The following is a 113071-nucleotide window of genomic DNA, read 5'->3' on the forward strand; positions in this document are numbered from 1 at the left end:
GTCAACTTTGTCGCTGTCGACACGCGCGGACGCCATGCCGCGCCTGTCTTCGCTCAAGGGGTACTCTACCGGCCTTAAACTCGCTTTCGCAGGTCCAGAATGACCGGCTGCAACGAAACCCCTAAGACGCCAATGCTATGTCATAAACACTCAACACAGCCTTAATAGGTACTAATAGCGCGTTCCGTGCCACTTGAAACCCCCGAAATCACTCAAATCCGGGTGAGCAGCACGGATGCCACTATTGCCTCAAGACGCCGAAACGCCTTCCATTTCCTGACGCGTGGTCAGGATCTTGTCGACGACGCCCCAGTCCTGAGCTTCGTCGGCGGTCATGAAGTGGTCACGATCGAGGGTTTTTTCAACTTCCTCAAGCGTACGGCCGGTGTGCTTCACGTAAACGTCGTTCAAACGGCGCTTCATCTTCAGAATGTCGCGAGCGTGACGTTCGATGTCCGAGGCCTGACCGGTAAAGCCGCCGGAGGGCTGGTGAACCATGATACGCGAGTTCGGCATTGCAAAACGCATGCCCTTCTCGCCGGCGCACAGCAGCAGCGAGCCCATTGACGCGGCCTGACCGATGCAGAGCGTCGATACGGCCGGCTTGATGAACTGCATCGTGTCGTAGATCGACATGCCGGCGGTGACGACACCACCTGGCGAATTGATGTAGAGCGCGATTTCCTTCTTCGGATTTTCAGCCTCGAGGAAAAGCAGCTGGGCGCAAACGAGCGACGCCATGTAATCTTCCACCGGACCGGTGACGAAGATGATGCGCTCCTTCAGGAGGCGCGAGTAGATATCGTAGGAGCGTTCACCGCGATTGGTCTGCTCAACGACCATCGGCACCAAGGCCATTGCGGTATCAACTGGATTTCTCATGTCCGTCCTTTGTCAAATGCATCGCCGAAGGCGGCGATGCGCTCCGGAATCATTGGAATGGGTTATCTCCTACATAGAGTGTCACCGCCGGGTACTTCAAGACGGAGAGCCCGATATCCTTAATCGGCTTGGGATGCGCGAGGCTGACCGATAATGCAACAACTCTCATATACCAGAGGCAAAAGAGAAGTATCGACGGCCATCCAAGCATTTTTGATCGAGCAGGGTAAAGCAGATATGAATAAATGACAGCATTCTAATCAAAATAACCGACGCAAAACAGCAACGCAGCCTTAAAGACTTGGCCGCATACTGAGCCGGCCGGGAATGAATGACGGAGCTGGACGTGGATATCTTGACGGGTCTGTTGATCTGGGCCGCTGAAGCGGTGACGCTCGCCGTCCTGCTCTTTTCACGCTGGTACTATGAGCGCGAACCACTTTATCTCAGCTGGGGCAGCGGCTTCGCTGTGCACGGGATTGGCGCAGCTCTGGTCGCAATGCGCGGCGACATCCCGGACTTCGTTTCGATAGAGATCGCCAATACCATGGTTCTTGCGGGTATCGGCCTGTGGGCTGCGGGCCTGATGCAGCTCGACCGCCGGCCCGTTGAACCCTATGTTGGCATTCCGGCCCTGATCTGGATTGCCGGGATGTTTCTCGACCCCGTCCGCGGCGACTTCGCCAGTCGCGCCATCCTTCACCATGTCGCGGCCATGGTCGGTCACGCCATGATCATCGGCATTCTGCTTTACCATCGCGGTCCGCCCAGTATCACCCGTCGCGTGTTTGCCAGCGTCATCGGGATACAGTTCTTCTCCTGTGCGCTGATTGTCCTGATGGTGTTCATCGGTAGACCGGATGCGCTTGTCGCTGCGTCGCATTCGCCGTGGCTCTATCTCCCGACGGCTTTCGTCTTTGTCGGCAGCATCGTCTGCGGGGCGCGACTCCTGACCGAGCGGTCGGAGCTGACCCTGAAGGAGCTGGCGCGGACCGACCCGCTGACCGGCGTGCTCAACCGCCGCGGTCTGCTGGAAGAGTTTCACCGGTCGAAGGGCGTTGATGCGTTGGATGGCAGCATGATTGCTTTCATCCAGTTCGATCTCGACGGGTTCAAGCAGATCAACGACGTCTACGGTCATCAGGCCGGCGATGACGTGCTCTCCGCCTTTGCACGGATTGGTGCGGCGGCTCAGCGCGGCCGCGGCTCGTTCGGACGCATGGGCGGCGAGGAATTCGCGTCCATCATCCGCGTTTCCGATATGGTCGAAGCAGCCAGTATCGCAGAGGCCATCCGCTCGACGCTCAGACGGCATCCAATCAGTGTCGGCGAACACAGGATAGCCGTGACGGTCAGCGCCGGCATCTCTCTGTGCTCCACGAAGGACGCCGATATTGACGTGTTGCTAACGGCTGCCGACAAGGCTCTTTACGTGTCGAAGACCAGCGGCCGCGACCGCACCGCCGTTCATACGGATCAGGAAATCATGATCGTACCGTCGACGGATTTTGCGTCCCCAACCCCATTTGCCGCAGATCCTTTCGAAGACATCAGCGTGTCCCAACAGGTGGCGTCGCTGAAACGCATCGTCGTCCTCAGCCAATAGTGCCGTTGCCCACGACCGCCTAAAGTCTTGCAATGGCGCGACAATGCTCCACACTCTCTCCGAGCAAATTCAAAAATGCGGAGAGACATGCCATGCTGAAGCAAATTTCCGGAACTGTTCTCGCCGGTTTCCTGACGATCTCGGTTGCCTCGGCGCAGCAGGCATCGGACACGACCGCGCCGGAAAAGGCATCGGCAGTCACGTCGGCCAAGCGGGTGGAGACGAAGCGCTACATGGTCGCCGCCGCCAATCCGCTCGCCGCGGAAGCGGGTCGCGCCGTCATCGAGAAAGGCGGCAGTGCCGCCGATGCACTGGTTGCCGTGCAGACCGTGCTCGGGCTCGTGGAGCCGCAAAGTTCGGGCCTCGGCGGTGGCGCTTTCCTCGTCTATTACGACGCAGCCTCGCAGAAACTGACGACGTTCGACGGCCGCGAGACGGCGCCGATGGAAGCCACGCCGAAGCTCTTTCTCGACGATCAGGGCCAGCCGTTGAAGTTCATGGCAGCCGTGGTCGGCGGCCGGTCGGTCGGCACGCCGGGCACGGTGCGGCTTCTGGAAACCGTCCACCGCAAATACGGTAAGGCGAACTGGGCGGGATTGTTTACTGCCGCCGAGCGCCTCGCCACTGACGGCTTTGAGGTCTCGCCCCGGCTCGGCACGCTGCTTGCGGCCGAAGGTGACAAGCTGAAGACCGATGACGTTACGATCCGCTATTTCTTCGACGATGGCGGCGCACCGCTGAAGACCGGCACTCTCCTCAAGAACCCGGCCTATGCCGAAACGCTGCGGACGATCGCGGCCGGCGGCGCCGATGCCTTCTATTCCGGCCCGATTGCGCAGGCGATCGTCAAGGCCGTGCGCGAGGCAAAGGGCAATCCCGGCGTTCTCTCGCTGTCCGATTTCGCCAATTACAGGATCAAGGAGCGGGAACCGGTCTGCCTTGCCTATCGCGCTCTCGATATATGCGGCATGGGGCCACCCTCCTCCGGTGGCGTTGCAGTCGGCCAGATGCTGGGCATGCTCGAAAACTTCGATCTGAAGGGGCTCGGGCCGGACAATGTCGAAAGCTGGAGGCTGATCGGCGATGCGCAGCGTCTGGCGTTTGCTGACCGCGAAAGATATCTCGCCGATCCCGATTTCGTGCCGGCACCGATCAAGGGTCTCCTCAAAAAAGAGTATCTCGGCGAACGGGCAAGACTGCTCGACACGGACAAGGCCCTTGCCAAGGATGCCGTGAAGTCGGGTGAGCCGACCTGGGATCACGCGCTCCTGTTCGGCCGCGGCGAGGCGATCGAACTGCCCTCGACCAGCCATATCTCCATCGCCGACAAGGATGGCAACGTCGCCAGCATGACGACGACGATCGAGAACGGGTTCGGTTCGCGGCTGATGGTCAACGGCTTTCTGCTGAACAACGAACTGACCGACTTTTCCTTCAAGACGCATGATGGAAGCCTGCCGGTCGCCAACCGCGTCGAGCCGGGCAAACGCCCTCGCTCCTCGATGGCGCCGACGATCGTGATGAAGGACGGCAAGCCGCTGATGGCCATCGGGTCGCCGGGCGGCAGCCAGATCATCGGATACGTGGCGCAGGCGCTGGTCGCCTATATCGACTGGGGCATGCCCGTGGAGCAGATCGTCGCCCAACCGCATCTGATCAACCGGTTCGGGACTTACGATATCGAAGCCGGAACGCGGGCTGAAACGCTGATGGAGCCTCTGAAGTCACTAGGATACGAGGTGAAGGCCGGAGAAATGACGTCTGGCCTGCAGGCGATCGAGATCACCGACCGGGGACTTGCGGGAAGTGCCGACCCGCGGCGCGAGGGGATCGCGACAGGCGAATGACGGGCTTTCGTGGGACCGCGGATTGGGTTACCCATTCCGCATGACCGCGATCCCCGATTTCCTCCGCATCGATCCAGAAACCCGCCGCGTCTCGCTGGATGGCCGCAACCCGGCCTTCTACAGCGATCCGAACCGTGTTTACGGGCTTTTGCATCAGCACTGTCCGACGTTCTTCTGGGAGGAGCAGCGGCAGTGGTTCTTCACCGGCTACGACCATGTGAACCTTCTCCTGCGCGACCGCCGATTCGGCCGGCAGATCCTGCATGTCGCCAGCCGCGAGGAGCTGGGCCTCCCCGAGCCGGAAGCGCATCTTGCGAATTTCGACCTGGCCGAACGATACTCGCTGCTGGAGATCGAACCGCCGGAACATACGCGGCTGCGGACACTGGTAAACCGCGCGTTCGTCTCCCGCCATATCGAGAAGCTGCGGCCGGAGATTACCGAGCTTGCGGAGCGTCTGATCGACGCGTTCGACGGCGAAGGCCGGGTGGAGCTGCTCTCGGCCTTTGCCGACATCATTCCCGTGACGATGATCGCCCGGATGATCGGCATTCCGGACGAGATGGGTCCGCAACTGCTGAAATGGAGCCATGCCTATGTCGGCATGTACATGTTCAAGCGCTCGCGGGAAGACGAACATGCGGCGGACCGCGCCGCCGGGGAATTCGCAGCCTATGTCAAAACGCTGATCTCTGAGCGCCGGCGTGAACCGCGCGAAGACCTGCTCACCCACATGATCCATACGGAGCACAAGGGCCAGTATCTGACCGATGACGAACTCGTCTCGACCACGATCGTTTTGCTCAACGCTGGCCACGAGGCGACCGTGCACCAGATCGGCAATTCGGTTCGCGTGATCCTCGAAAGCGGTCTCTCGCCGGCCGAGCTCTTCCGCGACGAGGCCGCGACGGAGCGGACGGTGGAAGAGACGCTGCGGCTGTGCGCGCCCGTCCATATCTTCCAGCGCTGGGCGCTCGAGGACGCGGAAATCGACGGCGTTTCCCTGAAGCGTGGCGACAAGGTGAGCCTGATCCTCGCCGCCGCCAATCTCGACAGCAAGAAATTTTCAGATCCGCTGACGTTCAAGCCGGATCGTCAGGAAGGCCAGAACCTGTCCTTCGGCGCCGGCATCCACTTCTGCATCGGCGCACCACTGGCGCGGCTGGAACTGAATACCGTTCTGCCCATCCTGTTTCGCCGCCTGCCCGGCCTCAAACTGGCCGGGGTGCCGACGGTGAAGGATGTCTACCATTTCCACGGGCTGGAGCGGCTCGATCTCACCTGGGGGTAGGAGCAGCCGGAGGACCCGCCGTCAGGCTTACAGCCTGATGACGTAATCCTTGCGGGTCGTCTCCACCACTTCCCAGGTGGCAACCAGACCTGGCCGCAGAACCATGCTGTCGCCGGCCTTCAGATGCAGCGGTTCTGCGCCTTCTTCGGTGATGATCGAGTAGCCGAACTGGATGTGGAAATATTCCCACTCGTCATAGACGATCTTCCACTTACCCGGCGTCGCTTCCCAGACGCCTGCATAGATGCCGCCGTCGGCCTCCTCGAAATTCCAGGTGAGGAATTTCGGATCGCCGAAGATGACGCGGTCGGGAGCGGGTGCGCCCTCCTCCGGTTCAATTGCGGTCAGATCGAATGTCAGCCAGTTCTTCATGAGTGTCTCAAGTCCTTGCTAATGCTTGGTCGAGGTCGGAGAGCAGGTCTGCCACATCCTCGATGCCAACAGACAGGCGAACCACGTCAGGTCCGGCACCGGCGGCGATCTGCTGGTCCTCGGTGAGTTGCCTATGGGTGGTCGATGCCGGGTGGATGACCAGCGAGCGGGTGTCGCCGATATTGGCAAGATGGGAGAAGAGCTTGAGGCTCTCCACGAAGATCTTGCCGGCCTCATAGCCGTTCTTCAGGCCAAAGGTGAAGACAGCGCCGGCACCGTTCGGCGAATAGCGCTGCTGCAGAGCATTGTTCGGGTCGTCGGGCAGTCCGGCGTAGTTCACCCATCCAACCTTCGGATGGCGGCTCAGCCACTCGGCAACCGCAAGCGCATTATCGCAATGCCGCTGCATCCGCAGCGAGAGCGTCTCGATCCCCGTCTGGATCTGGAAGGCGTTGAAGGGCGAGATGGCCGGCCCGAGGTCGCGAAGGCCGAGCACGCGCGCAGCGATCGCAAAGGCGATGTTGCCGAAGGTTTCATGCAGAACCATGCCCGAATATTCCGGCCGCGGCTCGGACAGGACCGGGTAGTTGCCGGAGCGCGACCAGTCGAACGTGCCGCCGTCGACGATGATGCCGCCCATGGAATTGCCGTGGCCGCCGAGAAATTTGGTGAGCGAGTGCACGACGATATCGGCGCCGTGTTCGAGAGGCCGGACGAGATAGGGGCTCGCCATCGTGTTGTCGACGATCAGCGGGATTCCGAAACGCTGGGCCACCTCCGAAATCGCCGCGATATCGACGAAGGTGCCGCCGGGGTTTGCCAGGCTTTCGACGAAAATCGCCTTGGTGCGATCGTCGATCTCGTTTTCAAAACTTTCCGGAACGGCGCTATCGGCCCAGCGCACCTGCCAGCCGAAATTCTGAAACGCGTTGCCGAACTGATTGATCGAACCGCCATAAAGTTTGCGCGCCGCGACAAAGTTGTCACCGGGCTGCATGACCGTGTGGAAGACCAACAACTGCGCTGCATGGCCGGACGCGACGGCAAGGGCTGCCGTGCCGCCTTCGAGCGCCGCCACCTTTTCCTCCAGCGCGGCCTGCGTCGGGTTCATGATGCGGGTATAGATGTTTCCGAATTCCTTCAGCCCGAACAATGCGGCTGCATGTTCGGTATCCTTGAAGACGAAGGACGTCGTCTGATAGATCGGCACCGCCCGGGCGCCGGTCGTCGGATCGGGCTCGGCGCCGGCATGAACAGCGAGCGTTGAAAATCCGGGATTGCCGGAACTGCGTGAATTCGGGTTGGCCATGCCGGTCTCCTCTAGGGTCGTTTCATCACAGCAGGGCCTGCGGGCCGACGGCGATCAAGAAATATCGTTGAAGCATTCGCAGCGATTGCGAAAAGAGTCCGCGAATTACCTGCCCCGCTCCCTTACCCTATCCGAGAAGACGGGCAAGCCTTGGGTACTCGATCGCCGGGCAGCGATCCATGATTACCTGGATGCCGGCGGCCTCCGCCTTGACTGCGGCCTGATCGTCGCGCACGCCAAGCTGCGCCCATATGACCTTGGGCAGCTGATCGAGCGCCAGCGCTTCGTCCACCACACTGTCCAGATATTCCGAAGCGCGGAACACATCGACCATATCGACAGGTTCCGGCACATCCGCGAGGCTCGCATAGACCTCCTGGGCAAGGATCTGCTTGCCCGCCTGGCCCGGATTGACCGGAAATACCCGGTAGCCGCGCGCCAGCAGAAATCCCATCACGCGATTGCTGGGCCGGTCGGGATTGGGCGATGCGCCGACCAGTGCAATCGACTTCGTGTTTTTCAGGATGTCAGCGATGACGTCGTCTTCATACCGATCGTGAGCCATCGTTCGATCTCCTGTGCATTGAATTGGACATAGGGAAGCAATGGAAATCTTCCAACTCGGTTCCGGAATTACATTTTCCCACCAACCAAGCGTGCCGCCTGCTGCGGCTCAAACCAAGGTATCCCTTCACAAGAAGTCGTGTAAGAGACGAAAAACCGGTCGATTATTTGTGAGGTATTATTACACCTCACTGCTAAGTAGCTCTAAACGTTAAGCTATTTTTCCATGAACTCCGGGCCGACTGCTTGACGGTTTTTAGGCTCCGTCGTATAAGCCGCCCAGATCGCGGACCTTTCGAAGGCCCGCTTTCTTTTTTGTCGGCAAAGCCAGGCAAATCAAGCAACAAAAAACGCCCTTACGGCCGGTTCTCCGGTGGTCTTGGGTTCAGATGAAAGAGAAAAACAATGTCAACCTTCGTTCAGAAGCCTGCAGAGGTGGAGAAGAAGTGGATCATCATCGATGCCGAAGGCCTCGTTGTCGGTCGCCTCGCCACCCTCGTTGCCAATCGCCTTCGCGGCAAGCACAAGGTCACCTTCACACCTCACGTCGACGACGGTGACAATGTCATCATCATCAACGCGGAAAAGGTTGTCCTGACTGGCAAGAAGTACACGGACAAGAAGTACTACTGGCACACCGGTTACCCGGGTGGCATCAAGGAGCGTACTGCACGCGCCATCATCGAAGGCCGCTTTCCTGAGCGCGTCGTCGAAAAGGCGATCGAGCGTATGATCCCGCGTGGCCCGCTCGGCCGTCGCCAGCTGAAGAACCTGCGTGTATACGCCGGCTCCACCCATCCCCATGAAGCACAGCAGCCGGTCGCTCTCGACGTAGCATCGCTGAACAGCAAGAACGTAAGGAGCGCCTGATCATGGCTGATCTTTCCTCTTTGAAGGACCTCGCTCCGGCTGAAAGCCAGGCACCGGTTCACGTCCGCAAGGTCGATGCACAGGGCCGTTCCTATGCAACCGGCAAGCGCAAGAACGCGATTGCCCGCGTCTGGGTCAAGCCGGGCTCCGGCAAGATCATCATCAACGGTCGCGACTTCTCGGCGTATTTCGCCCGTCCGGTTCTGCAGATGATCCTTCAGCAGCCGCTGGTTGCCGCTGCCCGCACAGGTCAGTTCGACATCATTGCCACCGTCACCGGTGGTGGTCTCTCCGGTCAGGCCGGTGCCGTTCGTCACGGCGTCTCCAAGGCCCTCACCTACTTCGAACCAGGCCTTCGCCCGGTTCTGAAGAAGGGTGGCTTCCTGACCCGCGACAGCCGCGTCGTCGAGCGTAAGAAGTACGGTAAGGCGAAGGCCCGCCGGTCCTTCCAGTTCTCGAAGCGCTAATCGCTTCAAGACTTTGCATTTCGAAAGGCGGGGCTTTGGCTCCGCCTTTTTTCGTTTTAGCCTTTCTTCGGTTCTGGCCTTGTCTTCCAGACACTCCCACTGCACTTTCTCTCCGATCCGGGAGAATGCAATGGCTTCAAAATCCATCGACAATGCCTTTACCGCCAAGTCCCTGCGCGATGCTGCCACCGATCCGACCTATGCGGGCGCGCTGTCCTTCATGCGGCGGCGCTATACCAAAGACCTGATCGGCGCAGATGCGGTCGTCCTCGGCATTCCTTTCGACGCTGCTGTCTCCAACCGGCCGGGCGCGCGGTTCGGACCCCAGGCCATTCGCCGGGCTTCGGCGATCTTCGACAACGACCCGCAATATCCGTTCTCGCGTGATCTCTTCGAAGCCATGTCGGTTATCGACTATGGTGACGTCATGCTCGACTACGGTCATCACTGGAAGACGCCGCGCCTGATCGAGGCGGAGGCGACGAAGATCATCGAGTCGGGCGCGTTTCTGCTATCGTTAGGCGGTGATCACTTCGTCACCTGGCCGCTATTGAAGGCGCATGCGGCCCGCCACGGTCCCCTCGCCCTCGTGCATTTCGATGCACATCAGGACACCTGGAGCGACGATGCGGACGAGGCCGGCGAGATCGAACGGATCGACCACGGCTCGTTCGTGGCGCGCGCCGTGCGACAGGGCGTGATCGAGCCGCAGCATTCAATCCAGATCGGCATCCGCACCCATGCGCCCGAAGATTTCGGCATCAGGATCATGCCGGGCCATGAGGTGGAGGACCTGAGCGCCCAGGCCATCGCCGACGCGATCCTTGCTCATGTCGGCGACCGCCCGTGTTACCTCACCTTCGACATCGACTGCCTCGACCCGGCCTATGCGCCCGGAACCGGCACGCCGGTTGCCGGCGGGCCGTCGAGCGCGAAAATCCTGTCGGTGCTGCGCAAACTCGGAAGCCTCGATATCTGCGGCGCCGACGTGGTGGAGGTGGCACCGGCCTATGACCACGCCGATATCACCGCCATTGCCGGGGCAACGGTTGCGATGTATATGCTTGGCCTGCGCGCGGAGCGACTTTCCGCCCGTTGACACATTGAATCACGCAGCTGGCAAACTGATTCCGGCTCTCACCCCAAGGCACTGACATTTCAGGGATAAAGACCATGACGGCAAAGATCTTCATCGACGGCGAACACGGCACGACAGGGCTGCAGATCCGCACCCGCATGGCCGACCGCCGCGACGTCGAGCTCTTGTCGATCCCGGAAGCCGAGCGGCGCAATGCCGCAATGCGCGAGGACCTGCTCAACAGCGCCGACATCGCGATCCTCTGCCTGCCGGACGAGGCTTCGAAAGAAGCCGTGACGATGCTTGCGGGCAACAACAACGTGCGGGTGATCGACACCTCCACTGCCTACCGCGTCGATCCGAACTGGGCCTATGGTTTCGCCGAGCTGGACAAGGCACAGGCCGACAAAATCAAGGCCGCCCGCAACGTCGCCAATCCGGGCTGCTATCCGACCGGCGCGATCGCGCTGCTGCGTCCGCTGCGCGCTGCCGGTCTCCTGCCCGACGGCTACCCGGTCTCGGTCAATGCGGTGTCCGGCTATACCGGCGGCGGCAAGCAGCTGATCGGCCAGATGGAAGACGCGTCACGCGACGACGCGATCTCCGCCAACAACTTTCTCTACGGCCTGACGCTGAAGCACAAGCACGTGCCCGAGATGAAGGAACATGGCCTGCTCGATCGCGCGCCGCTGTTCTCGCCGTCCGTCGGCCGCTTTGCGCAGGGCATGATCGTGCAGGTGCCGCTGTTCCTCGAAGACCTCAAGGATGGTGCCACGATCGAGAGCATTCATAGCGCTCTCGGCGCCCACTATGCGGGACAGGATATCGTTACCGTCGTGCCGCTCAACGAGAGCGCGACGCTTGCCCGCGTCGATGTCGAGGAACTGGTCAACACCGACAGGATGAAGCTGTTCGTGTTCGGCGCGGCTGGCAGCCCGCATGTCAATCTCGTGGCGCTGCTCGACAATCTCGGCAAGGGTGCCTCCGGTGCCGCCGTCCAGAACATGGACCTGATGCTGTCTGCCTGAATACATCCGGATTTTTAAGACTTGAGGCCGCGGTGAACTCAGTTCGCCGCGGCTTTTCTGTCTTCCAGCGGGTATTCGCCGATATAGCCACGCCAGTGAGTGATGGCATAGCCGAGGACGACCAGGGCGCCGCCCTGATGCGCAAGCGCCAGATCGAGCGGCACCTGATAGACCAGCGTCAGGATGCCGATCACCGCCTGCAGACAGACCAGCAGGAACAGGATGACGGCGCGGCCCGTATGGACCGAACCCGGCGCTTTGGACAGTGACACGATCATGTGGATCAGTGTTGCGGCCAGAAGCACATAGGCGCCGCAGCGGTGAACGAACTGCACGGTCTTCGGGTTCTCGAACAGATTGATCCACCAGGGATCGCGCAAAAAGAGGTCGGCCGGAACGAAGGCGCCATCCATCATCGGCCAGGTGTTGTAGCTGAGGCCGGCATCGAGGCCCGCGACAAGTGCGCCGAGATAGATCTGAAACAGCGCCAGAAACGCGAGGCCTCCAGCCGCGATATAGGAGTGACGCGTCGGGGCCGCCCCCTGCTTCTGGGGCGTGAGGCCGCGCATGATCCAGACGCAGGCGGAAAAGATCAGACAGGCGATGACCAGATGCGTGGCGAGCCGGTATTGCGACACGCTGACGAGCTTGGTGAGGCCCGAAGATACCATCCACCAGCCGACAAAACCCTGAAATCCGCCGAGTGCCAGCGTGCCGACCAGCGGCCAGCGCAGGCGTTTCTCGATGCGACCGGTCACCCAGAAGAAGATCAGCGGTACGGCGAAGACCAAGCCGATCGAGCGCGCCAGGAAACGGTGCGCCCATTCCCACCAGAAGATCGTCTTGAATTCGTCCACCGTCATGCCGGCATTGACCAGCTGGTATTGCGGAATGCGCTGATAGAGCTCGAACTCCTCCTGCCATTCGGCCGCATTGAGAGGCGGAATGACGCCGTGGATCGGTTTCCACTCGGTGATCGAAAGGCCCGAATCGGTCAGCCGGGTCGCGCCGCCCACAAGGACGAGACAGAAGAGCACGAAGACGACGAAGCCGAGCCAGATACGCACCGGCCTGCGGTCGCGCTCGCGGCGTTTTGCTGCCGGATGGATGACATCGATGATGACGCTATCAGTCGCCGACATGCGGAAACTCCTGTCGCTCGAAGAAAGATCAGCCTTGCACGCGCTTGAGAGCACCATGCGGGCGGTAATCTTTCCGCTCCTGGCGTTGATTTGCCCCAAGGACACGTGCAAAACAAGCCCCGATGCTTTGCGGCATCGCGTCGCGGGAGGAGAAACGCGTTGGTCCCACGCCTGAGAAGTTTCATCGGCACGATCATGATCATCGTGCTCGTCATCGTCTACGCGCTGGCTGCAACCACGGTCGCGACGCTGTTGCTCGCGACATCGCCGTGGTGGGTGCATTTCCTCTACTTCCTGCTGTCGGGGCTTTTGTGGATCCTGCCGGCCATGCTGATCATCAAGTGGATGGCGGGCGCACGGCCGAAAGTCTAGGTTATGCCTGGGTTCACCCCGCATTAACCAGCCGTGATAGTATTGGCGGCGGGCGGCACAGCAGTAAACCGATTGTTGGTGCACCCTGCCTATTCTTCCCGCTTGAAAGACAGCGGAGCGCGTCATGCAAACCTCGAGACTGATTGAAGAGCTTGCGCCGGCAGGGACATCGGGATCGCCTTCCCGTGGGACTGTCCCGTTGCGTTTCGCGCAGATCGAAATGGCAGTCGCGACGGACATGGCGGATCTGAAGTCCGACTGGCACCGTCTGCAGGCGATCAAGCTCAATTCGCTGCATCAGGGTTTCGACTGGTGCGAAGCCTGGGCGAAATCCCACGGCCGCACGCTCGCAGTCGTCGTCGGTTGCATCGACGGTCGCGCCGTGTTTATCCTGCCGCTCGATGTCGTGCGTGAAAAAGGCATTCGCGTCGCCCGCCTCCCCGGAAACCATTATAACAATCTCAATACCGGCCTGTTCGACCCGGCACTCGAGGTGGCTTCCGCTGCCGAGCTGAAACCGTTCCTGGGCATGCTGCGAACGGCGCTTTCTCCCTACGCCGATCTTGTGGTGCTCGATTGCGTGCCGCTCTCCTGGCGCGGCAGCCGGCATCCGCTGAGTGCTCTCGCAACGACCGAGAACCAGAACCATTCGTTCCAGCTGCCGCTCTTTCCGAATTTCGAGACGACGCTCGCACAGCTCAATGCCAAGACGCGGCGCAAGAAATTCCGCTCACAGAGCCGCAAGATCGAAGCAGCCGGCGGCTACGATCACTTGATCGCGCTAGACGCGGACGAAAAGCACGCGCTGCTCGATACGTTCTTCCGCCAGAAGGCGGCGCGGCTGAAAATGTTCGGCCTGCCCGATGTCTTCCACGCGTCCGAGATCCGAGAGTTTTTCCATCGCCTGATGGACGCGCCGACTGATGGGACAGACACGTCGCTCACCCTTCACGCGATCCGTATGCGGGGTGAGCACGAGGGCCATGTCGTGGCGATTGCCGGCGTGTCGCGCAAGGGCGACCATGTGATCTGCCAGTTCAGCTCCATCGACGACAGCATCTGCCCGGAGGCAAGCCCCGGCGAGTTGCTGTTCTGGCTGATGATCGAGAAAAGCTGCCGCGAAGGCGCGGCGCTGTTCGATTTCGGCGTGGGCGACCAGCCCTACAAGCGCAGCTGGTGCAGCCAGGAAACCGTGCTGCACGATATTCTCATCGCCATCACACCGAAGGGGTCTGTCCTCAAACCGCTGATGGTTCTGGCAACGAGGGCGAAGGCTGCGGTGAAGCACAACCCGCGCCTTTACACTCTTTTGCAGAAACTGCGGGCCGCCAAAACGAACAAGGCGGCCTGAAAGCCGCCTTGTAGATCGTGGTTCATGCGGTGTGGCTCACGCCACCTGTCGTCCAGCCTTGCGCGGCGAACTGCGGTCATTGGCGTCAGACATTACCAGCAGGTTGCGAATTCCCTCGCCTTGGAAGTCCTGGACGATCTTTGCGACATCCTCTTCCTTGAATTCAGGCACGGAGAGAATGACCTCCGCCTTTTCGTTGCGGGTCAGTCGCGACAGCATCGGCGCTTCCGCCGGGCCGCATTCGATCAGCACTAGATCATAGGCGTCTGCGAGTGCATCGACGACCATCGGCAGCCGGTCTGCGCCCCGCATGGCGCGAACCGGATCGGCAGAACCGAACGGGATGATATGCGCATCCGAGAGACGGTCCGGATGGATGGCTTCCCCGAACGCAACCTCGCCGCACAGCAGATCGGTGATGCCGGCAAGCTTGACGTCCTGCGCCATCAGCCGTGTCGGGCAAGCCGAGCCGGTCATGTCGATCAGGGCAACGGTGCGACCGCGCTCCGAAATTTCACGGGCCAACATCACGGTCGCCGTCGAGCCTGCATCGCCACCGGGCGACACGACCAGGCCGATCGGCACCGCACGGCGCTGGAGGTAGCGGGCAACGGACGCGATCGTGAAGGATTCCTCCTCCCCGTCGTTCGCCGGCGTCGTGACGGCAATTTCTTCGACCGGTGGCTCGGCAGCGACCGCAGCCTCCTGCTTCTGGTCAACTTCCGCGCCCTTCGCGGCAGCGGCATCCTTGCGGGAGGCAGCCAGCATTTCCTTTGCCGCCGCGAACAGCCTGTGTTCGCGCTTTGGCCGATCTGCAACAGTTTCTGCCGCAACCGGAGCTGCGGCGGGTGTTGTTGCAACCAAAGCGCCGGCAGGGGTCGGTTCGGGCTCGGCCGGGGCCGGTTCGACTGCAGGCGTTGCGACCTCGTGTGGTGTCAGCAAGAAATCGTCCTCGCGACGGCGATTGAGAGGGCGGAGCGCCCGGCCGCTGAACAGTTCGGCGATGATGACGACCAGGCAGCTGACGATCAGTGTCGCAAGCGTCGCCACGATGACGATCGGAATGACCTTCGGAAAGAAGGGTTCCGACGGTTCGACCGCGCTCGATACGATGCGGGCATCCGCAGGGCTTGAATTGGCGTCGCGGCGCGACGTCGCCTCGCGGTAGCGCACGAGATAGGTTTCGAGCAGCTGGCGCTGGGCAGACGCTTCGCGTTCCAGGGCCCGCAGCCCGACTTCCTCTTCACCGGCCTTGGCCGAATCAGCCTTCAAGCCGTTCATCTGTTGCGTCAGCTGACGCTCGCGGAGCCGTGCAATCTCTCTCTCGTTGTCGAGGCTTGCCAGGATCTTCTGGGTTTCACGCTCGATCTGCTGATTGATACCGCTGAGCTGCGCGCGAAGTCCCCGAAGACGCGGATGGTTGTCGAGCAGGGATGTCGAGAGATCATTGATCTGCGCCTGCAAATTGGTCTGGGTTTCCTTCAGACGCTGGATGACCGCCGATCCCGCGACGTCCGCCAGCGTGTCCGAAGCGCGGCCGGCTCTCAAACCAGCGCGGACGTTTTCCGAACGGGCCTCGGCATTGGCGAGATCGGCGCGAACGCGGGCAAGTTCGGTCGATATATCGTTCAACTGCTTGCTGGAAAAACTGTTGGCTTCGCTGGTCTGGAAAAGGCCGTTCGAGGAGCGGTAGTCCGCCACCTTCTTTTCGGCATCGTTGACGCGGGTCGTCAGGTTGGCGATTTCCGGCTCCAACCAGCGGGCGGTTTCGGCATGGGTGTCCACCTTCGAGCCACTCTGGATCTGAAGATAGGCTTCGGCCATCCGGTTCGGCACATCAGCCGCGAGCTTCGGATCATGCGATGCAAATTCGACGGCGATGACGCGCGAGCCCTCGACCGGATAGACCGACAACTTTTCCCGGAACTTCTGGATGACCCGGTCTTCCGGATCGATCGCCATCGGATCCTGCTTCAGGCCGACCATCACCAGAAGGTCCGGCAGTGCCGACTGTCCAGCCGGGTCGAATTCCGGGCGATCGGAAAGCTTCAGATCGCGCGCAACCCGCTTGATGAGGTCGGTCGATTGCAGCAGCTGGGCCTGGCTGGTGATGTTAAGCGTGTCCAGAACCGGATCGTTGGAACTGCCTGCCCCTTCCCCGCCGGAGAGGTTCGGCGATCGCGATTCGATCAGCAGCCTGGTTTCGGCCTTGTAGCTGGGTTTGATCAGCGAGGCGCCGACCAACGCCAGCGCGCCCGCCGCGATCGTGACGGCGAGGATCTTCGCCTTGCGTTCCCAGACGGCCGCGATGACCTGCCTGAGGTCGATATCCACATCCTGATGGCCGCCGTTTACGCCAGACATTGCCCGCTCCAAACTGGTCTATTTGGGCGGACAGTAAATTATCATGGTAACGCTACAGTTAATGAGCCGCGGCTTCGAAGAAAAACCGGACTCTGATCTTGAAAGCATTATTTCCGAGGGTCGTCGCGCCTCTCTTTACCGGGCATTAACCCTAATGGATCGATAACAGGCTCGAAATCGTCGAACCACCACCCCGAGCCTGGGACGCGAACATGCTATTCGCCCAAGACAAGAAAAATCCGACGCGCAACCAGCGCGCCAAAACCGTTCTGGCTCTTGCGGCGACAGCCGTTGCGATGACGCTGTCGGGCTGCGCCTCATACAAGCCGGCTCCCAAAAGCTTTCAGGAAGCGACGATCCAGCCTTACCGGCTGGACAGCGGCGATCGGCTACGTGTCAGCGTCTTCGAACAGCCGAGCCTTTCCAACACATATACCGTCGATCAGGCCGGCTATATCGCCTTCCCGCTGATCGGTCAGATCACGGCCCGGGGCCAGACCATGCCGACGCTCGAGGGTGCAATCGCCGCCAAGCTCAAGCAGGGCTATCTGCGCGATCCCGACGTGACGATCGAAATGGATCGTTACCGCCCGGTTTTTGTCATGGGCGAAGTCGGACGACCCGGACAGTATTCCTATGTGCCCGGCATGACGGCACAGAACGCCATCGCAATCGCCGGAGGCTTTACCTCTCGCGGAAACCAGCGCGATGTCGACGTCACACGCAAGATCAACGGCGAGGTCATCACGGGCCGTACGACGATTTCCTCACAGGTCCTCGCTGGCGACACGGTCTACGTCCGCGAGCGGCTGTTCTGACATCATCATGTCGGCTGAGGCCCCTCCCTTGCGCATCCTCCATTGTTTCAGGTCGCCCGTCGGCGGGATCTTCCGCCATGTGCGCGACCTGGTGGAAGAACATCGGGCTGCCGGCCACGAGGTCGGCATCCTCTGCGACAGCTCGACCGGTGGCGAGCACGAGGACAGGTTGTTCGACACGATCCGGCCGCAGCTTTCGCTTGGCCTGACACGAATTCCGATGCGCCGTTCGATCGCTCCTTCCGATCTTGCGGCACTCTACAGAAGCTACAAGCATATCAAGAGCTTGCGGCCGGACATATTGCACGGACACGGCGCCAAGGGCGGCGTTCTGGCGCGATTGATCGGCTCAGCCTTGCGGGTTAACAGGTATTGCGTGGCCCGCCTCTATTCGCCGCACGGCGGCAGTCTGCATTTCGACCGGTCCAGTCTTTCGGGCAAGGTCGTGCTGCAGCTCGAACGGTTCCAGGAACGCTTCGGCGATGCCCTGGTCTTTGTCTGCGATTACGAGCGCCGCGCCTACGAGGAAAAGGTCGGAAAACCGCTCAAGACTGCGCGCGTGATCTATAACGGCATTGGCGAGGCCGAGTTCGAGCCGGTCCCGGCGGTCATTTCCGCGGTCGACTTTCTCTATATCGGCATGCTGCGCGACCTGAAGGGGCCGGATGTCTTCATCGACGCCTTTGCCCGAACGGAACGCGCGGTCGGTCGGCCGCTTTCGGCGCTGATGGTCGGCGACGGACCGGACCGCGAGCGCTACGAAGCCATGATTTCCGAACGTGGCCTTGGCCGCCGGCTGACGATGATGCCGGCCATGCCCGCCCGCAAGGCGTTCGCCCTCACAAATTTCGTCGTCGTTCCGTCGCGGGCGGAAGCGATGCCCTATATCGTGCTGGAAGCGCTCGCCGCCGGGAAGCCTGTCATCGCATCGCGTGTCGGCGGCATTCCCGAAGTGCTGGGTGTGAAAAGTGCGGCCCTTGCCGTCCCCGGCGACGCCACAAGCCTTTCCGACGTGATGACGCAGGCACTGCAGACACCGGAGTGGCATGACCGCGTCATGCCGAAGCCGTCCGATTTCAAGGCAGTGTTTTCCGCCTCCGTTATGGCGGACGACATGCTTCACTTGTACCAAGATCTACTCGGCCAAATCCCGGACCGCAGGTACAGCTAAAGGCTTCTTTAGCTTCTTTTTGCTACTGGACTGAGACTACTTCTGCGCCTTCGCGGCAGCTGAGTCGAGGATCCTGGCATGAGCCCGCTGAACAAGCCCGATGAATTCGACGTCGAAAGCCTTCGCCGCAAGGTCTCCGAGATGCGTGCGAGCGAGGAGAAGGAAGCGGGCGCGGTCCTCAATCCCTTCGCACGCCAGATCGCCCAGCAGTTCCGCGAAACCAGCTATTCGCCATCCCTGCTGGTCGGACTGATCCGGCTTACCGAATTTGCCGCGATCCTGATTGTCGGCCTCATCGTCGACTTGATCTACGGCGCGACCGAGATGTCGCTTTCCCGCCTGGTCATCATCACCTTCGGTTCTGCCATCACGCTTCTGCTTCTGCAGATTGCCGACACCTATCAGATCCCCTCCCTGAGGTCCGCCAACAGGACCTTGAAGCGGGTCCTCATCACATGGGCCTTCAGTTTTGTCCTGACCAATCTCGCGCTCAGCTTTGCCGCGGGCGGTTGGGTGCCCGTGACCGGTCTCATCGTCTGGTTCTCCGTCAGCTGCGTCGTCCTTGCCGCCGAGCGGCAGGCGATCGCGCTTGGCATCCGCCACTGGGCGCGCAACGGCGTGATGGAACGCCGCGCCGTAATTGTCGGCGGCGGCGAACCTGCCAAGCAACTGGTGCGCGCTTTGGAACGCCAGTCGGATAACGACATCCGCATCTGCGGCATCTTCGACGACCGCAACAGCGACCGCTCGCCGACCGTCGTTGCCGGCTACCCGAAGCTCGGTACCTTTGCCGAGCTTGTGGAATTCTCGCGCCTTGCCCGTATCGACATGCTCATCATCGCGCTTCCTGCCAGCGCCGAGCAGCGTATCCTGCAGCTTCTGCGCAAACTCTGGGTTCTGCCGGTCGATATCCGGCTCGCGGCGCATGCGAACCGCCTGCGCTTCCGCCCACGGGCCTATAGTCACGTCGGCACCGTTCCGATGTTCGATATTTTCGACAAGCCGATCCGCGACTGGGATTCGGTCGCAAAGCGCATCTTCGATATCGTCTTTGCCGTGTTCGCGATCGCCTGCCTCTGGCCCGTCATGCTGGCTGCCGGCATTGCCGTGAAGCTCAGCTCGAAAGGGCCGATGCTGTTTCGCCAAAAGCGCCACGGCTTCAACAATGAGATCATCAACGTTCTCAAATTCCGCTCGATGTACACGAGCATGAGCGACCAGACCGCGATCAGGGCCGTGACCAAGGGCGATCCGCGGGTCACGCCCGTCGGCCGGTTTCTGCGCAAGTCCTCGATCGACGAGCTACCGCAGCTGTTCAACGTGCTGAAAGGAGAGCTGTCTCTCGTTGGTCCCCGTCCGCATGCGGTCAGTGCCCAGACTGGCGAACGCAGATATGTGGACGTCGTCGAAGGCTACTTCGCCCGCCACCGCGTGAAACCCGGCGTGACTGGCTGGGCGCAGATCAACGGACTGCGCGGCGAGTTGGACAGCGACGAAAAGATCCGTGCCCGCACCGCCCACGATCTCGACTATATCGAGAACTGGTCGATCCTGTTCGATCTCAAGATCCTGTTCCTGACGCCGATCCGGCTTCTCAACACGGACAATGCATATTGACGACGCTGGCCGCACATGAGATCCGGCCGTTCAACGTCCAGCTGGCCGTGTTCGCTCTCGTGGCAAACGGCATGCTGGCCTTTGGCGTCTTTCTGTCCGGCTTCGTTATGTCGGAGCCTGCCCCTTACGAACTGATGATGGTGGCCCAGATCGGCCTCTGGTTCCTGTTTGGGCTCAGGATCTCCCGGACGGTCGCGATGCTCATGGCGATGCTGCTGATCTTCAACATTAGCGGCCTGTTTTCCATCTTCGTGATGAAGGATTCGTCCGGCGCCGGTATGTATTATGCGGTCTCGATCTTTCTCGCGCTCACCGCCGTGTTCTTTGCAGCGGTCATAGAGAACGACCATCGGCGGCTGAAGATCATCTTTCATGCCTGGGTGGCGGCCGCCATCATCACGGCCACTCTCGGCATCCTCGGCTATTTCGACGCGTTTCCCGGGGCCCATGTCTTTACCCGCTATAACCGCGCCATGGGCGCCTTTCAGGACCCCAACGTGTTCGGCCCCTATCTGGTCGGCCCGCTCCTCTATCTCCTTTACCGCATGCTGACCGGCCCGGTCATCCGTACCCCCCTTCTCATCCTCGGCATGCTGGTGCTGGCGATCGGTATCTTCCTGTCGTTTTCACGCGCGGCCTGGGGCCTCCTGCTGTTCGGTGCCATCGCACTGATCGTCCTCATGCTCCTCAAGGAGCGCACGACGGCATTCCGCCTGAAGATCCTGGTCATCTCGATTTGTGCCGGCGTGGCTCTCGTGCTCGTCCTTGCGATCGCTTTGCAGATCCCGCAGATCGCCGACCTGTTTTCCAACCGTGCGAAACTGGTGCAGGATTACGACGGCGCGCGGCTTGGTCGCTTCGAGCGGCATAAGATCGGCTTCCTGATGGCGATGGAGCGACCGCTCGGCATGGGACCGATGGCGCTTGGAAAAATCTTCGGCGAAGACGAGCACAATATCTGGCTGAAGACACTCACGACCTATGGCTGGGTGGGTGCGGTGACGTATCAGATCATGATCTGGTCCAGCCTGTGGATGGGTTTCCGCTATATGCTGCGCGAGAGGCCGTGGCAGCCTTTTCTGATGATTGCATGGGTCCTGATCCTGGGACATGCGATGATCGGAAACGTCATCGACACGGACCACTGGCGGCACTTCTATCTCTCGCTCGGCATTCTCTGGGCCTGCGTCGCTCTGGAAAACCGCTATCAGCGAAACACCACTGCCGCGATGCCGCCGTTACAGGCCTGAGTTGTTGCCTCAAGCGCAAGTCCTTGACATTGGGTCGCCTTGCGCCAGATTTCTCGTATGTTGACCGCATCACAAATTCGCGCAGCGCGCGCACTCACCGGCATCTCGAAAGACGCGCTTTGCGCCGCTTCGGGCCTATCCGCCGTCGAATTCGACAACGCGGAGGCCCATGACGCCCTGCCCGACCCAACCATCAGTGAGAGACTGAGGGCATTCTTCGAGACAAGGAGCGTTATATTCCTGGCAGCCGGCGATGGCGGATTTGGAATGGGACCGGGTGTGAGACTGAGGCAAGACGGTCAGGAAGAGGGCATGCGTCCTGAAGACCTCAACGCCGCAAACGACGATTGAAAAAAACCTGAAACTCGCTGGAACATATTTAGCTCATAGGCGTTTCCCGGCCAGAATTGCATAGTCGGGGAAATTCATGACGCGTTCCAATAATCTGTACTTCATCATCGGCGCTCTCGTTGTTCTGGTCGTCGGTCTGGGGTTCTATGTCTACCGCGAAGAAACCAAGCCAAAGGGCGTAGAATTCAGCATCGGCCAGGATGGCGTCAAGGTCGAGGGAAAGTAGTTTCTCCGGGAAAACTGAGCTTAAGAAGTTTCCCTATTCAACGTCGTTTTTATATGCACTGGATATTGGAGGATACCATCCTCCAATATCTGTGAGGGGGCACAATGTCGCATATTACACCCGTCGATCTTCAGCAGTCCGGAATGAAGAAGGTGTGGAGCGTAACTGACTTCGCCCGCCGTTACCGTCTCGACAAGGACGAAGAAAACCGTCTTCTGCAGCTCCTGGGGTCGTTTGCTTCCGAGCAGGAGCTCCTGATGAATGCGAGCCGGACAGCGCGTTTTCGCTAACGCGAACTACTATCACGTCTGCTACGCCTATACTTGCTGATTGATCTTAGGCGGAACTTTACCACTCACAAATCAGTTACATCTCCGTGAATATCTTGCGCCGCAGGCCCTGCCCCGGCTCCATACACGGAGGATACAATGATCAATGTTTTCGCAAAGGCAGGCCTCGCCTTGGCCTTGTCCGTCTGCACCCTTGGTGCGGCCACTGCCCCGGCATCGGCCCAGGACGTACAGCTGCGCATCGGACCTGACGGCGTGCGCCCGGTGATCCGCGACAGGGATCGCGATTACGACAGACGCGATCGCCGCATGGGCTGCAGCCCTGGCGAAGCACGCGCCGCCGCTCGCGACGAAGGCTTCCGTCAGACGGAGATCGTCCGCGCCACTCGCCGCAGCATCACCGTCCAGGGCATGACCCGTCGGGGCCCCGACCGGATCACCTTCGCCAATCGCCCTGGTTGCCCGGAAATCTGAGACTGGCTGAAAAGGCCCCGCAAGTTCGGGGCCTTTTTTTGCTCGAGCTATATCTCGTCAACAGCGGCAAAAATGAAAAAGGGTCAGCTCGTGTCTCAGAGCTGACCCTTTTAGATCGAAATGCGCTGGCCGTTACCGCCAGAGATCCAGAACTTTAGAATACGAATGCGTAGAGCAGCACGATTACAAGGATCGGAACGCCCATCGCCCAAAGTACAACACCCTTCAACATCACATTCTCCTTTGTTTTCCTATCTGACAACGCGTCGGGAACACTGACGTTCCAGCCAAATGCAAATTGTAGTCAGATAAGTCGAACGCGGTTCGGGATGATCCATCATTCGTTCACAGGTTCTGGTGAGTGACGTCGCAACAGGTTGGTGTGACGAGAGACGAGTTCACCCATGGCGAGCTCATGTCAAAGCGGCTCTGGGGGAGCCTGTCGCCGAAGGAAGAATGGTCGGAATGGCCGGATTCGAACCGACGACCCCTTGACCCCCAGTCAAGTGCGCTACCGGGCTGCGCTACATTCCGCCACATCGCTTCGAGCCGGCGGACCGGCGTCGCGTGAAGCATGCATTCCATACTGACATGATCTTCACCACGCAAGGAAAAAATCGGCTTTCAATGGATCTCGGATCGACGGTCTTGCTTCAACGAGAAAGCCGGCCCCATTGTCTGGAGCCGGCCTATCAGGACGCCTTGGCGACTGCCCTATCAGTAGGGCGAGTAGCACAACTGGCGCGGGCCGTTATAGGGCTGGAACGTATTGTCGTAAGCTCTGTACGACCGGTAGCGGTTGGCGCACCAGTTGACGTGCGCGCTATTGGCGTTCACGTAACGACGTGGCTGCACGTAACGCGGTTCGGCGTAGCGCGGCTGGGATGCAATGGCACCGCCAATCAGAGCGCCGGCAGCAAGACCGCCGATGATCGCACCCGAATTGTGGCCACGGTAGTGGCGACCGCGATAATAGTCGCCGCGGCGGTAGTCGCGATGGTGACGATAGTAGCGACGACCTTCCCAACGATCACGATGCCGCCACTGAACCTGCTGGACCTGATCAACGCTCTGCGGCGCTTCGATGGTCTTCGGTGCGTTGACGACAGGGAAGGCGTGTGCCGGTACCATGCTCGTCAGTGCCGTCATGGCCGAGACGACAATGATTGCGAGTTTTTTCACGTTTGCATCTCCTCTTGTGTTTCCTCGTAGGTAAATGTTGTACCTTCGCGTTTGAACCAGAGGTGAACGGTAAATTTACAGTGAGTTCATGTAAGCAGGTATCGGATCAACGAACCTGGTCCAGCAGGCGCTTGCATTCCAGAAGGTCAAACAGTGCCTCCTGTAGCAGGGCACGGTCTTCCTTCCCGACACTCGATTTTCCAACCGAGACTTCCAACTGGTCCTCCCCGGCCCCGCCGAAACCGAAGAACCGGCCGCTCGGCTTTACCTTCGGGCGCCCGACGACCTGATCTTCTTCCTGGGTGGAAATCTTCGGCTCGGCATTCTTCTCGCTGTTGGCCGCCATGATGGCTTCCATTGTGGCGATATCACCCGATGCGATTGCTGAGACGAACTTGTTGCCATTCGTCTTCAGGAGCTTCTGAACGCCCTTGATCGTGTATCCGTGGTCGTAGAGAAGGTGACGTATCCCCTTCAACAGATCCACGTCCTCCGGGCGGTAGTAGCGACGGCCGCCTCCCCGCTTCATCGGCTTGATTTGCGGAAACCGCGTTTCCCAGAAGCGCAGCACGTGTTGCGGCAGGTCGAGATCGTCAGCGACTTCGCTGATGGTGCGGAATGCGTCCGGGCTCTTGTCCAAGTGTCAATCTCCAGGGATCGAACGGCCGTGCGGCGCGAAAGGGGTCAGCACGAAAGGCTGGACGAGGATTATGCGTCGAATCGCACATTTCTCAACGGCTTGCACCGAAAGATTCAAGTGTGTTCACAAGATTGGTGTTTTGGCAGGGGTGCCAGCGTGCAAAACGGGCGTGTCAGCTCGCAGGACTTGCCGGCTTCTGCTTGACCTTGCGCAATGTGTGCGCCTTGAGGATGCGTTGCTTCAAAACATTGGATGCCTTGAAGGTCATCACCCGGCGGGGTGAGATCGGTACTTCCTCGCCTGTCTTCGGATTGCGACCGATGCGCTCGTTCTTGGCGCGCACCTGAAACGTCGCAAACGACGAAAGCTTGACCATTTCGCCGCGAACGATGGCGTTGCAGATTTCGTCGATTACCGTTTCGACGAGTTCCGCCGATTCCGTGCGAGAGAGGCCAACCTTGCGAAAAACCGATTCCGCCAGATCCGCGCGTGTGACTGTCTTGCCGGCCATGGTCCCCCGCCTGATTTAATGTGATATTATCAAAGCCCGCAAACAGTATTTTGGTTGTGCCCCACGGTCAAGCGCCCCCGGGCCAAGCATCTGTTCGGCATTGATTATTTCATAATATGGCTCAGGTTTTCAGCCGGCATCACCAGCGGATCAGGACGGCCCCCCAGGTGAAGCCGCCACCCATGGCTTCCAGCATCACAAGATCGCCCTTTTTGATGCGACCGTCGGCACAGGCGACTGAAAGCGCAAGCGGGATCGATGCCGCCGACGTGTTGCCGTGAATGTCGACGGTGACGACGACTTTCTCGGTGGGAATGTTGAGCTTCTTGGCAGATCCATCAATGATACGACGGTTGGCCTGGTGCGGTACCAGCCAGTCGATATCCTCGGCAGTCGTGCCGGTCGCCTCGAATGCGTCCTCGATCACGTCGGTGATCATAGCCACCGCATGCTTGAAGACCTCACGGCCTTCCATCTTCAGGTGCCCGACCGTGCCGGTCGTCGATGGGCCGCCATCGACGTAGAGCTTGTCCTTGTGGGATCCGTCCGAGCGCAGATGCGCCGTCAGGATACCGCGGTCGGCAATCGTGCCCTCGCCTTCCTGAGCCTCCAGCACAACGGCGCCGGCGCCATCGCCGAACAGCACGCAGGTGGTGCGGTCGTTCCAGTCCAGAATGCGGGAAAAGGTTTCGGCGCCGATCACCAGCGCGCGCTTGGCAAGCCCGCCACGCAGGTGGAGGTCTGCCGTCGTCATCGCGTAAACGAAGCCGCTGCAGACCGCCTGCATGTCGAAAGCGTAGCCATGCTTCATGCCGAGCCGGTTCTGGATCTCGACGGCGGTCGCGGGAAAGGTGTTGTTCGGCGTCGAAGTCGCCAGAAGGACCAGATCGATGTCGTCAGGTGTCAGGCCAGCATTATCGAGCGCTGCCCGCGCCGCCTTCTCACCGAGCGATGCCGTCGTTTCGTCGTCGCCGGCGATGTACCGCTGGGTGATGCCGGTGCGCTGGACGATCCACTCGTCCGACGTGTCGACCATCGTCTCCAGCTCGCGATTGGTGACGACCCGTTTCGGGAGCGCTGCCCCGTAACCGCGAACAACTGATCGAATCATAGTCAAATCACATCCTAACGTCATGCGGCTTCAGGGCCGGCCGGCGGCAGGCGTCTGGCATGATAAATCTTCAAATCCTGCGAAATTTTGGCGTTGAGGTCATTTCGCGCCATGTCGTAGCCGACTGCGATGGCGGCTGCGATGCCTTCGGCGTTGGCGCTACCGTGACTCTTGATCACAATACCGTTGAGGCCGAGAAAGACGCCGCCATTGACCTTGTTCGGGTCCATCTTCTCGCGCAGTCGATCGAATGCAGGCTTGGCCAGCAGATAGCCGATCCGGGCAAGAAGCGTGCGCGACATGGATTCGCGCAGAAGCGTGGCGATCTGGCGCGCAGTTCCCTCGGCGGTCTTCAGAGCGATATTGCCGGTAAAGCCTTCGGTCACCACAACGTCGACAGTGCCCCTGCCGATGTCGTCGCCCTCGACGAAGCCGTGATAGGAGAGGTGCGGAAGGTTGGCTTCGCGGATCAGGCGACCGGCTTCCTTCACCTCTTCCTGACCCTTGACCTCTTCGACACCGACATTGAGAAGGCCGACGGTCGGGCAATCGACTTCAAACAGGGCCCGCGCCATGGCGCCGCCCATCAGCGCGAAATCGAGCAGCTGCTGGCTGTCAGCGCCGATCGTCGCGCCGATGTCGAGGACGATGCTTTCGCCCTTCAAGGTTGGCCAGATGCCTGCAATCGCAGGGCGTTCGATACTCGCCAATGTGCGAAGACAGAATTTCGACATCGCCATCAGCGCACCGGTATTGCCGGCGGACACAACGACATCGGCTTCGCCAAGCTTCACGGCTTCGATGGAACGCCACATGGTCGAGACATAGCGACCACGGCGTAGCGCCGCACTCGGCTTCTCGTCCATGGCAACGGCCAGTTCGCACGCGTGGAACACGGACCGCTCGCGCAGTTTCGGATAGCGTGCAAGCCACGGCTCGCATTCGGCTTTCAGTCCGTAGAGGAGAAAACTGACGTCGGGATGGCGTTCGAGCGCCTTCGCGGCGCCCGCCATGACAACCTCGGGGCCAAAGTCGCCACCCATGGCGTCAATCGAAATTCTGATCACGCGTCCCTGATCCTTGTTTTAACCGGCCGCACGCGCCTGCAACGAATGCCTGCGCCGACTTTTGCTTCTTCAGTGGGCACGCTCATGCGCCGCCCTGCCGGCGAAATCGTGGCCAAAATATAGGTTTTGTTTCTGCTTACAACCGGTCTCAGTCTTTTTTCCAATCCTTGAGCGCGGCAAACGGATTGGGTTTGGTCGCCGGATCGTTCGGGTCGCTCTCGATATGGTCCTTGAAATCGATGCCCGGCCTGCGCGGATAAGGGTCTATCGCCAGTGCCACGAACTCGGCAACGACCTCGCCCGCATCGATCGTATCGCCGACAAACATTTCCGGCAGGTCCGGACCATCAGGATCGACCACCATCTCGGCGCTTTCGGCAGTGACGACGCGCGCAAGCTTGGATCCCTCAGGCACGAAGACCTGATCGAAATCTTCTGAAATGGTCGACGACACCGGATCGAGCGTCACCACGCAGGCCTGGGTGACGGCGGCCTTGACGTGGCCCTTGAGGCGCACGCCGTCCTTCTTCCAGCGGGCAATGTAGATTTCCGCCTTCAACGAATTGACCGATACGACGTCCCAGAGAACGGCCAAGCCCTTCAGCTCGTTTTCATCGGCTTCAACAGTGACAGTGACGGGATTGGCCGAAATGTTTCCGACCTTCACAGGATAGGAGAACGAAGGCTTGCCGCCTTTGGCCTTGCTGGGTTCTTGATCGCGTTTCATTGTTCCTCGCCTTCCCGAACCGGCTGCGGCACGACCAGCAGCCCACGGGAAATCGTATCTTCTGAGACCGCTGACATAGCGGTTTCGGTGGTTGTCATCCAGTGCGCAAGTGCGCTCATGTCTTGTATATCGGTGGCTTTAGGATGGATATTACGGTGCAGCGCTGCGGCAAGCGCGGTCTCGTCGCCGCTGTCGAGAGCTGCGGCATAGGTTTCGAGCCGACCGTAGAACATGCCCGCGAGCTTCTTCATCCGCTTCGGAACCCCCTGGTCGCCGATGCCGAGCTCGCGAATCGAATGGTCGATATCCTGAAAGAAGGCATCGACGATCTCCTGCGCCAGTTCCTGCCCGCTCGCCCCCGACTTCGCGGTCCGGCGAAAAAACAGGATCATCACGATGGACAGCATTTCAAACCGGCCCATCACGGTGTCGGGTACGCCGAAATCCTCGTAGAAGACGGGGATGCGCGCTGCCGACGTCAGGGCGTAGTATTGCCGGTTGACGATGGTCTGATTGCTGTTTTTCTTTTTGAACAGGCCGAATATCATCGTGTTTCCTGCATTTGCCTTCATGTTTGCGTCATGGTCGAAGCTGGCGATGTTGCATGCAAACGAAAGCTGGTTTACCGAAGCAGGCACGAATTGCAATGCATTCGCCATCGGCGGGCTTCGGTTCGGCTATCCGGAAGCGGCAGTCAGCTGTCCCCGGAATAGCCACAATGGTATGAGCAGCAGAGTAACCGGCTTCCGCCGGCACATCGACATGTGGGGGATACCGTTGAAGAAGCGGGTTTTCGGATACGAAATGAAAGCGTTGAGCAAAACGGCGGCGGCCCTTGTCGTTGCATCGATTGCAGTTTCCGGCTGCACATCCATGGAAATCGGCGACACGATGTACAACGGCTATGTCGTTGACCAGCAGTCGCTGAACCTGATCCCTGTCGGTTCAAGCCGCGAGCAGGTGATCCTGACCATGGGTACACCGTCGACGACCGCGACCTTCGATACGGAAGTGTTCTATTACATTTCCCAGAAGCGCCACCGTCGGGCAGCCTTCATGAAGCCGCAGATCGTCGAGCAGAGCGTGCTTGCCATCTATTTCGACAAGAACGGCGTGGTCGCACAGCGCGCCAACTACGCACTTCAGGACGGCAAGGTGTTCGACACGATCTCGCGCACGACGCCAACCGGCGGCCGCGACCTTACCTTCCTGCAGCAGCTTCTGTCGGGTGGTTCCGGAGCAGCAAGCGGCGGTGCCGGCCAGATCCGCAACATGCTGCAGAGCATGGGCAACTAACAAGCGCATTTCCGAATATCAAAAAGCCCGCGATACCAATGGTACCGCGGGCTTTCTTTTGTCTGTGTGAGACCTGGTTCTAGTGGGCGAGAACCGCCAGCAGCAGAAGGGCGACGATGTTGGTGATCTTGATCGCCGGGTTGACGGCAGGGCCTGCCGTATCCTTGTAGGGGTCACCCACCGTATCGCCTGTCACCGAAGCCTTGTGGGCTTCGGATCCCTTCATGTGGCGGGTGCCGTCCTTATCGACGAAACCGTCCTCGAAGCTCTTCTTGGCATTGTCCCAGGCGCCGCCGCCCGAGGTCATCGAGATCGCGACGAACAGGCCGTTGATGATGACGCCGAGAAGCGAGGCACCGAGCGCTGCAAAGGCGGACGCCTTGTCGCCGCCCGAGACGAGAAGCACGCCGAAATAGACGAAGATCGGCGCGAGAACCGGGAGCAGCGAGGGCACGATCATTTCGCGAATCGCAGCCTTGGTCAGGATATCGACCGCGCGGCCGTAGTCGGGCTTTTCCGTTCCTTGCATGATGCCGGGCTTTTCGCGGAACTGCCGGCGAACTTCCTCGACAATCGAGCTTGCCGCCTTGCCGACCGCCGTCATGGCGATGCCGCCGAACAGATACGGGATGAGACCGCCAAACAGCAGGCCCGCCACCACATACGGATTCGACAGGCTGAACGAGATCTGGCCTACCCCCTGGAAGTACGGATATTTATCGGCGTTTGCCACGAAGTACTGGAGATCGTTGGCATAGGCCGCAAACAGCACCAGTGCGCCGAGACCGGCTGAGCCGATCGCGTAGCCCTTGGTGACGGCCTTGGTCGTATTGCCGACGGCATCCAGAGCATCCGTGGCTTTCCGAACATCCGGCGGCAGATGCGCCATTTCGGCAATGCCGCCGGCATTGTCGGTGACAGGGCCGAAGGCATCGAGTGCCACGATCATGCCGGCAAGGCCGAGCATGGCGGTGACCGCGATGCCTGTGCCGAACAGTCCGGCGAGCTGATAGGTGGAGATGATGCCGCCAACGATGACGAGTGCCGGCAGTGCGGTCGATTCCAGCGAGACGGCCAGTCCCTGGATGACGTTGGTGCCGTGGCCCGTGACGGAAGCCTGGGCGATGGAATTGACCGGCCGCTTGTTGGTGCCGGTATAGTATTCGGTGATGACAACGATCAGCGCTGTCACGACCAGCCCGACGAGGCCGCAGGCAAACAGTCTCGCGCCGGTGATGTCCATGCCGGCAACCGTGCCGATCGTTCCCCAGCCGATGGTGATCGAGGTCGCGATCGCAAGTCCGACAATGGACAGCAGCCCCGTCACGATCAGGCCCTTGTAGAGGGCGCCCATGATCGAGCCGTTGGTGCCGAGCTTGACGAAGAACGTGCCGACGATCGAGGTGATGATGCAGGTGCCGCAGATCACCAGCGGATAGAGCATCGCCTGGTCGATGACGGCGCTGCCTGCAAAGAAGATTGCGGCGAGCACCATGGTCGCGACGACCGAGACCGCGTAGGTTTCGAACAGGTCGGCCGCCATGCCGGCGCAATCGCCGACATTGTCGCCCACATTGTCGGCGATCGTTGCCGGGTTGCGTGGATCGTCTTCCGGAATACCGGCTTCCACCTTGCCGACGAGATCGCCGCCGACATCGGCGCCTTTGGTGAAGATGCCGCCGCCGAGGCGCGCGAAGATCGAGATCAGCGAGGCGCCGAAGCCGAGTGCCACAAGGGCATCGATCACTTCGCGTGAACCGACCGCATGGCCAAGCACAGTTGTCAGGATGAAAAAGTAGATGGACACGCCGAGCAGTGCGAGGCCCGCGACAAGCATGCCGGTGATGGCGCCAGACTTGAAGGCAATGTCGAGACCTGCCGCCAGACTATGGGATGCCGCCTGCGCCGTGCGCACATTGGCCCGCACCGACACGTGCATGCCGATGAAGCCGGCAGCGCCCGAGAGAACGGCGCCGATGATGAAGCCGATGGCTGCCGTGCCAGACAGAAGAAACCATGTGAGACCCGCAACCAGCACCCCGACGATGGCGATGGTCATATACTGGCGCGACAGGTACGCCTGTGCGCCTTCGCGGATATAACCGGCGATCTCCTGCATCCGCTGATTGCCTTGATCGGCGGCAAGTACGGAACGCGTGGCCCATGCAGCATAAATGATCGACAGCAGACCGCAGACGATCACACCTAGAATTACAGTCATGCGAATTTTCCTCTCCCTGACCGGCTGCGGCCGATGCCGCCCCGGCATTCTGCACCCTCCAGCAACGGCTTTCCCCTCCCAAGGAACGCAGCTGTTGCCATGCGCGGGTGAGATTGCGGTGAGGAACAACCGCCGTCAAGCGCTACGACGGTAATAGAACCGGGTCAGTTGGCTTTTGCGACGGGCCTGCGCAGCATCAGCGCCAGAATGAGAAGAAGGCAGAAGATCGCGACCGGCCAGATCACCAGGTTGATGAATAACCAGCCCCAGGTGACGAACACCTTGCCCGAGGAGAAGGAGGACAGTGCCACCGTGCCGAAGAGGACGATGTCGTGAAACCCCTGCACCTTGTCGGCCTCCTGCGGGCGATAGCTGGAGGCGACGATCGTGGTCGAGCCGATGAAACCGAAATTCCAGCCTATCCCGAGGAGAACCAGCGCCAGCCAGAAATTCCACAATTCCACGCCCATATGGGCAACGATCGCGCAGCCCATCAGCGTGACGAGGCCGGCGGCGACCACTTTTTCCGCGCCGAAGCGGGTGATCAGCATGCCGGTGAAAAAGCTTGGGCCGAACATGGCGAGCACATGCCACTGGATGCCGAGCGCCGCCAGTTCTGTCGGAAAGCCGCAGCCGATCACCATGGCGAGCGGCGCACCAGTCATCACGAAGGTCATCAGCGCGTAGGTGCAGATACCGCAGACCATGCCGGTCATGAACCGCTGCGTCACGACGATTTCCCGCAGCGACCGTGCCGGCGGCTGCTGGGTTGAGAGCGACGCATCCGCCTTGGTCGGAAGACGCAGGAAGGCCATGATGCAGATACCGGCAAGGCAGAGCGGGATCAGCATCAGGAACGCACCGGCGAAGGTCACCGGCGCCAGCCAATCCTTTGCGGCGATGGAGAGCTGCGGTCCGACGATCGCCGAGACGATACCGGCCCCGAGGATCCAGGAGATGGCTCGCGGCTTATAGGCTTTGGGAGAAATATCGGCAGCGGCGAAGCGGATCTTCTGGGTGAAACCGGCGCAGGACCCTACCAGCAGCAGCGCGAAGGCAAACAGCCAGAAATCACCGCGAAACAGCGCAATTGCCGCAAGCCCGCCGCCGATCGCGCCGAGCATGCCGCCCGACATGAAGGCCGCCTTGCGACCGAGGAATTTTGACGCGATGGCGATGAGCACCGCACCGACGGCGGTGCCGAGATTGAACGCGGTGATCGGCGCTGTCGCGAGTGACTTGTCGTCGCCCAAGAGCTGGTAGCCGGCAAGAGCGCCGATCGACACGGTCAGAGGTGTGGCAGACCCCAGGATGGCCTGGGTGCCTGCGAGCAGAAAGACGCTGCGGCGGGCGGTGCTCAAGTCAATTCTTTGACGCTCGACCGCTTCGTCCATCTGATGCTCTTTCCGGGATGTTACTTCTTCGCGTCGCCGCGGATTTGCTTGGCAATGCGGTCGAGAACCGCATTGACGACCTTCGGCTCGTCTTCCTCGAAGAACGCGCGAGCAATTTCGACATACTCGGTGACGATGACGGCCACCGGGACATCCTTGCGCTCGACGATCTCGAACGTTCCGGCACGCAGGATGGCGCGCAGGGTCGAATCGATCCGCGACAGCAGCCAGTCCTCCTGGAGCGCCGAGCGGATCAGCGGGTCGATCTTGTCCTGATCGCGCACGACGCCGGCAACGATAGAGCGGAACCAGGAGGCGTCCGCCTTGAGATAGGTATCGCCATCGAGTTCCTGGCCGAGGCGATGGGCCTCATATTCGGCCACGACCTCGAGAACGCCGGTGCCGCCGACATCCATCTGATACAGAGCCTGGACGGCTGCCAAACGCGCCGCGCCACGCTGATTTGCCGGCTTGACCGGATGCTCGCCTTCTTTCGACATTCTATCAACCACCATTCAGCTTTTCGCGCAGCGCGATCATGGTGAGACACGCACGGGCCGCAAAGCCGCCCTTGTCCTTTTCGGACCGCTTGATACGCACCCAGGCCTGTTCATCGTTCTCGACGGTCATGATGCCGTTGCCGATCGCCAGTGATTCCGAGACCGCGAGATCCATCAGCGCGCGCGAGGATTCGTTCGAGACGATGTCGAAATGATATGTTTCGCCGCGGATGACCATGCCGAGCGCGACAAAACCGTCATAGGTCGTGCCGTCCTGATCGCCGGCGTCGAGCGCCATGGCGATCGCCGGCGGAATTTCGAGGGCTCCCGGAACCGTCACCACGTCGTAGGTCGCACCCGCATCCTTGAGAGCGGTCGTTGCGCCATCGAGCAGCGCGTCCGCCATGTCGTCATAAAACCGTGCTTCCACGATCAGGATGTGAGGTGCGTGTTCTTGCGGCATGATTTCACCTTGGTTACATCGGCGCGTTGGGCGACAGGCCGAATAGTCGGCGGTCAAAACATGCCCGGCCGGGAATGGCAAGTGGTTTTCGCTGAACGCTGCGTTGCAGGGCGCGAATACCTATTCTGCAACGCCATCGGGGCGGAACAGGAGGAGCGCAGCTTGCCCGCTGCCGGCTGTTTCCGCATATCGTCGGGTCAGCCTCAGCCTGTCGGGAACTGGGCCAGCCTTGCTGCGTAGCGGGCCATCGTATCGACTTCGAAATTGACGAAATCGCCGGCCTGGCGATCGCCCCATGTGGTGACGCCCAGCGTGTGCCTGATCAGCAGCACGTCGAAATCGGTGCCATCGACCGAGTTGACGGTCAGCGATGTGCCATCGAGCGCAACCGATCCCTTCGGCGCGACGAAGCGGGCGAGGCTTTCCGGCGCCCGAAGGCGAATGCGGACTGCTTCGCCTTCGGAGGTCACGGACAGGATCTCCGCCTTGCCGTCGACATGGCCGGAGACGATATGGCCGCCCAGTTCGTCGCCGATCTTCAGCGCCCGCTCCAGATTGACGCGGGTACCGGATGTCCAGCCAGCGATCGTTGTCAGCCGCAGCGCTTCTTCCCAGGCTTCCACCTCGAACCAGCGCTCATTGCTGCCGTCCTCGGGCAAGTTGGTCACGGTCAGGCAAACGCCGCCATGGGCGATCGAGGCACCCATCGCGATCGTCTTCGGATCGTAGCTGGTGGCGATACGGAGCTTGACGCCCTCGTCCATCGGGGTCGTCGCCGCTACGGTTCCGACATCGGTGACAATTCCGGTAAACATCGACGACCTCTATGACTGCTCAATTTTCTGGAAATCGTAGGAACGGTCGGGACCGAACGTATCCTCACGAACCAGCTGGAAACCCTCCGGCATATCGGATGGCGACAGAGGCGATTCAAGACCGCCCTCGCCCACCATCGTCGGCCCCTGCGACAGCACGATCCGATCGACGAGGCCGGCATCCAGAAAGGCCTTGCCAACCGTTGCGCCGCCTTCGACGAATAGAAGGGAAATTCCGCGTGTCGCCAACTGGTCGAGAAGTGCTGCGAGATCGCCTGCCTCGATCACATCGACACCTGCGGCCAGAAGTTTTTCGCGCTTTTCGGACTCTTGCGAGACCGGCACGCAGGCCACGATCACAGGCACGTCGCGGGCAGACTTCACCAGAAGGCTGTCGAGCGGCAGTTCGAGACGGCGGTCTAGAATAATGCGGACGGGCGATCTGTCGCTCATCTCGGGAAGCCGGACCGTCAGTTGCGGATCGTCGGAACGGACGGTTCCCATACCAACCAGGATCGCATCGCTTTCGGCGCGCATGACATGCACCTGGGCACGGGCGAGCGGCCCGGTGATCAGCACTTCCTCGCCACGGCGTCCCAGCATTCCGTCGGCCGAGACGGCTAGCTTGAGCGTGACGTAAGGGCGGTGGCGGATCTGGCGGGAGAGATAACCGGCGAGCGCGCGCTTGCCGTCATCTTCCATCAGGCCAAGCTCGGTCGCGATGCCGGCATCGTGCAGGATCTTCAATCCCTGACCGGAGACGCGCGGATCGGGATCGGCGACGCTGACGACAACGCGGGAAACACCGGCCGCCACGAGCGCATTGGCGCAGGGCGGGGTCTTGCCGTGATGGGCGCAAGGTTCCAGCGTCACATAGGCGGTCGCCCCCCTCGCCTTCTCGCCGGCAACGGCGAGCGCGCGGGCTTCCGCATGTGGTCGGCCATCGCGGGCCGTAACCGCTGCACCAACAATGGCACCATCCCTGACGAGCACGCAGCCGACCGATGGATTGGTCATGGTCTGGCCTTCATGCCAGCGCGAAAGCCTCAGCGCTGCGGCCATGAACCTCTGGTCGTCGGCCTCCGACATGGCGTCAGGACTCCAGCCCGGGATCGCGGGCAATCTTGGCGTTGATCTCGGATATCACTTTCTCGAAGTCCTCCGCATGGGAGAAGTCGCGATAGACGGATGCGTAGCGCACGAAGGCAACGTCATCGAGGCTTTTCAGCGATTCGAGCACCTGCAGGCCGATCTCTTCGGAGGAGATTTCGCTCTCGCCCGAGCTTTCGAGGCGCCGGACGATGCCGGAGACGGCGCGCTCGATGCGGTCGGGATCGACCGGCCGCTTGCGCAGCGCGATCTGGAACGACCGCACCAGCTTGTTGCGGTCGAACGGTACCTTGCGGCCAGTCTTCTTCGACACCAGCAGCTCGCGCAACTGCACGCGCTCGAATGTCGTGAAGCGACCGCCGCAGTCAGGGCAAATGCGCCGCCGCCTTATGGAGGTGAAATCCTCGGCCGGACGCGAGTCCTTGACCTGGGTATCTTCCGAACCGCAATAGGGGCAGCGCATCGCTTTTCCTTAGAGGTATGGGTACATCGGGAAGCGATTGGTGAGCGTCATCACCTTGTCGCGGACACCCGCTTCCACCACCGCATTGCCCTCGTCCGAATTGGCAGTCTTCAGGCCGTCAAGCAGTTCGACGATCAGATTGCCGATTTCGGTGAACTCGGCTTCCTTGAAACCGCGCGTCGTTCCGGCCGGCGTGCCGAGACGGATACCGGACGTGACGAATGGCTTTTCAGGATCGAACGGAATGCCGTTCTTGTTGCAGGTGATATAGCCGCGGCCAAGTGCTGCTTCAGCCCGCTTTCCGGTCGCGTTCTTCTTGCGCAGATCGACCAGCATCAGGTGGTTGTCGGTGCCGCCGGAGACGATGTCGAGACCGCCTGCCACCAGCGTTTCCGACAGGGCCTTGGCGTTCTTGACGATCTGAGCCGCGTAATCCTGGAATTCAGGTTGCAGCGCTTCGCCGAAGGCCACCGCCTTTGCGGCAATGACATGCATCAGCGGGCCGCCCTGCAGGCCAGGGAAGACAGCCGAGTTGAATTTCTTCGCCAGATCCTCGTCATTGGTAAGGATCATGCCGCCGCGCGGTCCGCGCAGCGACTTGTGGGTCGTGGTGGTCGCGACATGGCAGTGCGGGAACGGCGACGGATGCTGGTTGCCGGCAACGAGACCGGCGATATGCGCCATGTCGACCATGAGATAGGCACCGACTTCGTCGGCGATCTCGCGGAAACGCTTCCAGTCCCAGGTGCGGGAATAGGCCGTGCCGCCGGCGATGATCAGCTTCGGCTTGGTCGTGCGGGCCTTCTCAGCCACGGCATCCATATCGAGAAGGTTGTCGCCTTCACGAACGCCGTAGGACACGACGTTGAACCACTTGCCGGACATGTTGACCGGCGAGCCGTGGGTCAGGTGCCCCCCCGAGTTGAGATCGAGGCCCATGAACGTGTCGCCCGGCTGCAGCAGCGCCAGGAACACGGCCTGGTTCATCTGCGAACCGGAATTGGGCTGGACATTGGCGAAGTTCACACCGAACAGCTTTTTGGCACGTTCGATGGCAAGTTCTTCGGCGATGTCGACGAACTGGCAGCCGCCGTAGTAGCGCTTGCCCGGATAGCCCTCGGCATACTTGTTGGTCATGATCGAGCCCTGGGCTTCGAGCACGGCACGCGACACGATGTTTTCCGAGGCGATCAGTTCGATCTCATGGCGCTGACGGCCAAGTTCCTTCTCGATCGCGCCGAAAATATCCGGATCGGATTCGGCCAGCGGGCGGGAGAAGAATGCTTCGGTATTGGACATGTGCGAGGCTCCTCGAAGGGTGGCAGGCGATGTGACGCGTCTTAGCCTTCCCTTCCGATCAGGGCAATACACGGAGCGACATTTGCACGTCCAACTCCGTTTCGAGACACGGCAAAAGGCCGCACCACCCTTTTGGGCGATGCGGCCTTTCAATCGACTTCGTCGTTCGTCAGCGACGTCCTGCTTATTGCGGCAGGAGATCCTGTTCGGTGATCGCACCGGAGGCACGCTCCACGCCGGTCGTGGTCTGCAGAGCCAGTTCCTGGTTGCCGTCGCGCTGGTAGATGTCGTCGCGGAACTGGACGACCTGGTCCTTTGCCGACCATGCCGTGACATAGACGATATAGACCGGAACTTCCTGGCTGAGCTTGATCGGGTTGTTCTGGCGAGCAGCGATAACCCGTTCGATTTCCTGACGCGACCAGCCGGGCGTGTCACGCAGCAGCCAGGTCACGAGATCGCGCACGTTCTGGATACGCATGCAGCCCGAGGACTCAAAGCGCATCAGCTTGTTGAACAGGCCCTGCTGGGGCGTGTCGTGCATGTATTCGTTGTTCGGGTTGTGGAAGTTGATCTTCGTCGAGGACATCGCGTTGATCTTGCCCGGATCCTGGCGGAACATGAAGTTCGGCGCCTTGGGGGCATTCCAATCCACGGTTTCCGGCGACACTTCCTGGCCACGACCGTCGATCAGACGGATGTTGTTGCGCGTCAGGTAGGTCGGGTCCTTGCGCATCAACGGCACGATGTCCTTTTCGACGATCGAGCGCGGTGCGGTCCAGTAAGGATTGAGGATGACTTCGTAGATCTTCGAATTGATCGCATGGGTCGGGCGGTCGATACGGCCGACGACCGCATTGGTGCGCAGCGCCACGCGATCGTTCTCGACCGCTTCCACATAGGCCGCCGGGATGTTGACCATGACGTAACGCGAACCGAGATCACCGGACATCGACTGCAGGCGAACCCGGTTGGTTTCGAGCTGCATCAGACGTGTCTGGGCCGGAACGTTCATCGCCTTGACGCTGAATTCGCCAAGCACGCCATCTGCCGGCAGGCCGTGACGGGCCTGGAAGCGCTTGACCGCACCGTCGACATTGCTGTCGAACGAGCTGGACATGCCTGCGGACTGATCGAGATCGCCGGCGATCATCAGGCGACGGCGCAGGTTCTGCACAGACGGATCAACGACGCCGAGCTGCAGGCGCACGGACGAATTGACATCGGGCCAGCCACCTGCAGAAACGATCTGCTGATAGAAGGCAATTGCCTGCTGAATGTTTGCCGGGCCTTCGGAACCAAGGATCGGATTGTTGGAGACGACACCGACGGCCGAGCGCGAACCACGCGCATCGAACTGGTCATCCCAGTTGCCACGACGAGGCGCGGTCATGATGCCATCGAGCGTCGACTGCGCCAAAGCCGGCGCGGCCAGAACGGCGGCACCCACGGAGACGGCCGAACGCAACATGGCGCGGCGGGAAAGCAATTCCGATCCGATCTTTTTCGACATCATCCTGTCCATCTGGTCCCAGAGGCTTCAAAACAAAAGCGCTACAGGGATATGGTTAATAAACGCGCAAAATTCCGCGGCTGGGCTGCTGGAAATGCTCGGGGGGCCATCTGGAGTAGCACGAGTTTCCCGAACCTGTTCAAGCATGGCGGTCCCATAGCAATATGGCCAATTCGTGTCAGTTGCCGCAGCGTCACAAAGCCGTGTGAAAGCGTGACTTTTCGGCCTCCTTCGAGTTACTTAACGGGAAATGTGGCACGCGCGAACTCGAAGCCATTTCGGGAGGTTGGGAGTGCGCTGTGGAGCGAGAGAACGCTGCGTTCCGGTGTTCTTAAAGAGCCTGCATCAGGCGACCATGACAAAGGACATCTGGAGCTCTGAAACAGGATCGGCGGAGCGTATTGCTACGCTCCGCCCGATATGTGTGTCGTGCCACTGCATGACTGGAGGAAATGCAGGCGCCGACAGTTGTCTTTGCCGTGCCGCCGTCGCGCCTCCGGTGGTTCAGGAGCGCGGCGCGGCGATGGCAGATATTACATGCGGTAAGCGATGCTGTCGTTCCAGAAACGGTCGAGGCGCTGCAGCAGCTTGTTCATCTGCGAGAACTCGCCCTCGCCGATGCCGCCGACCTTTTCGATCGAGCCGACGTGGCGATCATAGAGCTTGGCGACGGTTTCTGCGACTTCCTGGCCTTCCTTGGTCAGGCTGATGCGGACCGAGCGGCGGTCGATGCGCGAACGCTGGTGGTTGATGAAACCGAGGTCGACCAGCTTCTTGACGTTGTAGGAAACGTTGGAGCCGAGATAGTAACCGCGCGAGCGCAGTTCACCGGCAGTGAGTTCCGAGTTGCCGATGTTGAAGAGGAGAAGTGCCTGGATGGCGTTGACGTCGTCGCGACCCTGGCGGTCGAACTCGTCCTTGATGACGTCGAGCAGGCGGCGGTGAAGACGCTCTACCAGGTGGAGCGATTCCATATAAAGCGAACGGATCGGGTCTTCGTTGATGTCTGCTGCGACCGGTGCCTGCGGCTTCATTTTCGTGTTCATCATGACTGCCTCACTGTTTTGCTTGGCGGTGTGTTTGTTTATTCCCGCCTTGAGACAGACACTAACGAAAGCGCATAAAATTCGACTTAAAACAAAGGGTTAACAAAATCTTGCAGAAGTTTTTCCAATCGTCGGCAGTCTAGCTGCCTCCCCCTCACCCTTATTTCCGCCCTATTGAAATCAATGGGTTAGGTCGAAATTTCAGGCCAAATAAAGGCGCCAAAGCTTTAGGGTCAAGGTGAATCAATCCTTACCCGCTCCGCCTTGCGCCGCTCTTCCAGCCATAAAGAGAGCCGAAACACGCCGTAAATGGCGGCCACGAGGCCGTGCAGGATGGGCACAAGAGTGTTCCGTCCGAAGATTTCTGGCCAGACGAGATACATCAGCACCTGCGCGAACGCTGCGATAGTCCAGAGCACCGCGCCCCAGGACACAGTGAGCCACAAACCGAGCGAGGCAACCGGAAACAGAACGGCAAGCGAGGCCGCCGCCACTTTCCATGGCGGCGCCAGAAGATCGAAGCGCGCCATGCCGTGCAGCGAATAGCCGACCAGCATCGCCCAGTACTGGATGCCGAACCATAGGCAGGCAACCGCGATAATCCTGAGGAAGACGACGAAAAGGATTTCCGTCAGCGTGCGCTTGGGTACCGTGGGTGAATCAGATTCCATGCCTTCGATCATATCGGGAGACGTCGCGAGCCGCCAGCAGGCCGCATGGCAGCAATGCGCAGTAAGCCCCATTCATAAACAGTTTCTCGCGTGTTAGAGCGTTTGACCTGACACAAGCCTGCTCCGGCAGAATGTTTCAATCCAGCCAGGAAACGCTCTCGTCAGCAGCGAGCAATAAGAACGGAGTATCCGTCATGGACAAGACCCACCTCGTCGACCACGTCACCGGTCATCGCCGCATGCGGCGCAACCGCAAGGCAGACTGGACGCGACGCATGGTGCAGGAGAACCGGCTGACCGTGGACGACCTGATCTGGCCGATCTTCATCGTGCCCGGCACCGGCATCGTCGATCCGATCAAGTCGATGCCCGGGGTCAACCGGATGAGCGTCGACAAGGCGGTGGAAGCCATACGGGAAGCGGCCGATCTCGGCATTCCAGCTGTTGCGCCCTTCCCCGACATCGAGATGAACCTGCGCGATGAGACGGGATCAGCGATCCTCGATCCGAACAACCTCATCAACCAGTTCACCATCGCCGCGAAGAAAGCGGTGCCCAATATCGGCGTCATCACCGACGTGGCGCTCGATCCATTCACCAGCCATGGCCATGACGGCATCCTGCGTGAGGGCATCATCGTCAACGACGAGACGGTTGATCAGGTGATCAAGGCGGCGGTCCTGCAGGCGGATGCAGGTGCCGACATCATCGCGCCGTCCGAGATGATGGACGGTCGCATCGGCGCCATCCGCCGCGGGCTCGACGCTGCCGGTCACCAGGATGTCGGCATCATGTCCTATGCGACAAAGTTCTCCTCGGGATTTTACGGTCCGTACCGTGAGGCGATCAATACGAGCGGGCTCCTGAAGGGCGACAAGAACGCCTATTACATCTCGCCCGCCAACGGCACAGAAGCGATGCGCGACGCGGCACTCGACGTGGAAGAAGGCGCCGACATGCTGATGGTCAAGCCGGGCATCGCCTATCTCGACATCTGTTGGCGCGTGAAGGAAGCCTTCGGCCTGCCGACCTACGCCTATCAGGTCTCCGGCGAATATTCTCAGATCAAGGCGGCGGCGATGAACGGCTGGATCGACGGCGACCGGATCATGATGGAGACGCTGCTCTGCTTCAAGCGCGCCGGCTGCGACGGCATCCTGACCTACTTTGCGATCGAGGCCGCGAAGAAACTCGGCCGGGTTTAAAGCCTATGGTGGCAAACCTTGCTGTTGGGCTTGCCACCTCTTATATCGAGTTTGGTACAACTGGAGAACCACGCGAATGAGCTTCGAACCGAACCCGACCTATGCCGCACCGGACAATTGGCGCGCCTATAGCGGCGTTCTGTCACGCCGGATCTTCGCCTTTGTCATCGATTACCTGTTCGTTCTTCTGCTGTGCATCCCTGCAGCGGTGATCGTGTTCTTCTTGGGAATTCTGACGCTCGGGCTTGGCTTCATGCTCTATCCCGCGTTGTTCTTCATCGTCGCCCTCCTCTATTTCGGCCTGACGCTCGGTGGCGCCAGCCAGGGATCTCCGGGCATGCGCGCCATGGGGCTTGCCATGACACGGGTCGACGGGCGCCGGATGGATTTCCTGACTGCCATGGTTCACACGGTACTGTTCTGGGTGATCAATTCGGTACTGACGCCGCTGGTGCTCCTGGCCGGCCTGTTTATCGAGCGCTCGCGGCTGGTTCACGATCTCCTCCTCGGCACCGTCGTCGTCCGCAGGTCCTAAGACCGCAACAGTGATCCAGGGATTCGTCAACCGGCAAATGCGCCAGTTGACGTTTCCGCGTTATGCGCCATGCTAGGATCAGTAGCGCCACGAGCAAGACGACGGACCGGGCTGCACCTCCATGAACACACAGACAACGCCATCACCTCAGTTCTACCTGACGGCACCGGCGATTTGTCCGTATCTATCGGGTGAAATGGAACGCAAGGTGTTCACGCATCTCGTCGGTCCTCGCGCGGCGGAGATGAACGACCTATTGACCCAAGGCGGGTTTCGACGGTCCCAGAACATCGCCTACCGGCCAGCCTGCGAAGAGTGCCGTGCCTGCGTTTCTGTTCGAATCCTTGCAGGCGACTTCCAGCCGGCGAAGTCCATGAGGCGCGTTCTCGCGACCAACAGCGACATCATTGCGACCCTTGGTCCAGCGCAGCCGTCGACCGAACAGTTCTCCCTGTTCCGACGGTATCTCGACAGCCGTCACCAGCGCGGCGGGATGTCGGACATGTCCGCCCTCGACTACGCGATCATGGTCGAGGATTCGCACGTCAACACCCGAGTCATCGAATACCGCCGCCGCGAGCCGGGAGACGGTATCGCCGGCACGCCGAGGGGCGAATTGCTCGCCGTGGCGCTGACCGACATGATGAGCGACGGGCTGTCGATGGTCTATTCCTTCTTCAATCCCGATCTCGAAAAGCGCTCTCTCGGCACCTTCATGATCCTCGACCATATCAACCGCACGAAGACGCTCGGCCTGCCGCATGTCTATCTCGGCTACTGGGTGAAGGGGTCGCCCAAGATGGGCTACAAGACCCGCTACCAGCCTCAGGAACACCTGACGGCCCGCGGATGGGAACTTGCCGATCCGGCGCGCGACGTCTGACGCCCCCTCTCCCGACGGCATTGCAAATCGGCCATCCTCATGTTGTAACTCGCGTTGCAACACGAGGATACGCGCATGAAGACCACCATCCGCAAGATCGGCAATTCCGAAGGCATCATCATCCCGAAGGAGATTCTGGAGCGGATGGGGTTGCGCGCGGGAGATAATATCGATCTTAGCGAAGAAGCAGGGAAGCTGGTCTTGAAGCCGCTCGATGACGATTTCAACCGTCAGCTAGAGCATGCGGAGCGCTTCATGGACAGATACAAGGTTGCCCTCAAGAAGCTGGCCGAGTGATGGCCATCCAATTTCTTTCACGAGCGCTGGTTGAACGCCTCCACCTGCGCCAGATCGAAAGATTCGGTGGGGCTTATGGTTTGCGCGATGAGGGCGCGCTGGAATCTGCGCTGATGCTTGCCGTCAACAAGGTTGCATATGGATCGACAGACCTCATCGAGCTGGCGGTAGCGTATCTTTACGTTCTTGCAATGAACAATGCTTTTATCGACGGAAACAAGCGGATCGCGATCGTCTCAGCCGGTGTCTTCCTGATGGACAACGGGTATGCCATCGATACCGATGACGCCACGCTCTACCAATTCATCCTCTCCGTCGCAGCCGGCGAGATCGACGAGGATGGTGCAGCGCGGTTCCTTCGCGATCACACGGTCCCCTACCCCTGAACCGGTCCGCCCATCAGGGCGAACCGTCTCAATCCAAAGGCCTGATCAGCCGGCGAATTTGCCGCTGCGCGGAAAGCCCTTCGGAACGGTGCGGCCGGCGGAGGCGCGGTCACCCATCCATTCGAGAAGCTCATCCTTGCTGCGGTTGAAGGCGCGTCCGGCACTGTCTTCCCAGGCAAGCCCGGTATCGATTGCGAAACACTTGATGTCGGAGATGCCGCCGTCCTTGTAGCGCTGCAGGCGCACGCCCTTGCCGCGTGTCATTTCCGGCAACTGGTCGAGCGGAAAGACCAGCATCTTGCGGTTCTCGCCGACGATCGCGACGTGATCGCCCTTGACCTGAACGACCAGCTTCGCCTCGTCCGGCATCGAGACGTTCATGACCTGCTTGCCCTTGCGGGTGTTGGCCACCATCTCGCTTTCGGCAATGACAAAGCCATAGCCGGCGGTCGAGGCGATCACCATCTTGCGGCTGGCGTCGTGGACGAAGGCGGTCAGGATGTCCTGGTCGTTCTCCATGTCGACGATGATGCGGATCGGCTCGCCATGGCCGCGGCCGCCCGGCAGCTTGTCGGCGCCGAGCGTGTAGGCCTTGCCGCCTGTTGTCACCAGCAGCAGCTTGTCGGTCGTCTGCGCCGTGAACGCGATCTTCGGACCGTCTCCTTCCTTGAAGACGAGGCCCGACGTATCGGTCACATGCCCCTTCAAGGCGCGGATCCAGCCCTTCTGCGAAATCACGACGGTGATCGGTTCCTTTTCGATCATCGCCTGCTGGATTGCTTCCAGATTGGCTTCCGGCGCATTGGCGAACTGGGTGCGGCGGCGGCCAAGTTCGGTCGCCTTGGCATACTGTTTCTTGACCTCCTGGATCTCCCAGGCCACGGTCTTCCACTGCTGTTCGTCAGAGGCGAGAAGCGACTCGATCTCGCCCTTTTCCTTGGTCAGATTATCGTGCTCGGTGCGGATCTCGAACTCTTCGAGCTTGCGCAAATTGCGCAGCCGCATGTTGAGGATCGATTCCACCTGCAGGTCGGTCAGAGACCAGCGCGCCACCATGACAGGCTTCGGCTCGTCCTCCTCGCGGATGATGCGGATCACCTCGTCGATGTTGAGATAGGCGATCAGCAGGCCGCCGAGGATTTCCAGCCGCCGGTCGATGGCTGCCAGACGGTAGCGGGAGCGGCGAACCAGCACGTCCTTGCGATGCGCCAGCCATTCGAGCAGCACCTCGTTCAGCGCCATCACCCGCGGCACGCGCCCCATCGAGAGCAAGTTCATGTTGAGCGGAATGCGGTTTTCAAGCTCGGTCAGCTTGAACATCGATTCCATCAGCAGCGTCGCATCGACCGTGCGGTTCTTCGGCACGATGATGATGCGGACGTCTTCGGCGGATTCGTCGCGGATGTCGTCGAGCAGCGGCAGCCTGCGGGCAATCAGCAGTTCGGCGATCTTTTCGATCAGGCGCGACTTCTGCACCTGGTAGGGAATTTCGGTGACGACGATCTGATAGCCGCCGCGGCCGAGATCCTCGATCTCCCACTTGGCGCGGACGCGGAAGCCGCCGCGACCTGTCTTGTAGCTCTCGAGGATCGACTCGCGGTTATCGATGATGATGCCGCCGGTCGGAAGATCCGGACCCGGCATGAACTCGAGCAGCTTTTCGACGCTGGCATCCGGATGGGCGATGAGATGCAGCGCCGCGTCGCAGACTTCATGGGCATTGTGCGACGGGATCGACGTCGCCATGCCGACCGCGATCCCGGAGGCGCCGTTGGCCAGCAGGTTCGGGAAGGCACCGGGCAGAACCGTCGGTTCGGAGTTGCTCTCGTCATAGGTATCGCGAAAGTCGACCGCATCCTCGCCGATTCCCTGCAGCAGCAGTTCGGCAACGGCAGTCATCTTCGATTCGGTGTAACGCATCGCGGCGGGGCTATCGCCGTCGATATTGCCGAAATTGCCCTGGCCGTTGACCAGCGGATAGCGCTGCGAGAAATCCTGCGCGAGACGGGCAAGCGCATCGTAGATCGATTGGTCGCCGTGCGGATGGTAGTTACCCATCACTTCACCGACGATCTTTGCGCATTTGCGGAAGGCCGAGTTGGGACGAAGGCCCATCTCGTTCATCGCGTAGACGATACGGCGATGGACGGGTTTCAGACCGTCGCGCACATCAGGCAGAGCACGGTGCATGATCGTGGAAAGAGCGTAGGCAAGATAGCGCTCTTCGAGCGCTGCCTTCAGGTCAACCGCCTGAATGTGGTCGCCGCCGCCGTCTCCCGAGCCGTCGCCAGGTGGAGTTACAATTTTTCCCATGGCACTTGACTATAGAAATCCCTGATTCCCGGCAAGAAACCTATCCAAACGCCCTGTGGATGATCGGGCCGATGACACAAGTTTTCGCTGTTTGGCGACAAACATTTACGCTGCCGCAATTATGCCGAAGCGAATGGACACTACGGCATGGACGTTTTGCACCGTCCGCCTTAACTCTTGCCTCAGCCAGACTGTAATTGATCCCGGGCCGTGCCGCCCGCCAGGAGGACCTATGACCCACTTTTCCACCACGGCGCGCCTGCTTGCCGCCGCCACAGCGCTGTCGGTGTTTGCCGGGCCGGCCTTGGCTCTCGATGGCAACGATCTTCTGAAGAAGATCAACGCCGCGCTCGTCATCCAGGGCGGCGCGCTCGAAGCCCAGTCGGTTGCCGTCGACGGGTCGAAGGTGACGCTGACAGGCGCAACCTACAATCCCTCAGGGGCTCCGCAGAAGATGCCGATCGGCACTGTGACGATGGATGGCGTCGAAGAAGCCGAGGGTGGCTACACGATCGACAAGGTGACCTTCCCTAACATCAACGTTTCGCATGAAGCCACCACGATCAGCGCGTCCGACATCACGATGAGCGGCGTCACGGTACCGGCGGACGCCACGAAAAACACAATCGAGTCGCTCCTGCTCTACGAGGAAGCCAAGACCGGCGCCACGACCGTCGCAGTCGGCGGCAAGACCGTTCTCACAGTCGGCCCGAGCAGCGTCACGACGGAGGTTGCCGACGACAATTCCGGTATCGACTTCGATATGGCGCTGAACGAAATCAAGGCGGATCTCAGCATCATCGACGATCCGCAGTCGCGCGAGGCAATCCAGGCGCTTGGCGTCAACACTCTGGATGGCAGCATCAACCTCAACGGCACATGGACGCAGAACGACGGTACTGTCGCCGTCGAGGAATATGCGATCGACTTCGACAAGGTTGGCCGCCTCGACCTGTCCTTCAGCTTTTCCGGCTATACGATCGACTTCCTGAAGTCCGCGCAGGAGACCGCAAAGGCGCTGGAAGCCAACCCGAACAAGCAGGAAGCGCAGCAGGCGGCAAACCTTGCCATGCTCGGCCTGATGCAGCGGCTCACGTTCAACGCCGCCCAGATCCGCTTCGAGGATGACGGCGTGACGGCGAAGGCGCTGGATTATGCCGGCAAGAAGCAGGGTTCGAACGGCCCGCAGATGGCACAGATGATCAAGGCGATGACGCCGATCGTGCTTTCGCAGTACAACATTCCGGAACTGCAGAACATGCTGAGCCAGGCCGTCAACACCTATCTCGACAAGCCCGAGAACCTGACGATCACAGCAGAGCCGGCAAACCCTGTTCCGTTCCCGATGATCATGGGCGCGGCAATGGGCGCACCGAACACGCTGCCCAACGTGCTGGGCGTCAAGGTCTCCGCTAACGACTGATCGATTCCCTCTACGGAATGAATGAAAAAGCCCCGGCAAGCGATTGCCGGGGCTTTGTTTTGTTCAGGATAGGTGCGCCGCTTCAGTGTCCGGGGGTTGCCGAAAGGGCTGCGTGTTCCTTGTCGTGCAGCGCGAACCGGTCGATCATCGAGGCGCTTGCCTCGTTGGCACCGATCACCTCGACGGCGATGCCGCGACTACGGAATTTCATCACCGCACGATCGAGTGCCCCGACGGCCGAGATATCCCAGAGGTGCGCACGGCGAACGTCGATCGTGATTCGTTCCAGGCTTTCGGCGAAATCGAAGGCATCAACGAGAGCGTCTGCCGATGCGAAGAAGACCTGTCCTTCAACCGCATAGGTTCTTGCCTTGCCGTCTTCGGAAAGGCTGGAGGACACGCGCACCATCCTGGCCACCTTGCCCGCAAAGAACACACCCGACAGAAGCACGCCGACGATGACGCCCTTCGACAGATCGTGCGTTGCCAGAACAACCGCGACGGTCGAGAGCATGACGATCGAGGATGTACCGGGATGCCGCTTGAGATCGATGACCGACTTCCAAGAGAACGTGCCGATCGCCACCATGATCATGACGGCCACGAGTGCTGCAACCGGCACAATGCGCAGGATATCATCCAGCACCAGAAGCAGGATCAGCAGGTATATGCCGGAGGCAAAGGTCGAAAGCCGGCCTCGCCCGCCTGACGTGACGTTGATCACCGATTGGCCGATCATGGCGCAGCCGCCCATGCCGCCGAACAGGGCTGCAACGATGTTGCCGCTGCCCTGACCGAAACATTCTTTTGTCTTGCTGCTGGTCGTGTCTGTCATTTCGTCGACGATCTGTGCGGTCAGCAGCGATTCCAGAAGACCGACGGCTGCGAGTGCCAGCGAATACGGAAAGATGATCCGCAGCGTCTCGAAGGTCAGTGGCACGTCCGGCAACAGGAAGTCCGGAAGCGCCGTCGGCATCGCGCCGAGATCGGCAACGGTCGGAACCTCTATGCCGAAGGAGAGCGCCAGAATGGTAACGGCAGCGATCGCCACAAGGGGTGACGGGATGGCTTTGGTTACGTAGGGAAACAGATAGATGATGCCGAGCGCCAATGCGATGAGCAGGTAGGTCACTTCGGGAACGTTGATGAGCTGCGGCAGCTGAGCCAAAAAGATCAGGATCGCCAGTGAGTTGACGAAGCCGGTCATGACCGATTTCGACACGAACCGCATCAGGCGACCGAGTTTCAGCATGCCGGCGAAGATCTGCAGGATGCCCATCAGGATGGTTGCGGCAAACAGGTACTGGATGCCGTGATCGCGTACCAGGGGCCCCATCAGCACCGCAGTGGCAGCCGTGGCGGCCGAAATCATGGCCGGGCGGCCACCGGTGATCGCGGTGGTGCAGGCAATGGCGACCGAGGCGAACAGGCCGACCTTTGGATCAACGCCGGCAATGATGGAAAAACCGACCGCTTCGGGGATGAGCGCGAGCGCAACGACGATGCCGGCAAGGAGATCGCCGCGAATGTTCGAAAACCATTCGCGCCGATAGGCGGAAATTGACTGTGTCATGTATTGGAAACTTCGCAAATAAAGCGCATCCGCCGGGAGGTATCCTCCAGGGTGAGAAAGACGGCTGATGCTTTGCGTTGTCCGGCGGATCGGCGGCCGGAAGAGCCACTCGGGAGTTTCACCTGAGTCCTTGTGATGGGCGACCTATAGCGGAGAGAATTGCAGATGCCAAGCGTGGTACGGTAATATCTGCGAGACGGCGACGGTAGCGGCTCCGAAGCGATACGGACTAAAAGCTCCGACGCAAAAAGACCGGAGCTGCGGTGGCAGCCCCGGTCTTTCAAATACTATCCGAAATCGGACAGGTCCTATTCCAGGACCTGAATAACCGTGCGCGTCTGCGGGTCAACGATGACGCGGCGATCGTTCACGACCGTGTAGCCATAGGAGTCATATCCCTGCACAGGACGAACCTGGACGGCTTCCGGCAGCACGCGACCAACCAAGACGTCGCCTTCGTACGGCACGGATTCAACCGGCTGTTCCATCACGTAGGTGCGGACTTCGCCTGGCATGACAACCGTTGCGGGTGCCATTGCTGGTTCCTGCGTGATGATCGTCGTCTGGGCGAAGGCTGCACTCGAAAGCGCCATGAATGCCGCCGAAGCGGTCAGTACGATCTTGCGCATAGTCTTACTCCATTTGTTTATTCTGCCTCTACAACTCGAAGTACGCGGCGATGGTTCCGTCCGACCAAGGTCTGATCGCTGCACTGCAACCAAGCCCTGCCCTGCTGAAACGGGAAAGCCCGGCCTCCTTCGAGCGCCGGGCTTTCCAATCTCGTCACAGAAATAGAACCGAAGATCAGTCCTTCTTGACCGGCGGGATCGGGCGGATCGCCAGTTCGCGCAGCTGCGAGGGGCTCGCTTCCGATGGCGCGCCCATCAGAAGGTCCTGAGCCTGCTGGTTCATCGGGAACAGCGTGATCTCGCGCAGGTTCTTGGCACCGGTCAGAAGCATGACGACGCGGTCGACGCCGGCTGCCATGCCGCCATGCGGCGGTGCGCCGTACTGGAATGCGCGGTAGAGGCCGCCGAAGCGATCTTCCACGTCCTGCTGCGAAAGACCGACCATTTCGAAGGCCTTGACCATGACTTCCGGCAGCTGGTTACGGATCGAGCCAGACGCGATTTCGAAGCCGTTGCAGACCATGTCGTACTGGTAGGCCTTGATTGTCAGCGGATCCTGGTTTTCCAGCGCGTCGAGGCCGCCCTGCGGCATCGAGAACGGGTTGTGGGCGAAGTCGATCTTCTTGTCTTCCTCGTTGTATTCGAAGAATGGGAAGTCGACGATCCAGCATAGAGCGAACTGGTTCTTGTCGGAAAGGTTCAGTTCGTCGGCGGCGCGGTTACGGGCTTCGCCGGCAAACTTGTAGAACTTGTCCGGATCGCCAGCGACGAAGAAGCAGGCATCGCCCGCTTCGAGGCCAAGCTGGGTGCGAACGGCTTCGGTGCGCTCCTCGCCGATGTTCTTGGCGAGCGGACCGGAGCCCGCGATCTTGCCGTCTTCTTCCTTCCAGAAGATGTAGCCGAGACCCGGCTGGCCCTGGCCCTGCGCCCAGGCGTTCATACGGTCGCAGAACGCTCTCGAACCGCCGGTCTTGGCCGGGATCGCCCAGACTTCGACCTTCGGGTTGGATGCGATCATGTTTGCGAACACCTTGAAGCCGGAGCCGGCGAAATGCTCGGTGACGGCTTCCATCTCGATCGGGTTGCGCAGGTCCGGCTTGTCGGAACCGTATTTGCGCAGCGCGACGTCGTAAGGGATCCGCGGGAATTCCTTGGTGACCGGCTTGCCTTCGGCAAACTCTTCGAAGATGCCGCGCATGACCGGCTCCATCGTCTCCCAGACTTCTTCCTGGGTAACGAAGCTCATTTCCAGGTCGAGCTGGTAGAATTCGCCTGGCAGGCGGTCGGCACGCGGGTCTTCGTCGCGGAAACACGGTGCGATCTGGAAGTAGCGGTCAAAGCCCGCCACCATCATCAGCTGCTTGTACTGCTGCGGCGCCTGCGGCAGCGCGAAGAACTTGCCGGGATGGATACGGCTTGGAACCAGGAAGTCGCGCGCGCCTTCGGGCGACGATGCGGTCAGGATCGGTGTCGAATATTCGGTAAAGCCACAGGTAGCCATTTCGCGGCGCATGGCAGCGATGATTTGCGTGCGCTTGACGATGTTCTTGTGCAGCGTTTCGCGGCGAAGATCGAGAAAGCGGTACTTGAGGCGCACGTCTTCCGGATATTCCGGCTCGCCGAACACCGGCAGCGGCAGTTCCTTGGCAGCGGACAGGACTTCGATCTCCTGTGCGTAGAGTTCGATCTCGCCGGTCGCCATCGTCTTGTTGACGGTCTCGTCGGAACGCGCCTTGACGGTGCCGTCGATGCGGATGACCCACTCGCCACGCACGACTTCGGCCGACTTGAAGGCCGGGCTGTCCGGGTCGGCAACGACCTGGGTCATGCCATAATGGTCGCGAAGGTCGATGAACAGAACGCCGCCATGGTCACGGACGCGATGAACCCAGCCGGAGATACGGACATTGGAGCCGACATCCGACTTGCGGAGGGCTGCACAGGTGTGGCTGCGGTAACGATGCATTGTCTTTTATCCTGGACTGATGCTGAAAGCGGCTTCATCGGCGCGCGAAGCACAGCCGTACGAACCCATGAAAATCGGCCGGAAAAGCGCATGGTGGGCCTGCTTTGTCAAGACTTGTCACAGTCTCCCGCGGCGCTCGAGCCCTTTCCCCCGCTTTTACGGCTAGAGTTGCATAGGAGGATGTCATAACCAGAATGGGTCGATACGGCCAGCGCGCTGGCTGAGTCTCTGCGCCTGCCGACCATGCCCGAAAGCATCCGATGAACCAGATCCGCCCGCTGATACCGCTTCTGATCACCGCAGGGATCCTGATCGGCGGCAACGGGCTCCAGGGCACCTATATCGCGCTGCGCGGTTCGGCCGAGGGTTTTTCGCCGTCGGTCATCGGCCTGATCGGTGCCGGCTACAGTGTCGGCTTTGCGATCGGCTGCATCTATGTGGCAAGGCTGCTGCGCTCGATCGGCCATATCCGCACCTTTGCGGCCATGGCGGCAATCGCTGCGTCCGCCTCGATCGCCCTATCGATGGTGATCGATCCCGTCTTCTGGTTCGCCATGCGCTTCCTGATCGGCATCACCATCGCCAGCCTGTTTGCCACCGTCGAGAGCTGGATCAACTCGCAGGTGACCAACGAGAACCGCGCGCGGACGCTGTCGATCTACCGTTTCGTCGATCTCGGCTCGGTCACGATCGCGCAGTACCTGATCCCGACCTTCGGGATCGACGGGCCTGTCATCTTCAACATCATCGCCATCGCGCTGACGCTGTCGCTTGTGCCGATATCCATCGCCGACAAGTCGGGGCCGACGCCACCGGCCTCCATCTCATTCGATCTGAGAACCGTGTGGCGCATTTCGCCGCTCGCTGTGGTCGGCGTCGTGGCGGTCGGTCTGTCGATGGCGGCCTTTCGCAATATCGGGCCGATCTACGCCAAGGAGATCGGCATGAGCATCACGTCGATCGCGACCTTCATGAGTGCCGGCATCATCGGCGGCGTGGTGCTGCAATATCCGCTCGGCGTCTATTCGGACAAGCTCGACCGGCGGCGCGTCATCCTGTGGACGACGATCGGGTCCGTCATCACCGGCGCCTATCTGTCGTTCGGCGCGGGCAGCAACGAGACGGCCAATATCATCAGCGTCTTCCTGTTCGGCGCCTTTTCGATGCCGCTCTATTCGCTCTGCTCGGCGCATGGCAACGACCACGCCAAGCCCGGCGAACACGCAGTGATCGCGGCAGGATTGCTGTTCTTCTGGTCGGTCGGCGCCACGTTCGGACCGCTGCTTGCCGCAGCACTGCTGGAATTCTATGGCCCGCGCGCATTCTTCCTCTACACGTCCTTCATCTTCGCCGGGTTCGCGATCTACACGCTGCGCCGGATGCAGGTGCGGGCACCGGTGCCGCCGCAGCAGCGGAGTTCGCGCTTCCGGGCCCTCCTGCGCACGTCGGCCTATTTCAACCGGCTTGCAGACCCTGCGGACCGTGGTGGCGACAAGGACAGGGACGCTGACGGCAACAACAGGAAATAGCCGGCTGCTGCGGGGAAAGGCTGGCCGTTTGTCTTGACATCTGCGGCGGGAAGGGAAAGGAAGGTTGACCACCTGCACGTGAATGAGACGATGATCGAAACAACAATTGCCCTTCAGGAAGCCTGCGAAAAGCTGGCTCAGTCAGACTTCATCACCATCGATACGGAGTTCTTGAGAGAGACGACCTTCTGGCCGGAACTCTGCCTGATCCAGATGGCAAGCCCGACAGTCGAAGTTCTCGTCGATCCGCTGGCAAAAGGGCTCGACCTCAAGCCCTTCTTCGAGCTGATGGCGAATACGGCGGTGACCAAGGTGTTTCACGCCGCGCGCCAGGATATCGAGATCATCCATCATCTCGGCAATCTCGTGCCGCATCCGATCTTCGATACGCAGGTCGCCGCCATGGTCTGCGGCTTCGGCGACAGCGTCTCCTACGACCAGCTGGTCAACCGCATCAAGGGCGTGCAGATCGACAAGTCGTCGCGCTTTACCGACTGGAGCCGCCGGCCGCTGTCGGAAAAGCAGCTCGACTATGCGCTGGCCGACGTCACCCATCTGCGCGACGTTTATCTGTCTCTGAAAGAACAGCTGGAACGTGAAGGCCGTGCCCTCTGGCTGACGGAGGAAATGGCGGTTCTCGAGAGCGCGTCGACCTATGACCTGCATCCCGACGATGCCTGGCTTCGTCTGAAGTCGCGTCTGCGGAAGCCGAGCGAGTTGGCAATCCTGAAATTCGTCGCCGCATGGCGCGAACGTGAGGCGCGCAGCCGCAACGTACCGCGCTCGCGCGTGCTCAAGGACGACGCGATTTACGAGATTGCCCAGCAGCAGCCGAAGGATACCGAAGCGCTCGGACGTCTGCGCACCGTGCCGAAAGGCTGGGAGCGCTCGTCCTCGGGCGCCGCAATCGTCGAGGCTGTCAATACGGCGCTGGCGCTGCCGAAGACCGAGATGCCGCATGCGCCGAAGCATGTTCACCTGCCGGAAGGCACGGGCGCTGCCGTCGAACTCTTGAAGGTTCTGCTGAAGCTCATTTCCGACAAGCAGGGCGTTGCCGCCAAGGTGCTTGCCAATACCGACGATCTGGAAAAGATTGCTGCCGAAGGCGAGTTGGCCGAAGTGGCCGCCCTTTCCGGCTGGCGTCGCGAACTGTTCGGCGACACGGCGCTCAAGCTGATCCAAGGCGGCGTGGCGCTGCGCTTCGTCAACAAGAAGGTCGAGGCGGTCGAGCTGTAAGGCTCGTCCTCACCGTCTCCAAGCACAAAAGGGATCGGCCACCGGAGATCGTGGTGCGATCCCTTTTCGCTTTAATCCCAGCCATTTCCTGCGTTTCTGCCCTGCTCAGCGATGCTGCTGATGGGTGCTTTAGCGTGTCAAGAAACAGACGTAAAACCTTCATCCAAGCGTCAAGCGATCATCACCTCACCGTCATGCGTGCCGCCTATCGACGTCGCGTGTTCTTCTCAATCGAACAGGTGATTTGATGACCAAGACCTTTTTAGCCTCCGTCTTCGTAAGTGCCCTCCTCGCCGGCACGGCATTGGCCGACGACCGCGAATTTCCGGCAAAGCTCACAGGCCAGGCAATCCTGCCAGCCAATACGGTAGCCGCTTCCCCATCCGATGTTCCTGAATTTCTCAAGACATCTGGCAAGTTCACGACGCCAGACCGCAAGCGTACGGAAAAGCTTGGCTCGATCGACGGCAAGGACGGTGTTCGCGTCACCGACGTCAAGCTGCCGTTCAACGGTCAGCCGATCCAGGGCTTTTCCGGGATCAAGGCCATGGCCGACGGCACGTTCTGGACGCTGTCCGACAACGGCTTCGGCTCGAAGGCCAATTCCTCCGACGCGATGCTGTTCCTGCACCAGGTGAAGTTCGACTGGGCGACCAACAAGGTCGATGTCGTCAAGAACATCTTCCTGTCTGACCCTAACAAGATCGCCCCCTTCCCGATCGCCATGGAAGGCAGCGACAAGCGCTACCTAACCGGCGCCGATTTCGACATCGAATCGATCCAGCCGGTCGCAGACGGTTTTTGGCTCGGCGAGGAATTCGGGCCTTACCTCATCAAGGTCGACATGCTCGGCCAGCTGACTGACGTCGTTGCCACCACCGTCGACGGCAAGAAAGTCACCTCGCCCGATAACCCGACGCTGTCCATGCCGGCCAACCCCGCCGCCAAGATGCCGGTCTTCAACCTGAAGCGTTCGGGTGGCTATGAAGGCATGGCACTATCGAAGGATGGGCAGAAGCTGTACGGCCTGCTGGAAGGCCCGCTCTTCCTCGACGACGGCAAGGTCGAACAGGCCGATGGCCGCACCGCGCTGCGCGTCATCGAATTCGACATCGCTTCGAAAAGCTGGACCGGTCGTTCCTGGCTCTATCCGCTGTCTGAAAAGGGTGTCGCGATCGGCGATTTCAACATGCTGGACGCCACGACCGCACTCGTCATCGAACGCGACAACGGCGCCGGCACCAAGGACAAGGCCTGCACCGATCCGAAGCAGCCGAAGCCGGATTGCTTCGATGCACCGGCCGAGTTGAAGCGCGTCTACAAGATCGAGATGACCGACGCCAATGTCGGCGCTGCCGTCCGCAAGATCGGCTATATCGACCTTCTGAACATCAAGGACCCCGACAACAAGAAGAAGGCTGGCTCGAAGGACGGCATCTACGACATGCCGTTCGTGACGATCGAGAATGTCGACCAGATCGACGCGACACACCTGATCATCGGCAATGACAACAACCTGCCCTTCTCGGCCGGTCGCGCCGTCAACAAGGCTGACGACAACGAGTTCAGCCTGATCGAAGCCGCCGAGTTCCTCAACGCGAAGTAAAGCAGTGAGGCGGTAATCGGCAGGCCTCTAGAGCCCGGACATCACCACGACGAAACCGAAAAGGGTATCTGCATCGGCAGGTACCCTTTTCGACTCCATGACACTTCGAACCTGGACGTATTAAAGCTCAGGTATCGCCCGGATCTACCATTTCAGGACGTCGTTAAGCGATGATGGCGCTTTCAAGCTTCTGTTCAAGTTCGTCGAAGGATCATTGAGCTGACGGACGATGTCGCTCTTTTGCGACGAGGAAAGATTGCTCCCCGACTGCCGCAGGATCAGGATCTGGTTATTGGCCACACCCTGATCTGTCGTATCCTTGGCAGCGTTTACGCTCAGCTCCACGGCCCGCGGATCCTGCAGGCGGTACAGAAAATCTGCTGCCTGGTAGCGAATGGTCTTGTCCGGATCTGCGGCCGCCTGGATCAGCAACGGAAAATCCTCAGCGGCCAACTTTTGCGACAGAGACGACGCCAGATTGGGGTCGGAGCGGATCATTTCTGCCAGGGCATAGACCACGCCGAGCTTGACGCGGTAATCGTCCGGCGATGCGTGCAGCGCAGACAGCATCATGGGCACTGCGACAACTCCGGCAGAGACCAGAAAGTCGCGGGAATTGCGCCTCAGGAACGTATCGTCGTTCCGCAGGCCGGCAAGCGCCTTCTGAATTTGGTCGACCGATGCTTCCGGCCGAACCGCCGCCTGAGCGAACGCGCTCAGATCCCACCATGCACCCGTCGTGCTGCCGCTAACCTCCGCTGTCGGCCCAGGTGAAAGCGTATCCAGTTCGGACAGGAGAACCAGCGAGCCGTTCTTGACCTTCCGCGCATTGTAGTCGAAGCGCCACTGGACCGGCCGGCCTTCGGCGAAAATTGCCCGGATTTTCTGGGCATCGCCGATAAGCTCGAAATACTCTTTGCCAGCTTCCTTTTCGATTGTATCGACCTGCATCCGCATCTGCGTGCTTTGCAGCGATGTACCGAGGCCAAGAAACTTGATCCGTCGGACCATGGCATCCTTGTAGATGTAGAGCGGCTCGTCATCGATTATGCGGATATCGGCGACATGCGAGAAGTCGCCGCTGATCTCGCCTTTAAACAGCGCCGGCGTGCCAGGCGGCGTAAATTGCTGGAGCATCAGAAACAGAACGACTGCCATGGCGCCGGCCCCGGTCACCGACCAGCCGGCCCAGTTCCCTGCAACCTTTGCACCGAACGCCGCAAGCACCAGCCCGAAACCGACGCAGATGGTCAGCGAGGAGGCGGTCTGGCTGCGTCCCAAGAGAAGGATCGCAGTACCCAGCAGCACGAGAAAGAGCCCGACGGCCACGCCGGCAACAAAGTATTTTTCCGGAAAATTGTTCTCGGCCGCCAGCGCGTTATTGGCCCCACGGTCCGCATGATTGTTCGCGCCTTGATCTGCCACTGCCATGTTCGAGCCCCCCTCGAAGCCAACACCAACATAAGGCATGCCTGTTCAACCGAAGATAAGCCGAAGCCCGCTCGGTTGCAACCGTCTAGATCTGATGCATCTGTTCTCGCAACAGCTGCTATTCGAACACGAAGGCGAGCTTCTTGCCGGTCAGCTTGGCAAGCTGCTGCAGCCGACCTTCCAGCCGCTCGCCCGCGAAGTTGCGGTAAGCGTGCGGCACGACGAATTCCATGTCGAGATCGGGCGAACTCGACTGGCGGAAAGTCAGGTTATTGACGATGCCGGGCATCGAAGCCGAGAACAGATAGACGACCCGCAAAAGCCCGCCGAGCAGTTTGGCGAGCTCAAGAAGCCGCGGTGTCGCGATCGTCGAGAGCGGACCGGTGGCACCGTCGTCGCTCAAACCCTCGAACCGGTAGTAGTTGGCGAGCGCCAGGTAGGCGCGGCCCGCATGGGTAATGCCGACGAAGGACGAGTGGGCGATGACGTTAAGTGCCTGGGCGCCGCGGTAATCGGGATGCGCACGCCAGCTGATATCGGCCAGCAGGCAGGCAGCCCTGCGATAGCGGCTTTCTTCCTCGGTCTCGGTAATGCCGAAGAACGGCACCATGCGGCCGGTCCAATCGGCAAGCTCGCGCGCATGTTCGGGCGAACGCGCGCGCAAGATGGCGAGTTGATCGGCAGCCACGACCAGCGGATCGGCCTGCTTTTCCTCATCCGGCATCAGATGATAGAGATAGCCTTCCCGCACGCCCTGCGCCGAAAAGCTGACGACCGACGGCTTCATGACGGAGAGCACTTCCTGCAGGGCCACGGCGCCGAAGGGCAGAAGCGAACGACGGCTTTTCGAGACGGCCTGCCAGGCAGGATCCTTGGAATCCTTGGCATCAATCACGTCCTCGAGGAATTTCTGGATTTCCTCGAAGGTCAGTTCATACCCCTGCATCATGTGCAGCGGATATTTGGTGATTTCCATGTGCAGCTTGGCGATGTTGCGCCAGGTACCGCCAACGGCGTAGAAGGTGCGGCCCTCGCCCTTTTCCAGGAAGCGGGCGGTATTGACCTGCTTGCGGGCAAAGGTGCGCGCCTTGGAGATGGAGCCACCTGATGATTCCGACAGGCGCAGGCCGCCGAGAGGCAGGGTGATCCCCTTGCCGAACTCATGTCCCTTGATGTCGATCAGTTCAAGCGAACCGCCGCCAAGATCGCCGGCAACACCGTCGACATCGTGGAAGCCGCTGATCACGCCGAGAGCCGAATACTTGGCTTCTTCCTCGCCGGACAGGAGCTGGATTTCCTGGCCGAGGATTTCCTCCGCCTTGGCGATGAAATCAGGGCCGTTGGAGGCTTCGCGGGCGGCGGCCGTTGCAAGGACGTAGATTTCCGTCGCCTGCGCCTGGTCGGACAGCGCCTTGAACCGTCTGAGAGCGGCGAGCGCGCGCAACACGCCCTCGTCGTCCATCCGGCCGTTCGAGCCGAGACCCTTGCCAAGACCGCACAGAACCTTCTCGTTGAAGAGAACGGTCGGTGCCCTGGTCAGGCCTTCGTAAATCACCACGCGAACCGAGTTCGAGCCAATGTCGATGACGGAAACAGGGGCGATGCCAGGCAGGCGCCCTTGAGCTTCAGATCGTACCATGCTGCCTATTTCTTGACTGTTCTTGCCGGCTACTTTTTGCGTCCGGACATGACGCCGGCAATCAGTTTCGGAGCGCTGGATTTCAGGGCTTCACCACGCCCCGAGAGGCTAGGATTGGTCATGAAATAATGCTGCGCGTTGAACGGTTCTTCACCCTTGCGCACTTCCATGCGCCTTGACGTACCGTCCGCCAATATCTCGTAGCTCTGTTGATTGTCAATGAGATTGCCCAGCATGATCTGTGAAAGAACCTGCTCGTGCACGGTCGGATTGAGCAGCGGTACCAGCGTTTCGACGCGGCGGTCGAGGTTGCGCGGCATCATGTCGGCAGACCCGATGTAGAGCAGCGCCTTGTCCGAAGGCAGGCCGTAACCGTTGCCGAAGCAGAAGATGCGGCTGTGTTCGAGGAAGCGCCCGACGATCGATTTGACGCGGATATTGTCGGAAAGACCCGGCACCTGCGGGCGCAGGCAGCAGATGCCGCGGATGACCAGATCGATTTCGACGCCGGCGCGGCTGGCGCGATAGAGGGCGTCGATAATCTCGGGATCGACCAGTGAATTCATCTTCATCCAGATCGCGGCCGGAGCTCCCGCCTTCGCGTGCGCGATCTCTTCCTCGATGTGTTTGAGAATGCGCGGTCGCAGCGTGTAGGGCGACATGGCGATCTTGGTGCTTTCCTTCGGCTCGCCGTAACCGGTGATAAAGTTGAAGATATTCGCCATGTCGTGGGCGATCTTCGGGTTGCAGGTGAAGAAGGAAAGGTCCGTGTAGATCTTTGCGGTGATGGGATGGTAGTTGCCGGTACCAAGGTGGCAGTAGGTTCTCAGCTTGCCGTCCTCACGGCGCACCACCATCGACATTTTCGAATGTGTCTTGAGCTCGATAAAGCCGAACACGACCTGCACGCCAGCGCGCTCCAGGTCTCGCGCCCAGCGGATGTTGGCCTCTTCGTCGAAGCGTGCCTTCAACTCGACCAGCGCCGTCACCGACTTGCCGGCCTCGGCCGCATCGATCAGGGCTCGGACGATGGGGCTGTCGTTGGAGGTTCTGTAGAGGGTCTGCTTGATGGCGAGGACGTCGGGGTCGCGTGCTGCCTGAAGAAGAAACTGCACCACAACGTCGAAACTCTCGTACGGGTGGTGGACCACCATGTCCTTTTCGCGGATGGCGGCGAGGCAGTCTCCGGCGTGTTCGCGGACGCGTTCGGGAAATCGGGCGTTGTAGCTTTCGAACCGCAGATCGTCGCGCGGCGCCTTGGTGATTTCCGACAGCGTGTTGAGTGCCAGAAGACCCGGCAAGACCGCGACGCGGTTGTCCGGAACGCCGAGTTCCTGCACCACGAACTGGCGCAGTTCCGCCGGCATTTCCGAATCGGTCTCGATGCGGATGACCTTGCCGCGGCGGCGGCGCTTGAGCGCCGTCTCGAAGAAGCGGACCAGATCCTCGGCTTCTTCCTCGACTTCGAGATCGCTGTCACGGATGATGCGGAACGTACCGCCGCCCTTGACCTCGTAACCGGGGAAGAGCCGGTCGGTAAACATGGCGACCGCATCTTCGAGCGTGATGTAGCGGATCGTGTTTGCGTCGTCAGGCAGACGGATGAAGCGGTCAAGCGTCGTCGGCAGGCGCAGAAGACCCGTCATCGGCTCCTTGCCGTTCAGGCTGTGCAATTGCAGCCCCATCGAGAAGCCAAGATTGGGGATGAACGGGAACGGATGCGCCGGATCGATCGAAAGCGGTGTCAGGATCGGGAACAGCTCGTCGTCGAACGTCCCGGACAGCCAGTTACGGTCTTCGTCCGAAAGTGCTGCCGGACGGACGATCAGAATCTCTTCCTGCGCCAGATACTGCTGTAACACGGCGAGCGAGGCCTGCTGCTCCATCTGCAGATTGTCGATTTCCTGCAGGATCGCATCCAGCTGTTCTGCCGGCGTCTTGCCATCGGGGCTCTTGATGACGATGCCCTGGCGGACCTGCCCCTCGAGACCGGCAACGCGCACCATGAAGAATTCGTCGAGGTTTGCAGCCGAGATCGACAGGAAGCGGATGCGCTCCAGAAGCGGATGCGACGCGTTCAGCGTTTCCTCGAGAACGCGGCGGTTGAACTGCAGCCAGGAAAACTCGCGGTTGATGAACCGCTCGGGGCTGGAAAGCAGCGCCTCACCCATATCCACCGCTTCGTCCCTGCTGGCTGCCTCGCCCTTTTTGGGCTGCTCAATCTCGGTCGTCATCGATTCCATCTTCATCCATCCCAGAGCCAGCCCCATAACCGGTATGCGTGGGGCCGTGCGATACGTTTGACGACGCGACCGTCATAGTCAATTGCCGGCGCAGACGTTGCTAATCATTCGGTACGGCACTGCCGAAATCCTTGAGGACTTCGGTTGCCAGAGGACGGGTGATCCGGGTCCCGCGCGCCAATGCCAACCGGTCAAGCCGGTCGACGATGGTCTGCGCAGCGCCCAGGGATCGCTCCATCCTGGTGACGATGTAACTGAGAAGTTTGTCATCAATATAAAGCTGACGATCGGCAAACAGTTTTACCATCACCTGGGCCAGCAATTCCTCATCGGGCTCGCCGATTTCCACCACGGTCGCAGCCTTCAGCCGTGATTTGAGGTCCGGCAGCGTCACGGACCAGGACATGGGCCACAGCCGCGATGTCATCAACAAAGTGCGGCCATGCTGGCGCACGGCATTGATGACGTGGAAAAGCGTGGTCTCGTCGAAGTCGCGCCGATCGGCGTCCTCAAACAGCACCGGCCCATCCGCTGCGACAGTTGCTGCATTCGAACCCGAGATCGGATGGATCTCGGCAGCCCCTGCCCGCTCCCGCCAGATATGGGCGAGATGCGACTTGCCGGAACCGACGGGACCCGCAAGGATCACGACCGGCGATGGCCAGGCCGGCCACTCGTCGACGATAGAGACGGCGGCGGCCAGCCGTTCGGAGACCAGGAGATCATCCCGGCTCTGCGCGGAATCATGGGTGAATTGCAGCGGAAGCTGTTCGCTTCTGCGCTGGTCGCGTTCGCTCGATCCGGTCATTCGCTTTTCAGATGTCTTTCTGGTCGCTCTTGGGAGCATCGAGACGCTGCATGCCGGTATTTTCATTGACCACGGCCTGTGGCGCCCCTTCCCACGGCAGATCTACCGATCGGCCGTAATAGAGATCGCTGTCAAGATACCGTGAGATCGCGAACCGGACAAGCACGCCGACGACTGCCGCTGCGGGCACGGCGAGAAGAAGACCGACAAAGCCGAACATGGCACCGAAGGCAAACAGCGCAAACATCAGCCAGACCGGATGCAGACCGACGCTTTCGCCGACCAGCTTCGGCTGCAGTATATTGCCTTCCAGGAACTGGCCGGAGAAGAACACGGCAGCGACCGCCATGATCCACAGATAGTCCGGCCAGAACTGTACGAGCGCCACACCGATCGCCATGATCAGCCCGATCATCGAACCGATATAGGGAATGAACGAAATCATGCCGGCGACGAAGCCGATCAGCAGGCCGAAATTCAGGCCCACCAGCGACAGACCGACGGCATAGTAGATGCCGAGGATGAGGCAGAGTGATCCCTGCCCGCGAATAAAGCCGGCGACGGATCCATCCATGTCGCGGGCGATGTCGCGCACTGTCTGGACCTGATCGCGCGGGATCCAGCTATCGACTTTCGACACCATGCGGTCCCAGTCCAGCAGCAGATAGAAGGCGACGACCGGGGTAACGATCAGGAGCGACACGACGTCGACGATCGCCTTGCCGGAGTTCCAGATCTGCGCAAACAGGGTACCGATGAAGCCGGCGCCCTGGCTCAGCACTTCAGAGAAATTCTGTTTGACGGTCTCGATCTGGCTGGAGACCCAGCTCGGCAGGAACGAGTTCTCCGGGTTGGAAATGATCTGCTGCAACTGGGTGATGTAACCGGGCAAAGCGGCGGCGAACTGGGTGAACTGGGTGACGATGATCGGGATGACCAGCATCAGCGACAGCGCGAACACCGTGACGAACGAGACCAGGATCAGCACGGAAGCCATCATCCGGCTTAGTCCGCGGCGCTGCAGCCAGTCTGCGACAGGATCGAGGAAATAGGCGAGCGCCATGCCTGCGACGAAGGGAAGAAGGATGGAGCTGAAAAACCACAGAAACAGCGCGAAGATGAAAAGAACGGCTGCCCAGAAGAAGACATGGCGGCGCAGGCTCGCTCCGCTGATATGATAGGGCATCTTTACGTCCTTTTTGCACTGCATTCCCGGTATCACGCATATGAGCCCGGACCGGGTAAGGTCAAGATCGGCATCGACTTCGCCGCGTCGCCGGAGGCCGGGCCTGTGAAAAGCCTTGAAAGCCCACGCTTCTGCTTGCATCCTCCGCCTTGTCATGCAATGGCGGGCCGGAGATTTTTGCGCAGCCGCACCACGCCGAAAGGTCTCGATCTTCGGTTCGCGCGGCATGTCCCAACGGAGAATTACGATGAGCGAGACGGGCAAGAACGGTCTCACCTATAGCGATGCCGGCGTCGATATCGACGCGGGCAACCTGATGGTCGAGAAGATCAAGCCGGCGGTACGCTCAACCCGCCGTCCCGGCGCAGACGGCGAAATCGGTGGCTTCGGCGGCCTGTTCGACCTGAAAGCTGCAGGCTTTACCGATCCGATCCTGGTGGCTGCCAATGACGGCGTCGGCACCAAGTTGAAAATCGCGATCGATGCCAATTTCCACGACACGGTCGGCATCGATCTCGTCGCCATGTGCGTCAACGACCTCGTCGTGCAGGGCGCAGAGCCGCTGCTGTTTCTTGACTACTTTGCCACCGGCAAGCTTGATCCGGACCAGGGCGCTGCCATCGTCAAGGGGATCGCTGCGGGCTGCGTCGATGCAGGCTGCGCGCTGATCGGCGGCGAGACGGCGGAAATGCCGGGCATGTATTCCGATGGCGATTACGATCTTGCCGGCTTTGCAGTGGGCGCTGCCGAACGTGGCCAGCTTCTGCCAGTCGGCGACCTGGCCGCCGGCGACGTCATTCTCGGCCTCACCTCCTCGGGCGTGCATTCCAACGGTTTCTCGCTGGTGCGCAAGATCGTCTCGATCTCGGGCCTTGGCTGGGATGCGCCTGCGCCGTTCTTCGACGGCAAGTCGCTCGGCGAAGCGCTTTTGACGCCGACCCGCATCTATGTAAAGCCACTGTTGAAGGCGATCCGCGAAACCGGGGCCCTGAAGGCGCTCGCCCACATTACCGGCGGCGGCTTTCCCGAAAACATTCCGCGCGTGCTGCCGAAGAACCTGGCGGCCGAAGTCGATCTCGACTCGATCCCTGTTCCGCCCGTGTTCTCGTGGCTGGCAAAGACCGGCGGTGTCGAGCCGAAGGAAATGCTGCGCACGTTCAACTGCGGCATCGGCATGATCGTCGTCGTTTCGGCTGAAAATGCGCAGACGGTGACGGATGTGCTCACCCGCGAAGGCGAAATCGTCGTCCCTCTCGGCCGCATGATCGACCGTGCGGAAGGCGACGCCGGCGTCGTCTACAAGGGCACGCTCGGTCTATGAGCGACGCACTCGCCAGCGTGCAGAAGAAGCGCGTCGTCGTGTTCATTTCCGGCGGCGGCTCCAACATGCTGTCGCTGGCGGACGCCTGTGACGATCCAGGCTTTCCGGCCGAGATCGTTGCCGTCATCTCCGACAAACCGCAGGCCGGGGGGCTTGCGAAGGCTGAGGCGCGGGGCATCCTGACGCTCGCATTCGAGCGCAAGTCCTTTGCCGGCAAGGCTGAGCACGAGGCGGCGATCCTGGCGGCACTATCGGATATCCAGCCGGATATTATCTGTCTGGCGGGTTATATGCGGCTGATTTCGGGAGAGTTCATTTCCCGCTACGAGGGCCGGATGCTCAACATCCACCCATCCATCCTGCCGTTGTTTCCGGGCCTGCACACGCATCAGCGCGCGCTCGATGCCGGGATGAGGGTCGCCGGTTGCACCGTGCATTTCGTGACCGAAGGTATGGATGAAGGGCCGATCGTCGCGCAGGACTGCGTGCCCGTTCATATCGACGACACGCCTGATACGCTCGCCGCACGGGTACTGACCGTCGAACACCGGATTTACCCGGAAGCGCTTGCGCTTCTGGCAACGGGAGGCGTCAGCCTCAAGGCCGGCAGGGCAAAATTCGACCCAGAGGGTTAGTACACTTCCGCGCCGCACGCCGGCGATACCCATCCGGCGTGCAGCGTTCATCACTTAGCTACGCAGGAACGCCATCAGGTCGTCCGTCAGCCGCTGCTTGTTCGAGGCAAACAGCCCGTGGGGCGCGCCGTCGTATTCGATCAGCGTCGCGCCGGGGATCGCGGCAGCGGCGGCACGGCCGGACGTCTCGATCGGCACGGTCTGGTCGCCTGTTCCGTGGATGATCAGCGTCGGCACCTTGAAGCTCGGCAGGTCCGGACGGAAATCCGTCGAGGAGAAGGCCTTTGCGCAAGCAAGCGTTGGCCGAAGACCCGCCATCATCGTCTGCTGGAACGACCAGTCGAGCACGGCTTCGCTCACCGAACCGGTGAACACGCCGACGCCGTAGAAGCTTTTCAAAAAGCCGTGGAAGAAATGCGCCCGGTCTTCCTTCATGCCGGCCGTCATCTCGTCGAACACCGACTGCGGCACACCATCAGGGTTGTCGGGCGTCTGCGCCATATAGGGAACGACCGACGCAATCAGCGCGGCCTTGGAAACGCCCTTGCCGCCGTGGCGCGACATATAGCGGGCAACCTCGCCACCGCCCATGGAAAAGCCGAACAGTGCTGCATCCTGCGCGCCGGTCGCCTCGATGACATCGGCAAGATCGTCGGCCAGCGTATCGTACTCATAACCGTCCCACGGCTGCTCGGAGCGGCCGAACCCGCGTCGGTCATAGGAAATGGCGCGGAACCCGGCGTCTGCTGCCACCACCGCGAAGTCGTCCCAGGTGTCCGACGTCAGCGGCCAACCGTGCATCATGATAACGGGACGGCCGGTCTTCGGACCCCAGTCCTTGACATAAAGCTGCGTTCCGTCGCGGGTGGTGATCATGGTCATCTTTGCATCCCTTCTTCTGGCAATGGAACCAGTCTAACGGGAGGTCTCTGGCAATTGTTCCCCGACATGGAAGCGATGCATCCCTCCCAACGACCAGCCATTTGACGACCGGCTTGGCGCGGACTACCTTGGATTGAACCGGAGGTGTGAGATGACGATCACGGTCAAGCTGGGTGATGCGAAAACCGAACTTTCCGAGCTCCTGCCCCTCGTCGAAGCCGGCCAGGAGGTGGTGATTGCGCGTGGCGAAACACCGGTCGCGCGGCTCAGCCCGATCGCGGCCACGCCCGGTATGAATGCTGAGTTCACCGAAGAACAACTCGCGCGGCGGCGGGCAGTGATCGAAGACATCATCGCTTTCCGCGACAGGATGCCGTCGGCAACTGCCGAGGAAATCGATGAGTGGAAAAAGGAAGGTCGCCGATAGTGACGGCATTCGTTGCAGACGCATCCGTGGTTTGCAGCTGGATCCTTCCAGACGAACGTCATCCAATCGCAGATGCAGCCTTTGCTCGCCTGCAGACTTCCGAGGCAATCGCGCCACAACTGCTCTGGTACGAAGTGCGGAACGTGCTGATGGTCGCATACAGGCGTCAGCGCATCTCGTTCGACCTCGTCCTCGAAGGCTTGGCGAAGCTGCGCAAGCTCAACATATCGACGGTCGCTGTCGAGGATGACGGCGTTATTCTCGACCTTGCGACACGGTACCAGCTATCCGCCTACGACGCCGCCTATCTTGCGCTGTCGCTCGAGGAAAACCTCGAACTCGCAACGCTCGACAAGCAGTTGATCGCGGCAGCCCCGTCGGCCGGGTGCAGCCTCGTGCGGGCCTAAAGCGCCGCCCGGTTAAGCACGGCCCACTGCAGCAGCATGATTGTCTTGGCATCGATGATCTCGCCGTCGGCGATCATCGTGACGGCCTTGTCGAGCGGAAACTCCAGCACTTCTAGATCCTCGTGCTCGTCGGCGAGCCCGCCACCCTCGTTGATCCGGTCGGAAAGATCGATCGAGGCGTGGAAGAAGTGGATGACCTCGGTCACGGAGCCCGGCGACGTCAGTGCCTTGAAGACGAAACGCACGTCGCGGATCCGGTAGCCGGTCTCCTCCATCGCCTCGCGGCGGATCGCGTCTTCGGCGTCTTCGCCATCAAGAAGGCCGGCCGGGACCTCGATCATGAAGGACGGCTCGCCGATGAGATGCGCGGGCAGCCGGAACTGTTTGACAAGGACCACGATATCGCGTTCACGGTCGTGCAGCAGGATGCAGGCGGCCGGCGTGCGATGGAAAACCTCGCGCTTGATCCGCTGCGTCTCGCCGTTGCGATCGGTATAGTCGAGTTGATAATCGGAAAGCCGCGTCCAGCCCTGCGACAGCGTCGTATCGCTGACGATCTTCACCCGGTCATTCACGTCGCTCATGCGATTTCCCTGCGTAGCCAAACCTTGTTGTCGTGCACGGCAGCACCTCCGAAAGGCGCCACCGGGTCGGCGCCGGTGAGGACGTTGATGCCCTCGCCGTCGAGATGCGCGTCGTTGGGCCACAGTCCTTCGGCGATCAGCACGCCCGGTTTCGCGCCGGCCACGAGTCTCGCATGCAGACGGATCTCGCCCCGACGGTTGCCGAGCGTGACTATATCGCCGTCAACGATGTCGAGACGTGCGGCGTCCGTCGGATCGATCATCACGTCCGGCCGCCCTTCCTTCTCCACCGAGCTTTTGGTCTCGGCAAAGGATGAATTGAGGAAGCTGCGCGACGGCGAGGTCGCGAGGCGGAACGGATGCTCGGCGTCGGCCGTCTCGATCACGTCGACCTGGTCCGGAAAACGTGGCAACTGCCCATGCGGCCCGAGCGGACCGACGCTATCGGGCGTCCGGTCCGGCGATGGGCCATTGATCCAGTCGGGGCTGAAGCGGAATTTGCCGTCCGGATAGCCGAAGCCGTTGATGTAATGCGCAGTGTCGAAATCCGGTTGCGCATCGATCCACTTGTCGGCCTTCAGCGCGTCATAGGAACCCCAACCGCTGGCAGTCAGGATACGGTCGATATGGGTGCGTTCGTCCATGCCGAAGCCGGCAAACCCGTCGACGCCCAGACGCTTTGCCAGTTCCTCGATGACGAAAAGGTTGGTGCGCACCGTTGCCGGTGGTTCGACCAGTTTCGGGCCGAGCAGGATATGCTGATGCCCGCCGCCGCGATAAAGGTCGTCATGCTCAAGGAACATGGTCGCGGGCAGAACGATATCGGCAACCTTTGCCGTATCGGTCATGAACTGCTCGTGGACGGCGGTGAAAAGATCGTCGCGCAAAAAACCTTCGCGCACGAGGCGCTGTTCCGGCGCAATATTCATCGGATTGGTGTTCTGGATCAACAGCGCCTTCACCGGTCCGCGATGACGCAGCGCTTCCGCGTCGCCGGTCAGCACACGGCCGATCTGCGACTGGTCGAGCATGCGGATGTCCGGATCCTTGTAGGCCGTGCCCATCAGCTCGGCTTTGTTGAACCGATAAATCTCGCCGTTGTTGTGGAAGGCGCCGCCGCCTTCGTGTCGCCAGGAGCCGAGCACGGTCGCGATCGACAGCGCCGCGTGCATCGCCGCCGTGCCGTTGCGCTGACGGGAAAAGCCGTAGCCCAACCGGAAGAAACTCTTCGGCGTGGTGCCGACGAGCCTGGCGAACCCCTCGATTTCCTCGACGGTGAGGCCTGTGATCGCCGACGCCCATTCCGGCGTGCGGCTTTTCAGATGCGCTTCGAGGCCTGCCGGATCATCGGCATATTTCGCCATATAGGCGCGGTCGGCATAGCCGTCACGGAAGGCGACATGCATCACGGCGCAGGCGAGTGCCGCATCGGTGCCGGGGCGCAACACCAGCTTGACGTCGGCCTGTTTCATTGTCGGATTGTCGTAGATGTCGATGACGACGATCTTGGCGCCGCGCTGTTTGCGGGCCTTGATCGCATGGGTCATCACATTGACCTGGGTGGAGACCGCATTGGTGCCCCAGATCACGACGCAATCGGATTTCGCGATCTCGCGCGGATCGGGGCCGCGCAGGGCGCCTGTGCCCATCACATAGCCGGTCCAGGCCATGTTGGTGCAGATCGTGCCCATGAAGCCGGAATATTTCTTGGCGTGGCGCAGGCGCTCGATCGAATCGCGCTGCACCTGCCCCATGGTTCCCGCATAGAAATAGGGCCACACCGCCTCGGACCCGTGCTTCGCTTCAGCCTTGACGAACGCATCGGCGATCTCGTCCAGCGCCGCGTCCCAGGAGATCTCCTGCCAGAGCCCTTCGCCCTTGGCACCCATGCGGCGCTGTGGCACCATCAGGCGGCCGGGATGATAGATGCGCTCGGTATAGCGCGCGACCTTGGCGCAGATGACGCCGGCCGTATAGGTATTGTCGGACGAGCCGCGGACACGACCGATCCTGCCATCCGCGGTCAGATCGACATCCAGCGCGCAGGCGCTCGGACAGTCATGCGGACAGACAGTATGGCCGACGGAAGTGTGACCGACGACGGGGCTTTCGGGAATGGGGGTCGCAACGTTCATGGCTTTTCTATATGGCATGGCGACGGCTGCAAAAAGGGCCATTTGCAGCGCATCAATTTTATTCAAGCGAGACACAAGCTGAAATGAACTATCGGCACATCTACCACGCAGGCAATTTCGCCGACGTCCTCAAGCACGCCGTCCTGTCGCGGCTCGTTCTTTATGCACAGAACAAGGACAAGGCGTTCCGCTTCCTCGATACGCATGCGGGCATCGGGCTTTACGACTTATCCTCCGAAGAAGCGCAGAAGACCGGCGAATGGCTCGACGGCATCGGCAAGCTGGTCGATGCCGAGTTTTCTCCCGAAGTGGCCGAAATCCTTGCGCCCTATCTCGGTGCCGTGAAGGAACTGAACCCGAAGGGTGGCGTCAAGTTCTATCCCGGCTCGCCGAAACTCGCGCGCATGCTGTTTCGCCCGCAGGACCGTCTCTCGGCAATGGAGCTGCATCCGGAAGACTTTGCCCGCCTGTCGCGCCTGTTCGAAGGCGACTACCAGGCACGTGTGACCGAACTCGACGGCTGGCTGGCGCTCGGGGCGCATCTGCCGCCGAAGGAAAAGCGCGGCATCGTGCTGATCGATCCGCCCTTCGAGGAAGAAGGCGAGTACGACCGGATGGTCAGGGGTCTTGCCAACGCCTATCGCAAGTTTTCAGGCGGCACCTATTGCCTCTGGTACCCGATGAAGAAGGGCGCACCGATCAAGGACTTCCACGAGCAGTTGAACGCGCTGGATATCCCCAAAATGCTCTGCGTCGAGCTGACCGTGAAAAGCGACCGGGATCTTGTCGGCCTGAACGGCTCGGGCCTCGTCATCGTCAACCCGCCTTTCACGCTCAAGGATGAGCTGCATACGATCCTGCCCCCGATAAAGACGGCGCTGGCACAGGATCGTTACGCCTCGCAGCGATGCTTCTGGATAAGAGGTGAACACACCGACGCCGAGGCTTGACCCGTCGGCGCATCCCTTTCATGGTGCGGCGCGACTGGAGGCCGCCCACCATGAAACGCTTGTTCGCCGCCCTTGCAGGCCTCGTCGTCCTTCTCGCCTTCACTACTGCGTCGACGGCGCAGGAGCGGCAGCGCAACCGGGGTCAGCAAGGCTCCGAGGACCGTGCGGGCGCTTTCGATTTCTACGTCCTCTCTCTGTCCTGGTCGCCAACCTTCTGCGCATCCGATGACGGAGGCCGCAACCGGCAGCAATGCGGCACCGACAAGCGTTTCCGCTTCGTCGTACACGGGCTCTGGCCGCAATACGAAACCGGCTTCCCGGATTTCTGCCGCTCGTCGGAACCCGATCGCGTGCCGCGCCAGCTTGGTGAAAAGCTGTTCGACATCATGCCGTCGATGGGTCTGATCGGTCACCAGTGGCGCAAGCATGGAAGCTGCACCGGCCTCGACCAGCCAACCTATTTCGACACTGTCCGCAAGGCTTTTGAGCACGTCAAACTTCCGGCGGACCTTGCTGGCGGGCAAAGCCCGCTCAAGCTTTCCCCTGATGCCATCGAGCAGGCCTTCATGTCCGCCAACCCGGGTCTTTCCCGCCGCGGTATCGCTGCGAGCTGCGAAGGTGAAAAGCTCGATGAAATTCGTATCTGCCTTAGCAAGGATCTACAGTTTCGCGATTGCGCGGAGGTCGACCGCCGCGGCTGCCGGATTGGCCAGATTACGCTTCCTCCGGCCCGCTGACATCCGCTTGCTCAAGATGACACCAGCGGCCCTCGATATCAGAACAAGGACATACCGATGAAGATCCTCCACTCCCCGGCCTCGCCCTACTCCGTCAAGGTTCGCATGGCCGCCCGCCATCTCGGTCTCGACGTGACCGAAGAAAAGACCGACACGAATGCGGCGCCTCCCGAACTCATCGACAACAATCCGCTCGGGAAGATCCCGGTTCTGATCCGCAAGAACGAGCCGCCGGTCTATGACAGCGTCGCGATCATGCACTTCCTCGATCGTCACTCCGGCGGCAAGCTTTACCCGAAGAAGGACGTGAAGCGGACCGAGGCCGAAGTGCTCGAAGCGCTCTGCGACGGCATTACCGATAGCCTTCTCGCGATCGTCTACGAGCGTCGCTCGCGCGAGGAGGAAAAGGTCCACCAGCCCTGGATCGACAAGCAGTGGGGCAAGGTGGTGCGCGGGCTGGACTATCTGGAAAAGAACCTGCCGAAGACGGGCAAGAAGCTGCATGGTGGCCACTTCGCGCTTGCCGCTATGATCGGTTATCTCGACCTGCGCTTTAACGGCCAGTGGGCCGAAGGTCGTCCGGAACTCGCCTCCTGGCCTGACACGTTCTCCAAGCGCTTTCCGGCCTATATGGAAATGAAGCCCTACGCCTGAACCGAATGAGGTCCGCGGCCGCCCTAGAACTCTTGGGTTGCCGCGGATCCCGGCACAACCTGCCGGTCGTTCGAGACCTTCTCCCATTTGCACAAGCAATTGAAACGCTTGCCCTCCGGTTTTCCTCCGCTACTATGACGAGAACGGCGGGAGGCCGTTTGAAGCAATTCGGAGGAATTTCATGAAGCGATCAGCGTTGACGCGGCGAACCGCCCTGCGCCTTTCCGTAGTCCTTGCAGGCTCGGCCCTGTCCCTGATGTCACTGGGACTTTCAGCCACCGGGGCTGCGGCCCAGTCGTTTCCCGACCAGACGATCACCCTCGTCGTGCCGTTTGCAGCCGGCGGATCGACGGATGTTGTCGGTCGAGTCGTGGCGCAGAAGATGGGTGATATCCTCGGCCAGCAGATCGTGGTTGAAAACGTCGCCGGAGCCGGCGGCAATCTCGGCGCCGACCGCGTCGCGCGTGCGGAGCCGGACGGTTACACAATCCTGATGGGCACGGTTGCGACCCACGCGCTCAACCCGCTGATCCTGAAGCAGAAGCCCTACGACCCCGAGAAGGATTTTGCGCCTGTCTCGCTACTGGTCATCGTGCCGAACGTTCTGGTCATCAATCCGAAACTGCCGGTCAACACGGTGGCGGAACTGGTGGAGCTCCTCAAGAAGGAGCCGGAGAAATATTCTTACGCGTCGTCGGGCAACGGCACGCCCCTGCATCTCTCGGGCGAATTGTTCAAGGCGATGACCGGCGTCAAGATGGAGCATGTTCCTTACAAGGGCGCGGGTCCTGCCCTCAACGACCTGATCGGCAACCAGATCTCGATCATGTTCGACAACCTGCCCTCCTCGTCTCCGCATATCAAGGCGGGAACTCTGAAGGCACTGGGCGTCACCACTGCCGAGCGGGCAGCTTCGTTCCCGGACGTGCCGACGATTGCCGAGACGGTACCGGGTTACGAGACCTACACCTGGAACGCCCTGTTCGCACCGGCCGGCACGCCGCCTGAAGTGGTCGCAAAACTGAACGACGCCGCCAACAAGGCGCTACAGGACCCGGCAGTTGTCGCGAGGATGAAGGATTTCAGCGCCAAGATCGTCGGGTCTACCCCGGAGGAACTCGGCAAACACGTGACAGCCGAACTCGCAAAATGGACCCCGGTCGTCAAGAACGCCAATATCCAGATGGACTGACCGTTATACCGACCGAAAACCACGCATGAAAAAAGCCCGTTGGTGACAACGGGCTTTTAGATGAGAAGCCGGGAAACGCTCCCGGCTTTTTGTTGTTCTTATTAGAACTTTACGCCGATACCGACCTTAACGCTGTGGTCGTCGAAGCCCTTGGAGACGTTGCCGCTGTCGAGGCTGTAGTCCTTGGCTGCGAAGTCCGTGTAGCGATATTCGATACGGGTCGTGATGTTGCTGGTGACGAATGCTTCAGCACCGACGCCGACCGTATAACCAACGGATGTCTTGTCGTCAGACGACGTTGCATCCTTGAGTTCGTTGTTCTGCAGCGCGACACCAGCCGTACCGTAGATCAAGAAGGGGTTGAGGTCGTAACCGACGCGGCCGCGGACCGAACCGTCCCAGCCAGCTTCGCCACGGTAACCGCCGGATGTTCTGCCGTCCTGGCCGTTGTAGCCGACGTCAGCTTCGATACCGTACACAACCTGGCCGCTCTGCCAGTTGTAACCGGTATAAGCACCGCCGCCTGCACCCTTGGCATTGTAGTCGCCACCGCCGAAACGGCCCCAGTCGTAGGAACCAGTGGCGCCGAGGTAGAAGCCCTGCCACGTAGCGGCCGGTGCGACTTCTTCAACAGCCATAGGAGCTGCAGGAATCTGGTCGACGGCGTCAGCAGCGCTGGCCGAGGAAATTGCAATAAAGCTGGCAGCCGAGGCCATCAGAGTCGCGACGAGAATACGCATACCTTTTTCTCCGTTTGGCGCATCGGCTCAAAAACCACTTCGGGTTTCGGAAGGTCCGACACGAGTATTCCTAATTGCTACAACGTCCCTGCGCACCCTTTCGGGTATCGGCGCTGTAGGCTGCCGGGCAAGTGTCACATCAACAGAGTTGACGACAGCTTTGTTCCCTGCTGGCTGAGGACGAATTTGGGGGGCAATTGAGGAATTGAAAGAGCCGAAATGTGAATTGTTTGTGGCAGCTAGACGGCTAAATTTCGATGTTGCTTCATCGCCACAGGTATATCGTCAAGGATAACGAGACGTTAATCGCACTATAGAGCATTTTACATTTCTTGACCGTTTCTTAACATTGCGAACAAACGCTGTCAAACAGCCTCGATACATATCACGACTCCGAGAGGCGCGAGATTTAGCCTCCTTTATTCGAGTTTAACTCAAATTTAGCCGAGCAACGCATCAACGCCATCACAGCATCCTGCAGAACTCCTACTTGCAAATCGTCATTTCCGGTCGAAACGAGGCCGAATTCCTGCCGTATTCGCTTCCAGGACCCCGCGAGCACGTTTGCTGAGAGAGAAATGCAGGCGTGGTGGCACGCTTCCAAAGCTGCCGGCAAAACACTATCTGTTGGCGAACAGCTTCAGCCCCGAGTCGCCGATTTCTTCGGGTTGGATGATCACAAAGACGAGATGAGCCCGCAGAAATAGTCGTCTGAACTGATTCTGCCGGCGGAGACATGCGATGAACGCGAAGAATGTGCCCGATGGCGGCGTTCTTTATGACGGAAACGAAGAAGACGACGACGATGCCCTGGCACCGGAAGCGGTCGCTGCGGCTATCACCACGTCCATCGACTGGAACGAGGCTGTCCGCCACGACACGGGCCTCAAGGGCGCCGACCTGATCGCCGAGTTCGTCAAGCACCTTCCGAACGCGCCGGGCGTCTACCGGATGTTCAACGAGGCCGGCGACGTGATGTATGTCGGCAAGGCGAAGAGCCTCAAGAAACGCGTCAGCAATTATGCGCAGGGCCGACTGCATTCCAACCGCCTCACCCGCATGGTGCGCGAAACCACGCATATGGAATTCGTCACGACGCGGACGGAGACCGAGGCGCTGCTGCTTGAAGCGAACCTCATCAAGCGGTTACGTCCGCGGTTCAACGTTCTGCTGCGCGACGACAAGTCGTTTCCGTATATTCTCATCAGCGGCGATCACCGTGCCCCTGCCCTGATGAAACACAGAGGCGCCCGCGCCCGCAAAGGCCAGTATTTCGGACCGTTCGCATCGGCCTCTGCCGTCGGCCGAACGATCAACTCGCTACAGCGTGCGTTCCTGCTGCGCACCTGCACAGACAGCGTGTTCGAGAGCCGCACGCGTCCCTGTCTTCTTTATCAGATCAAACGCTGTTCCGGCCCCTGCACCCATGAAGTCAGCGACGAGGGCTATGCCGAGCTCGTCAAGGAAGCCTCGGACTTTCTTTCGGGCCAGAGCCAGAACGTGAAGACCGTCATCGCCAGGCAGATGTCGGAAGCCTCCGAAGACATGGATTTCGAGCGCGCCGCGATCTATCGCGATCGGCTTGCAGCGCTCAGCCACGTCCAGAGCCACCAGGGCATCAATCCGGCCGGCGTCGAGGAAGCCGATATCTTCGCCATCCACCACGAAGGCGGGCTTACCTGCATCCAGGTGTTCTTCTTCCGCACCGGCCAGAACTGGGGCAACCGCGCCTATTTCCCGAAGGCCGATCCTCAGATGGCAGGAGCCGAGGTCCTCAACGCGTTTCTCGCGCAGTTCTATGACGACAAGCCGGTTCCCAAGCAGATTCTGCTGTCGGAAACGGTCGAGGAGCAGGAACTGCTGGCGCTCGCGTTTTCCGAAAAGGCGGGACACAAGGTCTCGATCCTGGTGCCGCAGCGTGGCGAAAAGCGCGATCTTGTCGATCACGTCGCTGCCAATGCGCGCGAAGCACATGGCCGCAAGCTGGCCGAAACATCGTCGCAGGCGCGCCTTCTCAAGGGTCTCGCCGAAACCTTCAGCCTGCCCTACCAGCCCCGGCGCATCGAGATCTACGATAACTCGCATATGATGGGCACCAATGCCGTCGGCGGCATGGTCGTCGCGGGTCCGGAAGGATTTGTGAAGGGCCAGTACCGCAAGTTCAACATCAAATCGACCGACATCACCCCCGGCGACGACTTCGGCATGATGCGAGAGGTCATGACCCGGCGCTTCTCGCGACTGATCAAGGAAGAAGGCATTCCTGATCGCAGCATCTCGACGCCGAAACCCGTCGAGGCGACCAGCGATGACATCAACGATGCCGCGTTTCCGGCCTGGCCCGATGTAATCCTGATTGATGGCGGCCAGGGCCAGATGACGGCTGTGCGCACCATCCTCGACGAACTTGGCATCCGAGACGTGGTGACGGCGATCGGGGTGGCCAAAGGTGTCGACCGCGATGCCGGCCGCGAACGCTTCTTTGCCGATGGCCGCAGCGATTTTTCTCTGCCGCCACGCGATCCCGTCCTCTACTTCGTCCAGCGCATGCGCGACGAAGCGCACCGGTTCGCGATCGGCTCGCACCGGGCCCGGCGCAAAAAGGAAATGATCAAGAACCCGCTCGACGAAATCGCGGGCATCGGGCCGGGCCGAAAGCGCAAGCTGCTGCAGCATTTCGGCACCGCAAAGGCCGTGTCCCGCGCAGGTCTCAACGATCTGATGGCGGTCGAAGGAATCTCCGAAGCGGTGGCAAAACAGGTCTATAATCACTTCCACGAAAGCCGAAGTGGATGACGATGAACGACATGCATGGGTCATCAAAACAGCGTATGCATCTCAACCAACTGTAAAAAAGCCTCGAAAACTGTTGACGCTGGCGTCTCGAAACCTCAACTAGAGGCAACCCTCAAGCACAGGTCCATCATGGCTTCCCGCGCGTACAACATTCCCAATCTTCTGACCTATGCGCGCATCCTTGCCGTACCGGTGATCGTTCTGTGCTTCTTCATCGAAGGAAAGCTGGAAAGCTCGGATTTTGCCCGCTGGGCCGGATTCTGGATCTTCGTCGTGGCGTCGCTGACCGACTATCTGGATGGCTATCTGGCCCGTATCTGGAACCAGACGTCAAATATCGGCCGCATGCTGGATCCGATCGCCGACAAGCTTCTGGTTGCCGCCGTGCTGCTGCTGCTTGCCGCCGATCAGACGATTGCCGGCTGGTCGCTGTGGGCTGCAATCACGATTCTCTGCCGCGAAATTCTCGTCTCGGGCCTGCGTGAATATCTGGCGGCGCTCAAGGTATCGGTGCCGGTGACCCGCATCGCCAAGTGGAAGACGACGATCCAGATGGTGTCGATCGCCTTCCTGCTGGCCGGACCTGCCGGCGACAAGTTCCTGCCGTTCACGACGCAGATCGGCATCGGCCTTCTCTGGGTCGCCGCGGCCCTCACCTTCTACAGCGGCTACGACTATTTCCGCGCCGGTCTCAAGCATCTCGTGGATGACGAGGGATGACAAAACTCGTCTATTTCGCCTGGGTGCGCGAGAGAATCGGCAAAACCGAGGAAGATCTCGACCTACCGCCTGAGGTCCTTACCGCGCGTGATCTCCTCAATCACCTGAAGACGCTCGGCGAGGAATACGAGAACGCGCTGCAATATCCCGAGGTCATTCGCGTCGCGATCGACCAAGAGCATGTGGAGCATTTCGAAAAGATCGCCGGAGCACGCGAGATCGGCATTTTCCCCCCGATGACAGGCGGGTAAACGGAAGACAATCTGATGACGATGCCCACGATCCGCGTCCAGACCGACGATTTCGATCTGCGATCGGAGATCGATCTCCTCACTGCCGGCCGCATGGATATCGGCGCGGTGGTCAGCTTCTGCGGTCTTTGCCGTGACGAGCAGGGAGCGCTCTCGGCGCTGGAATTGGAGCATTATCCGGGCATGGCGGAAGCCGAGATGAACCGCATCGCCCTTCTTGCCATCGACCGCTTTTCGCTTCTCGGACTGACCGCCATCCACCGCTACGGCAAGATCGCGCCCGGCGCCAATATCGTCCTCGTCATCGCCGTCGCCTCGCATCGCCAGGCAGCCTTCGATGGCGCCAATTTCGTGATGGATTTTCTGAAGACATCGGCGCCGTTCTGGAAAAAGGAACACGCGGCTGACGGTTCGCCCCGGTCCTGGGTCGATGCGAAAGACGCCGACGATACCGCCCGCGATCGGTGGCGCTGAGGTTTACGGGACCACCCTTTCCCGCCGGCTGATGACGAGAACCGCAACCAGCACCAGCCCGATGGCGAAGTCCCGCCACAGGATCGGACCGTAACCGCTCCACAGTGTTTCGGCGAAACCGACAGCGGCGGCACCGGCTGCCGACCGCAGCGGATGCGAATGGCCTCCGGCTGCAGCAATCAGGACGATCTTGATGCTGATCAGCAACCCGGCGCCGAAGTCCATCGTTCCGTAATACGAGGTCGCCAACACGCCTGCGACGGAGGCGTACAGAGATGCTGCCGCGTAGGCGAGGACGAATACCAGACGGGAACTGATGCCGCAGAGTTGGGCCACAATCTTGTCGTCGGCCACCGCCCGCCAGATGCGCCCGAGGCTTGTATGATCAATTACCAGCCAGCCGGCCGCGATCATTGCCAGCATCAGGCCGGTATTAAGCAACTGGATCAGCGTCAGGGTTATTGCGAAACTGTGACCCGCCCAGAGCGGAACGGCACGGTTCAGAAACGGCGACAGCCAGATCTCCCGGGAGCCGGAGGCAAGCCGAGCGCCCTCCATCAGCACCAGCAGCACGCCCAGCGCGGCGACGATCGGCGCGTTGCGCGCATGCCTTTCGATCAACCGCAGGGTCAGCCCGCCGACCACGATCCCGGTCGCGACGCCGCCGACGATCGCCGCGCCCGCCCCCATCGCCAGTGCCGCCGGCAGGACAAGCCAGAACTCGTCCCAGCCGAGCTGCGCGAACAACACGTAGAGATGGCCGGAAAAAGCAAAGATGGCGCCATAGGCGATGTCTGCGCGCTTCGTCAGCGCAAAGCCGATCACGTAGCCGAAGGCAAGCGTTGCGTAGAGTACCGACAGCGGCACAGCATTCGCCAATTGCTGGAGCAGATAGGCCATCGGCAAACCCCAAAAGGATGACACGAATATAACTGGTAAACCGCGTTACACCAGTTATAATTCTGGGATGGATTTCACCTGGACCCCGCATCGTTTCGTCGGTGGCGCCTTGGCGCTCGATGTCGCCAACAGCGTCATACTGCGCATCGATCCGTCACGCCGCATTGATCGCTTCGCCTCTCCGCAGCAGATGGATGCCTTTCCCGAGGCGGCCGGAGAATTCTCGGCGGAGCGGGCGTTGTTTGGAGAAGTGACGCCAGTCGCCGCGGAAAGACGCGGCGATTTCCTCGTGCTTCGGGAGGCGATCGACCGGTATTTCCGTGCTCGAGCGGATGGCGAGGATGACCCGCACAAACTGGCGGATCTGCTTGGCGCGGCGGCTGTGGCGTTGCGCGGAACCGGCACCGGCTCGCTCGAGGCTGCCACCGCTCGCTCGGCCTTGCGGCTTCTTGGCGACGATCAGATTTCCCGCCTCAAGAGCTGCCGCAATTGCGGCTGGCTGTTTATCGACCGAAGCCGCAACCGTAGCAGAAGCTGGTGCGACATGACCGTCTGCGGCAACCGCGTGAAGGCGAACCGCCACTATCGCCGCAGCCGCGGTGGAGGACCTTCGGCTGGAGACGCAACATGAGGTGGAGGGCAGCGATATCAGCCGGGCTCTGCGTGATGGGCCTGATTGTGACTGGCTGCCAGCGACCGTCGGAAGGCGTGTATTTCGAACTGTCCGGCCGGATTTTCGTCTTCAACTACCGGGTGGCTACCGCTAACTACCTCGTTACGCTGCGAAGGGTCGCTGCCATCCCTAAGGAAAGCCGCGCCAGAGCGGAATTCGAAGATCCGCAGGGCGGACCGGCGCTTTTCACTGAAGAGAGAGTGCTCGATGTCGACGATGTCCTCACGCTTGCCAGCCCGTTCGTCCAGTGCGTCCGGAAGGACAGGCCCTACCGCGTGGCCATCACGCTGACAGGCGCGTCCGGCGAGGTGCTGCAGGTGATCGAAACCACCGTGACGTCGGATGTCGATCAGTCTGTGATACCGGCGGCACCGCTGGTCGTCGGCCCGGCCTACACACCCAACCCCGACATGTTCAAGGCCGATGGCTCGACCGACTTCTCCGGGCGAACCGGCTGCCCGGCGACTCCATGACCTTGCCGCAGACAGCAAAAAAGGCCGGAGCGAATGCCCCGGCCTTTTGTAGATCAAACCGATCCGTCAGCAATCAGCCGACGATTTCGGTTTCGGCGAACCAGTAAGCGATTTCCTGGGCAGCGGTTTCCGGAGCATCCGAACCGTGAACCGAATTTTCGCCGATCGACAGGGCGAACTGCTTGCGGATCGTGCCCTCGTCGGCGTTGGCCGGGTTGGTCGCGCCCATGATTTCGCGGTTCTTCAGGATGGCGCCTTCGCCTTCGAGAACCTGAACGATGGTCGGGCCAGACGTCATGCCGTCGACGAGTTCGCCGAAGAAAGGACGTTCCTTGTGAACGGCGTAGAAGCCTTCAGCTTCGCGCTTGCTCATCCAGACGCGCTTGGATGCGATGATGCGCAGGCCGTTGTCTTCAAATACCTTGGTGATGGCACCGGTCAGGTTGCGCTTCGTTGCGTCCGGCTTGATCATCGAAAACGTGCGTTCAATCGCCATTGGTCTCATCCTTTGTTTCCACGGAAAGTGGGCGGTGTTTAACCGCCCCTTTCGCGGGAAACAAGGGGGATGGGCCTAATTTCACGCAGCCGTCACAACGCGTCCTGCGCTGTCATGAAGGTCGAGCAGACGCTCGAACCACGAAGCCAGCAGGCCGTCCTTGCCCAGCACGTCGGCACCATCCGTCACCCGCAGCCACTGCAGCGCGCCGAACAGAATGTAGTCGGCAAACAGCGGCGCCTCGCCGCCGAGGAAAGGCTGGAATTTCAGCGTGTGCGTAACCGGCTTCAGTTTCTCGGCGAAGGTGTCGATTTCCCGCTGCCGGTCGGCGGCGACCTCTTCCAGCGACCGGCCGAATATGGCCTCGCGGCTGCTGCGGAAATAGGCCTGGTCGGCCGGCCCCAGCGTATCGTGCACGCTCTTGATTGCGATCCTCGCGATTGCGCCGTGTACCACCGTCTGCGAAAAACCCTCGACAAACCGGGAGAGCGCCTTGCCGCCTTCCCCGCCGAACAGGGTCGGACGGTCGGGATAGCGCTCGTCCAGATAGACCGCGATGTCGAAACTGTCACGGATCAGTTCGTTTCCGTCCCGCAGGATCGGCACGGTCCTGGAAAACCCGTTCTCCAGGTTGGGGATCTGCGTAAACGGTGTCGGCTGCTCCGTGTATTCGAGCCCCTTGTGCTTGAGCGCCATCACCACTTTCCACGCATGCGGCGAAAAGGGCCGGTGCGCGTCAGCGCCGCAGAGGGAATAGAGAATGCGTGTCATCATGGGCTCCTGATCTGTCACTCACCGCACATGATGGGATGGGAAGCCTCACAAATCCAGTCAGGAAATTTCATGGGTGGTATCAACCCCTGCCCCTCGGGTTGGCCGACAAATCCGGTATGATTACACGTGAACAACCGGAGACGCTTTGAATGCTGCGCCATTTCCAGATGCTTGCCGCTTACAATTCCTGGGCAAACTCACAGGTCTACGATGCCTGTGCCGCGCTGACGGACGCCGAATATCGCGAAGATCGTGGCGCCTTCTTCGGATTAGTCCACCGCACGCTCAACCATATCCTCGTTGCCGACCGCATCTGGATGCGCCGCCTGACCGGAGACGGCACGGCCCCGACGGATCTGGGGGCCGTTCTGTTCGAGGATTTCTCTGACCTGCGCACGGCGCGTGACGCAGAAGATGTGCGTATTACGAACTATCTCGGGTCTCTGACCGATAACGCGCTCAGCACCACCGTCACCTATACGCCGGTGACCGTTCCGACGGAGGTCACCGAACCAGTGGCGCCGGTTCTCGCCCATCTCTTCAACCACCAGACCCACCACCGGGGACAGGTGCACGCCATCCTCACCTCGCTCGGCAAGCCCTCCGTAGTGCTCGATATGATCGCCTTCCTACGCGGGCATGGAAAACAGTGGATGCAGGTTTAACGTAATACGGCTTTAGGACAAACAGGGGTTGTGAACTCAGCCTTAACCTTATTCGCAACGAGACGTCTTCAAACGCCTGACAAAAGCCAACGTTTCAGGCGTTCTTAACCCTCGATCTCGCGTACTGTTTTCCTGAAACGAGACAGTAACGAGACCCTAAGGAATAGGTGGATCATGTCGGCGGACAATGCACGGCAATCGCGTGACAGGAGCCTGGCTGTCGTAGCGCAGCAGATGGCAAAGCAGGACGTTGCCGGTCTTCCTCGCAATTACACGCTGTTCCACGAAGCGCTGTCGGGGTCCGATCCGGCGCTTACCCGCGACGTCGCCACGCTTCCGGCCGGCGCTACCCAGGCCCAGATCGACGAGATCGGCCTGCGCTACCAGCTTCCCGGCTTCGTGGTTCTATCGATCGCCAACCGGGACGAGGAAACGAGACGCGTTCTCGATCTCGTCGGCACGATTGCCCAGGCCACGCTGAAGAAGCAGAATTTCGTACGTGCGCTGGAGACGGCGGCCGAAAGCCTTCGGAGCGGAAGTGCCAGCGGTCTCGCCGACATTCAGGCCGAGCTCGATCATCTTCAGGCGAACCTCAGCGAAACGCTCTCCGCCGAGATCGGTCTCACCAAATCTCTGGAGCTTGCCGCGGACCGGCTGCTGATGTCGAGCAATCTGGCGGAAGCGGCCCGAACCAATTCTCTGTCCGACCGGCTGACCGGGCTTCCGAACCATGTGGCGCTGGCCGAAAAGCTGGATCTCCTCTACGCGCCGGCCGCCGAGCACCGCGCGGCCGCCCTTTTCGTGGTCCGGCTCGTCGATCTCGGCGAGTTGGCGCAGACCTATGGCCAGGTGACTGCCGGCCGGATCGTCAAGCGTGCCGCCGCCATTTTCCGCAAGGCGATCAAGAAGAACGACTTTCTGGCCCGGACCGCGACCGACAGCTTTGCGTTTCTGTTCGAGGATGTCGATCGGAGCGGTGCAAAAGCGATCGCCGATCGACTCGTAACTTCGATCGCCGATAGCCTCGTGTTTGCAGGTTCCGGTGAAGGGCATTACCCCCACATGCGGCTGTCGATCGGCGTGGCGCTCTCGACCGAGGCATTCTCGCCGCAACAGATCAAGCTGCATGCGGCAACCGCACTCGAAAGCCTTCGTGTCCATGGTTCAGGCGCCGGAACCGAAACCGTGGCGATCTTCGGCGATCCAAGCCGTCGTGTCTCCTGAGCACGCTCTCCGATCCTCCATACGACATTGACGCGGCGGCCCATCCGGGCGCCGCGTCCTGCATTTCAGCAAAAAGTCGATCGCGTCGGCGTCAGGCGGGAACGAACTGGTTTTCCTGCGTGAAGCGGATTGTCTTTCTGGTCACGCCCTGCGCGAACTGGACCGGAAACGCTGCGGACGAGATGGCCGTATCGATCACCTGCCCCTCGATGAACGAGCCGGCGATGATGAAATAGCTCGGCTTCGGCGTGAATGTGTAGTCGAGGTTTGGCTCGAGCTGCACGGCGACGGCCGGTTTGCCGCCCATCGCAAGACCCACGTTCAGCGACATCCGGACACTGGCCTGCTGCAGAACCGACGGGATCAGGTTGTTCGCCCGCACGAGAAAGACACCTGCGGGGCCGCTGGTCGGATTTGTCGGGAACGCCGGAGCACCGTTCGGGAACGCGCCCTGATAGGTTACGGCGACGTTGTTCAGGCCATCGAGAACCACGTCACATTTGCTGGCGGTAGCAAATGCCCGCGGGTTGAGTGTCGAACCCAGTTCCTGGATGTAACCGGCGCTGATCGAGTAGTCGATCGTCCAGCTGAATACCGACGTGCTCGGGTTTTCCGGGCTGCCCGAGGCCGCGTTGCCGATCATCCATGCCAGAGACAACGGGCTCTGCGACGCGCCGACCACGTCCGGTATCGTCTGGAACAACGCATAACTCTGGAACTTCGGGTTCTCGTTCATGACCGTAAGCGTATAGGGCGTCCCCAGATCCTGTTTCTCGAAGATCTCGATCGATTCCCTTCCCATCATAACACGCATGCTGACCTCTCCTCTTTGACATTCTTGCCGCCGCGACATGCGGACCGGACCGAACGGCCCGTTCGGCTACCAACGGCAATTCCTGCCGTGAGTACAACCTAGAATGATTTATCGCTGGAGAATGTCACGCATGTAACAACTTTTGATTGCATTTATCCGTATCACGGCTCAGACGGCAAGCGACACCTCAGCGTCCGAGTGGGTTTATGACATCGAACCTTATCTCCAAGATCAACAACGACATCCGACATTCCGCGTGGTTCGACGATCTCGACGACGACACGTACTCGCGTCTCGTGTCGGGGTCGGCGAGCCGCCTCTATAGGGACGGCCAGACGCTGTTTTTCAGCGGTCAGGCCTGCGACGCGCTGTCGATCATCGCGTCCGGTTGCGTGCACCTCTATTTCATCTCGGAGGATGGGCATGAAGTGATCTTCGCCGAGCTCGGCGCTGGCGACGTTCTGGGAGATGTCGAACTCACCCTCGGCTGCACCCACTTCGCGAACGCGGTCGCGGCCGGTGAGACCCGCGTGATGGTGGTCCGTCGCAGCGCATTCAGTGAGATCACCCGCATGCCCCAGATGTCGGCTTTTCTGATGAAGACATTCGCACGCAAGCTCAGAAAGACGATGGCCTTTGCCGAAGGCATGGCACTGCATACGCTGCAGACCAGGCTTGCGCGTCTTCTCGTCGATCTCGCCCGCCTGCACGGCCGCAGCACAGCGGAGGGGCTGCTGATCGACAGAGCGATATCGCAGGAGAAAATGGGGCAACTGATCAATGCCAGCCGCCCACGAGTGAACGCGCAGCTTCAGGCTTGGAAGGGCGACGGCGTGCTCGGCATGCGGCGCGGCCGCCTGATCATCCTCGACTACCGATCGCTGAAGATCATGTCGCGCGAGGGGGCGACCGACAATTGACAGGGTGGTCCAAGGCGCGACGCCGAGCGCGACGGATTTTAAGGTCCGTCGCGCAGGTCGCCTGCCCTTTTGCGATTGCTACTTGCAGCCACCCTTGACGTACTCGATCATTTCCTCGGTCTCATGCGTGAAATGCGGCCCCTTGACGTTACTAGGGCTGCCATTCGACACGACGCTGAAGATTTCGAAAGCCTTATTCTCAGCCGGCAGGAACCACGCGCCGCCACTGGCACCGCCGCCGTACATCGGATGCGGCTTTGCCTCGTAAGCCGTCGCATCGCTGACGCTGATCGACGGGTCCTCCATGAACATGTACTCGCCACCATCCAGCCGTCCGGGATATCCCATCAGGGTGAGTTCGGTTTTCTCAGGCACCTTAGCGAGACGCAGCTGGAATTTTCCAGACGTCGATGCCTTGGTACTGCGCATGACCGCGTAATCGACTGCGGCCGCGGCAAGGCCCGGGACTTGCGGTATCTTCGTCCACGCCGTCAGGACGGACGCCATGTCGATAGGATAAGCCTCGCCCGGCGCTCCGTCATAACCCGGATAGAACACCACGTTGCTGGCCTGGTCTCCATTCAGCCACATGGCGTGTGCCGCCCCGATGATGATCTTGTCGTCGGAGACGAACTGGGCGCTGGCCGCTTGATCGATTCCGCCCAGGCTAAAGAACAGCTTGCCACCGAACTTGAACGGAGCCTCTTTGATCGGTGCCTGCTTGACCTCGGTCCCTTCGAGGGAATGTACGTCGCCACCTGGCATGCCGCTCTCCGGCAGTAGGCCGGGAGCGGGGATTGCATTGCGACGGCGCTCATCCGTCCAGTAGTCTGCGGTAAAGGCCGCCTGCGCCGCGGTCGGTGCCCAGCAGGTGAACCGGTCATCGGCGAATGCGCCTGCCGGTGCAAAGGAAACCGACACCAAAAGTGTCAGGCATGACGCTTTCCAAAACTTCATCTCTCAACCCTCCTTGTTCGAACATCCGTCAGGGATGCTTCGGCCGAGTGGCCAGGGACGAACCTAGATGGGCGCGGTCTGGAGGGCTGTTCCCGGAGGAACAGGGGGAGATCCTTGAGAGATTGTCCCTTCGCAGCGCACAATGCCCGTAAATCGCGACGGCCGCCGTCTTGCCTTCACGCCCGGTTTCGGCCAAAACCGCGGCCATGATTACCATTACCGACCTTTCCGCCCGTATTGCCGGGCGCCTTCTCCTCGACCATGCCAGCGTGACGCTGCCCGCCGGCACCAAAGCCGGGCTTGTGGGCCGCAACGGTGCGGGCAAATCGACGCTGTTCAAGCTGATTACCGGCGAGCTCAGCTCGGAGACCGGCTCGGTCTCCTATCCGAAGAGCGCCAAGCTCGGACAGGTGGCTCAGGAAGCGCCCGGCACCGAGGATTCGCTGCTGGAAATCGTGCTCGCCGCCGACAAGGAACGCGCAGCGCTGATGGCCGAGTCGGAGACGGCCACCGATCCGGACAGGATTGCCGACATCCAGATGCGCCTCGTCGACATCGACGCCCATTCGGCGGAAGCGCGCGCCGCCAGCATTCTCGCGGGCCTTGGCTTTTCGCAGGAAGCTCAGCTTCGGCCTGCCTCGTCATTTTCCGGCGGCTGGCGAATGCGTGTGGCGCTTGCTTCGGTTCTGTTTGCCGAGCCGGACCTGCTTTTGCTCGACGAGCCGACCAACTATCTCGATCTTGAAGGCACGCTCTGGCTGGAAGATTACGTGCGCCGCTATCCGCACACCGTCATCGTCATCAGCCATGACCGCGACATGCTCAACAATGCGGTCACGTCGATTGTCCATCTCGACCAGAAGAAGCTTACCTTCTATCGCGGCGGCTATGACCAGTTCGAACGCCAGAAGGCGGAAAACGACGAGCTGCAGACCAAGGCCAAGGTGAAGAACGATGCGGCCCGCAAGCATTTGCAGACCTTCATCGACCGTTTCAAGGCCAAGGCCTCCAAGGCCAAGCAGGCGCAGAGCCGCGTCAAGGCGCTGGAGCGGATGGGAACGGTCGCCTCTGTTATCGAGGATCATGTCCAGCCAATCACCTTCCCCGAGCCCGAAAAGCAACCCGCCTCGCCGATCATCTCGGTGCAGAACGGTGCCGTCGGGTACGAGCCGGGCAAGCCGATCCTCAAGAACATCACGCTCCGGATCGACCATGACGACCGCATCGCCCTGCTTGGCTCGAACGGCAACGGCAAGTCGACCTTCGCCAAGTTCATCGCCGGCCGGCTTGCCGCCGAAAGCGGCGAACTGAAGCTCGCGCCAAGCCTGAAGATCGGCTTCTTCGCACAGCACCAGCTCGACGACCTCGTCCCGGGTGATTCTCCCGTGGAGCACGTGCGCCGCCTGATGCCGTCAGTCCCGGAAGGCAAGGTACGCGCCCGCGTCGCCCAGATGGGGCTTGCGACAGAAAAGATGTCGACGCCTGCAAAGGATCTGTCGGGCGGCGAAAAGGCGCGCCTGCTGATGGGGCTTGCCGCCTTCCACGCGCCCAACCTCCTCATCCTCGACGAGCCGACCAACCATCTGGACATCGACAGCCGAAGAGCCCTGATCGAGGCGCTCAACGACTATCAGGGCGCGGTCATTCTTATCTCCCATGATCGGCATCTGATCGAGGCGACGGTCGATCGTCTCTGGCTCGTCAACAACGGCACGGTGCAAACCTTCGAGGGAGATCTCGAAGAATACCGCGACCTGATTGTCAGTTCCGGTAAAAAAAAAGAAGAAAAACCGCAGCTGATTGACGATGCGGCATCGAAGGTCGAACAGCGCAAGGCGAGCGCCGAAAGGCGTGCCTCGCTCGCCCCCTTGCGCAAAAAGATCAACGATGCCGAGGCCTTGACGGCCAAGCTTGAGAAGCTGATTCAGGCGCTTGATAAAGAGCTTGCAGACCCGGCGCTCTATGAAAAGACGCCGGCAAAGGCTGCAACCAAGGCCAAGGAACGGGGCGAGGCCGCGGCCAAGCTCTCGGCCGCCGAAGAGCAATGGCTGATGCTGTCTTCCGAATACGAAGAGGCGATGGCCGGCTGAGTTTCGTAATCCGGTTGCCCCTGCCCCTCTGCATGCCTAGCTAAGGTGCTGCAGCCAGAGGAGGCCTTCGATGGATCTTTATCTCGAAACCGACGACGACGCCCGCACGCTCGCCTTTATCGCCGAGCAGAACGCAATCTCAGCGGACGCCCTGGAAACACCCCAATTCGAAGCGGACCGCGACACGCTGAAGGCGATGTTCGAGCGCGAGGACCGGCTGATCGTGCCGGCGCGGCGCGGACGCTGGCAGTTCGACTTTCATCGCACCAAGGACAATCCGCTCGGTCTCTGGCGCCGACTACCGGCAGCAGACGAGCCGCGCCACGACGCGGCCTGGGAAACCATTTTCGATTTCGATGCCTTTTGCGTTACCGAAGGCAAGCGCTGGATCTATAGTGGCGCCGTCACCTCCCCTTACGAGCCGACCCGTGTTCTCGTCATCCTGTCCGACGGCGGATCCGACCAGATGCGGCTGCTGGAGTTCGACACGGAGGCGAAGGCGGTCGTCGAGGGCGGTTTCGACACGCCGGTGGCGCGGGCCCATGCAAGCTGGATCGGCCCGGACGAGATCGCCTATTTCGGATCGATCGACGACTTTTCCGCCACCCGCTCTGGCTGGCCCCGCGTCGGCCGCCGGCTGAGGCGCGGCATGGATCCGAAAGATGCACCGATCCTGTTCGAGGCGGGCCCCGACGACGTTCAGGCGACCGGCGGGATCATCGATCCACTGTTTTGGAACGGCGGTTCGGACAAGCAGCCGATCGAGTTCTTTACCGTCATCCACGAGATCGACCGGATGAGCGTCCATGTCCGCGATGGACAAGGTGCGCTCCGGCGTCTCGATCTGCCCGACAGGATCGATGTCACCGCCAACCATCGCCATCTGCTCTGGCGCGCCAAGAGTGACGAGCGCTATCCGACCGGCAGCCTGATCCTGCAGGAATTCATCCCGTATTCGGATGAGCCGCTGGGTGCTGCCCGTGTTCTCTTTAGCCCTGAACACGGGCAGACCGTCACTCAGTTCACGCTGTTCAAGACCTGGGGCGCATTCGTCGTCAGCGACGTGATGGTGCCGCGGTTATTCCTGATCGACCTCACGAAACCGGATGCGCAGCCGCAGGAACTGCAGCTGCCGTCCACTCTGCAGACCGTCGGATTCCGCACGCTCGATGCCGACCTCACGCGCGGCGAGGAAATCCTGACCGTCATCGGCCAGGGCTTCCTGCAGCCCTACGGGACATGGCGTCTCGACCTGACGGATCGCTCGCATGCACCCGAACTGGTTCCAACCGGCGTCTCACCCGCCTATTTCGATGCGCAGGGAATGCAGTCCGAGCTTCTGCAGGCCACGTCCGAAGACGGGACGAAAATCCCCTATCACATCGTCTACCCGAAGACGTGGGAGAAGGGCGAACTGCCGGTCCTGATGTATGGCTATGGCGGCTTCGGCTGGCCGCTTGCTCCCTACTACTCGGGCAATACCGGCGTCTGGCTCGAACATGGCGGCGCCTATGTACAGGCCTATATCCGCGGCGGCGCGGAATTCGGCCCCGACTGGCACACGGTCGCCAAGGGCAAGGGCCGTCACAAGGCGTTCGAGGATTTCGTCGCAGTCTCCCGCGATCTTGTCGCACGTGGCATCACAAAACCGTCGCGCATCGCCTGCCATGGCGGCAGCAATGGCGGTCTTCTGACCGCTGTCATGGCAACGCGCTATCCACAAGATTTCGGCGCAATCTGGACCTCGGTCCCCGTCATCGACATGTCGCGTTTCCACGTCTTCCCAGCCGGCAAGGCCTGGATGGACGAATACGGCAACCCTGACGTCGCGGAAGAGCTTGCCGCGATGCTGACCTATTCGCCGCTCCACAATATAGACCCCGCGGCTGAGGTGACCTATCCGCCGATCTACATCGAAAGCTCGACCAACGACGACCGCGTGCATCCATCGCATGCCCGCCGTTTCGCCAAGCGACTGATCGACGCCGGGCATCGTCCTCTGTTTCACGAATACGGCTCGGGCGGTCACGGCGGCGCCGGCGATACGCTTGAACAGGCGGCGCGATTGGCAATGGGCTACAGTTTTCTGCGCGAGACGATCGTGAAGGCGTGAGCGGAAGCCATCGGTTGTGCCAAATCCGCGGATACACTACCGTCCGTTTGCAACCCTGTGAGGCATGACCATGACGCTTCATATCACCGACCCGGTTCTCGATGCGCTTGCCGAACAGGCGCAGAAAATCCTGAATGCTCCGAGCAAGGAGGATGCGGTTCGCCAGGCGCTGGAGCGCGTGGTGGGAGAGGTTCATCAACGAACTGAACCTGTCTCCGACAACACGACACGAAGCGAACGACTGCAGGCTTTGCGAGACCGGTTGGAGCGGCTGAGGCAAGATTTCAACATGCCACCCAATGAGTCGCTGCCCCCGTTTGATGAAAAGGCTTATCTCGACGAGATGTGGGGCGAGAACGATGTTCATCGATAGCTCGGTCGTCGTTGAAATCCTGATCGACGGCGACAGGGCAAACGAGCTTCTGGGGCGCATGGCAGAGAGCCGGTCGATTTGCACGGGACCGACCGTGATCTACGAATCGGCGACTGTGCTGGCGACCCGGCTTGGCAGGCAACCCGAAGAAACAAAGCTGCTGGTACAGCGCTTCGTCGAACGCTTCGAGATTTCTGTCCTGCCAGCATCCTACGATGTCGCGTCTGCCGCCATAGACGCCTTCGCCCGCTACGACAAGGGCCGCCATCCGGCAAAGCTCAATTTCGGGGATTGCTTCTCCTATGCCGGCGCCCGCCAGTCGGGTCTGCCGCTTCTCTATGTCGGCGGAGATTTTGCGCGGACCGACCTTGCCTGATCAGGCCTTTTTCACCCAGCGTCCCTCGGGCGATTGCTGCCAGTAGGTCAGCGCATGTCCATCGCCCTTCAGCTTCTTCCACTGGGCGCGCGCGCCTTCCAGCTGAAGCTGGTCGTAGCCATCGAACATGAAGACGACGCGCTCATAGGGGTCGAGCGGCGGCGGCTCGGCGCCGTCGACGACGAAACGCACGGTTGCGGCATTCTGGTTCTCGGGAGTCGCCGTCAGCAGGACCGGTTGCTCCTGCGGCATCGGCGCTGCATCGGTGCCATGCGGCAGAAAACTGTCATCGCGAAACGTCCACAAATGTGCGTCGAGAAAATCCCGACGCACATCTTCGGCTGTCTGAACGACCACCTTCCAGCCGCGCTCGACGCTCTTTTCGAGAAGCGCCGGCAGCGCATCTTCGAGCTTCGATTCGGTCAGGTGATAGAACAGTACTTCGGTCATCAGTTCTCGTAGTTCCTGCGGACAAGTTCGTCCAGCAGGCGTACGCCGTAACCGGATGCCCAGGACTGGTTGATCTCGTTCTGCGGCGAATTGAGCGCCGTTGCCGCGATGTCGAGATGCGCCCAGGGCGTATCGCCGACGAAACGCTTGAGGAACTGCGCCGCGGTGATCGAGCCGGCCTGCCTGCCGCCGCTGTTCTTCATGTCGGCAAAGCGGCTGTCGATCATCTTGTCGTAGTCCTTGGAGAGCGGCATGCGCCAGAGCTTTTCGCCGCTTGTCTCGCCCGCCTGTGTCAGTTCGTCCGCCAGCGCGTCATCGTTGGAAAACAGTCCGGCATGGAGGTTGCCGAGTGCGACGACGATGGCGCCGGTCAGCGTCGCGAGATCGATCATGAAGCGCGGCTTGAAGCGCTCCTTGCAGTACCAGAGCGCATCGCCCAGCACGAGACGGCCTTCCGCATCGGTATTGACGATCTCGATCGTCTGGCCGGACATCGAGGTGACGATATCGCCGGGTCTCTGGGCGTTGCCGTCAGGCATGTTTTCGACCAGGCCGATAATGCCGATCACGTTCGCCTTGGCCTTGCGAGCGGCGAGCGTGTGCATCAGGCCGGTCACGGCGGCAGCTCCGCCCATGTCGCCCTTCATGTCTTCCATGCCGAGGCTCGGCTTGATCGAAATGCCGCCGGTATCGAAAACGACACCCTTGCCGACAAAGGCGACCGGCTGATCTCCCGGCGTGCCGCCGTTCCAGGTCATGACCGCCAGCCGCGGTGGCCGGGAAGAGCCCTGGGCGACGCCGAGCAGAGCGCCCATGCCGAGTTCCGTCATCTCTGTCTCGGTCAGGATCTCCACGTCAACGCCAAGCGATTCCAGATCCTTCGCCTTCTGCGCAAACTCGATCGGGCCAAGCACGTTGGGCGGCAGATTGACCAGGTCGCGGGCAAGAATCACACCCTCGGCAATGGCCTTCGCCGAGACGAATTGCTCAGTCGCCGCATCCGCTTTTGCGGTGACGATGGTGACGGTCACCGTCTTCGGCGACTTGTCCTCGTCGTCGTCCTTCTTCTTCGTCTTGTAGGTATCGAACTTGTAGGCGCGCAGCAGCATGCCGGTCGCGAAATCCGCAGCTTCGGCCGCGCCGACGTCGGCACCGGGTGCATCGAGGAACACCGTCACCTTCTCCATCGTCTTGACCGCAGCGGCCGCGACGCCACCCGCCTTCAGCCAGTCGTAGGCTGTCAGCTTGTCGGCCTTGCCGAGACCCAGCACGATAAGCCGATCGGCCTTCGATCCGGCCGGGGCCAGAATATCCAGCGTCGACAACGCCTTGCCTTTGAACTTGGCGATGCCCGCCGCCCTTACCGCAACAGCCTGCGGATCGACTTCGGCGACACTGGCGGCTACCGCATCTCCCGAAAGCTTGAGCTGAATCGCAAGTCCTCCATCGATGACGGCGGAGGCGGAAAAGGCGATATCGAATTTCATGGACATTACAGCTCCAGGCATTGTGGTGCGGAAGAAAGGCCCGATCTTCACCCTTTCGGTCGCGAACGCAAGCGCGCAGGATCGAACTTCTCGCCTTCCTAAAGCCCGTATTGATGTCCAATCCACTGTTTCCAAATGTCACAACGCCGAAGAAAACCGGGGTTGCCAACATTTTGTGACAGGGGCCCTGTCGCAATGCCGTTCCCAATCGCTTAGATAGGCGCGGCTACTATCGATCGAATGCGGGACGAAAGCCCCTTAGGACCTGAGGCATAATGCGGGAATGAAGCTTCTCGAACTCTACATATTGCGCCGAATCCTGCAGATGTTCCTGGTGGCACTCGTTCCGGTGCTCACGATCATCTGGACGATTCAGGTGCTCGGCCGCATCAACCTGGTCACCGACACCGGCCAGTCGATGGGCTCGTTCATGCAGCTCGCAAGCTATATCCTGCCGACCATCATTCCGGTTGTCCTGCCCTTCGCCTTTGTCATCGGCATCACCCAGACGCTGACGGCGATGAACAATGATTCGGAACTGCCTGTGATCGACGCGGCCGGTGCGGCCCGCAGCATCATCTACAAGCCGGTGATCTTGCTCGCGGTCGCGCTCAGCCTCGTCTCCTTCACCATCACCAATTTCATCGAACCCAAATCACGGCTCGGCGCGCGCGAAATGGTCGCAGCTGCCTATGCTGACCTTCTATCTTCCGTGATTGAGGAAAAGACCTTTCGCAGCATCGAGGACGGGCTTTACGTCCAGATCTCCGAGCGCCATTCGGGCCGGGTGCTGAAAGGCCTGTTCATCGTCGATTACCGCGATCCGAATTTCGGCCTGATCTATTATGCCCGCGAAGGATCGGTCGATCCTGGCGGCACATCGCTTACCATGCGCGACGGCGAAGTGCATCGCAAAGGCCCGGACGGCCGGATCTCGATCGTCAAGTTCGCGTCCTACGCGTTCGATTTGTCAGCGATGACCCAATCGGATGAGGGCGGCCTGCCGCTTTATTCCGGTGACCGGCCGCTGAGCTTCCTGCTCAACCCCGACAAGACCGATCCCGCCTATCAGAAAAAGCCCGAGAGCTTCCGCAGCGAGCTGCATCGCCGCCTGTCCGACTGGCTGTTCCCGATCACCTTCGCGCTGGTGTCTCTGCTTGTGGCCGGCAACACGCGGTCGCACCGGTCGGCACGGCTGCATCCGATGATCTATGTGCTGCTTTTCGCCTTCCTGCTGCGCTGGCTGGGCTTCTCGGCCACCAATCTGACGGAACGCAACGCGGCCTACGTGCCGCTGGTCTACGCGATTCCGCTGGTGACCTGCCTGGTGACGGGCTTCATGCTGGCCACCAACCGGCAGATCCAGATGCCGCGCCTGTTCAGCCGCAGCATCACGAAAGCGACAACCGTCGTGCAGAAGCGCCTTTCGCCGACGGGACGCGGAACCACGGGAGAAGTGAAATGATCTTCTCCACACTCGGCCGCTATTTCTTCAAGCGCTATATCAGCACCGCATTCTGGTTCCTGCTCGGTGTCAGCGCCATTATCTTTCTCGCCGATTTCAGCGAGACGAGCCGTCGCCTCTCGGGCCTCAACGGCTACAGCCTCTACGGCGCGCTGGCGATGACGGCGTTGCGCGTGCCGCAGATCCTGCAGCAGGCCATCCCGACGCTGAGCCTGTTTATCGGCATGACGGTGCTGATCGCGCTCAACCGTCGCTACGAACTGGTCGTCACCCGTGCAGCCGGAATTTCCGTCTGGCAGTTCGTCGCACCGTTCATTGTTGGATCGTTTCTGCTCGGTCTCTTCACGCTGTTCGTCGTCAACCCGATCGGCGCCTGGGGCCAGCGCGAATCAATCTCGCTCGAGACCACATGGCGGCAGGCTAGCAACAAGTCCAAGTCGTCCAAGTTCGTGCCGTGGATCCGCCAGCTGTCCGGCGATGAAGACGTGATCATCGGTGCCAAGACCTATCGCGAGAGCGGAACCGAGCTCCTCGACGTGGTGGTTTTCCACTTCGACAAGGACGACGTCATCATTATGCGGCAGGACGCCAAGACGGCTAAGTTGGAAGATGGTTACTGGCTTCTTAACGACGTTCTGGAGAATCGGCCGGGCGAAATTCCGACCCGTCTCGAGACGGCACAGGTCAAAACCAATTTGAGACGCGAGTATCTCCAGGAGAGCCTTGCTCAGCCGGAAACCGTTGCGTTTCTTGGTCTTTCCCGAAAGATCGAGATCGGCAAATCCTTTGGAATCTCGACGAAGGCGCTGGAAACCCAGTTTCACTCCCTGCTTTCACTGCCGCTGCTGCTCGTCGCCATGACGATGATTGCGGCAACAGTGTCGTTAAAATTCAGTCGCTTCGCGCAGTCCAGGTCGATGATTCTGGGTGGAATAGTTTCAGGCTTCGTGCTTTATGTCGTCTCGGTGCTTGTGAAGGCATTCGGGAGCAGCGGGGCGATTCCTCCTTTCGTGGCGGTCTGGATTCCAGTCGTCGTCGCGACTGCCCTGGGCGCTACGATCTTGCTTCATCAGGAGGATGGCTAGTGGCGGTAAGTAACCGCGGAAATATCAGTCGGCTCGCCGCCGCCCTGCTGACCGGTGTGTCTGTATGTGTCCCTGGCGTCGCTGCATTGACGGGCGGCGCGTATGCGCAGGGTCTCGTGCCGGCTGCTGAAGACGGTGCGAAGATGCTTCTGCGCGCCAACGAACTGACCTACAATCAGGACAACAAGCGCGTCACCGCGACCGGTGGCGTCCAGATCTATTACAACCGTTACCGCATGGTTGCGCAGCGCGTTGAATACGATCAAAACACCGGCCGCGTCATGGCGACCGGCAATATCGAGTTCATCGAACCGTCGGGCAGCCGCGTCTACGCGGAAGAGCTCGACGTGACCGACGATTTCGGTCAGGGCTTCATCAATGCCCTGCGCGTCGAAACCACTGACAATACCCGCCTTGCGGCTGAAAGCGCCGAGCGCCAGACCGGCGATATCATGGTGCTCAACAACACCGTGTACACCGCCTGCCTTCCATGCGCCGCCACACCCGGCAAGGCGCCCCTCTGGCAGGTCAAGGCGCAGCGCGTCATTCGCAACGGACAGAAGCATACGATTCGCCTCGAGAATGCACAGTTCGAGTTGTTCGGCTTTTCGCTTGGAAAACTGCCCTTCCCGATCGAAGTTCCCGACGAGACTGTCGAGCGCAAGTCCGGCGTGCTGTTTCCGAAGTTCATCGTCAGCGATAACCTCGGGTTCGGCGTCACCGTCCCCTATTACCATGTCTTCTCGCCAAGCATGGATGCGACGATCAGCCCGACCTACTATTCGAGCCAGGGACTTCTGGTCGAAGGCGAAGTGCGCAACCGGTTCGACAACGGCGACCACACGTTCCGTTTTGCCGGCATCGATCAGCGCGATCCCGGCTCGTTCGACGCTGGCACAAGCGACCGCGAGCAGAACAGCCGCTTCATGGCCGCCTCCAAGGGCGAGTTCCAGATCAACCCGCGCTGGGCCTTCGGCTGGAACGTCATGGCCCAGACGGACGCGAACTTCTCGCGGACCTACAGCCTGACCGATGTCAGCCAGGATACGTTCACCAACGACGTCTACCTGACCGGCCTTGGCAAGCGTAACTATTTCGACCTGCACGCCTACTATTTCGACGTCCAGGACAATGGCACGTCGAACACGCTCGAGCGCCAGCAGGCGATCGCCTATCCGTCGTTGGACTACCAGTATATCGCGCCCGAATCGGTGTACGGCGGTGAGCTTTCGTTCAACGCCAACCTGACCAACCTGTCGCGTCGCGAAGAGGATTCCTACTTCGAGGGCACCACATACCGCTTCCCTGGTCTCGAAGGCGATTACGCCCGCGTGACGACCGAAGCCGAATGGAAGCGCACCTACACGACATCGGGCGGCCTGCTGCTGACGCCGCTGTTTGCAGCACGCGCCGATGGCATCCGCCACGATGTGTCCAATCCGAACTTTGCCTATGACGGCAATCTGGAGCCGAACGGCACGAACGGTCGATACATGCTGACGGCTGGCCTTGAGGCCCGCTATCCGTTCCTGATCACCAGCGAAAACAGCAGCCACATCATCGAGCCGATCGCGCAGATCTATGCGCGTCCGGACGAACAGATGTCCGGCGGCCTGCCGAACGAGGATGCGCAGAGCTTCGTGTTCGATGCCACTTCGCTGTTCGAACGGGACAAGTTCTCCGGCTACGACCGTGTCGAAGGCGGCACCCGTGCCAATGTTGGCTTCCGCTATACCGGCTCGTTCAACAACGGCATCGGCGTGCGCGGCATCTTCGGCCAGTCCTACCAGATTGCCGGCGAGAATTCCTTTGCCAGCGACGATCTGGTTCAGGCCGGCGCCAATTCGGGCCTCGAAACATCGCGATCCGATTACGTCGCCATGGCGGCGATCGACCTGCCGCAGGGCTTCTCGCTTTCCAACAACGTGCGGCTCGATGAAAAGTCGCTCGATATCCGTCGCACCGATACAGCGTTCAGCTATTCCACACCGCGGGTCAGCGGCAAGCTGATCTACACTAAGGTCGATGCGCAGGACGAGTACGGCGACAGCGACGCGACGGACGTGCTGAAGAACAGCATGTCGCTCCGGGTCAACGAAAACTGGTCGCTGGCCGGTTCCGCCACGTGGGACCTGACAGACAGTTCGCTCATCCGGCGCGGCGTCGGTATCAGCTACGCCGACGAGTGCACGATCTTCACGCTCGCCTATACCGACAAGCCTTCGGAAGCCGATGCGAACGACTGGACGATCAGTGCGCGCCTGAGTTTCCGCACGCTTGGCGACGTCAATATCGGCACGACCAAGGATTACGATCAAACCTTCCGTTACTGAGACCGGTAACGGAAGAATCGTCATGGTTTTGCCGCAACGATTGTGCAATCGGACGCCAATCGGCTAGTATGGCGGCCGAAAGCGCGCAAAGTCGCGCGACAAGTGCCCGGGCGGAAAAAAGGGATTGGTTTCATGTTTGCAATGACCGCGACACGCAAGATCGTGCTGGCAGTCTCCGTGCTCGCCGCGACCACGGTCGCCACGCCGGTGATGACACCAATCGTGGCAATGGCACAGTCGACGAGCGGCGTCGCAGCCGTCGTCAACCGGTCGGCGATCACCACCGCCGACGTTGCTCGCCGTTCGGCCTTCATGCGCCTTCAGCGTCAGAAGCCGAGCAACAAGGTCGCTCTCGATCAGCTGATCGACGAAACGCTGAAGCGCCAGGAAATCTCGCGCGTCAAGATGTCCGTCAGCACCGAGGACGTTGATCGTTCGTTTGCCCGCTTCGCGCAGGGCAACAAGATGACAACCGAGCAGTTGAGCAGCGTGCTCAATCAGGCCGGCGTCACACCGGACCATTTCAAGGCCTATATCGCCGTGCAGATGAGCTGGCCGCGCCTGGTCAACGCCCGTTACGGCGGCGGTCGTCAGCGCATGTCGACCGACCAGCTTGTTACCCGCATGATGGAGAACAAGCAGAAGCCCGTGACCACCGAATATTTCCTGAAACAGGTGATCTTCGTTGTTCCCGCGGCAAAGCGGAACGCCATCCTCAACAAGCGCAAGGCAGAAGCCGACGCGTCGCGGTCGCGGTTCCCCGGCTGCGCCGAAGCTAAAACCTTTGCAGCGACGATGCTGGACGTTTCCATCCGTGATCTGGGCCGCGTGCTTGCGCCGGATTTGCCGGAAGACTGGAAGCCGCTGATCGAGAAGTCCTCCGGCAACACGACCGGCACGCGCGTTACCGAGCGTGGCGTCGAATTCCTGGCGATCTGCGAGCAGCGTCAGGTTTCCGATGACGTGGCGGCCGAAGCCGTGTTCCGCGCCGAGGATCTCGGCAAGGCTGAAAAGTCCGGTGAAGACCCTAACAGCAAGAAGTACATGGACGATCTGCGCGCCAAGGCCCAGATCGATTACATCCAGAAGTCGTAAAGCCCAAAGGGCCTGAACGGAGACCGCATGCCTTTTGATCGTCCGCTCGCGCTGACCCAGGGCGATCCTGCCGGCATTGGTCCAGACATCACGCTCGCCGCATGGACGGCGAGACGGACACACGGCATTGCGCCGTTTCTCTTCCTCGGCGACCCGGCGGTCCTTGCATCGCGCGCGGCCCTGCTTGGCCTCGACGTTGCGATCCGTGAAACCGACGCGGACGGCGCCGTTTCGATCTTCGAAGACGCGCTTCCCGTTCTGCCGATCCCGGCCGGAGCCGAAGTCGCCGCCGGCGAGCCGCATGTCGCCACCGCCCGTGGGACGATTGAGGCGATCGAGACCGCCGTGTCGCTGTCGTTTGCGGGAAAGACGCTCGGCGTCGTCACCAATCCGATTGCCAAGTCCGTTCTATACCAGGCAGGCTTCGGCTTTCCCGGCCATACGGAATTCCTGGCGGACCTTGCGCACAAGCATACCGGCACGCCCGTGCGCCCCGTCATGCTGCTGGCCGGACCGAAGCTGCGGGCCATCCCCGTCACGATCCACATTCCGCTCAAGGACATTCCAGCGGTGCTCACCGAAACGCTGATCCTTGAAACTTGCCGCGTGACCCATCACGACCTGAAGGTCCGGTTCGGCATCGACCAGCCGCGCATCGCGATTGCCGGTCTCAATCCGCATGCGGGCGAAGACGGCACGATGGGCACCGAAGAACGCGACATCATCCATCCGGCCATCGTCAAGCTGCGCGCAGAGGGCATCAACGCCTTTGGGCCACTCCCGGCCGATACGATGTTTCATGACGAGGCCCGCAGCCGTTACGACGTGGCAATCTGCATGTATCACGACCAGGCGCTGATCCCGGCCAAGGCTCTGGGTTTCGATACCTCCGTCAACGTCACGCTCGGCCTGCCCTTCATCCGGACCTCTCCCGACCACGGCACCGCCTTCGGCATCGCCGGCAAGGGTGTCGCCCGCGAGACGAGCCTGGTCGAGGCAATCCGGCTTGCAGGCGCCATGGCCGGAACAATGACACCGAACCTTGCGGGGCGCATCTGATGGCGACGCTCGATGGGCTGCCGCCGCTGCGTGACGTCGTCCAGCGTCATGGACTGGACGCCAAGAAATCGCTTGGCCAGAACTTTCTGTTCGATCTCAACCTCACCCAGAAGATCGCCCGCGCGGCCGGACCGCTGGAAGACGTGACCGTATTCGAGGTTGGGCCGGGTCCCGGCGGCCTTACCCGTGCCATCCTGTCGCTCGGCGCCAAGAAGGTGATCGCCATCGAGCGCGACGCCCGCGCGCTTCCAGTGCTTGCAGACATCGCGGACCACTATCCGGGACGGCTTGAGGTCATCGAGGGCGACGCGCTGCAGATCGATTTCGCCGCGCTCGCGGCCGAGAAGGCTGCCGGTGGACCGGTCAAGATCATCGCCAACCTACCCTACAATATCGGCACGCAACTGCTGCTGAACTGGCTTCTGCCTGAGGACAAGACCTGGCCGCCATTCTGGCAGAGCATGACGCTGATGTTCCAGAGGGAAGTGGGTCTGCGGATCGTTGCCGACCAGGAAGACGACCACTACGGCCGCCTCGGCGTCCTCGCGGGCTGGCGCACCGATCCCCACATGATGTTCGACGTGCCGCCTCAGGCCTTTTCGCCACCACCCAAGGTGACATCGACTGTCGTACATCTGATCCCGCGCGCCAATCCCCTGCCCTGCGATGTCTCCAAGCTGGAACGCATCACCCACGCCGCCTTCGGCCAACGCCGCAAGATGCTGCGCCAGAGCCTGAAACCGGTCGGTGGCGAAGCTCTGCTCGCCAAAGCCGGCATCGACCCGCAACGCCGCGCCGAAACGCTGTCGGTGGAAGAGTTCGTAAAACTGGCGAATCTGCTCTGAAGGGCGTCACCTATCGCTTGGCGCGATTGGGCCACCTCGACTTGTGGGCGCGACGAACGCGCGCCCTTCCAACCAAAACCTAAAGCGTTGGCTCTTCCGTCAGGAGGTTGCTCACGAACTCGAACAGGCCGTGCCTGCGGTCGCGGCGGACGCGTTCGGCGTTGACGATGCAGCTGACGTTGTGGAAGGCTTCGTCGAGATCGTCGTTGACGATGACGTAGTCGTATTCGCGCCAGCGTTCGATTTCCGAGCGGGAATTGGCAAGCCGGGTGCGGATCACCTCTTCGCTGTCTTCGGCGCGGCGGTGCAGACGTGACTGCAGCTCGGTCATGGTTGGCGGCAGCACGAAGATCGAGACGACGTCCGCCTTCATCTTTTCCTGCAGCTGAAGTGCGCCTTGCCAGTCGATGTCGAACAGCATGTCGCGTCCCTCGGCCATCGCCTTTTCGACCGGCTCGCGCGGCGTGCCGTAGAAATTACCGTGCACCTCGGCCCATTCCAGCAGATCGTCGGCATCGCGCATGCGCTCGAACTGCGGCACGGTGATAAAGTGGTAATGGGTGTCGGCGATCTCGCTCGGGCGCTTGGCGCGGGTGGTGACACTGACCGAGATCTCGAGGCTATGGTCGCCGCGCAAGAGATTGCCGGCGATGGTGGATTTGCCAGCGCCTGACGGCGACGACAGGACCAGCATCAATCCCCGGCGCGCGATCGTCGTCTTCATCTTCGAGGGCGACGAGGTTTTCGGTGTCGAGGGGGCCGGGCTCATGGTCGTGTCACTCCAGATTCTGAACCTGTTCGCGGAACTGGTCGATCACGACTTTCAGTTCCAGTCCTGCTGCCGTTACAGCAGCGGCGTTGGATTTGGAACAGATCGTATTCGATTCCCGGTTAAATTCCTGTGCAAGGAAGTCGAGACGGCGCCCGGCGGGGCCGCCCGTCTGCAGAAGCTCGCGGGCTGCGACGACATGGGCCTTCAGCCGGTCGATCTCTTCGCGCAGATCGGCGCGGGTCGCAAGCAGTGCTGCCTCGCCATAAAGCCTGTCGCGGTCGAGGGTCGGCGCCTCTGCCATCAAGGCGGCGAGCTGCGTGGAAAGCTTCTTGGCAATCTCTTCCAGCGAGCGGGACGGGTCCTTCTCCACCAGCGTCGTCAGTTCGGCGATGCGGTCCACATGGCGGGTGAGAATGTCCCGCAGTGCCGACCCTTCGTGCTCGCGCATCTCTTCAAGTTTGAAAAGCGCGTCGCCGAGACAGTTGAGGATGGCGGCGTCGCGCGCCGTCACCGCCTGTTCGTCATCCTCGGCCTCGCGGATCTCGACGAGACCACGGATGCCAAGCAACGTGTCGAGACGCAGCGGTGCCGGATCGACCAGATCGCCCAGCTCAGCACGGAGCGCCATCACGGCGGCCAGTGCATCGCGGTTCAGCACCGCTTCCACCTTTGCGTCGTCGGTCGAGAGCGACAGCGCCACCTGCAGATTGCCGCGCGAAAACCGTTCGGAAATCCGCTTGCGGACATCCTGCTCAAGACGATCAACGCCGGAGGGCAGCCGCAATCGCATGTCGAGCCCCTTGCCGTTGACCGAGCGCAGTTCCCAGGCAAAGCGATTGCGGCCGCTTGTTCCTTCGCTGCGGGCAAAGCCGGTCATCGACTGCAGGGATTTCGGGTTAGACGGCAGGCTCATACGCTTCTCCGGACTGCCTTCCCCAGAGGCAAGGCGTCAGTTGCTTTTCGGTGGCTTTTCGGCGTCGTCGCCATCCGGCTGGCCATCGACCACTTCTTCACCGCGGGCTGCCGCATTGCCGGTTGACCGTTCGGCCTCGATCCGGCGCCAGCGACGTACGTTGGCATTGTGCTCTTCCAGTGTGGCTGCAAACACGTGCCCGCCTGTGCCGTCTGCCACGAAATAGAGATCGTTGGTGCGCCACGGATTGGCAACCGCCTCGAGTGCGGCGCGGCCGGGGTTGGAGATCGGCGTCGGCGGCAGGCCCTTGATCTGATAGGTATTGTAGGGCGTCTGCTTGGTCAGATCGGACTTGTAGATCGGCCGATCGGACGGTTTGCCCTCACCGCCGAAGATGCCGTAGACAATGGTCGGGTCAGACTGCAGCCGCATCCCCTTGTTCAGCCGGTTGATGAAGACCGAGGCGACATGGGCGCGCTCGTCGTCCTTGCCGGTTTCCTTCTCGACGATCGAGGCCAGCACCACGAACTCTGCCTTGGTCTTGACCGGCAGGTCGGGGTCGCGCTTCTCCCAGATCTGGTCGATCGTCTTCTGCTGAGCGGCGTGCATCTGCGAGAGGATTTCCGACCTCTTGGTGCCGCGCGAGAACTTGTAGGTATCGGGCCGCAGGCTGCCTTCGGCGGGAAGCTCCGCCGGCATGTCGCCTTCCAGCACCGCATCCTCGTTGAGACGCAGCATCATCTGGCGCACGGTCAGGCCTTCCGGGAAGACGACGGAATAGAGGATGGACTTGCCGGAGATCAGCGTCTCCATCACGTCCTTCATCGAAGCCTTCGCCTTGATGTCGTATTCGCCGGCCTTCAGCGTCTCGCCGCCGCGCAGATAGGTCGCGGTCACGTAGCGGAACACGCGCGCGTCGGACACGACGCCGTTGCGCTCGAGATTGTTGGCAATCTCCGCCAGGCCGTTACCGGGACGGACCATGAAGTGGGAGTTCGTTTCCAGCGGACCCGGATCCTGGAACGTGCGGATCATGTAATACAGGCCGCCGATCACCACGATGCAGACCAGGACCACCATCGTCATGACGAAGTTCAGGAAGATCACCAGCTGGCTGCGCGCCTTCTTGGAGCGGCGCGGCGGTTCCGGCACCCGTTCGGGCTTCAGGGCTTCGTTCGGCGATTTCGGAATGATCGGACCACGGGTCGCGCCGTTGCCATTGCCGCCCTGGCCGTTACCACTGCCATAACCCGGCTGATCATTCGATGAATTCATGTCGCTCAACCGTTTCCCCTCGACTCTGGACTTTCAACCGGCTGTTTGGCCAAGCAATACGGCAAAAAGCGGGTTTGGAAAATGATATCGGCCGGACTATCGAGGTCCAGCCGAGAAGCGAAGGCCGAATGCGCGTCAGGCTTCGTAGCGCCTGAGCACCAGAGACGCGTTGGTACCACCGAAACCGAAGGAGTTCGACAGCGCCACGTTGATCTCGCGCTTGCGCGCGGTATGCGGAACGAGATCGATCACGGTGTCGACATCGGGGTTGTCGAGGTTGAGCGTCGGCGGCGCAATGTTATCGCGGATCGCCAATGCCGAGAAGATGGCCTCGACAGCGCCGGCCGCACCGAGAAGGTGACCGATCGCGGACTTGGTCGACGACATGGAGACCTTGGAGGCCGCATCGCCAACCAGGCGTTCGACAGCGCCGAGTTCGATCGTGTCTGCCATGGTCGATGTGCCATGGGCGTTGATGTAGTCGATGTCGGATGCGCCAAGGCCGGCCCGCTTGAGGGCAGACGTCATGCAGCGGAAGGCACCGTCACCGTCTTCCGACGGCGCTGTGATGTGGAAAGCATCGCCGGACATGCCGTAGCCGACGACTTCGGCGTAAATCTTGGCACCACGCGCCTTGGCGTGTTCAAGCTCTTCCAGCACCACGATACCGGCGCCCTCGCCCATCACGAAACCATCACGGTCGCGGTCATAGGGGCGTGAAGCGCGCTGCGGGTCGTCGTTGCGCAGTGTGGAGAGTGCCTTGCAGGCGGCAAATCCTGCGAGCGCGATACGGCAGATCGGTGATTCGGCACCGCCGGCCACCATGACTTCCGCATCGCCCAGCATGATCAGCCGGGCTGCATCGCCGATCGCATGCGCGCCGGTGGAACATGCGGTGACGACCGAATGGTTCGGGCCGCGCAGCTTGTGCTTGATCGACACCTGTCCGGAGACAAGGTTGATCAGGCGGCCGGGAATGAAAAACGGCGAGATACGGCGCGGGCCTTTGTCTCGCAGAGTGTAGCCAGCTTCGACGATGCCTTCGAGACCACCGATGCCTGAGCCGATCAAAACGCCTGTTTCAATCTGGTCCTGGTCAGTCTGCGGGTTCCAGCCGGCATCGGCCAGCGCCATGTCGGCGGCGGCAACGCCATAGAGAATAAACGGATCGATCTTGCGCTGTTCTTTCGGCTCCATCCAGTTGTCGGCATTGAATGTGCCGTTGGAACCGTCGCCGACCGGAATGCGGCAGGCGATTTTGGCCGGAAGATCTTCGACTTCAAATTCGGTCACGACCCGGGCGGCGTTGTCGCCGGCCAGCAGACGTTGCCAGCTGACTTCCGTTCCGCATCCCAGAGGAGATACCATGCCGGTACCGGTGATAACGACACGCCTCATCGCCAGTGCCCCACCCTGTAGTAGTATTGTCAGTTAGTTGCTGAAACGGCCCGAACAAGCGGGCCGTCATGAGAGATCGCGGCCTCGCAACGAGGCGCGCGTCCCGAATATGGTTCGATCAGGCCTGAGCCTTTTCGATGAACTTTACAGCGTCGCCGACCGTCAGGATCGAGTCAGCTGCATCGTCCGGAATTTCCACGCCGAATTCTTCTTCGAACGCCATGACCAGTTCGACCGTATCGAGCGAGTCCGCGCCGAGGTCGTCGATGAAGCTAGCGCCTTCGACAACCTTTTCGGCGTCGACGCCGAGATGATCAACAACAATTTTCTTAACGCGTTCTGCGATATCGCTCATGTCGGTTTCCTCGACCTTTTATCTTCTCGAATGCCTGAATGGCATCCGTATCCTGTTAATACCTGCCGCCGGCACTTCATGGTGCCGATGCGGGCAAACCCCTTCGCCCCTCTTCAGGTTCCAGTCACATGCTCACGCATTATGACGCCCTGAATTTCGGGGTGACTTCGTGTAGTCAAGGCCCGCTTAACACGGTTTCCGTGCTACGCAAAGCCAGAATCTGTTCCGCCGCACAGCCGCCAACAGCCGATTTTACTCGGATTTGCTGCGCCCGTGCCCCGGATCAGATCATCGCCATACCGCCATTGATATGCAAGGTCTGTCCAGTCACATATCCCGCTTCATTCGAAGCGAGGTAAAGAACAGCGGCGGCAATGTCGGATCCGGCGCCCATCCGCTTCATCGGAATGGCACCCATGATGGCGTCTTTCTGCTTGTCGTTGAGCTTGCCGGTCATGGCGCTCTCGATGAAGCCTGGCGCGACGCAGTTGACCGTCACGTTGCGCGTGGCGATTTCCTGCGCCAGCGACTTCGAGAAGCCGATCATGCCGGCCTTGGAGGCGCAATAGTTGGCCTGGCCCGGATTGCCGGTGACGCCGACGATCGAGGTGATGTTGATAATGCGGCCGAAGCGACGGCGCATCATCGGATGGGTCAGCTCGCGGGTCAGGCGGAACACGGAGGTCAGGTTGACTTCAAGGACTGCGTCCCAGTCCTCGTCGCTCATGCGCACGAACAGTCCGTCCTTGGTGATGCCCGCATTGTTGACGAGAATGTCAACGCCGCCGAGTTCCGCTTCCGCCTTTTCACCGAGCGCCTTGACCGCGGCGCGGTCGGAAAGATTGGCCGGAAAGATGTGGACGCGATCGCCGAGTTCGGCAGCGAGTGCTTCCAGCTTCTCGACGCGGGTGCCGTGCAGGCCGACGGTTGCACCCTGCGCATGCAGCATGCGGGCGATTTCTTCGCCGAGGCCGCCGGTGGCACCGGTGACGAGGGCCTTGCGGCCGGTCAGGTCAAACATGTTGAATTCCTTCTCTTCAGCCGAGGATGGCAGCCAGCGCCGCGTCGATATCGGCCGGGGTGTTGAGGGCTATGCCAGAGATATTCTTGTCGATGCGGCGGGCAAGACCCGTCAGCACCTTGCCGGAACCAATTTCGTAGAGCGTCGTCACGCCATTGGCGCCGAACCACTCGACGGTTTCGCGCCAGCGCACCTGTCCGGTCACCTGCGCCACCAGCAACGTCGCGATCTCGTTCGCGTCGCTGACCGGCGTTGCGCGCACATTGGCGATGACAGGCACGACCGGATCGTTTTTCTGGACGGTGTCCAGCGCATGGCGCATGGCGTCGGCCGCCGGCGCCATCAGGTCGCTGTGGAAGGGCGCAGAGACCGGTAGCATGATCGCGCGCTTGGCGCCTTTTTCGGTCGCCAGAGCCGCTGCTTTCTCGACAGCAGCCTTCGAGCCGGAAATCACCAGCTGGCCGCCGCCATTGTCGTTGGCGATCTGACACACGCCTTCCGACTTCGCCTCCACACAGATCGCTTCGACATCGGCATGATCGAGACCGATGATCGCAGCCATCGCGCCCTGGCCGACCGGAACGGCGGACTGCATCGCGTCACCGCGAATGCGCAACAGCCGTGCTGTGTCTGCGAGAGAGAACGTGCCGGCCGCACAAAGAGCCGAATATTCGCCGAGCGAATGGCCGGCGACGAAACCGACCTTGTCGGCGAGAACGAGTCCGCGAGCTTCGAGAACGCGCATAGTCGCGATGGAAACGGCCATGAGGGCCGGCTGCGCGTTGGCGGTCAGCGTCAACGTTTCTTCCGGCCCGTTCCACATTGTTTCGGACAGTTTCTGGCCGAGCGCCTCGTCGACTTCATCGAACACGGCACGGGCTTCGGGAAAGGCGTCGGCCAGTTCCTTGCCCATGCCGACGGCCTGGCTTCCCTGACCCGGGAATGTGAATGCGATACTGCTCGCCGGACTACTCATAAGGTCGTTTCCTTTCCCTATTTTTGCCCTTTCCATTCACATTCCCGCCTTGCAAGTCAAGGGTTTCGGGCATTTACCCCGCTTTTGGCCGGTGCTTACCCCCTGTTATCAGCCCGAAATCAGGCTGATCACTTCGTTGACGCAAAGAACGACGAACAGCAGCGCTGCAGCGCCGAGTAGGCCGTTCGACAGCCAGCCATTGCGCCATTCCTTCGGGACGCGGGCTGAGTTCAGCAGCCAGATCAATGTGACCGCCAGGAAAGGCATGAAGAAGGCTCCGAGCGCGCCATAGATGATGACGAGCGTGAACGGGCGGCCGAACCACAACAGCGACATCGGCGGGATCGTCAGCCAGAAGAGGTAGAACTTGAAGGCCGGCGTCTTTTCCAGTCCCTGACGCGAACCGCTGGTTCCGCCGCGCACGGTGCGGACGAAATCGGCAAACAACAGCGACACGCCATGCCAGACGCCGAGGATCGAGGAGATCGTGGTGGCGAAGAAACCGACCAGAAAGGCCTTTGCGACAAACGGACCAAACCGTTCCTGGAGCACCGCATCGAGATCGAGCAGCCCGCGGTCGCCGGTCGAGTGCGCGATCTGCGCGGTGTAGAGAAGCTCGGCACCGACGATCAGCATGGCGATCACGAAAATGCCGGTCATGATGTAGGCAACACGGTTGTCGAGACGCATGACGCCCATCCAGGACGGGGTGCGCCATCCCTTGGCATTCACCCAGTAGCCGTAGGAGGCCATGGTGATGGTACCGCCGACGCCACCGATCAGGCCGAGCGTGTAGATGGCCGAGCCCTCGGGAATGGTCGGGATCAGACCGGTCAGCGCATTGCCGACATCGGGCACAACAAGAATCGCGATACCGACGACGATGGTGAACATGATGGCGATGAAGACCTTCATCACGGTCTCGAAGACTTCGTAGTTGTTGAAGGCAACGAAGGCCGCGCAGACCAGGCCTGAGATCATGGCCCAGGCCCAGAGCGGCAGGAACGGGAAGAGAGCCGCCAGCGGCAGCGCCGTCGCGCTCATCGCGGTAGCGCCGTACACGAAGCCCCAGATCATGATGTAGATGCCAAAGTACCAGCTCGTCCATTTGCCGAGCGACCGCCAGCCGTCGAGCATGGTCGAACCGGTAGCGAGGTGATAGCGGGCCGATCCCTCGGCAAGCGCAATCTTGACGATACAGCCAATGACCGCTGCCCAGAGAAGCGCATAGCCGAAACGCGAGCCGGCAATCAGCGTGGCGATCAGATCGCCTGCGCCGACGCCGGTAACGGCAACCACGATACCGGGACCGATCAGTTTCCATCGACCCGTCTTCGGCGGTTCGCCGGCGTCAGGAAACCCCTTGTCGTCGTATTGTGTCGTCTTATGCTGCGTCGCGTTATCGACCATTCAAAATGCCCTCCAAAAATTTGTTCTACGCCAGACGCAAATCCGGCCGCAAAATTGCCGTATCGGGAACAAGTTGGAAAAAATTCTCTCCCGTCCAGCAAACTCTTGATAAATTTTACGCTACCGACGCGCGAAACCGGCACCGATCTGCTCTTGCACTGCGTCAAATCCGATCTAAAGTCCGGCCACTTTTTCAGACGGGATCGATCTTCATGAAATACAATAAACTGGGCCGCACCGACCTCTCCGTTTCGGAGATCTGCCTGGGCACGATGACCTGGGGAACGCAGAATTCCGAGGCCGAAGCTCATGAACAGATGGACTATGCTTTCGACAACGGCATCAACTTCTTTGATACGGCCGAACTCTACCCGACGACGCCTCCGGGTGCCGAAACCTACGGTGACACGGAAACTATCATCGGCACCTGGCTGCAAAAGAGCGGCAAGAGACAGGACCTGATCCTCGCCTCCAAGATCGCCGGCAGCGGTCGCTCCTACATTCGCGACGGCCGCCCGATTACCCGCGAGACGATTCGGGAAGCACTCGATGCCAGCCTCTTGCGCCTCAAGACGGATTACCTCGACCTCTACCAGATCCACTGGCCGAACCGCGGCACGTTCCACTTCCGCAATTCCTGGAAGTTCGATGCGTCGAAACAGGATCGCGAACAGGCACGCACGAGTTTTCTGGAAAAACTCGAAACGCTCGGCGAACTGGTGAAGGAGGGCAAGATCCGCGCGATCGGGCTTTCCAACGAAAGCACCTGGGGCACGATGCGCTATCTCGATGTGGCCGAGGAGAAGGGTCTGCCCCGCGTCGCGACGCTGCAGAACGAATACAATCTTCTCTATCGCCAGTTCGATCTGGATCTTGCCGAAATGTCCCATCACGAGGATGTCGGCCTGCTCGCCTACTCGCCGCTCGCAGCCGGTCTGCTTTCCGGCAAGTATCAAGGCGGCGCACGACCTGAAGGCTCGCGCGGCGCGATCAACCAGGATCTCGGCGGTCGCCTTCAGCCGCGGCAGGAGCCGGCGGTCAAGGCCTATCTCGACATAGCCAAGAAGCACGGCCTCGACCCGTCTCAGATGGCGCTCGCCTTCTGCCTGACGCGCCCCTTCATGGCCTCCGTCATCATCGGCGCAACGACGATGGACCAGTTGAAAACCAACATCGCCGCTGCCGACGTGACGCTGTCGGATGAGGTTCTGAGAGAGATCGCCGCGGTCTATCGCGACTATCCGATGCCGATCTGAGGTCGCGACAGATTGCGGATGACCGGCTGAAACACGCTGTCGTCATCCGCAAACTTGCGCTATTTCTTCCGGCGGAGGACAAGCCATGATCGACATTCCAAGGCCCGGAAGCCCGTTCCACGAGGCCTATCTGGTCGCAGCCGCGCAATGTGGTCAGCTGCCGATTACCGAGATATCCGACACGAACGAGAACTGCATCGTCAGCTCGATCGCCTGGATCGCCATGCGCGACCAGGTCAGGGCGGACCGGACCTTCGTGGCGGAGGCTGGATTTCCGCTCGCCGTTCTGCTCGCCGTGATTGCAGTGGTGCGATACTGGAAAAGCCGGGCGGCGCGGTAGGTCAGCATAAAGGTGGCCGGAACGATAAGTCCCGGCCGCCGGATATATCTCTGTCGCCGCTCAATCGCTCGGCTATTTTACGACAACTCAGCCGGCGGGTTTGCGATCAAGGATGGTGCCGACTGAAGGAAGCTGATCGATGGAGCGAAGAAGTACTCGCCGCCCATCAAGGTCACCGTCTGCACGAAATCCATCACGCCGACCTTTTGTGGCTGACTATGGCCATCGATCCATTCCTTTTCGGACGGATCGCCACTGTTTGCGACCTGGCTGATGATGAAATCGACACCTTTCTTCGCCGGAACCGCCGGCTGGAATGGAAACGACGTATTGTTCGCCCAGGCACTCTGGGTGAACTCGAACTGCTGATTGACGTCGGCCATGTAAGCCATGAAAATAAGACCGACTCCCTTGTCTGGCTCATCTGAAAAATCGGGTGCCCGATCGCCATAGGTTATGCCTCGGCGCGCCATGATATGCGAGCGCTCGAATTCGTCGCCCGGCGTGCGCGGATTGGTCTTCCTGACATGCGCTCGAACGGGACATTTCAGCCCGACCGGGTCGAGTGTGTAGTCGAAGTCATTGGTTGGCGCGCCCGCCACTGGACCGCTCTGCAGTGCCGGTGTTCCGTCCTCGAAGCGACCGACAACCATCGCACCCGCGCGGTCCTCATCGGGGTTCTGTGGATCCACCGACTGCGCAAGCAGACGTTCCCTCTGCTTGGACAGCTTCACGTTCTGCTCGAGCTTGCGGTAGACGAAATAGCTGCCGCATGAAAATGTCGTGGGATTGCCCGGATCCGATACGACAAACTGGGAGGCCTTGAACTCCTCGTCCCATTTGCCACGAGGTTTGGGCATTCCATTGTTGTCGAGGAAGTCTTCGGTCAGAAACAATGGCTGGCTGATGCCATCGACATAGCCGAAATGCTCGATGCCTTCGCCTCGAACATCGCCGCCCGCCTGCTTGCGCCTCTGCGCCAGGCCGATGTCCGAACCCAGAACCGTTGCGCCGTGCTTTGCGAAAACCTTCTGCAACGCGCTGTAGGAATTGCCCACAAGTGAGGCCTGTTCGTCTGCAATCAGAACCATGGCGTCGGGGTCGTCCTTGGCGCTGCCCCAAGCCTCACCCTTTTCCCAGTGCTCCTTTTCCGGATCATTGATTGGAGGACCGGCAAACGGAAGCGGCATCGGATTGAGCCGTCCGCGGTTCCGCATCCCGGCCCTGAATGAGGCATCGGCGGGAATGTTGGCATCCGGCAAACTAAGGGCTGCATACCCTTTTGCGCTGAGGAAGACGCTGACGACCGTTCCGCCGCCGAGTTTCGTTGCCTTGAATGCTTCTGCCTCGCGCAGTTGCGTCAGCGCGGATGTCGTCACGAACGAAAGATCCCGCAGCAGGCCGGCGACCGCATCAGACTTCATGCCAGCGAAACTGAGAAAGACATTCTTGGTATGATCTCTGCCGTGCCCCTTCAGGATATTGGCCTGCAGGTCCGACAAAAGCGAAAGAAGATCCGCATCCGACGTCCAATTTTTCCAGGTGATGGTAGTATTCAAAATAGTATCGAGCTTAGCCATGCCTCCTGCTCCTCTTGGCAAAGGGTCGAATTGACCCGAACCCAAATTACAACCCATGGTACCACTAAGTCCATTTAACTATTTTTGCGAGCGTCGAACCCCTCCCTCTTGCCTTATCGCCAAAAATCCGTATAAGCCGCCTTGTTCGAAACACCCGGTCTTCTGGCTGGTGGCTGAACGGAGGGTAGGTCGCGTGAGCGGCCGTAGGAACGAAAAGCGTTCCGGCCTCCCGTGTCTCCGCTCTCGACCGTCTCGATACAACAGCTTTTCTTGCCTGGGCTTGCCCCATTCCAAGAGCAGTCGTTGAGGCTTAGCCGCCGAACCCGGGTGACAAAACAACCGCAAGAAAGGCAAAGCTTACATGGCTCTTTATGAACACGTATTCCTTGCTCGACAGGATATGTCCGCACAGCAGGTTGATGCCCTCGTAGAACAGTACAAGGGTGTCCTCGAAGCAAATGGCGGCAAAGTCGGGCGCGTAGAAAACTGGGGCCTCAAGTCCCTCACATACCGCATCAAGAAGAACCGCAAGGCGCATTACGCCCT

General features: G+C 60.7%; 110 protein-coding genes, 1 tRNA gene and 1 other annotated feature (1 of these 112 running past the window's edge). Of the genes, 57 read left to right on the forward strand and 54 right to left on the reverse strand.

Annotated elements, in window-relative coordinates:
* Positions 1-249: 249 nt before the first annotated feature.
* Complete coding sequence (clpP, locus tag IFT59_RS09805; protein ID WP_062453248.1) at positions 250-882, reverse strand: ATP-dependent Clp endopeptidase proteolytic subunit ClpP; 633 nt, start codon at positions 880-882, stop codon at positions 250-252.
* A 346-nt stretch (positions 883-1228) separates the two neighbouring features.
* Here clpP and IFT59_RS09810 point away from each other — a divergent pair, with 346 nt between their 5' ends.
* The 3 genes from IFT59_RS09810 (at position 1229) to IFT59_RS09820 (ending at position 5626) form a co-directional block, all read left to right on the forward strand.
* Complete coding sequence (locus tag IFT59_RS09810; RefSeq protein ID WP_192086719.1) at positions 1229-2488, forward strand: diguanylate cyclase; 1260 nt, start codon at positions 1229-1231, stop codon at positions 2486-2488.
* Positions 2489-2580: 92 nt separating this feature from the next.
* Entirely contained in the window at positions 2581-4335 is a 1755-nt protein-coding gene (ggt, locus tag IFT59_RS09815) for a gamma-glutamyltransferase (protein WP_192086720.1), read from the forward strand.
* Positions 4336-4375: 40 nt separating this feature from the next.
* Entirely contained in the window at positions 4376-5626 is a 1251-nt protein-coding gene (locus IFT59_RS09820; protein WP_192087136.1) for a cytochrome P450, read from the forward strand.
* Between the two features lie 27 nt (positions 5627-5653).
* On the opposite strand, the gene IFT59_RS09825 is transcribed toward IFT59_RS09820, so the two are convergent.
* The 3 genes from IFT59_RS09825 to IFT59_RS09835 all read right to left on the reverse strand — a co-directional run bounded on the left by IFT59_RS09825 (position 5654) and on the right by IFT59_RS09835 (position 7872).
* Positions 5654-5998 (reverse strand): cupin domain-containing protein, encoded by a 345-nt coding sequence (locus IFT59_RS09825; protein ID WP_174195971.1) that lies wholly within the window; start codon positions 5996-5998, stop codon positions 5654-5656.
* Positions 5999-6005: 7 nt separating this feature from the next.
* Positions 6006-7307 (reverse strand): O-acetylhomoserine aminocarboxypropyltransferase, encoded by a 1302-nt coding sequence (locus tag IFT59_RS09830; protein WP_192086721.1) that lies wholly within the window; start codon positions 7305-7307, stop codon positions 6006-6008.
* A 127-nt stretch (positions 7308-7434) separates the two neighbouring features.
* Positions 7435-7872, reverse strand: a complete 438-nt coding sequence (locus tag IFT59_RS09835) for a CoA-binding protein (RefSeq protein ID WP_192086722.1) — start codon at positions 7870-7872, stop codon at positions 7435-7437.
* A 404-nt stretch (positions 7873-8276) separates the two neighbouring features.
* Here IFT59_RS09835 and rplM point away from each other — a divergent pair, with 404 nt between their 5' ends.
* The 4 genes from rplM (at position 8277) to argC (ending at position 11314) form a co-directional block, all read left to right on the forward strand.
* Positions 8277-8741: a 50S ribosomal protein L13 gene (gene rplM, locus IFT59_RS09840; protein WP_113111050.1), complete on the forward strand. Its 465-nt coding sequence runs from the start codon at positions 8277-8279 to the stop codon at positions 8739-8741.
* A gap of 2 nt (positions 8742-8743) precedes the next feature.
* Positions 8744-9208 carry a 30S ribosomal protein S9 gene (gene rpsI / locus IFT59_RS09845; RefSeq protein WP_062453256.1) on the forward strand — a complete coding sequence of 155 codons (465 nt, stop codon included), beginning with the start codon at positions 8744-8746 and terminating at the stop codon, positions 9206-9208.
* A 130-nt stretch (positions 9209-9338) separates the two neighbouring features.
* A complete protein-coding gene (gene speB, locus IFT59_RS09850; protein ID WP_192086723.1) occupies positions 9339-10307 on the forward strand; it encodes an agmatinase in 969 nt (322 codons plus the stop codon).
* Positions 10308-10381: 74 nt separating this feature from the next.
* On the forward strand, positions 10382-11314 hold the full coding sequence (gene argC, locus IFT59_RS09855; RefSeq protein WP_192086724.1) for an N-acetyl-gamma-glutamyl-phosphate reductase: 933 nt from the start codon (positions 10382-10384) through the stop codon (positions 11312-11314).
* Between the two features lie 38 nt (positions 11315-11352).
* Here argC and IFT59_RS09860 read toward each other — a convergent pair whose 3' ends face one another.
* Complete coding sequence (locus tag IFT59_RS09860; RefSeq protein WP_192086725.1) at positions 11353-12456, reverse strand: COX15/CtaA family protein; 1104 nt, start codon at positions 12454-12456, stop codon at positions 11353-11355.
* Positions 12457-12615: 159 nt separating this feature from the next.
* Here IFT59_RS09860 and IFT59_RS09865 point away from each other — a divergent pair, with 159 nt between their 5' ends.
* Positions 12616-12828, forward strand: coding sequence for a DUF2842 domain-containing protein (locus IFT59_RS09865; RefSeq protein WP_062453259.1), 213 nt, complete (start codon positions 12616-12618; stop codon positions 12826-12828).
* 124 nt (positions 12829-12952) lie between these two features.
* Positions 12953-14179: a GNAT family N-acetyltransferase gene (locus tag IFT59_RS09870; RefSeq protein WP_192086726.1), complete on the forward strand. Its 1227-nt coding sequence runs from the start codon at positions 12953-12955 to the stop codon at positions 14177-14179.
* A gap of 36 nt (positions 14180-14215) precedes the next feature.
* Here the strand turns inward: IFT59_RS09870 and IFT59_RS09875 are convergent, their stop codons facing one another.
* On the reverse strand, positions 14216-16543 hold the full coding sequence (locus IFT59_RS09875) for an exopolysaccharide transport family protein (protein ID WP_192086727.1): 2328 nt from the start codon (positions 16541-16543) through the stop codon (positions 14216-14218).
* 296 nt (positions 16544-16839) lie between these two features.
* Between IFT59_RS09875 and IFT59_RS09880 the strand changes: the two genes are divergently transcribed.
* From IFT59_RS09880 to IFT59_RS09915, 8 genes are all read left to right on the forward strand, one after another.
* Positions 16840-17361 (forward strand): polysaccharide biosynthesis/export family protein, encoded by a 522-nt coding sequence (locus IFT59_RS09880; RefSeq protein ID WP_062454730.1) that lies wholly within the window; start codon positions 16840-16842, stop codon positions 17359-17361.
* A gap of 7 nt (positions 17362-17368) precedes the next feature.
* On the forward strand, positions 17369-18532 hold the full coding sequence (locus IFT59_RS09885) for a glycosyltransferase (protein WP_192086729.1): 1164 nt from the start codon (positions 17369-17371) through the stop codon (positions 18530-18532).
* 78 nt (positions 18533-18610) lie between these two features.
* Complete coding sequence (locus IFT59_RS09890; protein WP_192086730.1) at positions 18611-20149, forward strand: undecaprenyl-phosphate glucose phosphotransferase; 1539 nt, start codon at positions 18611-18613, stop codon at positions 20147-20149.
* Positions 20146-21399, forward strand: coding sequence for an O-antigen ligase family protein (locus IFT59_RS09895; protein ID WP_446737814.1), 1254 nt, complete (start codon positions 20146-20148; stop codon positions 21397-21399). The genes IFT59_RS09890 and IFT59_RS09895 overlap by 4 nt, the downstream gene beginning before the upstream one ends.
* Positions 21400-21456: 57 nt before the next feature.
* A complete protein-coding gene (locus IFT59_RS09900; protein WP_192086731.1) occupies positions 21457-21750 on the forward strand; it encodes a DNA-binding protein in 294 nt (97 codons plus the stop codon).
* Between the two features lie 76 nt (positions 21751-21826).
* Positions 21827-21976, forward strand: a complete 150-nt coding sequence (locus IFT59_RS09905; RefSeq protein ID WP_192086732.1) for a hypothetical protein — start codon at positions 21827-21829, stop codon at positions 21974-21976.
* Positions 21977-22080: 104 nt separating this feature from the next.
* Positions 22081-22266, forward strand: a complete 186-nt coding sequence (locus IFT59_RS09910) for a hypothetical protein (protein WP_062453266.1) — start codon at positions 22081-22083, stop codon at positions 22264-22266.
* A 138-nt stretch (positions 22267-22404) separates the two neighbouring features.
* Positions 22405-22740 carry a hypothetical protein gene (locus IFT59_RS09915; RefSeq protein WP_062579960.1) on the forward strand — a complete coding sequence of 112 codons (336 nt, stop codon included), beginning with the start codon at positions 22405-22407 and terminating at the stop codon, positions 22738-22740.
* 457 nt (positions 22741-23197) lie between these two features.
* On the opposite strand, the gene IFT59_RS09920 is transcribed toward IFT59_RS09915, so the two are convergent.
* From IFT59_RS09920 to IFT59_RS09955, 8 genes are all read right to left on the reverse strand, one after another.
* A tRNA-Pro gene (locus tag IFT59_RS09920) sits at positions 23198-23274 on the reverse strand.
* A 183-nt stretch (positions 23275-23457) separates the two neighbouring features.
* Positions 23458-23922 carry a BA14K family protein gene (locus IFT59_RS09925; RefSeq protein WP_062579958.1) on the reverse strand — a complete coding sequence of 155 codons (465 nt, stop codon included), beginning with the start codon at positions 23920-23922 and terminating at the stop codon, positions 23458-23460.
* 106 nt (positions 23923-24028) lie between these two features.
* A complete protein-coding gene (locus IFT59_RS09930; RefSeq protein ID WP_062453269.1) occupies positions 24029-24562 on the reverse strand; it encodes a MerR family transcriptional regulator in 534 nt (177 codons plus the stop codon).
* 172 nt (positions 24563-24734) lie between these two features.
* Positions 24735-25073 carry an integration host factor subunit alpha gene (locus IFT59_RS09935; protein ID WP_062453270.1) on the reverse strand — a complete coding sequence of 113 codons (339 nt, stop codon included), beginning with the start codon at positions 25071-25073 and terminating at the stop codon, positions 24735-24737.
* A gap of 139 nt (positions 25074-25212) precedes the next feature.
* A complete protein-coding gene (locus IFT59_RS09940) occupies positions 25213-26184 on the reverse strand; it encodes a beta-ketoacyl-ACP synthase III (protein ID WP_062453271.1) in 972 nt (323 codons plus the stop codon).
* A 20-nt stretch (positions 26185-26204) separates the two neighbouring features.
* Positions 26205-27251, reverse strand: coding sequence for a phosphate acyltransferase PlsX (plsX, locus tag IFT59_RS09945; RefSeq protein WP_062453272.1), 1047 nt, complete (start codon positions 27249-27251; stop codon positions 26205-26207).
* 148 nt (positions 27252-27399) lie between these two features.
* Positions 27400-27978 (reverse strand): YceD family protein, encoded by a 579-nt coding sequence (locus tag IFT59_RS09950; protein WP_192086733.1) that lies wholly within the window; start codon positions 27976-27978, stop codon positions 27400-27402.
* Positions 27975-28526, reverse strand: a complete 552-nt coding sequence (locus IFT59_RS09955) for a ubiquinol-cytochrome C chaperone family protein (RefSeq protein ID WP_113167296.1) — start codon at positions 28524-28526, stop codon at positions 27975-27977. Before IFT59_RS09955 ends, IFT59_RS09950 begins: the two co-directional genes overlap by 4 nt.
* Before the next feature lie 223 nt (positions 28527-28749).
* Between IFT59_RS09955 and IFT59_RS09960 the strand changes: the two genes are divergently transcribed.
* A complete protein-coding gene (locus IFT59_RS09960; RefSeq protein ID WP_062454732.1) occupies positions 28750-29274 on the forward strand; it encodes an outer membrane protein assembly factor BamE in 525 nt (174 codons plus the stop codon).
* 79 nt (positions 29275-29353) lie between these two features.
* Here IFT59_RS09960 and IFT59_RS09965 read toward each other — a convergent pair whose 3' ends face one another.
* The 11 genes from IFT59_RS09965 to IFT59_RS10015 form a co-directional block, all read right to left on the reverse strand.
* Complete coding sequence (locus tag IFT59_RS09965; RefSeq protein WP_192086734.1) at positions 29354-31495, reverse strand: sodium-translocating pyrophosphatase; 2142 nt, start codon at positions 31493-31495, stop codon at positions 29354-29356.
* A 164-nt stretch (positions 31496-31659) separates the two neighbouring features.
* Entirely contained in the window at positions 31660-32889 is a 1230-nt protein-coding gene (locus IFT59_RS09970; RefSeq protein WP_192086735.1) for an MFS transporter, read from the reverse strand.
* Positions 32890-32909: 20 nt separating this feature from the next.
* Complete coding sequence (nusB, locus tag IFT59_RS09975; RefSeq protein ID WP_062453277.1) at positions 32910-33389, reverse strand: transcription antitermination factor NusB; 480 nt, start codon at positions 33387-33389, stop codon at positions 32910-32912.
* Between the two features lie 4 nt (positions 33390-33393).
* A complete protein-coding gene (ribH, locus tag IFT59_RS09980) occupies positions 33394-33852 on the reverse strand; it encodes a 6,7-dimethyl-8-ribityllumazine synthase (protein WP_192086736.1) in 459 nt (152 codons plus the stop codon).
* A 203-nt stretch (positions 33853-34055) separates the two neighbouring features.
* Positions 34056-34667 carry a riboflavin synthase gene (locus tag IFT59_RS09985; protein ID WP_192076737.1) on the reverse strand — a complete coding sequence of 204 codons (612 nt, stop codon included), beginning with the start codon at positions 34665-34667 and terminating at the stop codon, positions 34056-34058.
* Between the two features lie 9 nt (positions 34668-34676).
* On the reverse strand, positions 34677-35756 hold the full coding sequence (gene ribD, locus IFT59_RS09990) for a bifunctional diaminohydroxyphosphoribosylaminopyrimidine deaminase/5-amino-6-(5-phosphoribosylamino)uracil reductase RibD (protein WP_192086737.1): 1080 nt from the start codon (positions 35754-35756) through the stop codon (positions 34677-34679).
* A gap of 4 nt (positions 35757-35760) precedes the next feature.
* Positions 35761-36240, reverse strand: a complete 480-nt coding sequence (gene nrdR / locus IFT59_RS09995; protein WP_062453281.1) for a transcriptional regulator NrdR — start codon at positions 36238-36240, stop codon at positions 35761-35763.
* A 9-nt stretch (positions 36241-36249) separates the two neighbouring features.
* Entirely contained in the window at positions 36250-37539 is a 1290-nt protein-coding gene (gene glyA, locus IFT59_RS10000; protein WP_192086738.1) for a serine hydroxymethyltransferase, read from the reverse strand.
* 184 nt (positions 37540-37723) lie between these two features.
* Complete coding sequence (locus IFT59_RS10005) at positions 37724-39052, reverse strand: L,D-transpeptidase family protein (protein ID WP_062454734.1); 1329 nt, start codon at positions 39050-39052, stop codon at positions 37724-37726.
* Between the two features lie 533 nt (positions 39053-39585).
* The gene (gene ldtR, locus IFT59_RS10010; RefSeq protein ID WP_062454736.1) at positions 39586-40098 is read right to left on the reverse strand and encodes a transcriptional regulator LdtR; all 513 of its coding nucleotides are present in this window, start codon (positions 40096-40098) and stop codon (positions 39586-39588) included.
* Between the two features lie 233 nt (positions 40099-40331).
* Positions 40332-40769, reverse strand: a complete 438-nt coding sequence (locus IFT59_RS10015) for a DUF6163 family protein (protein ID WP_192086739.1) — start codon at positions 40767-40769, stop codon at positions 40332-40334.
* 194 nt (positions 40770-40963) lie between these two features.
* On the opposite strand from IFT59_RS10015, the gene hemB reads away from it, so the two are divergent.
* From hemB to IFT59_RS10040, 5 genes are all read left to right on the forward strand, one after another.
* A complete protein-coding gene (gene hemB / locus IFT59_RS10020; protein WP_244474015.1) occupies positions 40964-41974 on the forward strand; it encodes a porphobilinogen synthase in 1011 nt (336 codons plus the stop codon).
* Positions 41975-42050: 76 nt separating this feature from the next.
* The gene (locus tag IFT59_RS10025; RefSeq protein WP_062453284.1) at positions 42051-42509 is read left to right on the forward strand and encodes an RDD family protein; all 459 of its coding nucleotides are present in this window, start codon (positions 42051-42053) and stop codon (positions 42507-42509) included.
* Between the two features lie 121 nt (positions 42510-42630).
* Positions 42631-43392, forward strand: coding sequence for an arginyltransferase (locus tag IFT59_RS10030; protein WP_192086740.1), 762 nt, complete (start codon positions 42631-42633; stop codon positions 43390-43392).
* A gap of 75 nt (positions 43393-43467) precedes the next feature.
* Positions 43468-43689, forward strand: coding sequence for an AbrB/MazE/SpoVT family DNA-binding domain-containing protein (locus IFT59_RS10035; RefSeq protein WP_062453286.1), 222 nt, complete (start codon positions 43468-43470; stop codon positions 43687-43689).
* Positions 43689-44075: a type II toxin-antitoxin system death-on-curing family toxin gene (locus tag IFT59_RS10040; protein WP_092661935.1), complete on the forward strand. Its 387-nt coding sequence runs from the start codon at positions 43689-43691 to the stop codon at positions 44073-44075. The genes IFT59_RS10035 and IFT59_RS10040 overlap by 1 nt, the downstream gene beginning before the upstream one ends.
* Positions 44076-44120: 45 nt before the next feature.
* Here IFT59_RS10040 and parC read toward each other — a convergent pair whose 3' ends face one another.
* Positions 44121-46388 carry a DNA topoisomerase IV subunit A gene (gene parC / locus IFT59_RS10045; RefSeq protein ID WP_192086741.1) on the reverse strand — a complete coding sequence of 756 codons (2268 nt, stop codon included), beginning with the start codon at positions 46386-46388 and terminating at the stop codon, positions 44121-44123.
* A gap of 232 nt (positions 46389-46620) precedes the next feature.
* Between parC and IFT59_RS10050 the strand changes: the two genes are divergently transcribed.
* Entirely contained in the window at positions 46621-47811 is a 1191-nt protein-coding gene (locus tag IFT59_RS10050) for a hypothetical protein (protein ID WP_062453289.1), read from the forward strand.
* An 82-nt stretch (positions 47812-47893) separates the two neighbouring features.
* Here IFT59_RS10050 and IFT59_RS10055 read toward each other — a convergent pair whose 3' ends face one another.
* The 3 genes from IFT59_RS10055 to aspS form a co-directional block, all read right to left on the reverse strand.
* Positions 47894-49384, reverse strand: coding sequence for a SulP family inorganic anion transporter (locus IFT59_RS10055; protein WP_192086742.1), 1491 nt, complete (start codon positions 49382-49384; stop codon positions 47894-47896).
* Between the two features lie 75 nt (positions 49385-49459).
* Positions 49460-49517: a sequence feature (sul1 is cis-regulatory element that is thought to sense ions involved in sulfur or methionine metabolism; They are found in Alphaproteobacteria), on the reverse strand.
* A gap of 175 nt (positions 49518-49692) precedes the next feature.
* Positions 49693-50013 carry a DUF1236 domain-containing protein gene (locus tag IFT59_RS10060; protein ID WP_062579936.1) on the reverse strand — a complete coding sequence of 107 codons (321 nt, stop codon included), beginning with the start codon at positions 50011-50013 and terminating at the stop codon, positions 49693-49695.
* Positions 50014-50188: 175 nt separating this feature from the next.
* Positions 50189-51979, reverse strand: a complete 1791-nt coding sequence (gene aspS, locus IFT59_RS10065) for an aspartate--tRNA ligase (RefSeq protein WP_062579935.1) — start codon at positions 51977-51979, stop codon at positions 50189-50191.
* Between the two features lie 260 nt (positions 51980-52239).
* Here aspS and IFT59_RS10070 point away from each other — a divergent pair, with 260 nt between their 5' ends.
* The 3 genes from IFT59_RS10070 (at position 52240) to IFT59_RS10080 (ending at position 56350) form a co-directional block, all read left to right on the forward strand.
* A complete protein-coding gene (locus tag IFT59_RS10070; protein ID WP_062579933.1) occupies positions 52240-53508 on the forward strand; it encodes an MFS transporter in 1269 nt (422 codons plus the stop codon).
* A 90-nt stretch (positions 53509-53598) separates the two neighbouring features.
* Entirely contained in the window at positions 53599-54744 is a 1146-nt protein-coding gene (gene rnd / locus IFT59_RS10075; protein WP_062453294.1) for a ribonuclease D, read from the forward strand.
* 247 nt (positions 54745-54991) lie between these two features.
* Positions 54992-56350: an esterase-like activity of phytase family protein gene (locus IFT59_RS10080; protein ID WP_192086743.1), complete on the forward strand. Its 1359-nt coding sequence runs from the start codon at positions 54992-54994 to the stop codon at positions 56348-56350.
* Positions 56351-56494: 144 nt separating this feature from the next.
* Here IFT59_RS10080 and IFT59_RS10085 read toward each other — a convergent pair whose 3' ends face one another.
* The 5 genes from IFT59_RS10085 to IFT59_RS10105 all read right to left on the reverse strand — a co-directional run bounded on the left by IFT59_RS10085 (position 56495) and on the right by IFT59_RS10105 (position 63657).
* Positions 56495-57781, reverse strand: a complete 1287-nt coding sequence (locus tag IFT59_RS10085; RefSeq protein ID WP_192086744.1) for a HEAT repeat domain-containing protein — start codon at positions 57779-57781, stop codon at positions 56495-56497.
* A 118-nt stretch (positions 57782-57899) separates the two neighbouring features.
* Positions 57900-59420 (reverse strand): exopolyphosphatase, encoded by a 1521-nt coding sequence (gene ppx / locus IFT59_RS10090; protein WP_192086745.1) that lies wholly within the window; start codon positions 59418-59420, stop codon positions 57900-57902.
* 29 nt (positions 59421-59449) lie between these two features.
* Entirely contained in the window at positions 59450-61663 is a 2214-nt protein-coding gene (locus IFT59_RS10095; protein WP_062580250.1) for an RNA degradosome polyphosphate kinase, read from the reverse strand.
* A gap of 100 nt (positions 61664-61763) precedes the next feature.
* A complete protein-coding gene (gene hdaA / locus IFT59_RS10100; RefSeq protein WP_192086746.1) occupies positions 61764-62471 on the reverse strand; it encodes a DnaA regulatory inactivator HdaA in 708 nt (235 codons plus the stop codon).
* Between the two features lie 7 nt (positions 62472-62478).
* Complete coding sequence (locus tag IFT59_RS10105) at positions 62479-63657, reverse strand: AI-2E family transporter (protein ID WP_062453299.1); 1179 nt, start codon at positions 63655-63657, stop codon at positions 62479-62481.
* Between the two features lie 247 nt (positions 63658-63904).
* Here IFT59_RS10105 and purM point away from each other — a divergent pair, with 247 nt between their 5' ends.
* Both purM and purN read left to right on the forward strand, forming a co-directional pair.
* A complete protein-coding gene (purM, locus tag IFT59_RS10110; protein WP_113111070.1) occupies positions 63905-64978 on the forward strand; it encodes a phosphoribosylformylglycinamidine cyclo-ligase in 1074 nt (357 codons plus the stop codon).
* Positions 64975-65613 carry a phosphoribosylglycinamide formyltransferase gene (gene purN, locus IFT59_RS10115; protein WP_192086747.1) on the forward strand — a complete coding sequence of 213 codons (639 nt, stop codon included), beginning with the start codon at positions 64975-64977 and terminating at the stop codon, positions 65611-65613. Before purM ends, purN begins: the two co-directional genes overlap by 4 nt.
* 54 nt (positions 65614-65667) lie before the next feature.
* On the opposite strand, the gene IFT59_RS10120 is transcribed toward purN, so the two are convergent.
* Positions 65668-66495: an alpha/beta fold hydrolase gene (locus tag IFT59_RS10120; RefSeq protein WP_192086748.1), complete on the reverse strand. Its 828-nt coding sequence runs from the start codon at positions 66493-66495 to the stop codon at positions 65668-65670.
* A gap of 151 nt (positions 66496-66646) precedes the next feature.
* On the opposite strand from IFT59_RS10120, the gene IFT59_RS10125 reads away from it, so the two are divergent.
* Positions 66647-66922, forward strand: coding sequence for a type II toxin-antitoxin system Phd/YefM family antitoxin (locus IFT59_RS10125; RefSeq protein ID WP_184654885.1), 276 nt, complete (start codon positions 66647-66649; stop codon positions 66920-66922).
* Positions 66922-67329, forward strand: a complete 408-nt coding sequence (locus tag IFT59_RS10130) for a type II toxin-antitoxin system VapC family toxin (protein WP_062453304.1) — start codon at positions 66922-66924, stop codon at positions 67327-67329. The genes IFT59_RS10125 and IFT59_RS10130 overlap by 1 nt, the downstream gene beginning before the upstream one ends.
* On the opposite strand, the gene IFT59_RS10135 is transcribed toward IFT59_RS10130, so the two are convergent.
* The gene (locus tag IFT59_RS10135; protein WP_184654883.1) at positions 67326-67913 is read right to left on the reverse strand and encodes an NUDIX domain-containing protein; all 588 of its coding nucleotides are present in this window, start codon (positions 67911-67913) and stop codon (positions 67326-67328) included. The two genes, IFT59_RS10130 and IFT59_RS10135, sit on opposite strands and share 4 nt — an antisense overlap.
* Positions 67910-70048 (reverse strand): molybdopterin-containing oxidoreductase family protein, encoded by a 2139-nt coding sequence (locus tag IFT59_RS10140; RefSeq protein ID WP_192086749.1) that lies wholly within the window; start codon positions 70046-70048, stop codon positions 67910-67912. Before IFT59_RS10140 ends, IFT59_RS10135 begins: the two co-directional genes overlap by 4 nt.
* A gap of 83 nt (positions 70049-70131) precedes the next feature.
* On the opposite strand from IFT59_RS10140, the gene IFT59_RS10145 reads away from it, so the two are divergent.
* From IFT59_RS10145 to IFT59_RS10160, 4 genes are all read left to right on the forward strand, one after another.
* Positions 70132-70998 carry a 23S rRNA (adenine(2030)-N(6))-methyltransferase RlmJ gene (locus tag IFT59_RS10145; RefSeq protein WP_062453307.1) on the forward strand — a complete coding sequence of 289 codons (867 nt, stop codon included), beginning with the start codon at positions 70132-70134 and terminating at the stop codon, positions 70996-70998.
* A 50-nt stretch (positions 70999-71048) separates the two neighbouring features.
* The gene (locus IFT59_RS10150) at positions 71049-71735 is read left to right on the forward strand and encodes a ribonuclease T2 family protein (RefSeq protein ID WP_062453308.1); all 687 of its coding nucleotides are present in this window, start codon (positions 71049-71051) and stop codon (positions 71733-71735) included.
* 57 nt (positions 71736-71792) lie between these two features.
* Entirely contained in the window at positions 71793-72389 is a 597-nt protein-coding gene (locus tag IFT59_RS10155) for a glutathione S-transferase family protein (protein ID WP_113111076.1), read from the forward strand.
* Positions 72390-72570: 181 nt separating this feature from the next.
* The gene (locus IFT59_RS10160; RefSeq protein WP_062579906.1) at positions 72571-73581 is read left to right on the forward strand and encodes a Bug family tripartite tricarboxylate transporter substrate binding protein; all 1011 of its coding nucleotides are present in this window, start codon (positions 72571-72573) and stop codon (positions 73579-73581) included.
* Positions 73582-73682: 101 nt separating this feature from the next.
* On the opposite strand, the gene IFT59_RS10165 is transcribed toward IFT59_RS10160, so the two are convergent.
* Positions 73683-74321, reverse strand: a complete 639-nt coding sequence (locus tag IFT59_RS10165) for an outer membrane protein (RefSeq protein WP_062453311.1) — start codon at positions 74319-74321, stop codon at positions 73683-73685.
* 741 nt (positions 74322-75062) lie between these two features.
* Between IFT59_RS10165 and uvrC the strand changes: the two genes are divergently transcribed.
* From uvrC to IFT59_RS10185, 4 genes are all read left to right on the forward strand, one after another.
* The gene (gene uvrC / locus IFT59_RS10170; RefSeq protein ID WP_174195946.1) at positions 75063-77117 is read left to right on the forward strand and encodes an excinuclease ABC subunit UvrC; all 2055 of its coding nucleotides are present in this window, start codon (positions 75063-75065) and stop codon (positions 77115-77117) included.
* 129 nt (positions 77118-77246) lie between these two features.
* Positions 77247-77837: a CDP-diacylglycerol--glycerol-3-phosphate 3-phosphatidyltransferase gene (gene pgsA, locus IFT59_RS10175; RefSeq protein WP_062453313.1), complete on the forward strand. Its 591-nt coding sequence runs from the start codon at positions 77247-77249 to the stop codon at positions 77835-77837.
* Positions 77834-78088, forward strand: coding sequence for a molybdopterin converting factor subunit 1 (gene moaD, locus IFT59_RS10180; protein WP_184654879.1), 255 nt, complete (start codon positions 77834-77836; stop codon positions 78086-78088). Before pgsA ends, moaD begins: the two co-directional genes overlap by 4 nt.
* Before the next feature lie 15 nt (positions 78089-78103).
* Positions 78104-78562, forward strand: a complete 459-nt coding sequence (locus IFT59_RS10185; protein WP_062453315.1) for a molybdenum cofactor biosynthesis protein MoaE — start codon at positions 78104-78106, stop codon at positions 78560-78562.
* Between the two features lie 3 nt (positions 78563-78565).
* Here the strand turns inward: IFT59_RS10185 and IFT59_RS10190 are convergent, their stop codons facing one another.
* A complete protein-coding gene (locus IFT59_RS10190; protein ID WP_192086750.1) occupies positions 78566-79462 on the reverse strand; it encodes a branched-chain amino acid ABC transporter permease in 897 nt (298 codons plus the stop codon).
* Positions 79463-79529: 67 nt separating this feature from the next.
* Here IFT59_RS10190 and IFT59_RS10195 point away from each other — a divergent pair, with 67 nt between their 5' ends.
* Both IFT59_RS10195 and IFT59_RS10200 read left to right on the forward strand, forming a co-directional pair.
* Entirely contained in the window at positions 79530-80093 is a 564-nt protein-coding gene (locus IFT59_RS10195) for a CGNR zinc finger domain-containing protein (RefSeq protein ID WP_192086751.1), read from the forward strand.
* Positions 80090-80608 carry a hypothetical protein gene (locus tag IFT59_RS10200; RefSeq protein ID WP_192086752.1) on the forward strand — a complete coding sequence of 173 codons (519 nt, stop codon included), beginning with the start codon at positions 80090-80092 and terminating at the stop codon, positions 80606-80608. Before IFT59_RS10195 ends, IFT59_RS10200 begins: the two co-directional genes overlap by 4 nt.
* A gap of 73 nt (positions 80609-80681) precedes the next feature.
* On the opposite strand, the gene ndk is transcribed toward IFT59_RS10200, so the two are convergent.
* On the reverse strand, positions 80682-81104 hold the full coding sequence (gene ndk, locus IFT59_RS10205) for a nucleoside-diphosphate kinase (protein WP_062453319.1): 423 nt from the start codon (positions 81102-81104) through the stop codon (positions 80682-80684).
* Positions 81105-81185: 81 nt separating this feature from the next.
* Positions 81186-81875, reverse strand: coding sequence for a glutathione S-transferase family protein (locus tag IFT59_RS10210; RefSeq protein WP_192086753.1), 690 nt, complete (start codon positions 81873-81875; stop codon positions 81186-81188).
* A 152-nt stretch (positions 81876-82027) separates the two neighbouring features.
* Between IFT59_RS10210 and IFT59_RS10215 the strand changes: the two genes are divergently transcribed.
* Together IFT59_RS10215 and IFT59_RS10220 are read left to right on the forward strand one after the other, a co-directional pair.
* Positions 82028-82543, forward strand: a complete 516-nt coding sequence (locus IFT59_RS10215) for a DinB family protein (RefSeq protein ID WP_192086754.1) — start codon at positions 82028-82030, stop codon at positions 82541-82543.
* Between the two features lie 174 nt (positions 82544-82717).
* Positions 82718-83767 carry a GGDEF domain-containing protein gene (locus tag IFT59_RS10220; protein WP_192086755.1) on the forward strand — a complete coding sequence of 350 codons (1050 nt, stop codon included), beginning with the start codon at positions 82718-82720 and terminating at the stop codon, positions 83765-83767.
* 91 nt (positions 83768-83858) lie between these two features.
* On the opposite strand, the gene IFT59_RS10225 is transcribed toward IFT59_RS10220, so the two are convergent.
* A complete protein-coding gene (locus IFT59_RS10225) occupies positions 83859-84581 on the reverse strand; it encodes a hypothetical protein (RefSeq protein ID WP_062453322.1) in 723 nt (240 codons plus the stop codon).
* A gap of 206 nt (positions 84582-84787) precedes the next feature.
* Here IFT59_RS10225 and IFT59_RS10230 point away from each other — a divergent pair, with 206 nt between their 5' ends.
* Positions 84788-85501: a Crp/Fnr family transcriptional regulator gene (locus tag IFT59_RS10230; RefSeq protein ID WP_192086756.1), complete on the forward strand. Its 714-nt coding sequence runs from the start codon at positions 84788-84790 to the stop codon at positions 85499-85501.
* 78 nt (positions 85502-85579) lie between these two features.
* On the opposite strand, the gene IFT59_RS10235 is transcribed toward IFT59_RS10230, so the two are convergent.
* Positions 85580-86458: a trypsin-like serine peptidase gene (locus IFT59_RS10235; protein WP_113167324.1), complete on the reverse strand. Its 879-nt coding sequence runs from the start codon at positions 86456-86458 to the stop codon at positions 85580-85582.
* 206 nt (positions 86459-86664) lie between these two features.
* On the opposite strand from IFT59_RS10235, the gene IFT59_RS10240 reads away from it, so the two are divergent.
* From IFT59_RS10240 to IFT59_RS10255, 4 genes are all read left to right on the forward strand, one after another.
* Positions 86665-88548 carry an ABC-F family ATP-binding cassette domain-containing protein gene (locus IFT59_RS10240; RefSeq protein ID WP_062453325.1) on the forward strand — a complete coding sequence of 628 codons (1884 nt, stop codon included), beginning with the start codon at positions 86665-86667 and terminating at the stop codon, positions 88546-88548.
* 70 nt (positions 88549-88618) lie between these two features.
* Positions 88619-90661, forward strand: coding sequence for a prolyl oligopeptidase family serine peptidase (locus tag IFT59_RS10245; RefSeq protein WP_192086757.1), 2043 nt, complete (start codon positions 88619-88621; stop codon positions 90659-90661).
* Between the two features lie 70 nt (positions 90662-90731).
* A complete protein-coding gene (locus tag IFT59_RS10250) occupies positions 90732-91034 on the forward strand; it encodes a type II toxin-antitoxin system VapB family antitoxin (RefSeq protein ID WP_192086758.1) in 303 nt (100 codons plus the stop codon).
* A complete protein-coding gene (locus tag IFT59_RS10255) occupies positions 91021-91410 on the forward strand; it encodes a type II toxin-antitoxin system VapC family toxin (RefSeq protein ID WP_192086759.1) in 390 nt (129 codons plus the stop codon). The genes IFT59_RS10250 and IFT59_RS10255 overlap by 14 nt, the downstream gene beginning before the upstream one ends.
* Here the strand turns inward: IFT59_RS10255 and IFT59_RS10260 are convergent, their stop codons facing one another.
* Both IFT59_RS10260 and IFT59_RS10265 read right to left on the reverse strand, forming a co-directional pair.
* On the reverse strand, positions 91411-91860 hold the full coding sequence (locus IFT59_RS10260; protein WP_062579877.1) for a DNA polymerase III subunit chi: 450 nt from the start codon (positions 91858-91860) through the stop codon (positions 91411-91413).
* On the reverse strand, positions 91860-93353 hold the full coding sequence (locus IFT59_RS10265) for a leucyl aminopeptidase (RefSeq protein WP_192086760.1): 1494 nt from the start codon (positions 93351-93353) through the stop codon (positions 91860-91862). Before IFT59_RS10265 ends, IFT59_RS10260 begins: the two co-directional genes overlap by 1 nt.
* 277 nt (positions 93354-93630) lie before the next feature.
* On the opposite strand from IFT59_RS10265, the gene IFT59_RS10270 reads away from it, so the two are divergent.
* The 6 genes from IFT59_RS10270 (at position 93631) to rsmA (ending at position 101229) form a co-directional block, all read left to right on the forward strand.
* On the forward strand, positions 93631-94812 hold the full coding sequence (locus tag IFT59_RS10270; protein ID WP_062453329.1) for an LptF/LptG family permease: 1182 nt from the start codon (positions 93631-93633) through the stop codon (positions 94810-94812).
* Entirely contained in the window at positions 94809-95897 is a 1089-nt protein-coding gene (gene lptG / locus IFT59_RS10275; RefSeq protein ID WP_192086761.1) for an LPS export ABC transporter permease LptG, read from the forward strand. The genes IFT59_RS10270 and lptG overlap by 4 nt, the downstream gene beginning before the upstream one ends.
* Complete coding sequence (locus IFT59_RS10280) at positions 95897-98230, forward strand: LPS assembly protein LptD (RefSeq protein WP_192086762.1); 2334 nt, start codon at positions 95897-95899, stop codon at positions 98228-98230. Before lptG ends, IFT59_RS10280 begins: the two co-directional genes overlap by 1 nt.
* Positions 98231-98362: 132 nt before the next feature.
* Positions 98363-99325, forward strand: a complete 963-nt coding sequence (locus IFT59_RS10285; protein ID WP_113111090.1) for a SurA N-terminal domain-containing protein — start codon at positions 98363-98365, stop codon at positions 99323-99325.
* Between the two features lie 27 nt (positions 99326-99352).
* Entirely contained in the window at positions 99353-100384 is a 1032-nt protein-coding gene (gene pdxA / locus IFT59_RS10290) for a 4-hydroxythreonine-4-phosphate dehydrogenase PdxA (protein ID WP_192086763.1), read from the forward strand.
* Positions 100384-101229 carry a 16S rRNA (adenine(1518)-N(6)/adenine(1519)-N(6))-dimethyltransferase RsmA gene (rsmA, locus tag IFT59_RS10295; RefSeq protein ID WP_192086764.1) on the forward strand — a complete coding sequence of 282 codons (846 nt, stop codon included), beginning with the start codon at positions 100384-100386 and terminating at the stop codon, positions 101227-101229. The genes pdxA and rsmA overlap by 1 nt, the downstream gene beginning before the upstream one ends.
* 79 nt (positions 101230-101308) lie before the next feature.
* On the opposite strand, the gene gmk is transcribed toward rsmA, so the two are convergent.
* The 8 genes from gmk to IFT59_RS10335 form a co-directional block, all read right to left on the reverse strand.
* Positions 101309-101998: a guanylate kinase gene (gene gmk / locus IFT59_RS10300; RefSeq protein WP_062579867.1), complete on the reverse strand. Its 690-nt coding sequence runs from the start codon at positions 101996-101998 to the stop codon at positions 101309-101311.
* A gap of 7 nt (positions 101999-102005) precedes the next feature.
* On the reverse strand, positions 102006-102914 hold the full coding sequence (locus tag IFT59_RS10305; RefSeq protein ID WP_249407522.1) for a YicC/YloC family endoribonuclease: 909 nt from the start codon (positions 102912-102914) through the stop codon (positions 102006-102008).
* Positions 102915-102950: 36 nt separating this feature from the next.
* Positions 102951-104189: an endolytic transglycosylase MltG gene (mltG, locus tag IFT59_RS10310; RefSeq protein WP_192086765.1), complete on the reverse strand. Its 1239-nt coding sequence runs from the start codon at positions 104187-104189 to the stop codon at positions 102951-102953.
* A gap of 135 nt (positions 104190-104324) precedes the next feature.
* The gene (gene fabF, locus IFT59_RS10315) at positions 104325-105587 is read right to left on the reverse strand and encodes a beta-ketoacyl-ACP synthase II (RefSeq protein WP_192086766.1); all 1263 of its coding nucleotides are present in this window, start codon (positions 105585-105587) and stop codon (positions 104325-104327) included.
* Positions 105588-105705: 118 nt separating this feature from the next.
* Positions 105706-105942, reverse strand: a complete 237-nt coding sequence (locus IFT59_RS10320; RefSeq protein WP_006727438.1) for an acyl carrier protein — start codon at positions 105940-105942, stop codon at positions 105706-105708.
* Positions 105943-106225: 283 nt separating this feature from the next.
* Positions 106226-106963, reverse strand: coding sequence for a 3-oxoacyl-[acyl-carrier-protein] reductase (gene fabG / locus IFT59_RS10325; RefSeq protein WP_062453338.1), 738 nt, complete (start codon positions 106961-106963; stop codon positions 106226-106228).
* 16 nt (positions 106964-106979) lie between these two features.
* A complete protein-coding gene (fabD, locus tag IFT59_RS10330) occupies positions 106980-107939 on the reverse strand; it encodes an ACP S-malonyltransferase (RefSeq protein WP_062579862.1) in 960 nt (319 codons plus the stop codon).
* 108 nt (positions 107940-108047) lie between these two features.
* Complete coding sequence (locus tag IFT59_RS10335) at positions 108048-109349, reverse strand: Nramp family divalent metal transporter (protein WP_192086767.1); 1302 nt, start codon at positions 109347-109349, stop codon at positions 108048-108050.
* Positions 109350-109561: 212 nt separating this feature from the next.
* Between IFT59_RS10335 and IFT59_RS10340 the strand changes: the two genes are divergently transcribed.
* Both IFT59_RS10340 and IFT59_RS10345 read left to right on the forward strand, forming a co-directional pair.
* Positions 109562-110605 carry an aldo/keto reductase gene (locus IFT59_RS10340; protein WP_184654862.1) on the forward strand — a complete coding sequence of 348 codons (1044 nt, stop codon included), beginning with the start codon at positions 109562-109564 and terminating at the stop codon, positions 110603-110605.
* Positions 110606-110690: 85 nt separating this feature from the next.
* A complete protein-coding gene (locus IFT59_RS10345; protein ID WP_062453342.1) occupies positions 110691-110945 on the forward strand; it encodes a hypothetical protein in 255 nt (84 codons plus the stop codon).
* Between the two features lie 77 nt (positions 110946-111022).
* On the opposite strand, the gene IFT59_RS10350 is transcribed toward IFT59_RS10345, so the two are convergent.
* A complete protein-coding gene (locus IFT59_RS10350) occupies positions 111023-112525 on the reverse strand; it encodes a Dyp-type peroxidase (protein ID WP_192086768.1) in 1503 nt (500 codons plus the stop codon).
* Between the two features lie 361 nt (positions 112526-112886).
* On the opposite strand from IFT59_RS10350, the gene rpsF reads away from it, so the two are divergent.
* Positions 112887-113071, forward strand: the start of a protein-coding gene (gene rpsF, locus IFT59_RS10355) for a 30S ribosomal protein S6 (protein WP_062453344.1). 283 nt of this gene lie beyond the right edge of the window; 185 of the gene's 468 nt are visible here — the first part of the coding sequence; the start codon lies at positions 112887-112889; the stop codon falls past the right edge of the window.

Origin of the sequence: Rhizobium sp. CFBP 8752 (genome assembly GCF_014842035.1) — a bacterium.
Lineage (GTDB): Bacteria > Pseudomonadota > Alphaproteobacteria > Rhizobiales > Rhizobiaceae > Neorhizobium > Neorhizobium soli.

Coding starts and splice junctions, on each gene's coding strand:
- IFT59_RS09910 (WP_062453266.1), top strand. CDS start 22,081: ATGTCGCATATTACACCCGTCGATCTTCAGCAGTCCGGAATGAAGAAG.
- IFT59_RS10135 (WP_184654883.1), bottom strand. CDS start 67,913: ATGAGCGACGTGAATGACCGGGTGAAGATCGTCAGCGATACGACGCTG.
- mltG (WP_192086765.1), bottom strand. CDS start 104,189: ATGAATTCATCGAATGATCAGCCGGGTTATGGCAGTGGTAACGGCCAG.
- ndk (WP_062453319.1), bottom strand. CDS start 81,104: ATGGCGATTGAACGCACGTTTTCGATGATCAAGCCGGACGCAACGAAG.
- IFT59_RS09905 (WP_192086732.1), top strand. CDS start 21,827: ATGACGCGTTCCAATAATCTGTACTTCATCATCGGCGCTCTCGTTGTT.
- moaD (WP_184654879.1), top strand. CDS start 77,834: ATGACAAAACTCGTCTATTTCGCCTGGGTGCGCGAGAGAATCGGCAAA.
- IFT59_RS10140 (WP_192086749.1), bottom strand. CDS start 70,048: ATGAACGTTGCGACCCCCATTCCCGAAAGCCCCGTCGTCGGTCACACT.
- IFT59_RS10260 (WP_062579877.1), bottom strand. CDS start 91,860: ATGACCGAAGTACTGTTCTATCACCTGACCGAATCGAAGCTCGAAGAT.
- ldtR (WP_062454736.1), bottom strand. CDS start 40,098: ATGAACACGAAAATGAAGCCGCAGGCACCGGTCGCAGCAGACATCAAC.
- IFT59_RS10125 (WP_184654885.1), top strand. CDS start 66,647: ATGACGATCACGGTCAAGCTGGGTGATGCGAAAACCGAACTTTCCGAG.
- purM (WP_113111070.1), top strand. CDS start 63,905: ATGAGCGAGACGGGCAAGAACGGTCTCACCTATAGCGATGCCGGCGTC.
- IFT59_RS09830 (WP_192086721.1), bottom strand. CDS start 7,307: ATGGCCAACCCGAATTCACGCAGTTCCGGCAATCCCGGATTTTCAACG.
- clpP (WP_062453248.1), bottom strand. CDS start 882: ATGAGAAATCCAGTTGATACCGCAATGGCCTTGGTGCCGATGGTCGTT.
- IFT59_RS10030 (WP_192086740.1), top strand. CDS start 42,631: ATGAACACACAGACAACGCCATCACCTCAGTTCTACCTGACGGCACCG.
- IFT59_RS10040 (WP_092661935.1), top strand. CDS start 43,689: ATGGCCATCCAATTTCTTTCACGAGCGCTGGTTGAACGCCTCCACCTG.
- fabG (WP_062453338.1), bottom strand. CDS start 106,963: ATGTTTGACCTGACCGGCCGCAAGGCCCTCGTCACCGGTGCCACCGGC.
- nrdR (WP_062453281.1), bottom strand. CDS start 36,240: ATGCGCTGCCCCTATTGCGGTTCGGAAGATACCCAGGTCAAGGACTCG.
- IFT59_RS09860 (WP_192086725.1), bottom strand. CDS start 12,456: ATGTCGGCGACTGATAGCGTCATCATCGATGTCATCCATCCGGCAGCA.
- IFT59_RS10085 (WP_192086744.1), bottom strand. CDS start 57,781: ATGGCAGTGGCAGATCAAGGCGCGAACAATCATGCGGACCGTGGGGCC.
- IFT59_RS10070 (WP_062579933.1), top strand. CDS start 52,240: ATGAACCAGATCCGCCCGCTGATACCGCTTCTGATCACCGCAGGGATC.
- IFT59_RS10015 (WP_192086739.1), bottom strand. CDS start 40,769: ATGGAATCTGATTCACCCACGGTACCCAAGCGCACGCTGACGGAAATC.
- IFT59_RS09985 (WP_192076737.1), bottom strand. CDS start 34,667: ATGTTTACCGGAATTGTCACCGATGTCGGAACCGTAGCGGCGACGACC.
- IFT59_RS10190 (WP_192086750.1), bottom strand. CDS start 79,462: ATGGCCTATCTGCTCCAGCAATTGGCGAATGCTGTGCCGCTGTCGGTA.
- IFT59_RS10240 (WP_062453325.1), top strand. CDS start 86,665: ATGATTACCATTACCGACCTTTCCGCCCGTATTGCCGGGCGCCTTCTC.
- IFT59_RS10105 (WP_062453299.1), bottom strand. CDS start 63,657: ATGCCCTATCATATCAGCGGAGCGAGCCTGCGCCGCCATGTCTTCTTC.
- IFT59_RS10060 (WP_062579936.1), bottom strand. CDS start 50,013: ATGCGCAAGATCGTACTGACCGCTTCGGCGGCATTCATGGCGCTTTCG.
- IFT59_RS09955 (WP_113167296.1), bottom strand. CDS start 28,526: ATGATATTCGGCCTGTTCAAAAAGAAAAACAGCAATCAGACCATCGTC.
- IFT59_RS09825 (WP_174195971.1), bottom strand. CDS start 5,998: ATGAAGAACTGGCTGACATTCGATCTGACCGCAATTGAACCGGAGGAG.
- IFT59_RS10215 (WP_192086754.1), top strand. CDS start 82,028: ATGCTGCGCCATTTCCAGATGCTTGCCGCTTACAATTCCTGGGCAAAC.
- aspS (WP_062579935.1), bottom strand. CDS start 51,979: ATGCATCGTTACCGCAGCCACACCTGTGCAGCCCTCCGCAAGTCGGAT.
- IFT59_RS09965 (WP_192086734.1), bottom strand. CDS start 31,495: ATGACTGTAATTCTAGGTGTGATCGTCTGCGGTCTGCTGTCGATCATT.
- parC (WP_192086741.1), bottom strand. CDS start 46,388: ATGGGAAAAATTGTAACTCCACCTGGCGACGGCTCGGGAGACGGCGGC.
- purN (WP_192086747.1), top strand. CDS start 64,975: ATGAGCGACGCACTCGCCAGCGTGCAGAAGAAGCGCGTCGTCGTGTTC.
- IFT59_RS10230 (WP_192086756.1), top strand. CDS start 84,788: ATGACATCGAACCTTATCTCCAAGATCAACAACGACATCCGACATTCC.
- IFT59_RS10005 (WP_062454734.1), bottom strand. CDS start 39,052: ATGTCGAAAAAGATCGGATCGGAATTGCTTTCCCGCCGCGCCATGTTG.
- fabD (WP_062579862.1), bottom strand. CDS start 107,939: ATGAGTAGTCCGGCGAGCAGTATCGCATTCACATTCCCGGGTCAGGGA.
- IFT59_RS10305 (WP_249407522.1), bottom strand. CDS start 102,914: ATGAGCCTGCCGTCTAACCCGAAATCCCTGCAGTCGATGACCGGCTTT.
- pgsA (WP_062453313.1), top strand. CDS start 77,247: ATGGCTTCCCGCGCGTACAACATTCCCAATCTTCTGACCTATGCGCGC.
- hdaA (WP_192086746.1), bottom strand. CDS start 62,471: ATGACCGGATCGAGCGAACGCGACCAGCGCAGAAGCGAACAGCTTCCG.
- IFT59_RS10235 (WP_113167324.1), bottom strand. CDS start 86,458: ATGAAGTTTTGGAAAGCGTCATGCCTGACACTTTTGGTGTCGGTTTCC.
- IFT59_RS10200 (WP_192086752.1), top strand. CDS start 80,090: ATGAGGTGGAGGGCAGCGATATCAGCCGGGCTCTGCGTGATGGGCCTG.
- IFT59_RS10340 (WP_184654862.1), top strand. CDS start 109,562: ATGAAATACAATAAACTGGGCCGCACCGACCTCTCCGTTTCGGAGATC.
- IFT59_RS10050 (WP_062453289.1), top strand. CDS start 46,621: ATGACCCACTTTTCCACCACGGCGCGCCTGCTTGCCGCCGCCACAGCG.
- IFT59_RS10055 (WP_192086742.1), bottom strand. CDS start 49,384: ATGACACAGTCAATTTCCGCCTATCGGCGCGAATGGTTTTCGAACATT.
- IFT59_RS10035 (WP_062453286.1), top strand. CDS start 43,468: ATGAAGACCACCATCCGCAAGATCGGCAATTCCGAAGGCATCATCATC.
- fabF (WP_192086766.1), bottom strand. CDS start 105,587: ATGAGGCGTGTCGTTATCACCGGTACCGGCATGGTATCTCCTCTGGGA.
- IFT59_RS10165 (WP_062453311.1), bottom strand. CDS start 74,321: ATGCGTATTCTCGTCGCGACTCTGATGGCCTCGGCTGCCAGCTTTATT.
- IFT59_RS09915 (WP_062579960.1), top strand. CDS start 22,405: ATGATCAATGTTTTCGCAAAGGCAGGCCTCGCCTTGGCCTTGTCCGTC.
- IFT59_RS10320 (WP_006727438.1), bottom strand. CDS start 105,942: ATGAGCGATATCGCAGAACGCGTTAAGAAAATTGTTGTTGATCATCTC.
- IFT59_RS10335 (WP_192086767.1), bottom strand. CDS start 109,349: ATGGTCGATAACGCGACGCAGCATAAGACGACACAATACGACGACAAG.
- IFT59_RS10270 (WP_062453329.1), top strand. CDS start 93,631: ATGAAGCTTCTCGAACTCTACATATTGCGCCGAATCCTGCAGATGTTC.
- IFT59_RS10025 (WP_062453284.1), top strand. CDS start 42,051: ATGAGCTTCGAACCGAACCCGACCTATGCCGCACCGGACAATTGGCGC.
- IFT59_RS09970 (WP_192086735.1), bottom strand. CDS start 32,889: ATGGACGAAGCGGTCGAGCGTCAAAGAATTGACTTGAGCACCGCCCGC.
- ggt (WP_192086720.1), top strand. CDS start 2,581: ATGCTGAAGCAAATTTCCGGAACTGTTCTCGCCGGTTTCCTGACGATC.
- IFT59_RS09940 (WP_062453271.1), bottom strand. CDS start 26,184: ATGATTCGATCAGTTGTTCGCGGTTACGGGGCAGCGCTCCCGAAACGG.
- IFT59_RS10080 (WP_192086743.1), top strand. CDS start 54,992: ATGACCAAGACCTTTTTAGCCTCCGTCTTCGTAAGTGCCCTCCTCGCC.
- IFT59_RS10345 (WP_062453342.1), top strand. CDS start 110,691: ATGATCGACATTCCAAGGCCCGGAAGCCCGTTCCACGAGGCCTATCTG.
- hemB (WP_244474015.1), top strand. CDS start 40,964: ATGGACAAGACCCACCTCGTCGACCACGTCACCGGTCATCGCCGCATG.
- IFT59_RS09870 (WP_192086726.1), top strand. CDS start 12,953: ATGCAAACCTCGAGACTGATTGAAGAGCTTGCGCCGGCAGGGACATCG.
- IFT59_RS10210 (WP_192086753.1), bottom strand. CDS start 81,875: ATGACACGCATTCTCTATTCCCTCTGCGGCGCTGACGCGCACCGGCCC.
- IFT59_RS10250 (WP_192086758.1), top strand. CDS start 90,732: ATGACGCTTCATATCACCGACCCGGTTCTCGATGCGCTTGCCGAACAG.
- IFT59_RS09890 (WP_192086730.1), top strand. CDS start 18,611: ATGAGCCCGCTGAACAAGCCCGATGAATTCGACGTCGAAAGCCTTCGC.
- rplM (WP_113111050.1), top strand. CDS start 8,277: ATGTCAACCTTCGTTCAGAAGCCTGCAGAGGTGGAGAAGAAGTGGATC.
- glyA (WP_192086738.1), bottom strand. CDS start 37,539: ATGTCCAATACCGAAGCATTCTTCTCCCGCCCGCTGGCCGAATCCGAT.
- uvrC (WP_174195946.1), top strand. CDS start 75,063: ATGAACGCGAAGAATGTGCCCGATGGCGGCGTTCTTTATGACGGAAAC.
- IFT59_RS10145 (WP_062453307.1), top strand. CDS start 70,132: ATGAACTATCGGCACATCTACCACGCAGGCAATTTCGCCGACGTCCTC.
- IFT59_RS09900 (WP_192086731.1), top strand. CDS start 21,457: ATGTTGACCGCATCACAAATTCGCGCAGCGCGCGCACTCACCGGCATC.
- IFT59_RS10160 (WP_062579906.1), top strand. CDS start 72,571: ATGAAGCGATCAGCGTTGACGCGGCGAACCGCCCTGCGCCTTTCCGTA.
- IFT59_RS10245 (WP_192086757.1), top strand. CDS start 88,619: ATGGATCTTTATCTCGAAACCGACGACGACGCCCGCACGCTCGCCTTT.
- IFT59_RS10255 (WP_192086759.1), top strand. CDS start 91,021: ATGTTCATCGATAGCTCGGTCGTCGTTGAAATCCTGATCGACGGCGAC.
- rpsI (WP_062453256.1), top strand. CDS start 8,744: ATGGCTGATCTTTCCTCTTTGAAGGACCTCGCTCCGGCTGAAAGCCAG.
- IFT59_RS09935 (WP_062453270.1), bottom strand. CDS start 25,073: ATGGCCGGCAAGACAGTCACACGCGCGGATCTGGCGGAATCGGTTTTT.
- ribD (WP_192086737.1), bottom strand. CDS start 35,756: ATGTCGGAGGCCGACGACCAGAGGTTCATGGCCGCAGCGCTGAGGCTT.
- nusB (WP_062453277.1), bottom strand. CDS start 33,389: ATGTCGAAAGAAGGCGAGCATCCGGTCAAGCCGGCAAATCAGCGTGGC.
- IFT59_RS09885 (WP_192086729.1), top strand. CDS start 17,369: ATGTCGGCTGAGGCCCCTCCCTTGCGCATCCTCCATTGTTTCAGGTCG.
- rsmA (WP_192086764.1), top strand. CDS start 100,384: ATGGCGACGCTCGATGGGCTGCCGCCGCTGCGTGACGTCGTCCAGCGT.
- IFT59_RS10285 (WP_113111090.1), top strand. CDS start 98,363: ATGTTTGCAATGACCGCGACACGCAAGATCGTGCTGGCAGTCTCCGTG.
- pdxA (WP_192086763.1), top strand. CDS start 99,353: ATGCCTTTTGATCGTCCGCTCGCGCTGACCCAGGGCGATCCTGCCGGC.
- IFT59_RS10265 (WP_192086760.1), bottom strand. CDS start 93,353: ATGTCCATGAAATTCGATATCGCCTTTTCCGCCTCCGCCGTCATCGAT.
- IFT59_RS10095 (WP_062580250.1), bottom strand. CDS start 61,663: ATGGAATCGATGACGACCGAGATTGAGCAGCCCAAAAAGGGCGAGGCA.
- IFT59_RS09950 (WP_192086733.1), bottom strand. CDS start 27,978: ATGAAACGCGATCAAGAACCCAGCAAGGCCAAAGGCGGCAAGCCTTCG.
- ppx (WP_192086745.1), bottom strand. CDS start 59,420: ATGGTACGATCTGAAGCTCAAGGGCGCCTGCCTGGCATCGCCCCTGTT.
- IFT59_RS10220 (WP_192086755.1), top strand. CDS start 82,718: ATGTCGGCGGACAATGCACGGCAATCGCGTGACAGGAGCCTGGCTGTC.
- ribH (WP_192086736.1), bottom strand. CDS start 33,852: ATGCCGCAAGAACACGCACCTCACATCCTGATCGTGGAAGCACGGTTT.
- IFT59_RS09880 (WP_062454730.1), top strand. CDS start 16,840: ATGACGCTGTCGGGCTGCGCCTCATACAAGCCGGCTCCCAAAAGCTTT.
- lptG (WP_192086761.1), top strand. CDS start 94,809: ATGATCTTCTCCACACTCGGCCGCTATTTCTTCAAGCGCTATATCAGC.
- IFT59_RS09835 (WP_192086722.1), bottom strand. CDS start 7,872: ATGGCTCACGATCGGTATGAAGACGACGTCATCGCTGACATCCTGAAA.
- IFT59_RS10120 (WP_192086748.1), bottom strand. CDS start 66,495: ATGACCATGATCACCACCCGCGACGGAACGCAGCTTTATGTCAAGGAC.
- IFT59_RS09875 (WP_192086727.1), bottom strand. CDS start 16,543: ATGTCTGGCGTAAACGGCGGCCATCAGGATGTGGATATCGACCTCAGG.
- IFT59_RS10350 (WP_192086768.1), bottom strand. CDS start 112,525: ATGGCTAAGCTCGATACTATTTTGAATACTACCATCACCTGGAAAAAT.
- IFT59_RS10155 (WP_113111076.1), top strand. CDS start 71,793: ATGAAGATCCTCCACTCCCCGGCCTCGCCCTACTCCGTCAAGGTTCGC.
- IFT59_RS10195 (WP_192086751.1), top strand. CDS start 79,530: ATGGATTTCACCTGGACCCCGCATCGTTTCGTCGGTGGCGCCTTGGCG.
- IFT59_RS09820 (WP_192087136.1), top strand. CDS start 4,376: ATGACCGCGATCCCCGATTTCCTCCGCATCGATCCAGAAACCCGCCGC.
- speB (WP_192086723.1), top strand. CDS start 9,339: ATGGCTTCAAAATCCATCGACAATGCCTTTACCGCCAAGTCCCTGCGC.
- IFT59_RS10185 (WP_062453315.1), top strand. CDS start 78,104: ATGACGATGCCCACGATCCGCGTCCAGACCGACGATTTCGATCTGCGA.
- gmk (WP_062579867.1), bottom strand. CDS start 101,998: ATGAGCCCGGCCCCCTCGACACCGAAAACCTCGTCGCCCTCGAAGATG.
- rnd (WP_062453294.1), top strand. CDS start 53,599: ATGATCGAAACAACAATTGCCCTTCAGGAAGCCTGCGAAAAGCTGGCT.
- argC (WP_192086724.1), top strand. CDS start 10,382: ATGACGGCAAAGATCTTCATCGACGGCGAACACGGCACGACAGGGCTG.
- IFT59_RS10150 (WP_062453308.1), top strand. CDS start 71,049: ATGAAACGCTTGTTCGCCGCCCTTGCAGGCCTCGTCGTCCTTCTCGCC.
- IFT59_RS10225 (WP_062453322.1), bottom strand. CDS start 84,581: ATGCGTGTTATGATGGGAAGGGAATCGATCGAGATCTTCGAGAAACAG.